The sequence below is a fragment of the Massilia sp. IC2-278 genome, assembly GCF_020708045.1.
In the GTDB taxonomy this organism is placed as follows: Bacteria; Pseudomonadota; Gammaproteobacteria; order Burkholderiales; family Burkholderiaceae_D; genus Telluria.
Genome location: NZ_JAJFES010000005.1, coordinates 203,405 through 318,747, shown reverse-complemented (window position 1 = coordinate 318,747; position 115,343 = coordinate 203,405). Strand labels below are relative to the sequence as shown.

91 protein-coding genes, 1 tRNA gene and 1 pseudogene (1 of these 93 cut by a window edge) are annotated in these 115,343 nt (G+C 63.7%); 46 read left to right on the top strand and 47 right to left on the bottom strand.

What is annotated here, in order from left to right; all coding sequences use genetic code 11:
- The first annotated feature begins 106 nt into the window (after positions 1-106).
- A complete protein-coding gene (locus LK540_RS13140) occupies positions 107-1,786 on the top strand; it encodes a tyrosinase family protein (protein ID WP_229437752.1) in 1,680 nt (559 codons plus the stop codon).
- A gap of 291 nt (positions 1,787-2,077) precedes the next feature.
- Here LK540_RS13140 and hemB read toward each other — a convergent pair whose 3' ends face one another.
- Positions 2,078-3,091 carry a porphobilinogen synthase gene (hemB, locus tag LK540_RS13135; RefSeq protein ID WP_229437751.1) on the bottom strand — a complete coding sequence of 338 codons (1,014 nt, stop codon included), beginning with the start codon at positions 3,089-3,091 and terminating at the stop codon, positions 2,078-2,080.
- A 15-nt stretch (positions 3,092-3,106) separates the two neighbouring features.
- Positions 3,107-3,826, bottom strand: a complete 720-nt coding sequence (yihA, locus tag LK540_RS13130; RefSeq protein WP_229437750.1) for a ribosome biogenesis GTP-binding protein YihA/YsxC — start codon at positions 3,824-3,826, stop codon at positions 3,107-3,109.
- A gap of 176 nt (positions 3,827-4,002) precedes the next feature.
- Between yihA and LK540_RS13125 the strand changes: the two genes are divergently transcribed.
- The 5 genes from LK540_RS13125 (at position 4,003) to LK540_RS13105 (ending at position 9,841) form a co-directional block, all read left to right on the top strand.
- Positions 4,003-4,674: a cytochrome c gene (locus LK540_RS13125; protein WP_229437749.1), complete on the top strand. Its 672-nt coding sequence runs from the start codon at positions 4,003-4,005 to the stop codon at positions 4,672-4,674.
- Positions 4,675-4,777: 103 nt separating this feature from the next.
- Positions 4,778-6,871, top strand: coding sequence for a cytochrome c biogenesis protein ResB (locus LK540_RS13120; protein WP_229437748.1), 2,094 nt, complete (start codon positions 4,778-4,780; stop codon positions 6,869-6,871).
- 37 nt (positions 6,872-6,908) lie between these two features.
- Complete coding sequence (gene ccsB / locus LK540_RS13115) at positions 6,909-8,108, top strand: c-type cytochrome biogenesis protein CcsB (protein ID WP_229437747.1); 1,200 nt, start codon at positions 6,909-6,911, stop codon at positions 8,106-8,108.
- Between the two features lie 108 nt (positions 8,109-8,216).
- A complete protein-coding gene (msrP, locus tag LK540_RS13110) occupies positions 8,217-9,215 on the top strand; it encodes a protein-methionine-sulfoxide reductase catalytic subunit MsrP (protein WP_229437746.1) in 999 nt (332 codons plus the stop codon).
- Positions 9,215-9,841, top strand: coding sequence for a sulfite oxidase heme-binding subunit YedZ (locus LK540_RS13105; protein WP_229437745.1), 627 nt, complete (start codon positions 9,215-9,217; stop codon positions 9,839-9,841). The genes msrP and LK540_RS13105 overlap by 1 nt, the downstream gene beginning before the upstream one ends.
- Before the next feature lie 9 nt (positions 9,842-9,850).
- Here LK540_RS13105 and LK540_RS13100 read toward each other — a convergent pair whose 3' ends face one another.
- From LK540_RS13100 to LK540_RS13090, 3 genes are all read right to left on the bottom strand, one after another.
- Positions 9,851-11,665 (bottom strand): DUF4153 domain-containing protein, encoded by a 1,815-nt coding sequence (locus tag LK540_RS13100; protein ID WP_229437744.1) that lies wholly within the window; start codon positions 11,663-11,665, stop codon positions 9,851-9,853.
- A gap of 78 nt (positions 11,666-11,743) precedes the next feature.
- Positions 11,744-13,024 (bottom strand): diaminopimelate decarboxylase, encoded by a 1,281-nt coding sequence (lysA, locus tag LK540_RS13095; protein WP_229437743.1) that lies wholly within the window; start codon positions 13,022-13,024, stop codon positions 11,744-11,746.
- 18 nt (positions 13,025-13,042) lie between these two features.
- A complete protein-coding gene (locus LK540_RS13090) occupies positions 13,043-13,279 on the bottom strand; it encodes a lipoprotein (protein ID WP_229437742.1) in 237 nt (78 codons plus the stop codon).
- A 39-nt stretch (positions 13,280-13,318) separates the two neighbouring features.
- On the opposite strand from LK540_RS13090, the gene cyaY reads away from it, so the two are divergent.
- The gene (gene cyaY / locus LK540_RS13085) at positions 13,319-13,648 is read left to right on the top strand and encodes an iron donor protein CyaY (RefSeq protein WP_229437741.1); all 330 of its coding nucleotides are present in this window, start codon (positions 13,319-13,321) and stop codon (positions 13,646-13,648) included.
- A 212-nt stretch (positions 13,649-13,860) separates the two neighbouring features.
- Here the strand turns inward: cyaY and LK540_RS13080 are convergent, their stop codons facing one another.
- On the bottom strand, positions 13,861-16,200 hold the full coding sequence (locus LK540_RS13080; RefSeq protein WP_229437740.1) for a penicillin-binding protein 1A: 2,340 nt from the start codon (positions 16,198-16,200) through the stop codon (positions 13,861-13,863).
- 331 nt (positions 16,201-16,531) lie between these two features.
- Here LK540_RS13080 and LK540_RS13075 point away from each other — a divergent pair, with 331 nt between their 5' ends.
- From LK540_RS13075 to LK540_RS13035, 9 genes are all read left to right on the top strand, one after another.
- A complete protein-coding gene (locus tag LK540_RS13075) occupies positions 16,532-17,596 on the top strand; it encodes a pilus assembly protein PilM (RefSeq protein WP_229437739.1) in 1,065 nt (354 codons plus the stop codon).
- Positions 17,593-18,258, top strand: a complete 666-nt coding sequence (locus LK540_RS13070) for a PilN domain-containing protein (protein WP_229437738.1) — start codon at positions 17,593-17,595, stop codon at positions 18,256-18,258. Before LK540_RS13075 ends, LK540_RS13070 begins: the two co-directional genes overlap by 4 nt.
- Complete coding sequence (locus LK540_RS13065) at positions 18,255-18,962, top strand: type 4a pilus biogenesis protein PilO (protein WP_229437737.1); 708 nt, start codon at positions 18,255-18,257, stop codon at positions 18,960-18,962. The genes LK540_RS13070 and LK540_RS13065 overlap by 4 nt, the downstream gene beginning before the upstream one ends.
- The gene (locus tag LK540_RS13060; protein WP_229437736.1) at positions 18,959-19,495 is read left to right on the top strand and encodes a pilus assembly protein PilP; all 537 of its coding nucleotides are present in this window, start codon (positions 18,959-18,961) and stop codon (positions 19,493-19,495) included. The genes LK540_RS13065 and LK540_RS13060 overlap by 4 nt, the downstream gene beginning before the upstream one ends.
- Positions 19,492-21,684 carry a type IV pilus secretin PilQ gene (gene pilQ, locus LK540_RS13055; RefSeq protein ID WP_229437735.1) on the top strand — a complete coding sequence of 731 codons (2,193 nt, stop codon included), beginning with the start codon at positions 19,492-19,494 and terminating at the stop codon, positions 21,682-21,684. Before LK540_RS13060 ends, pilQ begins: the two co-directional genes overlap by 4 nt.
- Before the next feature lie 132 nt (positions 21,685-21,816).
- The gene (locus tag LK540_RS13050) at positions 21,817-23,805 is read left to right on the top strand and encodes an Ig-like domain-containing protein (RefSeq protein ID WP_229437734.1); all 1,989 of its coding nucleotides are present in this window, start codon (positions 21,817-21,819) and stop codon (positions 23,803-23,805) included.
- A gap of 124 nt (positions 23,806-23,929) precedes the next feature.
- Positions 23,930-25,567, top strand: coding sequence for a bifunctional shikimate kinase/3-dehydroquinate synthase AroKB (aroKB, locus tag LK540_RS13045; protein WP_229437790.1), 1,638 nt, complete (start codon positions 23,930-23,932; stop codon positions 25,565-25,567).
- Between the two features lie 10 nt (positions 25,568-25,577).
- Positions 25,578-26,717 (top strand): deoxyguanosinetriphosphate triphosphohydrolase, encoded by a 1,140-nt coding sequence (locus tag LK540_RS13040; protein ID WP_229437733.1) that lies wholly within the window; start codon positions 25,578-25,580, stop codon positions 26,715-26,717.
- Positions 26,718-27,221: 504 nt separating this feature from the next.
- Complete coding sequence (locus LK540_RS13035; RefSeq protein ID WP_229437732.1) at positions 27,222-27,839, top strand: hypothetical protein; 618 nt, start codon at positions 27,222-27,224, stop codon at positions 27,837-27,839.
- Between the two features lie 138 nt (positions 27,840-27,977).
- Here the strand turns inward: LK540_RS13035 and mutY are convergent, their stop codons facing one another.
- From mutY to mutM, 3 genes are read right to left on the bottom strand one after another with little or no spacing between them, the layout of a single operon-like run.
- Positions 27,978-29,099: an A/G-specific adenine glycosylase gene (gene mutY / locus LK540_RS13030; protein WP_229437731.1), complete on the bottom strand. Its 1,122-nt coding sequence runs from the start codon at positions 29,097-29,099 to the stop codon at positions 27,978-27,980.
- A complete protein-coding gene (locus LK540_RS13025; protein WP_229437730.1) occupies positions 29,099-31,018 on the bottom strand; it encodes a dynamin family protein in 1,920 nt (639 codons plus the stop codon). Before LK540_RS13025 ends, mutY begins: the two co-directional genes overlap by 1 nt.
- 23 nt (positions 31,019-31,041) lie before the next feature.
- On the bottom strand, positions 31,042-31,875 hold the full coding sequence (mutM, locus tag LK540_RS13020) for a bifunctional DNA-formamidopyrimidine glycosylase/DNA-(apurinic or apyrimidinic site) lyase (RefSeq protein WP_229437729.1): 834 nt from the start codon (positions 31,873-31,875) through the stop codon (positions 31,042-31,044).
- A gap of 152 nt (positions 31,876-32,027) precedes the next feature.
- On the opposite strand from mutM, the gene LK540_RS13015 reads away from it, so the two are divergent.
- From LK540_RS13015 to LK540_RS12980, 8 genes are all read left to right on the top strand, one after another.
- The gene (locus tag LK540_RS13015) at positions 32,028-33,806 is read left to right on the top strand and encodes a tetratricopeptide repeat protein (protein WP_229437728.1); all 1,779 of its coding nucleotides are present in this window, start codon (positions 32,028-32,030) and stop codon (positions 33,804-33,806) included.
- A 142-nt stretch (positions 33,807-33,948) separates the two neighbouring features.
- Positions 33,949-34,464 carry an outer membrane lipoprotein LolB gene (locus tag LK540_RS13010; RefSeq protein ID WP_229437727.1) on the top strand — a complete coding sequence of 172 codons (516 nt, stop codon included), beginning with the start codon at positions 33,949-33,951 and terminating at the stop codon, positions 34,462-34,464.
- On the top strand, positions 34,461-35,342 hold the full coding sequence (gene ispE, locus LK540_RS13005; RefSeq protein ID WP_229437726.1) for a 4-(cytidine 5'-diphospho)-2-C-methyl-D-erythritol kinase: 882 nt from the start codon (positions 34,461-34,463) through the stop codon (positions 35,340-35,342). Before LK540_RS13010 ends, ispE begins: the two co-directional genes overlap by 4 nt.
- A gap of 71 nt (positions 35,343-35,413) precedes the next feature.
- Positions 35,414-35,490, top strand: a tRNA-Gln gene (locus tag LK540_RS13000).
- A 147-nt stretch (positions 35,491-35,637) separates the two neighbouring features.
- Complete coding sequence (locus LK540_RS12995) at positions 35,638-36,588, top strand: ribose-phosphate pyrophosphokinase (protein ID WP_229437725.1); 951 nt, start codon at positions 35,638-35,640, stop codon at positions 36,586-36,588.
- A gap of 183 nt (positions 36,589-36,771) precedes the next feature.
- Positions 36,772-37,362 carry a 50S ribosomal protein L25/general stress protein Ctc gene (locus LK540_RS12990; RefSeq protein WP_229437724.1) on the top strand — a complete coding sequence of 197 codons (591 nt, stop codon included), beginning with the start codon at positions 36,772-36,774 and terminating at the stop codon, positions 37,360-37,362.
- Between the two features lie 127 nt (positions 37,363-37,489).
- Positions 37,490-38,074 (top strand): aminoacyl-tRNA hydrolase, encoded by a 585-nt coding sequence (pth, locus tag LK540_RS12985; protein WP_229437723.1) that lies wholly within the window; start codon positions 37,490-37,492, stop codon positions 38,072-38,074.
- Positions 38,075-38,293: 219 nt separating this feature from the next.
- Complete coding sequence (locus LK540_RS12980) at positions 38,294-39,391, top strand: patatin-like phospholipase family protein (RefSeq protein ID WP_229437722.1); 1,098 nt, start codon at positions 38,294-38,296, stop codon at positions 39,389-39,391.
- 68 nt (positions 39,392-39,459) lie between these two features.
- Here LK540_RS12980 and LK540_RS12975 read toward each other — a convergent pair whose 3' ends face one another.
- The gene (locus LK540_RS12975; protein ID WP_229437721.1) at positions 39,460-40,146 is read right to left on the bottom strand and encodes a PEP-CTERM sorting domain-containing protein; all 687 of its coding nucleotides are present in this window, start codon (positions 40,144-40,146) and stop codon (positions 39,460-39,462) included.
- A 280-nt stretch (positions 40,147-40,426) separates the two neighbouring features.
- Between LK540_RS12975 and ychF the strand changes: the two genes are divergently transcribed.
- The 3 genes and pseudogenes from ychF (at position 40,427) to LK540_RS12960 (ending at position 42,476) form a co-directional block, all read left to right on the top strand.
- Complete coding sequence (gene ychF / locus LK540_RS12970; RefSeq protein ID WP_229437720.1) at positions 40,427-41,518, top strand: redox-regulated ATPase YchF; 1,092 nt, start codon at positions 40,427-40,429, stop codon at positions 41,516-41,518.
- Positions 41,519-41,754: 236 nt separating this feature from the next.
- A pseudogene (locus tag LK540_RS25400) lies at positions 41,755-42,126 on the top strand (tyrosine-type recombinase/integrase); the annotation flags it as partial.
- A 53-nt stretch (positions 42,127-42,179) separates the two neighbouring features.
- Complete coding sequence (locus tag LK540_RS12960) at positions 42,180-42,476, top strand: tyrosine-type recombinase/integrase (protein WP_229437719.1); 297 nt, start codon at positions 42,180-42,182, stop codon at positions 42,474-42,476.
- Between the two features lie 220 nt (positions 42,477-42,696).
- On the opposite strand, the gene LK540_RS12955 is transcribed toward LK540_RS12960, so the two are convergent.
- From LK540_RS12955 to LK540_RS12940, 4 genes are read right to left on the bottom strand one after another with little or no spacing between them, the layout of a single operon-like run.
- Entirely contained in the window at positions 42,697-45,795 is a 3,099-nt protein-coding gene (locus LK540_RS12955) for an HsdR family type I site-specific deoxyribonuclease (protein WP_229437718.1), read from the bottom strand.
- Complete coding sequence (locus LK540_RS12950; RefSeq protein ID WP_229437717.1) at positions 45,792-47,054, bottom strand: AAA family ATPase; 1,263 nt, start codon at positions 47,052-47,054, stop codon at positions 45,792-45,794. Before LK540_RS12950 ends, LK540_RS12955 begins: the two co-directional genes overlap by 4 nt.
- Position 47,055: 1 nt before the next feature.
- Positions 47,056-48,285: a restriction endonuclease subunit S gene (locus tag LK540_RS12945; RefSeq protein WP_229437716.1), complete on the bottom strand. Its 1,230-nt coding sequence runs from the start codon at positions 48,283-48,285 to the stop codon at positions 47,056-47,058.
- Positions 48,282-49,841, bottom strand: a complete 1,560-nt coding sequence (locus tag LK540_RS12940; RefSeq protein ID WP_229437715.1) for a type I restriction-modification system subunit M — start codon at positions 49,839-49,841, stop codon at positions 48,282-48,284. The genes LK540_RS12945 and LK540_RS12940 overlap by 4 nt, the downstream gene beginning before the upstream one ends.
- Positions 49,842-50,775: 934 nt before the next feature.
- Here LK540_RS12940 and LK540_RS12935 point away from each other — a divergent pair.
- The 4 genes from LK540_RS12935 (at position 50,776) to LK540_RS12920 (ending at position 55,505) form a co-directional block, all read left to right on the top strand.
- Positions 50,776-52,761 (top strand): PhoX family phosphatase, encoded by a 1,986-nt coding sequence (locus LK540_RS12935; RefSeq protein WP_229437714.1) that lies wholly within the window; start codon positions 50,776-50,778, stop codon positions 52,759-52,761.
- 73 nt (positions 52,762-52,834) lie between these two features.
- Positions 52,835-53,680, top strand: coding sequence for an MOSC domain-containing protein (locus tag LK540_RS12930; RefSeq protein ID WP_229437713.1), 846 nt, complete (start codon positions 52,835-52,837; stop codon positions 53,678-53,680).
- A gap of 98 nt (positions 53,681-53,778) precedes the next feature.
- The gene (locus tag LK540_RS12925; protein WP_229437712.1) at positions 53,779-54,897 is read left to right on the top strand and encodes a diguanylate cyclase; all 1,119 of its coding nucleotides are present in this window, start codon (positions 53,779-53,781) and stop codon (positions 54,895-54,897) included.
- Between the two features lie 254 nt (positions 54,898-55,151).
- Positions 55,152-55,505 carry a DUF6404 family protein gene (locus LK540_RS12920; RefSeq protein WP_229437711.1) on the top strand — a complete coding sequence of 118 codons (354 nt, stop codon included), beginning with the start codon at positions 55,152-55,154 and terminating at the stop codon, positions 55,503-55,505.
- 1 nt (position 55,506) lies between these two features.
- Here the strand turns inward: LK540_RS12920 and LK540_RS12915 are convergent, their stop codons facing one another.
- Positions 55,507-57,486, bottom strand: coding sequence for a cation:proton antiporter (locus LK540_RS12915; protein ID WP_229437710.1), 1,980 nt, complete (start codon positions 57,484-57,486; stop codon positions 55,507-55,509).
- An 84-nt stretch (positions 57,487-57,570) separates the two neighbouring features.
- Here LK540_RS12915 and LK540_RS12910 point away from each other — a divergent pair, with 84 nt between their 5' ends.
- The 11 genes from LK540_RS12910 to LK540_RS12860 all read left to right on the top strand — a co-directional run bounded on the left by LK540_RS12910 (position 57,571) and on the right by LK540_RS12860 (position 65,919).
- Positions 57,571-58,593 carry an SIS domain-containing protein gene (locus tag LK540_RS12910; RefSeq protein ID WP_374041359.1) on the top strand — a complete coding sequence of 341 codons (1,023 nt, stop codon included), beginning with the start codon at positions 57,571-57,573 and terminating at the stop codon, positions 58,591-58,593.
- The gene (locus tag LK540_RS12905) at positions 58,593-59,126 is read left to right on the top strand and encodes an HAD family hydrolase (RefSeq protein WP_229437708.1); all 534 of its coding nucleotides are present in this window, start codon (positions 58,593-58,595) and stop codon (positions 59,124-59,126) included. The genes LK540_RS12910 and LK540_RS12905 overlap by 1 nt, the downstream gene beginning before the upstream one ends.
- A gap of 13 nt (positions 59,127-59,139) precedes the next feature.
- Positions 59,140-59,736 carry an LPS export ABC transporter periplasmic protein LptC gene (gene lptC / locus LK540_RS12900; protein ID WP_229437707.1) on the top strand — a complete coding sequence of 199 codons (597 nt, stop codon included), beginning with the start codon at positions 59,140-59,142 and terminating at the stop codon, positions 59,734-59,736.
- Positions 59,737-59,776: 40 nt separating this feature from the next.
- Positions 59,777-60,340, top strand: a complete 564-nt coding sequence (lptA, locus tag LK540_RS12895; protein ID WP_229437706.1) for a lipopolysaccharide transport periplasmic protein LptA — start codon at positions 59,777-59,779, stop codon at positions 60,338-60,340.
- 5 nt (positions 60,341-60,345) lie between these two features.
- The gene (gene lptB / locus LK540_RS12890; protein WP_229437789.1) at positions 60,346-61,101 is read left to right on the top strand and encodes an LPS export ABC transporter ATP-binding protein; all 756 of its coding nucleotides are present in this window, start codon (positions 60,346-60,348) and stop codon (positions 61,099-61,101) included.
- Between the two features lie 46 nt (positions 61,102-61,147).
- Positions 61,148-62,623, top strand: coding sequence for an RNA polymerase factor sigma-54 (locus LK540_RS12885; protein WP_229437705.1), 1,476 nt, complete (start codon positions 61,148-61,150; stop codon positions 62,621-62,623).
- Between the two features lie 61 nt (positions 62,624-62,684).
- Positions 62,685-63,038 carry a ribosome hibernation-promoting factor, HPF/YfiA family gene (gene hpf, locus LK540_RS12880; protein ID WP_229437704.1) on the top strand — a complete coding sequence of 118 codons (354 nt, stop codon included), beginning with the start codon at positions 62,685-62,687 and terminating at the stop codon, positions 63,036-63,038.
- Between the two features lie 132 nt (positions 63,039-63,170).
- Complete coding sequence (locus LK540_RS12875; RefSeq protein WP_229437703.1) at positions 63,171-64,256, top strand: enoyl-CoA hydratase/isomerase family protein; 1,086 nt, start codon at positions 63,171-63,173, stop codon at positions 64,254-64,256.
- A gap of 36 nt (positions 64,257-64,292) precedes the next feature.
- A complete protein-coding gene (locus tag LK540_RS12870) occupies positions 64,293-64,748 on the top strand; it encodes a hypothetical protein (RefSeq protein WP_229437702.1) in 456 nt (151 codons plus the stop codon).
- Positions 64,749-64,774: 26 nt separating this feature from the next.
- On the top strand, positions 64,775-65,074 hold the full coding sequence (locus tag LK540_RS12865) for a hypothetical protein (RefSeq protein ID WP_229437701.1): 300 nt from the start codon (positions 64,775-64,777) through the stop codon (positions 65,072-65,074).
- A 74-nt stretch (positions 65,075-65,148) separates the two neighbouring features.
- On the top strand, positions 65,149-65,919 hold the full coding sequence (locus LK540_RS12860; protein WP_229437700.1) for an APH(3')-II family aminoglycoside O-phosphotransferase: 771 nt from the start codon (positions 65,149-65,151) through the stop codon (positions 65,917-65,919).
- Positions 65,920-65,980: 61 nt separating this feature from the next.
- Here the strand turns inward: LK540_RS12860 and rapZ are convergent, their stop codons facing one another.
- From rapZ to ilvA, 5 genes are all read right to left on the bottom strand, one after another.
- Entirely contained in the window at positions 65,981-66,844 is an 864-nt protein-coding gene (gene rapZ / locus LK540_RS12855) for an RNase adapter RapZ (protein WP_229437699.1), read from the bottom strand.
- A 136-nt stretch (positions 66,845-66,980) separates the two neighbouring features.
- Positions 66,981-67,916, bottom strand: coding sequence for an HPr(Ser) kinase/phosphatase (gene hprK, locus LK540_RS12850; RefSeq protein ID WP_229437698.1), 936 nt, complete (start codon positions 67,914-67,916; stop codon positions 66,981-66,983).
- A gap of 35 nt (positions 67,917-67,951) precedes the next feature.
- On the bottom strand, positions 67,952-68,434 hold the full coding sequence (locus LK540_RS12845) for a PTS sugar transporter subunit IIA (protein WP_229437697.1): 483 nt from the start codon (positions 68,432-68,434) through the stop codon (positions 67,952-67,954).
- A 345-nt stretch (positions 68,435-68,779) separates the two neighbouring features.
- Positions 68,780-69,610: an NADPH-dependent 7-cyano-7-deazaguanine reductase QueF gene (gene queF / locus LK540_RS12840; RefSeq protein WP_229437696.1), complete on the bottom strand. Its 831-nt coding sequence runs from the start codon at positions 69,608-69,610 to the stop codon at positions 68,780-68,782.
- A gap of 471 nt (positions 69,611-70,081) precedes the next feature.
- The gene (ilvA, locus tag LK540_RS12835) at positions 70,082-71,614 is read right to left on the bottom strand and encodes a threonine ammonia-lyase, biosynthetic (protein WP_229437695.1); all 1,533 of its coding nucleotides are present in this window, start codon (positions 71,612-71,614) and stop codon (positions 70,082-70,084) included.
- Positions 71,615-71,796: 182 nt separating this feature from the next.
- On the opposite strand from ilvA, the gene LK540_RS12830 reads away from it, so the two are divergent.
- From LK540_RS12830 to LK540_RS12815, 4 genes are all read left to right on the top strand, one after another.
- Positions 71,797-72,300, top strand: a complete 504-nt coding sequence (locus LK540_RS12830) for a YqaA family protein (protein WP_229437694.1) — start codon at positions 71,797-71,799, stop codon at positions 72,298-72,300.
- Between the two features lie 235 nt (positions 72,301-72,535).
- Positions 72,536-76,555 (top strand): FAD/FMN-binding oxidoreductase, encoded by a 4,020-nt coding sequence (locus LK540_RS12825; RefSeq protein ID WP_229437693.1) that lies wholly within the window; start codon positions 72,536-72,538, stop codon positions 76,553-76,555.
- Between the two features lie 10 nt (positions 76,556-76,565).
- Positions 76,566-77,015 (top strand): HIT family protein, encoded by a 450-nt coding sequence (locus tag LK540_RS12820; protein ID WP_229437692.1) that lies wholly within the window; start codon positions 76,566-76,568, stop codon positions 77,013-77,015.
- 8 nt (positions 77,016-77,023) lie between these two features.
- Positions 77,024-77,440, top strand: a complete 417-nt coding sequence (locus tag LK540_RS12815) for a gamma-butyrobetaine hydroxylase-like domain-containing protein (RefSeq protein ID WP_229437691.1) — start codon at positions 77,024-77,026, stop codon at positions 77,438-77,440.
- Positions 77,441-77,779: 339 nt separating this feature from the next.
- Here the strand turns inward: LK540_RS12815 and LK540_RS12810 are convergent, their stop codons facing one another.
- The 27 genes from LK540_RS12810 to LK540_RS12680 form a co-directional block, all read right to left on the bottom strand.
- Complete coding sequence (locus tag LK540_RS12810) at positions 77,780-77,983, bottom strand: cold-shock protein (RefSeq protein ID WP_229437690.1); 204 nt, start codon at positions 77,981-77,983, stop codon at positions 77,780-77,782.
- A gap of 202 nt (positions 77,984-78,185) precedes the next feature.
- Positions 78,186-78,902, bottom strand: coding sequence for a LytTR family DNA-binding domain-containing protein (locus LK540_RS12805; protein WP_229437689.1), 717 nt, complete (start codon positions 78,900-78,902; stop codon positions 78,186-78,188).
- Complete coding sequence (locus tag LK540_RS12800; protein ID WP_229437688.1) at positions 78,899-80,020, bottom strand: sensor histidine kinase; 1,122 nt, start codon at positions 80,018-80,020, stop codon at positions 78,899-78,901. Before LK540_RS12800 ends, LK540_RS12805 begins: the two co-directional genes overlap by 4 nt.
- A gap of 32 nt (positions 80,021-80,052) precedes the next feature.
- Positions 80,053-82,053, bottom strand: a complete 2,001-nt coding sequence (locus LK540_RS12795) for a M13 family metallopeptidase (RefSeq protein WP_229437687.1) — start codon at positions 82,051-82,053, stop codon at positions 80,053-80,055.
- 174 nt (positions 82,054-82,227) lie between these two features.
- A complete protein-coding gene (locus LK540_RS12790; RefSeq protein WP_229437686.1) occupies positions 82,228-82,899 on the bottom strand; it encodes a hypothetical protein in 672 nt (223 codons plus the stop codon).
- The gene (locus LK540_RS12785) at positions 82,896-83,525 is read right to left on the bottom strand and encodes a hypothetical protein (RefSeq protein ID WP_229437685.1); all 630 of its coding nucleotides are present in this window, start codon (positions 83,523-83,525) and stop codon (positions 82,896-82,898) included. Before LK540_RS12785 ends, LK540_RS12790 begins: the two co-directional genes overlap by 4 nt.
- A gap of 23 nt (positions 83,526-83,548) precedes the next feature.
- A complete protein-coding gene (locus LK540_RS12780; RefSeq protein WP_229437684.1) occupies positions 83,549-88,786 on the bottom strand; it encodes an RHS repeat-associated core domain-containing protein in 5,238 nt (1,745 codons plus the stop codon).
- 44 nt (positions 88,787-88,830) lie between these two features.
- Positions 88,831-89,730 (bottom strand): hypothetical protein, encoded by a 900-nt coding sequence (locus LK540_RS12775; protein WP_229437683.1) that lies wholly within the window; start codon positions 89,728-89,730, stop codon positions 88,831-88,833.
- Entirely contained in the window at positions 89,720-90,493 is a 774-nt protein-coding gene (locus tag LK540_RS12770; protein ID WP_229437682.1) for a hypothetical protein, read from the bottom strand. The genes LK540_RS12775 and LK540_RS12770 overlap by 11 nt, the downstream gene beginning before the upstream one ends.
- A 39-nt stretch (positions 90,494-90,532) precedes the next feature.
- The gene (locus tag LK540_RS12765) at positions 90,533-91,387 is read right to left on the bottom strand and encodes a hypothetical protein (RefSeq protein WP_229437681.1); all 855 of its coding nucleotides are present in this window, start codon (positions 91,385-91,387) and stop codon (positions 90,533-90,535) included.
- A 114-nt stretch (positions 91,388-91,501) separates the two neighbouring features.
- Complete coding sequence (locus LK540_RS12760; protein WP_229437680.1) at positions 91,502-92,176, bottom strand: hypothetical protein; 675 nt, start codon at positions 92,174-92,176, stop codon at positions 91,502-91,504.
- A gap of 4 nt (positions 92,177-92,180) precedes the next feature.
- The gene (locus tag LK540_RS12755) at positions 92,181-97,337 is read right to left on the bottom strand and encodes a DUF6531 domain-containing protein (protein ID WP_229437679.1); all 5,157 of its coding nucleotides are present in this window, start codon (positions 97,335-97,337) and stop codon (positions 92,181-92,183) included.
- A 1-nt stretch (position 97,338) separates the two neighbouring features.
- A complete protein-coding gene (locus tag LK540_RS12750; RefSeq protein WP_229437678.1) occupies positions 97,339-98,352 on the bottom strand; it encodes a right-handed parallel beta-helix repeat-containing protein in 1,014 nt (337 codons plus the stop codon).
- 110 nt (positions 98,353-98,462) lie between these two features.
- Positions 98,463-99,482, bottom strand: coding sequence for a right-handed parallel beta-helix repeat-containing protein (locus tag LK540_RS12745; RefSeq protein WP_229437677.1), 1,020 nt, complete (start codon positions 99,480-99,482; stop codon positions 98,463-98,465).
- Position 99,483: 1 nt separating this feature from the next.
- Positions 99,484-99,711 (bottom strand): hypothetical protein, encoded by a 228-nt coding sequence (locus LK540_RS12740; protein ID WP_229437676.1) that lies wholly within the window; start codon positions 99,709-99,711, stop codon positions 99,484-99,486.
- 104 nt (positions 99,712-99,815) lie between these two features.
- On the bottom strand, positions 99,816-100,268 hold the full coding sequence (locus tag LK540_RS12735) for a hypothetical protein (protein ID WP_229437675.1): 453 nt from the start codon (positions 100,266-100,268) through the stop codon (positions 99,816-99,818).
- Positions 100,269-100,287: 19 nt separating this feature from the next.
- Entirely contained in the window at positions 100,288-100,950 is a 663-nt protein-coding gene (locus tag LK540_RS12730) for a hypothetical protein (protein ID WP_229437674.1), read from the bottom strand.
- 12 nt (positions 100,951-100,962) lie between these two features.
- Positions 100,963-101,961: a right-handed parallel beta-helix repeat-containing protein gene (locus tag LK540_RS12725; protein WP_229437673.1), complete on the bottom strand. Its 999-nt coding sequence runs from the start codon at positions 101,959-101,961 to the stop codon at positions 100,963-100,965.
- A gap of 2 nt (positions 101,962-101,963) precedes the next feature.
- Positions 101,964-102,404, bottom strand: coding sequence for a hypothetical protein (locus tag LK540_RS12720; protein WP_229437672.1), 441 nt, complete (start codon positions 102,402-102,404; stop codon positions 101,964-101,966).
- Positions 102,395-103,483, bottom strand: coding sequence for a right-handed parallel beta-helix repeat-containing protein (locus LK540_RS12715; protein WP_229437671.1), 1,089 nt, complete (start codon positions 103,481-103,483; stop codon positions 102,395-102,397). The genes LK540_RS12720 and LK540_RS12715 overlap by 10 nt, the downstream gene beginning before the upstream one ends.
- On the bottom strand, positions 103,480-104,346 hold the full coding sequence (locus LK540_RS12710; protein ID WP_229437670.1) for a right-handed parallel beta-helix repeat-containing protein: 867 nt from the start codon (positions 104,344-104,346) through the stop codon (positions 103,480-103,482). The genes LK540_RS12715 and LK540_RS12710 overlap by 4 nt, the downstream gene beginning before the upstream one ends.
- 89 nt (positions 104,347-104,435) lie before the next feature.
- Complete coding sequence (locus LK540_RS12705; RefSeq protein ID WP_229437669.1) at positions 104,436-109,754, bottom strand: DUF6765 family protein; 5,319 nt, start codon at positions 109,752-109,754, stop codon at positions 104,436-104,438.
- A complete protein-coding gene (locus tag LK540_RS12700; protein WP_229437668.1) occupies positions 109,730-110,941 on the bottom strand; it encodes a DUF192 domain-containing protein in 1,212 nt (403 codons plus the stop codon). Before LK540_RS12700 ends, LK540_RS12705 begins: the two co-directional genes overlap by 25 nt.
- A gap of 4 nt (positions 110,942-110,945) precedes the next feature.
- Positions 110,946-111,878, bottom strand: coding sequence for a type II secretion system F family protein (locus tag LK540_RS12695; RefSeq protein WP_229437667.1), 933 nt, complete (start codon positions 111,876-111,878; stop codon positions 110,946-110,948).
- Between the two features lie 20 nt (positions 111,879-111,898).
- Complete coding sequence (locus tag LK540_RS12690) at positions 111,899-112,759, bottom strand: type II secretion system F family protein (protein WP_229437666.1); 861 nt, start codon at positions 112,757-112,759, stop codon at positions 111,899-111,901.
- The gene (locus LK540_RS12685; protein WP_229437665.1) at positions 112,756-114,573 is read right to left on the bottom strand and encodes an ATPase, T2SS/T4P/T4SS family; all 1,818 of its coding nucleotides are present in this window, start codon (positions 114,571-114,573) and stop codon (positions 112,756-112,758) included. Before LK540_RS12685 ends, LK540_RS12690 begins: the two co-directional genes overlap by 4 nt.
- A gap of 12 nt (positions 114,574-114,585) precedes the next feature.
- Positions 114,586-115,343 carry the 3' end of a type II and III secretion system protein family protein gene (locus LK540_RS12680; protein WP_229437664.1) on the bottom strand. It continues 913 nt past the right edge of the window, so only the last 758 of its 1,671 coding nucleotides appear in the window; the start codon falls outside the window, past its right edge — the gene reads right to left on this strand; the stop codon is at positions 114,586-114,588.

Sequence of the window (115,343 nt, the reverse complement as noted above, 5' to 3'; positions counted from 1 at the left end):
CCAGCGCCGTGCGCTCCAGACCGGCTTAGGCTGAGCGGAGTACCCGCCGCGTTCGCTTCACAGGCCACCGGCGGGCATCTCGCCGTTTCCGCTACCGGAGCCTGTCATGACCCAGCACGCCGTCAATCCCGCACGCCGCCGCATCCTGCAATCCACCGTCCTCACCGCCGGCGCCAGCCTGCTGCCCTTCGGCGCCGGGCTGGCCCAGCCGCCGGCACGGGCGCGCTGGCGACGCCCCGCCGCGAGCTCGAAGATAGGCGTGCGCATGCTCCAGAGCTACGCCCGCGCCGTGCGCGCCATGCTGGCGCTGCCGCCCGAAGACCCGCGCAACTGGTATCGCCAGGCCATCGTCCACACCCTCGACTGCCCGCACGGCAACTGGTGGTTCCTGCCCTGGCACCGCGGCTACCTCGGCTGGTTCGAGCAGGTCTGCCGCGAACTGAGCGGCGACCCGCAGTTCGCCTTGCCATACTGGGACTGGACCGCCGAGCAGCGCCTGCCCGAGGGCATGTTCGACGGCGTGCTCGACCCGAACCACAGCGCCTTCTACGGCACCGGCCCCGAGTTCGAGGCGCGCCTGGCCGCGGCGGTGGCGAGTTCCGGCTACTGGACCTCGCCGGGCGGCGTCTACACCCGCAACTCGCAGTACGGCCAACTGCTGGCGCGAAACATCCGCTTCGACGCCGACGTCATGTTCGACATCCTGCGCGACCCGTCCGGGCGCATGTTCCACGACCAGCCAGGCGCGCGCGGCATCGTGCGCGAGCGGCCCGGCATTTCGCTGGCGACGAGCGACGCGGTGGCCCCGGCCACGATCCGCGCCGCCCTCGACGCGCCCGACTTTCCCACCTTTGCCAGCCCGAAGAGCGCGAATCACAGTGTCTCGGCCGGCTTCGGCGTGCTGGAAGCGCGTCCGCACAATTCGGTGCACCGCTGCGTCGGCTCGCGCGACTGCAACTTCACGGAAACGCGCGGCTTCATGGCCGACATGCTGTCGCCGGTCGACCCGGTGTTCTTCCTGCACCATGCGAACATCGACCGCCTGTGGGACGTCTGGACGCGCCGCCAGACGCTGCTCGGCCTGCCGATCCTGCCGGCCGGCGTCGAGCTGCGCACCGACTTGCCGGACGACCAGAAGTCGGCAGCGGAAAGGGCCACCGATTACTACCGCTGGGCACGCGAACCGCTGCTGTTCTTCGTCGACGCCAAGGGCGCGCCGGTGACGCAGACCCGCGCCGGCGACTACGAGGCCACCGGTTTCTTCGACTACGACTACGAGGCGGGGAGCGGCGAGGAAACGCTGCCGAAGGCGGCCAGCGCCATGGCGCGTGCGCAGCGTGTGGCGCGGCGCGTGTTTCCCGGATCGGTGCTGAGCCGCGCGGTCGGCGGTGCTCGGCCGGCCACGGCCCAGGTGAAAGTGACGGCAGGCACGCTGGAAAGTGCGGTCGAGGCAGGGCAGACCGTGGTGGCGAACATCACGCTGAACTTCCCGCAGGCTTGCCGCGACCCGTACGTCGTGATCCTGAACGGGCCGGAGAATCCGCACGGCATCGACGCCGGCAGCCCTTTCTACCTGGCCACGATCGTAATGTTCGGCCACCGCGGCTCCTGCGGCGCACTCAGCTTCGCGCTGCCGCTCGGCGCCAAGCTGAGCGCGGCGCGCGGGGCAGGATCGTCCGACGATGCGCTGCGGCTGCGGGTGGTGCCGATGCACGCGATGATGGGGCATCACGACATGGGCGATGAGGACGTCGAATTAGTCGCGGCGAACGTCGAGGTGTATTGAGGCTTGGATTGGGTTGGGTTCTGTAGGGTGGGCACCTGTGCCCACGCGGTATGGCACCGCCGCGTGTCGAAACGTCTGTACCGGATGAACACGATAGGCAACGCTCCGCTACCCGCCCCTCACCCGCTCACGGCGCGCCTATTCATCCGTACCATACCGCGTGGGCACAGGTGCCCACCCTACAACGGCAACGGCAACGGCAACGGCAACGGCAACGGCAACGACGACGGCAAACGGCGAAAAAAAACCGTGCAGCAGCACGGTTTTTCATAAGCAGACTTCGGGACGCGCTCAGGCGCCAGCTTTGAGCTTGCGCGCCACATCCAGCGCGAAGTAGGTCAGCACGCCATCGGCGCCGGCGCGCTTGAAGGCCATCATCGATTCCATCATGACCTTGTCGTGGTCCAGCCAGCCGTTCTGGGCGGCGGCCTTCAGCATCGCGTATTCGCCGCTGACCTGGTAGGCAAAGGTCGGCACCTTGAACTCGTCCTTCACGCGGCGCACCACGTCCAGGTAAGGCATGCCGGGTTTCACCATCACCATGTCGGCGCCCTCGGCCAGGTCGAGCGCCACTTCGCGCAGGGCCTCGTCGATGTTGGCCGGGTCCATCTGGTAAGTGTTCTTGTCGGCCTTGCCCAGGTTGGCGGCCGAGCCGACGGCGTCGCGGAAGGGGCCGTAGAAGGCCGAGGCATATTTCGCCGAGTAGGCCATCAAACGGGTGTGGATGAAGCCGCGCTCTTCCAGGGCATTGCGGATCACGCCCATGCGGCCGTCCATCATGTCCGATGGGGCGACGATGTCGACGCCGGCTTCGGCCTGGGCCAGGGCCTGGCGCGTCAGCATGGCGATCGTCTTTTCGTTGACGATGTAACCGGTCTCGTCCGGCAAGCCGTCCTGGCCGTGGGTGGTGTAGGGGTCGAGGGCGACGTCGGTGAGGATGCCGAGCTCAGGGAAGTGTTTTTTGAGCGCCCGCACGGCGCGCGGCACCAGGCCGTCGGGATTGGTCGCTTCCACGCCGTCGTAGGTCTTGAGCGAGGCGTCGATCACCGGGAACAGGGCCAGCACCGGGATGCCGAGCGACACGCATTCTTCGGCAACCTTCAGCAGCAGGTCGATCGAGACGCGCTCGACGCCCGGCATCGAGGCCACTTGCTGGCGCTGGTTTTCGCCGTCGAGGATGAAGACCGGGTAGATCAGGTCCGAGGCGGTAACGGTGTTTTCGCGCATCAGGGCGCGCGAGAAGGGGTCGCGGCGCATGCGGCGCATGCGCGTGTTCGGGTATTGGCCGGTAATGATGGAACTCATCGTGATCGCTTTCTATCAGGATTGGTCGGGGACCGGGTTTTCTTCCTCGTCGCCTGCCTCATCTTCATCGTTGCCGGACAGGCCGATCAACTCCTGGATCTTGGCGTCCGCCTCTTCGATGCCGATCCGCTTCAGCGCGGAGAACAGTTGCACCGTGAACGGGAAACCTTCGCCGTCCTCGTCGACATAGCTGTCGAGGATGCCGCGGGCTTCGCGCAGCACGTTGGCCTGCTCGTTGCGGTTCAGCTTGTCGGCCTTGGTCAGGATGCAGTGGATTGGTTTACCGGTCGGGGCGAACCATTCCAGCATCTGCACGTCGAGGTCGGTGAAGGGGCGGCGCGAATCCATGATCAGCACCAGGGCCGCGAGCTGCTCGCGGCGCTGGACGTAGTCGCCCAGCAGTTTTTGCCAGTGCAGCTTGGCGTTGCCCGACACTTCCGCGTAGCCGTAACCCGGCAAGTCGACCAGCAGGGCCTGGATTTCCTCGACGATGGTCGGGTCCTTGCGGTGCTGGCCGACGTGGGCGCCGCCGATCGAAAAGTAATTGATGTGCTGGGTACGCCCCGGCGTTTTCGACGCGAAGGCGAGACCTTTTTGATTGGTCAGGATATTGATCGCGGTCGACTTGCCCGCGTTGGAGCGGCCGGCAAAGGCGATCTCGGGAACCCGGGTGGACGGGAGATCACGCAGTTGGTTGACGGTCGTGAAGAAGCGGGCTTGCCAGAGTTTGGACATGGAAGAGAGGTGAAAAATGCAAGGAAATGAGGCGTGGAGGAAACAATCCTATTGTACAATAAGGGGTTATCAATTGTTTGCCACCGGTAAGGCCGCAGTACATATCAAACTGTTTTCGACTTTTTCAGGGTGCTCGAATGAATCGTGTGTCTGTATCGTCCGCTAGTGCGGTGTTCATGAAATCGTTGTTGCTTGCCACCCTGGCGTTCGGTTCCGCTGCCGCTGCCCAGCCTGTCGCTGCCCAGCCTGCCGCAGCCCAGCCTGCCGCTGCTTCTGCTGCCGCCAAAGCCGACCCTGCCAAAGGCGCCACCCTGTACGAAAGCGGCGACACCGCGCGCGGCTTGCCGGCCTGCCTGTCCTGCCATGGCGCCAACGGCAACTCGACCATCGTCGCGAACCCGAAACTCTCGGCGCAGTTCGAAGCCTACACCCACAAGCAACTGGTCGACTTCACGACGCCGCAGCGCAACAACCCGGTGATGACCACCTACGCCAAGATGCTGACCGAGGAAGACAAGCGCAATATCGCTGCCTACCTCGCTGTGCAGAAAGTGAAGCCGGGCGCTGCGAAGAACAAGGATACCGTGGAACTGGGCCGCAAGATCTACCGCGGCGGCATTGCCGACAAGGGCGTCGCCGCTTGCGCCAGCTGCCATGGCGCCGCCGGCGCCGGCATCCCGATCCAGTATCCGCGCCTGGCCGGCCAGCATCAAGATTACACCCTGGCCCAATTGGCTGCATTCAAGACCGGTGCGCGCGCCAACAGCCCGCAGATGACGGTCCTGTCCCAGCGCCTGTCGGATGCGGAAATGAAGGCGGTTGCCGACTACATCGCGGGCCTGCGCTGATCAGTATGCTCCACCCGTAAGGAAAGGGCGTCCAGCGCGAGCTGACGCCCTTTTTGCTGTAAACTCGCGGCGCACCTGACCGCATGAGAAAGTAAGTCTGAGAATGAGCACCACGGGAATTGAATTGAAGACGCGCCGGCGCGCGCTGGCCGAAGCCGTCGAGCTGGTCTCATCGATGCGGTTTGCCATCAGTTTGCTGATGATCCTGGCGATTGCCGCCATCATCGGCACGGTGTTGCGCCAGGGCGACGCCATGCCGAACTACGTGAATCAGTTCGGCCCCTTCTGGTATGAAGTCTTCCGCAAGCTCGGCCTGTACACGGTGTATACCGCTTGGTGGTTCCTGGCGATCCTGCTGGCGCTGATCGTGTCCACCGGCCTGTGCGTCGTGCGCAACGCGCCGAAGATGATGCGCGACATGCGCAGCTGGCGCGACCACGTGCGCGAGGAATCGCTGCGCAACTTCCACCACAAAAGTGAATGGAGCACGCCGCTCGACTACGTGGCCCTGGCCCAGCAGAGCGCGAACCGCCTCGGGCACGCCGGCTACAAAGTGAAGGTGGTGGACAAGGGCCACGGCATCCTGGTGGCGGCGAAGAAGGGCGCCGGCAACAAGTTCGGCTATATCTTCGCGCATACGGCGATCATCGTGATCCTGCTGGGCGGCATGCTCGATTCCGAACTGCCCATCCGCTTCCAGCAATGGTTCCTGGGTAAGACGCCGTATGCCGGCACTGGCGTGATTTCCCAGATTCCGGCCCAGCACCGCCTCGGCCTGGGCAACCCGACCTACCGCGGCAACACCCTGCTGGCCGAAGGCCAGACCGGCAACACCGCGATCCTGCCGCAGGCCACCGGCGTGCTGGTGCAGGATTTACCGTTCGCCATCGAGCTGAAGAAATTCCACATCGATTTCTATTCGACCGGCATGCCGAAGCTGTTCGCCAGCGACGTCGTGGTGCACGACCGCGAGGCGGGCAAGACTTTCCCGGCCACCATCAAGGTCAACGAGCCGCTGATTTATAAAGGCGTGGCCGTCTACCAGTCGAGCTTCGAGGACGGCGGCAGCAAGCTCAAACTCACCGGCTTCCCGATGGCGGGCACCGAGTCGAAGTCCTTCGACATTGCCGGCGTCGTCGGCAATTCCACCGACCTGAAAACGCCGAGCGGCGCCTTTGCCGTCGAGTGGTCGGGTTTCCGTCCCTTCAACGTCGAGAACACGGCGGCCGGCAACGACGTGCGCGCCGTCACCAAGGGCCAATCCTTCAACGAGCAGTTCGCGGCGACCCTGGGCAAGGCCTCGGGTTCGGCCGGCAAGAACGCGAACAACAAGGACTTGAAGAACGTCGGCCCGAGCGTGCAATACAAGCTGCGCGACCAGACCGGCCAGGCACGCGAATTCATGAACTACATGCAGCCGGTGACGCTCGAAGGTTCGCAAGTCTTCCTGGCCGGCGTGCGCACCAGCCCGGCCGAAGGCTTCCGCTTCCTGCGCATCCCGGCCGACGACAACTACAGCGTGCGCGAATGGATGCGCCTGCGCGCCGCGCTCGCCAACCCGGCCCTGCGCACGCAGGCCGCCGAACGCTACGCGGCGCGCGCGCTGGCGCCGGGGCAGGGGAGCCAGCCCGGCTTTGGCGACCAGCTGCGCCAGTCGGCCGAACGCACGCTCGGCATCTTTGCCGGCGACAATACACCGGGCGGCTTTGTCGCCGTGGCCCAGTTCCTGGAAAAGATCCCGGCGGCCGAGCAGGAAAAGGCGGCCAACGTCTTCATCAAGATGCTCAACGGCGTGCTGTGGGAGCTGTGGCAGGTGGCCCGCGCCAAGGATGGCGAAGCGGCCATCGAAGGCAGCGACAAGCACGGCCGCTTCCTGCAACTGGCGACGAACGCGCTGTCGGACAGCTTCTTCTACGGCGCCCCGGTCTATTTGCAGCTGGACGAGTTCCATGAAGTAAAAGCCTCGGTGCTGCAGGTGACGCGTTCGCCGGGCAAGAAGATCGTCTACCTCGGCTGCGTGCTGCTGGTGGCCGGCATCTTTGCGATGTTCTACATCCGCGAGCGCCGCCTGTGGGTGTGGGTGCGCCAGGATGGTGACGGCGCCCACGCCCTGATGGCGATGAGCACCCAGCGCAAGACCCTGGATTTCGAGAAAGAATTCGCCGACCTGGCAGCCAAGCTGCCGCAATCGGCGTAAGCTGACGCTGCCAGTACCAGCAGCATTGGAGAAAGATATGGAAGCATCCCGGGAATCATCCCACCCCGCCCCGACCCCACGTCCTGTCAGCATCGACAAGGGTGGCGTGTACACCGAAGCGCCCGGCTATTTCCGCCGCTTGAGCGCCATCGACTGGCTGTTCGGCGCCGGCCTGCTGGCCGCGGCCCTGTTTGCGCTGAGCCGCTACGCCCACTTCATGGACGGCTACGAACGCGCGATCCTGCTGCTGTCGGCGCCGACCTTTGCCGCCTTGGGCTGGCACTGGAAGCCCGTGCGCTGGCTGATGCCGGTGGTGGCCCTGCTGTCGCTGTGGGCGATCTCGATGTACGACGGCTCGCTGGCGGCGGCCGAGCAGAAATTCTTCCTCAAGTACATGCTGTCGAGCCAGTCGGCCATCCTGTGGATGAGTGCGCTGTTCGTGTTCTCGACCGTGTTCTACTGGATCGGGCTGCTCAGCCGCTCGGGCTCGGGCGGCGCCATCGGTTCGCGCCTGTGCTGGGCCGCCGTGGTGCTGGGCTTTACCGGCATGATGGTGCGCTGGTTCGAGTCTTACCTGATCGGGCCGGACGTCGGCCACATCCCGGTGTCGAATTTGTACGAGGTGTTCATCCTGTTCGCGATGATCACGGCGCTGTTCTACCTGTACTACGAAGAGCGCTATGCCACGCGCCAGCTGGGCGCCTTTGTACTGCTGATCATTTCGGCGGCGGTCGCCTTCCTGCTCTGGTACACGGTGTCGCGCGACGCCGCCACCATCCAGCCGCTGGTGCCGGCCCTGCAAAGCTGGTGGATGAAGATCCACGTACCGGCCAACTTCATCGGCTACGGCACCTTTGCCCTGGCGGCGATGGTCGGCACGGCCTACCTCCTGAAATCGCATGGCATCCTGGCGGACCGCCTGCCGTCGCTGGAAGTGCTGGACGACGTGATGTACAAGGCGATCTCGGTTGGCTTTGCCTTCTTCACCGTGGCCACCATCCTCGGCGCGCTGTGGGCGGCCGAAGCCTGGGGCGGCTACTGGTCGTGGGACCCGAAGGAAACCTGGGCGCTGATCGTCTGGCTGAACTACGCCGCCTGGCTGCACCTGCGTTTGATTAACGGCCTGCGCGGCAAGATGGCGGCCTGGTGGGCGCTGGTGGGCTTGCTGGTGACCACGTTTGCCTTCCTGGGCGTGAACATGTTCCTGTCGGGGTTGCATTCCTACGGCGAGCTGTAATTTCGGAGTTACCCGAAACGCGCCCACAACATCACCGATCGGCCAAGCGCCCGACGGTTCCGCAGGCAATGGTGTAAGGTAGAACGTCGATTGCCTGCGGAGTTCCCGATGTTGATCAAACAAAACCCGAACGGCCTGGACCGGCCATTTGCCTCCGAAATCACCCCGCGCGAGGTGTATGAGGAGCGTCGCAAGTTCATCGCGCGCATGGCCGCCGGCGCCGCCGTCGGCAGCGCGCTGTGGGAAATGGCGAACCGCGAAGCCTTTGCCCAGGGCGTCTCCACGCAGAACGCCGCGCCGGTGCAGAAGCTGGCCGCGAAAGCCAACCCGGCCTTTTCCACCACCGAGCCGCAGACCTCGCTGCGCGACGCCACCCATTACAACAACTTCTACGAATTCGGCCTCGACAAGACCGATCCGGCCGAGAATGCGCACACCCTGCGCACCCGGCCCTGGACGGTCGCCATCGAAGGCGAGGTGAAAAAGCCGCTGCGCCTGGACATCGACAGCCTGACCAAACTGGCGCCGCTGGAAGAACGCATCTACCGCCTGCGCTGCGTCGAGGGCTGGTCGATGGTGATTCCCTGGGTCGGCTATTCGCTGTCGAACCTCATCAAGGCGGTGGAGCCGACCGGCAACGCCAAGTACGTCGAATTCACCACCCTGGCCGACCGGTCCCAGATGCCGGGCCTGAGGAGCGGCGTGCTCGACTGGCCGTATGTGGAAGGCCTGCGCATGGACGAAGCCATGCATCCGCTGGCGCTGCTCACCGTCGGCATGTACGGCCAGGTGCTGCCGAACCAGAACGGCGCGCCGGTGCGCGTGGTGGTGCCCTGGAAGTACGGCTTCAAGTCGCCGAAGTCCATCGTGCGCATCCGCTTCACGCGCGACCAGCCGAAGACGGCCTGGAACGTGTCGGCGCCACGCGAATACGGCTTTTATTCGAACGTGAACCCGAAGGTGGACCACCCGCGATGGTCGCAGGCCACCGAGCGCCGCATCGGCGAAGACGGCTTCTTCAAGCGCAAGCGCGATACGCTGATGTTCAACGGCTATAACGAGGTCGCTTCGCTGTACGTGGGCATGGACCTGAAAAGGTTCTTCTGATGGCGGCGGCGGGTCCTTCGGCGAAACAGATCACCGCGATCAAGGCGGCGCTGTTCGTGCTGGCGCTGCTGCCTTTCCTGTGGAGCGGCTGGCAGGTGGTGGCCGGCGTGCCGGTCGATCCGCTGGCCTACATCACGCACCAGAGCGGCGACTGGGCCTTGTACACCTTGTGCATCACGCTGGCGGTGACGCCGCTGCGCCGGCTCACGGGCTGGAACTGGGTGGTCAAATTGCGGCGCATGATCGGGCTGTTCGCCTTCTTTTATGCGCTGCTGCACTTCATCGCCTTCTTCTGGTTCGACCATTTCTTCGATGTCGCGTCGATGCTGCGCGACGTCGCCAAGCGGCCCTTCATCCTGGTCGGCTTCATCGCCTTCGTGCTGCTGATTCCCTTAGCGGCGACCAGCACCAACGCCATGATCCGGCGCCTGGGCGGCAAGCGCTGGCAGTGGCTGCACCGGCTGATCTACGTGGTCGCGCCACTCGCCGTGCTGCACTTCTGGTGGATGAAGGCGGCCAAGAACAACCTGGCGCAGCCGATGCTGTTTGCCGCGATCGTGGCGCTGCTGCTGGCGCTGCGCGTGTACTGGAGCCGGGTCAAGGCGCGGGCGGCGGTGCGCGCCTGACCCAAGGCATCAGGGGCCGGAGCAATCCCGGTCCCGACTGCCGGCCGGACTGAGCTGGTAGCGCTTGCCGCCGCCGAAATCGATGTCCGGCAAGGCCGGCGCGACTGTCCGCGGCAGCGCATCCGCCTTGCCTGCTTCCGTCCTGCCGCACTTGACTACGCTCATCGTGGCCAGGGCGTGCCAGCGTCCTTCGGCATCTTCCTGCACCACCAGCGACCAGGGGTGCGCCTCGTCCATGACGAGTACCTCGTCCTTGCCATCGCCGTTCACGTCGAGCAGATAGGCGGTGCATCGTGCGCTGGCCGTGACCAGGCAGCGCGGGAGGTAGATATCGCCCGTTGCGGCCGTCCAGTCCGTGCGCAGGAAGCTGTCCGGCAGGCGCGTGCCTTCGGGCAGGACGCGCACCTTGCTTGCCAGCGCAGCCGGCGTCTGGACCTGGTCTTCTTCCTGGGCCCAGCGCCAGCGCATCTTCTTCACGGCGGCAATCCGCTCATGCAAGGCCTGGTCGCCGCTGGTGGCGGCCGCGCCGTCGAGCCGGGCCAGCGCTTCCTGGCCGAAGCGCTGGCCGTCGAAACGTAGGTAGGCGAGGTCGAACTTGTCGATGCCGACCTTCTTCGCTTCCAGGCGCGCCAGCTGGCTGTTCACCGACACCCGGGCCGGATCGAGCAGGGGCGAAAACAGCAGCAGCACCGTGCCCAGCACCACGAAGGCGGTGGCGATGTTCACCCGCGCCAGCAGGGCCAGCCAGCCCTTGCGCAGCGCCGCCGCCGCGTAGCCGATGGCATAGCAGCTGGCGACCAGCATGCAGGCGGCGGCGACGATGCGGTCGACCGTCCAGCCATGCTCGCCCACGCGCAGCGCCAGCGCGTAGATGGCAATCGCGGTCAGCGGCACGGGCAGCAGGGCCGCCAGACGGGCGCTCAGGCGGATGACCCGGACCACCGGCGCACTGCCGTTCTGCCAGGCCGCATTGATGAGGATAACCAGCGCGGCGTCGGCGCACAGCAGCACGGCAGCGGCCGAGCGCGTGGCCCAGAGCGGTTCCAGTCCCGTGAACGGCAGGCTGGCGAGAAAGCCCGCGACGATCAGGGTCAGCACCGGCAGGATCCAGGATGCCAGCACCAGCAGCAGGCCGCGGATGCCCTGCACGATGGCGGGGCGCACGTCGGTCAGGTGCATGGCGCTGGAAAAGGCAAAGGCCGTCACCGGGATGCCGAACCAGGGTTCGCGGATCAGCTTCCACAGAAAGTCGATCTTCACCAGCCTGAACAGCTCGGAGCCCAGCAGCAGGGCGGCCCAGGCGATGCCGACGAACAGGCCGCTGAAGGCCAGTTGCACGCCGAGTTTCCAGGCGATTTCGAAATAGGTGGCATAGGCGGCGATGCGGCGCCGGTCGTGCGCGCCGGACAACACGAGGGCATGGGCGATGAACAGGCTGGCGGCCAGGAAGACGCACAGTTCGCCCGAAGGCATCGTCACATGCGAATCGTTCCAGCGCTCCGGCATGTTCCCCATGCGCCAGATGTCGTACACCGCCAGCGCCGCCACCAGGACCGCGGCCGTGGAAACCCAGGCGAGCACCTGGCGCCGCGTCAGGTGGCCAAGGCCGCTGATCAGGAGGATGGGCGCGAACAGCGCCACCAGCAGCACCGGCGCAAACAACAGGGGTTCGATGGCGGGCCAGACGTCGTAGTCTGCAACCAGGTAGAGCAAATAGAGGATCACGCCCTGGACCAGGCCGATGCCGGTGCGCAGCAGGGCGATGCGTGGCATGGCGGACGATTCGGATGCCGGCGCCGCGCCGGGCTGGACAGCTGCGTGCATAAAAAAATGCTCCGGAAGTTTATCCGGAGCATCCTAACATCTTATCAAGCCGTCAACGCACGTCGGCGGCAAAACGCTTTATTTCAGCATCGATTCCAGCGCGTACAGCTCGACCGGCTCTTCACGGCGGCGCACCAGGTGCATCTGCTCGCCGTCGACGATCACCTCGGCGGCGCGGCCGCGGGTGTTGTAGTTCGAGGCCATGGTCATGCCGTAGGCGCCGGCGCTCATCATCGCCAGCAGATCGCCCGGCTGCACGGCCAGTGCCCGTTCGCGCGCCAGCCAGTCGCCCGATTCGCACACCGGGCCGACCACGTCGTACAGTTCCGGCACGTCGCCGGTGCGCGGCGCGACCGCCTTCATGTCCATCCAGGCGCCGTACAGGGTCGGGCGCATCATGTCGTTCATGGCGGCGTCGATGATGCAGAAGTTCTTTTCCACGCCGGGCTTGAGGAACTCCACGCGGGTCAGCAGCACGCCGGTGCTGGCGACGATCGAGCGGCCCGGCTCGAAGATCACTTTCACCGCGCGGCCATCGTGGCGCGCGGCGCGCCAGGCGTCGATGCGGGCGAACAGGCGGCCCAGGTAGTCGCCCACCGGCACCGGCGGCGCGTCGCCGGCCGCGCCGTAGTCGACGCCGATGCCGCCGCCGATGTCCAGGTGGTGGATATGGATGCCTTCGGTGTCCAGGGTGTCGATCAGTTCGATCAGCTTATCGAGCGCTTCGAGGAGCGGCGCGTCGTCGAGTAGCTGCGAGCCGATGTGGCAGTCGATGCCGACCACGTCCAGGTGTGGCAGTGAGCTTGCTGTGCGGTAGGTCGCCAGCGCGTCGTCGAAGGCGACGCCGAACTTGTTGGCCTTCAGGCCGGTCGCAATGTAGGGGTGGGTCTTGGCGTCGACGTTCGGGTTCACGCGCAGCGACACCGGCGCGCGCTTGCCCATGCTGCCGGCCACCTCGTTCAGGCGGTGCAGTTCCGGAATCGACTCGACGTTGAAGCAGAGGATGCCGTGTTCCAGGGCCAGGCGCATCTCGGCCTCGGTCTTGCCCACGCCCGAGAAGATCACCTTGCCCGGATCGCCGCCGGCGGCGATCACGCGCAGCAGTTCGCCGCCCGAGACGATGTCGAAGCCCGCGCCCTCACGCGCCAGCAGGTCGAGGATGGCCAGGTTGGAATTGGCCTTCATCGCGTAGCAGACCAGGGCGTCTCGGCCCTGGCAAGCGTCGGCGTAGGCGGCGAAGTTTTCCAGCAGGGCCGACTTCGAGTAGACGTAGGTCGGGGTGCCGAATTCCTCGGCGACGCGGGACAGGGCGGTGCGTTCGGCGTGCAGGACGCCGTCTCGGTACGAAAAGTGCGACATGAATCTGGGTGCGGGATCTTATTGTTGAGGAGGGACGTTGGTCGGCGATGGCTGTGCCGTGCCGGCGCCTGGCGACGGGGCTGTCGTCTGCACCGGGGCCGAGGCTGGAGCAGGCGTGGCGAGCGGCATGGCGCCCAGCGTCGCGTTGGCTGGTGCCGGCCTGGCTGGCGGCATCGGCATGTAGAGCGGGCCGGTCTGGCCGCAGCCGGTCAGGGCGGAAGCGATGAGGACGAAGAGCGCAATGGGTGACTTCACGATTAGAATCACGGTTTGATCAAGACCTTGGAGTGTAGCATGACCGAAACCGAATTTTTGGACCTGGCCGAATCGACGCTGGACCGTATCGAAACCTGCTTCGACGAGCTGAACGACCAGGACGTGGTCGACGTCGAATGCAAGCGCAGCGGGAATGTGCTGGAGATCGAATTCATCGCCAACGGGTCGAAGATCATCGTCAACAGCCAGGCGCCGTTGAAGGAGATGTGGGTGGCGGCGCGGGCTGGCGGCTACCACTACAAGCGGGTGGGGGACGAGTGGAGGAATACCCGGGATGACAGCGAGTTGTTCACGGCGCTGTCGGACCTGGCGACGCAGCAGGGTGGGGCCCCGGTCAAGTTGGGGTAAGCGCGCATCGCGCCGGGGTTGTAGGGTGGACACCTGTGTCCACGCGGTGCCCCGGTCGCATGTCGATAATGTGGTTCGATACGGTAGCTGACGCACGGCGGATGCATTGCGGTTTGCAAGAGCACGACCGCGTGGGCACAGGTGCCCACCCTACGTGAAAGAATATTTCACTGATGCGTCTTAAGTGAAATATTCTTTCATTTAAACTTTTATTAGAACAGCTCGTTCCTCACCGCGTCCTGCGCCTTCTGCTGCGCCGGTGGTGGCGGGGCTCCGACATCGAGCGATTGCACGCCCGTGCCCGGCGGGTTCTCCACGTAGTAATAATCCCCTTCCGCCATGATCAGCCCAGGCGGCACTTCGCGCTCTTCCACCGGCACGCCCTTCAGCGCGGTCTGCATGTAGCCGATCCAGATCGGCAGGGCCAGGCCGCCGCCGGTTTCCTTGTTGCCCAGGTTCTTTGGCTGGTCGTAGCCCATCCACGCAATGCCCACCAGCTTCGGCTGGTAGCCGGCAAACCAGGCGTCGATCGAGTCGTTGGTGGTGCCGGTCTTGCCGGCGATGTCGGTGCGCTTCAGCGTGGCCGAGGCCTTGGCCGCGGTGCCGTAGCGCGCCACGTCCTTCAGCATCGAGTCCATCAGGAAGGCGTTACGCGCATCGATCACGCGGTTGGCTTCCACACCGGCGCGTTCCGGCCGCGCTTCCGACAACACCTTGCCGGCGCTGTCGGTGACCTTCGAGATCAAATACGGGCTGACGCGGTAGCCGCCGTTGGCGAACACGGCGTAGGCGCCGGCCATCTGCAGCGGCGTGGTGGCGCCGGCGCCCAGGGCGAGCGTCAGGTACGGGGGATTCCGTTCGGCGTCGAAGCCGAAGCGGGTCGCGTATTCCTGGCCGTAGCGCGCGCCGATGCGGTTCAGGATGCGGATCGAAATCATGTTCTTCGATTTCGTCAGGCCGCGACGCATCGTCATCGGGCCTTCGTAGCGGGCGTCGTAGTTCTTCGGCTCCCAGGCCTGGCCGCCGGTCTGGCCGGCGTCGAACGAGATCGGCGCATCGTTCACCAGCGTCGACGGCGACAGGCCGCGCTCCAGCGATGCCGAATAAATGAAGGGCTTGAACGAGGAACCCGGCTGGCGCCAGGCTTGCGTCACGTGGTTGAACTTGTTGCGGTTGTAGTCGAAGCCGCCGACCAGCGCCTTGATCGCGCCATCCTCGGTGCTGGCCGCAACGAAGGCCGATTCCACTTCCGGCATCTGGGTGATCTTCCAGGCCGACGTCCCGTCCTGCATCACGCGGATCAGGGCGCCGCGGCGAATGCGGCGGTTCGGCGCCGCCTTGGCGGACAGCCAGCTCGAGGCGAACGACAGGCCCTGGCCGCTGATCTTGATTTCTTCGCCCGATGCCAGCACCGCCGTCACCTGCGACGGCGAGGCCTGCAGCACGACGGCGGCCACGATGTCGTCGCTGTCGGGCTTCTCGGCCAGTTCCGCCTCGATGGCTTCGTCGGCTTCGGTCTTGTTGCTCGGGATCTCGATATAGGATTCCGGGCCGCGGTAAGGGTGGCGGCGCTCGTAGTCCATCACGCCGCGGCGCACGGCGAGGTAGGCCGCGTCCTGGTCGGCCTTGGTGATGGTGGTGAACACGTTCAGGCCGCGCGTATAGGTGTCTTCCTTGAACTGCTCGTACACCAGCTGGCGCGCCATCTCGGCCACGTACTCGGCGTGCACGCCGAAGGCGGTACTGTCGGATTTGATCTTCAGTTCCTCGGCCTTGGCGGTCTCGAACTGGGCGTCGGTGATGTAGCCGAGCGAGTGCATGCGCTGCAGGATGTACTGCTGGCGGGTGCGGGCGCGGGTCGGGTTCACGACAGGATTGTAAGCAGATGGGGCTTTCGGCAGGCCGGCCAGCATCGCCGCTTCGGCCACGCTGATGTCCTTCAGGTCCTTGCCGAAGTAGATCTGGGCCGCCGACTGGAAGCCGAAGGCGCGCTGGCCCAGGTAGATCTGGTTCATGTAGACCTCGAGGATCTGGTCCTTGGTGAGGTTCTTCTCGATCTTCCAGGCCAGCAGGGCCTCGTAGGCCTTGCGTTTCAGGGTCTGTTCGCTGGAGAGGAAGAAGTTCCTCGCCACCTGCTGGGTGATGGTCGAGGCGCCCTGGCGCGAGCTGCTGGTGGCGTTGTGCAGGGTCGCGCGCAGCACGCCCATGTAGTCGACGCCGCCGTGCTGGTAGAAGCGGTCGTCCTCGATCGACAGCACCGCCTTTTTCATGACGTCGGGGATGTCCTTGAAGCGCACCAGGGTCCGGCGCTCTTCGCCGAACTCGCCGATGAGGACGTTATCGGCCGTGAAGATCCGCAGCGGCATCTTCGGGCGGTAGTCGGTGATGGTGTCGAGGGCCGGCAAATTCGGGTAGGCCATGGCCAGGGCAAACACCACCAGCAGCACGCCGGTCAGTGCCAGGCCGGCGAGGCCGCCAATCGCCCACAGGACCAGGCGTTTGGCGCTGAACTTGTTCGGAGAAGAAGACTTGGAATCGGTTTTGGATTTCATGGCGTTCACATTGTTGATCCATCTCATTATAAAACAGGGGCTTTTCTGGTGGACGAAGTCAAGAGGACAAGGGTCTTGCGCGCGATCCGATAACAGTCCGACAAAGCCTGTTTCCAAGGCAGTAACGAGTGTGGCATGCGCGCGCCGGATTGTAGTGTTCCTGTGCAGAAATATCTTGTCGGCCCGCACCCTTATTGCTACGATTTAACGTGATGCCTCATATATGTGCAATAAATAGCCTTTTTATGAAGGCTTCTCAACCAATTCTTTCCCCAACGCGGGCGTTCAAATATCGTTCTGCTCCGGCAGACAGCAGTGAGGGAGTACGCTCGTGATCAATCTGGGTTCGCTGTTCGGCAAGGCCATTCCGCCTTTGGCCGGCCTCGACATCAGCACGTCGGGATTGCGCCTGGTGGAGCTGGCCGACGCCGGCAAGGGTGCGCTGCGCCTCGAGCGCCATGCCTTCGAAGCCCTGCCGCGCGGCGCCGTGGTCGACGGGAATATCGAGAATTTCGACCAGGTGGCCGAGGCCGTGCGCCGCATCTGGAAAAAGAGCGGCACCCGTGCCCGCAACGTGGCGCTGGGCATGCCGCCGGCCGCCGTCATCACCAAGAAGATCATCCTGCCGGCCGGCATGGGCGAAGACCAGCTCGAAGTGCAGGTCGAATCCGAGGCCAGCCAGTACATCCCGTTCGCGCTCGACGAAGTGAGCCTGGACTTCGACGTGGTCGGCCCGGCCGCCAATTCGCCGGACGACATGGAAGTCATGCTGGCCGCGGCGCGCCGCGAAAAGGTCGAGGACCGCGTGGCGCTGGCCGAGGCGGCCGGCCTGGTGGCCACCGTCATGGACATCGAATCCTACGCCGCGCGCGCGGCCCTGGAAAGGGCCCATGGCGGCGGCAAGGACAAGATCGTGGCGCTGTTCCAGATCGGCGCCAGCATGACGCAGGTCTCGGTGCTGCTCGACGGCGACACCGTGTATGAACGCGAACAGCCCTTCGGCGGCCACACGCTGACCCAGGAGATCGTGCGCACCTATGGCCTGAGCTATGAGGAAGCCGAGGCGCGCAAGAAGGCCGGCGACCTGCCGGAGAACTTCCGCGCCGACCTGCTCGCCCCCTTCCTGGAAAGCGCCGCGCTGGAAGTCACGCGCGCGATCCAGTTCTTCTACACCTCCACGCCCTACACCCGCATCGACCAGATCTGGCTGGCGGGCGGCAATGCGCTGCTGCCGGGCCTGGTGGAACTGATCGGCGGCCGCACCCGCATCCCGACGGCGCCGGTGGCGCCCTTCGACGGCATGCTGCTGGCCCCCGGCGTGCGCGAACAGCAACTGCGCCAGGAAGGCCCGGCCTGCCTGGTTGCCTGCGGCCTGGCCCTGCGGAGGTTCGGATGATCCGGATTAACCTGCTCCCGCACCGGGAAGCGAAACGCAAGCAGAAGCAGAAGGCCTTTGTCGCCATGCTGGTGCTCGGCGCCCTGCTGGGCGGCGCGGTGGTGCTGCTGGTGGGCGGCTGGAACGCCAGCCGCATCGCCATCCAGGAACAGCGCAACCTGGCGCTGAAGAACGAGAACGCAAAGCTCGACAAGAAGATCAAGGACATCGCCAACCTGAAGGAAGAAATCGAGGCGCTGAAGTCGCGCCAGCAGGCGGTCGAGGACTTGCAGGGCGACCGTAACCAGCCGGTCTACCTGCTCGACGAGCTGGTGCGCCAGACCCCGGACGGCGTGTTCCTGAAGTCGGTGAAGCAGGACGGCCAGCGCGTGACCCTGAACGGCTACGCCCAGTCGCAGGAGCGCGTGGCCGAGATGCTGCGCAATCTGTCCGGCCAGTCGCCGTGGCTGGAACAGCCCGACCTGACCGAAGTAAAAGCCGCCACCGTCACCCAGAACAAGCTGGCGCGCAAGGCCGTCGAGTTCACGCTGGCGGTGAACATCAAGCGCCCGCGCGAAGCCGAGGAAGCCGAAGGCGGCGAGGGTAGCGAGGGTAGCGAAGGCGGCAACAAGAAAGGCCTGGCGGCATCGGCCCTGGCGGCAAAGGATGGAGCCACCCCATGAACATCGACCTGAAACAATGGAGCGCCGACCTGGGGGCCCAGTTCGAGGGCCTGCAGGGACGCCCGCCCGGCCAGTGGCCGCTGGCGCCGCGCCTGCTGTGCGCGGCCGGCGTGATGGCGCTGGTGATCGTGCTCGGCTACTTCGCCTACTGGCAGGGCCAGTTCGAAGCCCAGGACGCCGGCGCGGCCCAGGAAGCCAAGCTGCGCACCGCCTACCAGAAGAAGATCGCGCAGGCGGTCAACCTCGAGGCGCTGCAGGCGCAGAAAGTCCAGGTCGACCAGTCGGTCGAGCGCCTGGAGAAGCAGTTGCCGAGCAAGGCCGAGATGGCGGCGCTGCTGTCGGACATCAACCAGGCCGGCGTCGGCCGCGGCCTGGCGTTCGAGCTGTTCCGCCCGAACCAGCCGGTGGTGCGCGACTACTACGCCGAGCAGCCGATCGACATCCGCATCAGCGGCAGCTACCACGACCTGGGCGCGTTCGCCGCCGACATGGCGCACATGCCGCGCATCGTGACGCTGAATAACATGTCGCTCGAGACCAACAAGGACGGCAGCCTGACGCTGGAAGCCATCGCCAAGACCTTCCGCTACCTCGATCCCGAGGAGCTGGCCGAGCAGAAGGCCGCGCGCCAGAAGGCAAAGGCCGGCGGCAAGGGTGGCAAAAGCGGCAAAGGAAGCAAAAAGGCGAAAGGGGCCGCGAAATGAAGATGAGCCATGGCATGCTGGCGTTGGTGCCGGCCCTGCTGCTGGCCGGCTGCGGCGACAGCGACGTGCGCGAAGTGCGCAGCTGGATGGAGCAGGTGAAAAGCGAAACGAAGCCGAAGGTGAAACCGCTGCCGGCCTCGAAGGAATTCATTCCCTTCGCCTACGACCAGGGGGGCGCGGTGGACCCGTTCAGCCCGGCCAAGATGGCCGAGGCCGGCCTGCTGGCCCAGGCGCGCAGCGCGCTGCAGCCCGACATGAACCGGCCGCGCGAGGCGCTCGAAGCCTATCCGCTGGACACGATGACGATGGTCGGCATGATGCAGAAGGGCGGCGCCAGCTTTGCGCTGCTGCGCATCGACAGCAGCATCTACCGCGTGCGCGCCGGCCAGCATTTGGGCCAGAACTTCGGCCTGGTGACGCGCGTGACGCCGGCGGCAGTGGAAATCAAGGAAATGGTACAGGACGCTAGCGGCGATTGGGTCGAGCGCATATCGAAGCTGGAGTTGCAGGAAAGTAAGGAGACCGGGAAATGACCCAATTTGCAATGAACAGCGGCGCGGCGCGCTTCCTGCCGGGCTGGCTGTTGCGTGCGGCGCTGCTGCTGGCGGCCGTCATCCTGGGTGCCGGCGTGGCGCATGCCCAGCAGGCTGCGCCGGCGAACGCCATCGAGTCGATCAGCGCCAACCAGCAGGGCCCGAACGTGGTTCTGAACATCGCCATGCGCGAGGCTCCCGCCAAGCTGCCGCTCGGCTTCGCCATCACCAACCCGGCCCGCATCGCCCTCGACTTCGGCGCCACCGCGAACGCCACCGGCAAGAGCAGCCACGACGTCAACCTGGGCGACCTGCGCAGCGTGAACGTGATCCAGGCCGGCGAACGCACGCGCCTGGTGCTGAACCTGAAGCGCACGGTGAGCTACAGCGCCGCCATCAGCGGCAAGTCGATCCTGGTGACCGTGGACGGCGCCGCCGCATCGGCATCGGCATCGGCCGTGACGGCGCCGGCCGGGGCAGCGCAGGCTGCCGTGCCGCCCGCCCGCGCCCAGCTGCGCAACCTCGACTTCCGCCGCGGCAGCAACGGCGAAGGCCGCGTCGTGGTCGACCTGCCGAACAGCCAGACCGCGGTCGACGTGCGCCAGCTCGGCAACCGGGTCCAGGTCGACTTCCTGAACACCGCGCTGCCGGAAGCGCTGCGCCGCCGCCTCGACGTCACCGATTTCGGCACGCCGGTATCAAGCGTCACCACCTCGGCCCAGGGCCAGAACGTGCGCATGGTCATCGAAGCGCAAGGCCAGTGGGAGCAATCGGTCTACCAGAGCGAAACCCAGCTGGTGGTCGACGTGCGCGCCGTGAAGGAAGACCCGAACAAGCTGGGCGGCCCGCAGGGCTTCCGCGGCGAGAAGATCAGCTTCGACTTCCAGAACATCGAAGTGCGCGCCGCGCTGCAGGCGGTGGCCGACATCTCGGGCCTGAACATCATCGCCGCCGACACCGTGAGCGGCAGCCTGACCCTGCGCCTGAAGGATGTACCGTGGGACCAGGCGCTCGACGTCATCCTGCAGTCGAAAGGCCTGGACATGCGCAAGAACGGCACCGTGCTGTGGATCGCGCCGAAGGAAGAGCTGCTCACGAAAGAGAAGCTCGAGCTCGAGCAGCGCGCGCAGATTTCCGACCTGGAGCCGCTGCGCTCCGAGATCTTCCAGCTGAACTACCAGAAGGCCGAGTCCTTCCGTACCGTCTTCGGCCTGGATGCCGGCACCGGTGCCGCCGGCGGCAGCGACCGCAACCGCGTGCTGTCCAAGCGCGGCAGCGCCATCATCGACCCGCGCACCAACCAGCTGTTCGTGACCGACATCGCCTCGAAGATCGAGGACATCCGGATGCTGATCCAGAAGACCGACATCGCCTCGAAGCAGGTCCTGATCGAGGCGCGCCTGGTGGAAGCGAACGATGGCTTCTCGCGCAACCTGGGCGCCAAGATCGGCTTCAACGATGCGCGCAACGCCGCCGGCGGCGATGCCGGCTACGGCGTGGGCGGCAGCAACCGCCTGGCGCTGAGCGGCACCCTGGCCGGCACCGGCGCCGTTACCGGCCAGGCCGCCGGCAGCACCTTCGACAACTCGACCCTGGTGAACCTGCCGGCGGCGGCGATCGGCGGCATCAACGCGCCGAGCCTGGCCTTCAGCCTGTTCTCCTCGTCCGACAACCGCTTCCTGAACCTGGAACTGTCGGCGCTGGAAGCCGACGGCAAGGGCAAGATCATCTCCAGCCCGCGCGTGGTCACCGAAGACAAGATGGTGGCCGTGATCGAGCAGGGCATCGAGCTGCCTTACCAGGTGGCGTCCTCCAGCGGCGCGACCTCGATCGAATTCAAGAAAGCCAACCTGCGCCTGGAAGTGATCCCGCAGATCACCCCGGACGGCAACGTGGTGCTGGAAGTGGACGTCAGCAAGGATTCGAAGGGCGAGGAAACCCGTGCCGGCTTCGCCATCAACACCCAGCACGTGAAGACCAAGGTGATGGTCGAGAACGGCGGCACGGTGGTGCTGGGCGGGATCTACCAGCAGACCGAGCGCAGCAACGAGAGCAAGGTGCCGCTGCTGGGCGACGTGCCTGTGCTGGGCTACCTGTTCAAGACCAAGGGCCGCGAAAGCGCGAAGACCGAACTGCTGGTCTTCATCACCCCGAAGATCGTGGCCGAGCGCGCGGCGGTAACGCGCTGAAACAAGCTGGAACCGTTTGACTTTCGTGCAGCGACGCCCTCAGAACGCGTCGCTGCGCTGTTTCAAGGGCCGGGCCGTATGCCGGCTGCATGAGTGACCGACAACCAACAATCGAGAAAAACTGGAACGACGATGCAGCACTCCTTCAAATCCTCTTCCTCCGCCTCGCCCCTGCGCCTGGCGGCCCTGACCCTGATCGCGGCGGCGGCCCTGAGCGCCTGCGGCGGCGGCGGCGGCAATCCCGGCTCGGTGGCCGCACCGGGCGGCGCCAGCGGCGGCACCTCGCCGACCACGCCGACCACGCCAGCCGTGCCGGCGGCGCCGACCGTCACCCTGGCCCTGGCCAACACCGGCGGCCAGGCCAGCAATTCGCTGAGCGGCGCCACGCCACTGACCGTGCAGGCCACTGTCAAGGATGCCAGCGGCAACCCGGTCAAGGAAGCGATGGTCACCTTTGCCACCGACGCCAGCCTGGCGATCTTCTCGCCGTCGGCCGGCACCGCGCTGACCGACGACCAGGGCGTGGCCCGCATCAGCCTGCGCTCGGCCAGCCTGGCCGCGGGCGGCGCCGGTAAACTCACCGCCACCGCCAGCGTGGGCGGCGCCACCATCGTCGGCGAACGCAACTTCCAGGTCGGCGCGACCACGCTCAGCTTCGGCACGGTCGCCACCCGCGACGCCCAGATCCAGGCCTATGACTCGACCGAGATCACGGTTCCAGTGCTGGCCGGCGGCACGCCTTACCTGAACCAGGTGAACGTCAACTTCACCTCGGCCTGCGTTACGGCGGGCAAGGCAACGCTGGCGCCGACCGTGGCAACGAACAACGGCGTCGCCAAGACGGTTTACCGCGACAAGGGCTGCGCAAACGACGACGTCATCACCGTTACTGCCGACGGCGTCTCGGTGCCGGCCACCGTGCCGCTGAAGATCGCGCCGCCGACGGCGGCGTCGGTGCAGTTCGTGTCGGCCGATCCGGTCGAGAAGTCGATCGTGATCCGGGGCCAGGGCGGCATCAACCGCACCGAGACGGCTGTCCTGAAATTCCGCGTCTTCGATACCTTCGGTAACCCCTTGCCGCGCCGCGCAGTCACATTCCGGGTGTCCGATCCGGCGGTGGTCCAGCTGAACAAGGCAACCGACACCACCGACGAGAACGGCGAAGTGATCACGACGGTCAATTCCGGACCGGTCGCGACTTCGTTCCGCGTCTTCGCGACGCTGCCGGACACTGCCACCGCAAGCCGGCCGGAAGGTATCTCGACCAGCTCGGATTCGATCGTCGTCACCACCGGCCTGCCGATCCAGCGCGCCTTCTCGCTCAGCGCCGAGAACTACAACCTGGAAGGCCTGAACAAGGACAGCAGCCCGACGACGCCGGCCACCCGCGTGCAGGTCATGATCGCGGATGCCTCCGGCAACCCGGTCCCGGACGGCACCCCGGTCGTGTTCCAGACCAACATGGGCTCGATCGGCTCGTCCGACAAGGGCGGCTGCAGCACCGTCAACGGCGGCTGCTCGGTCGACTTCCGCACCCAGGACCCGCGCAGCCACGGCAAGAACCAGCCGGCGACGCCTTGCAACACCGGCAGCGGCCCGCTGGTCAGCGACGACAGCGCCCGCGCGGGCCTGGCGACGGTCTGCGCCAGCAGCAGCGACGGCACCAACACCATCTTCAGCAAGATCGGCCTGTTCTTCGGCGGATCGAGCGCGGCCAAGGTCTTCCTGGACAACGGCACGACGGCGCTGGGCACCGACGTGACCGACCTGGGCACCGTGCGCGCGGCCGATTCGAAGGTCTTCGTGCTGCAGCTGAACGACGTCAACCTGAACCCGCTGCCGTTCGGCACCCAGGTCCAGGTGGCCAACGCCGTGAACGCGGCGGCGGCGGCGGTGGTGCCGGCAACCGTGCCGAACATCTTCCCGCACAGCGCCAGCGCCGACGACATCACCGGCGTCAACGTGTCCGGCGCCCAGGGTTCGCGCCATACCTTCTCGATCTCGAACCCGAACGCGGCGAGCTGCACGGCCCCGGTGACGGCGACCTTCAACGTCACCGTGACCACGCCGGGTAACGTTGTCACCACGATTCCGTTTAAACTGACGTTCAGCTGCCCATAAGCGGGTAACCGCAGCGGGTGACCGTAACAACAAACGGCCAGGCTTGAACTGGCCGTTTGTCTTTTTAGGCGAGCTCAATATCGTGCCCGAGGCGTACAGTAACAACATCTTCCTGGTCGGCCTGATGGGGTCCGGCAAGACCACCATCGGCCGGCTGCTCGCGCGCCGGCTGGGCAAGCGCTTCGTCGATTCCGACCATGCGATCGAGGCGCGCACCGGCGCCTCGATCCCGTGGATCTTCGAGATCGAGGGCGAGGGCAGCTTCCGCCGGCGCGAGGCCGAGATGATCCGCGAGCTCACCGCCCAGGACGGCATCGTGCTCGCCACCGGCGGCGGCGCCATCCTCGACCCCGCCAGCCGCGCCCTGCTGGCCGAGCGCGGCACCGTGATCTACCTGCGCGCCAGCATCGGCAGCATCCTCCAGCGCACCTCCCACGACAAGAACCGTCCGCTGCTGCAGACGGCCGACCCGCGCCGCAAGCTCGAGCAGCTGCTGGTCCAGCGCGAGCCGCTGTACCGCGAGATCGCGCACCTCGTCATCGATACCGGCCGTCCTAACGTACAATCGATGGTCCAGACTATCCTAGAACAGCTGGACGCGCTCGAAGCCGGGCGCGCCCGGCGCGCGAAGGCGGCATCGATGACCCAGGCAATACAGAACGCAGCACAACTCACCCTCAACGTCGAACTCGGCGAACGCAGCTATCCCATCTCGATCGGCCCCGGCCTGCTGGCCGATCCGGCGGCGCTCGTGCGCCACGTCGGCGGCACGAAGGCGGCCATCGTCACCAACACCACCGTGGCCCCGCTCTACCTCGAGCAGGTGGCGGCGCCGCTGCGTGCGGCCGGCAAGGAGGTGGTGGAAATCGTCCTGCCCGATGGCGAGGAGCACAAGCACTGGGGTTCGCTGATGGCCGTCTTCGACGCCCTGCTGGCCAACAAGTGCGACCGCAAGACCACCCTGGTGGCGCTGGGCGGCGGCGTGATCGGCGACCTGACCGGCTTCGCGGCGGCCAGCTACATGCGCGGCGTGCCGTTTGTCCAGATCCCGACCACACTGCTGGCCCAGGTCGATTCCTCGGTAGGCGGCAAGACCGGCATCAACCACCCACTCGGCAAGAACATGATCGGCGCCTTCTACCAGCCGCGCGCCGTGCTGGCCGACACCGCCACCCTGGACACGCTGCCGCCGCGCGAACTGTCGGCCGGCCTGGCCGAAGTGATCAAGCATGGCGCCATCCTCGATGGCGAATTCTTCGACTGGATCGAAGCGAACATCGCACGCCTGGTGGCGCGCGAGCCGGACGCGCTGGCGCATGCCATCGCCCGCTCCTGCGAAATCAAGGCCGACGTGGTGCGCAAGGACGAACGCGAAGGCGGCCTGCGCGCGGTGCTGAACTTCGGCCACACCTTCGGTCACGCGATCGAAGCGGGCCTCGGCTATGGCGAATGGCTGCACGGCGAAGCGGTCGGCTGCGGCATGGTGATGGCGGCCGACCTGTCGCAGCGCCTGGGCCTGATCGACGGCGCCAGCGTGGACCGCCTGCGCAAGCTGGTGGCGGCGGCCGGCCTGCCGGTCGTGGCGCCGGACCTGGGCGCTGCGCGCTGGATCGAGCTGATGGAGGTCGACAAGAAGAACGAGGGCGGGGCGATCAAGTTCATCCTGCTCAAGCCCCTGGGCAGCCCGAGCATCGCAAGCGTGCCGCAGGACGTGCTGCAGGCCACGCTGGCGGCCTGCATCGTGCAGGACAAGCAAAGCTGAGGAGGCGCGCATGATCGACTTCGACTGCAACCTGGCCCCTTACGCCGCGCACTCCTCGCAGTCGCGCGGGCGCAAGTTCGACGAGCCGGCGCCCGGTTCGCGCAGCGAGTTCCAGCGCGACCGCGACCGCATCATCCACTCCACCGCCTTCCGGCGCCTGGAGTACAAGACCCAGGTCTTCCTGAACCACGAAGGCGACTTGTTCCGCACGCGCCTGACGCACTCGATCGAGGTGGCGCAGATCGGCCGCACCCTGGCGCGCAGCCTGCGCCTGAACGAAGACCTGGTCGAAGCCACGGCCCTGGCGCACGACCTCGGCCACACGCCCTTCGGCCACGTGGGCCAGGACGTGCTGAACGAATGCATGAAGGACTACGGCGGCTTCGAGCACAACCTGCAGAGCCTGCGCGTGGTCGACCACCTCGAAGAACACTACGGCGCCTTCGACGGCCTGAACCTGACGTTCGAAACGCGCGAAGGCATCCTGAAGCACTGCTCGCTGAACAATGCGCGCCAGCTGGGCGAACTCGGCCAGCGCTTCATCGACAAGACCCAGCCCAGCCTGGAAGCGCAGCTGACCAACCTGGCCGACGAAATCGCCTACAACAACCACGACATCGACGATGGCCTGCGTTCCGGGCTGCTGACGATGGCGCAGATGGAAGAAGTGGAGCTGTTCGCGCGCAACCGCCACGCGGTGGAGGCGCAGTACCCGGGCCTGCCGGGACGGCGCGCGCTGTACGAGACGATCCGCCTGATGATCACGGCCATGACGGCCGACCTGGTCGAGACCTCGGCGGCGCGCCTGCTGGAAGCGGCGCCGCGCGACATCGAGGACGTGCGCAAGGGGCCGCCGCTGATCCGCTTCTCGGACCGGATGCGTCTTGAAACCACGGCGCTCAAGCGCTTCCTGTACGCGAATCTGTACCGGCACTTCCAGGTGAACCGCATGCGCGTGAAGGCGAGCCGCATCGTGCGCGAGCTGTTCGATGCCTTCATGACGGACCCGGTGCTGCTGCCTCCGGATTACCAGGTGGCTGCGGGCGATGTTCACAAGCAGGCGCGCAAGATTGCGGACTACATCGCGGGGATGACGGACCGGTATGCGATCCGCGAGCACCGCAGGATTTTTTCGCTCGATACGCTGTAGCTGTGGCTTTTCGCTAGCAAAACCCGGTTTGGCAAGGAGTGGGTGGGCAGGGCTGCGGGTGATGCCAAGGCTATAGGCGGCGCCAGGGTTGGCAGGCGAGCGGGCAATTGTTCTGAGCTAAGACACGAAGCGGGAGAGTAGAGGAAACCCGCTGCCATCGCCCTCTGCAAGGGGAGGGGAGGGGCTCTTTTCTAGGCCCTCTGTAAACCTGTCCCGTTTGGCCTGTGCATCCTGTCGTTTCTTGTCTGGTTTTGTCTTGAAAAAAAACGAGACAAAATACGGCAGAAAACGACAGCTTTGGCACCCTGAACGAGACAGCTTTACAGAGGGCGCTTCCAGAGCCCTACCAGCCTGTCCTCGACATGGCATCGCCGCGATTTCCGGCGAACTGAACCAATTCAAACAGCGCGAGTCCAACAGATATCATTCGATACCTGCGGAGCGCCGATGGGACAGTTATATGTGAATGGGCCGTTGCTCACTCCTCGCTTGCTGCAAGACCTCGTGAACAGCCTCGCCCGCACCAAGAGCACGCTGTCGCCCATCGAAGCCATCGAGATGGCGGTACGTGCCTGGATAGCGACGACTGAAGACGTTTTTCTGTCGGGTCAGAATTCCCACGACGATCTCGGCCACGCATCGCGCCAGCGCGCCCATATTTGCGCCCAGCCCCGGCCCGGCGGCTACCAGTGGAAATCGCTGTTCCTGCCGCACGGCACCGAATTGCGTATGAGCACGGAGGCAGGCTCCTTCTACGCCCAGGTCGACGGCGACGTCATCCTCCACAAGGGCAAGTCCGTGTCGCCGCGCCAGTTCACCATGGCTGCTGCAGGCAACGGCCGCAATGCCTGGCGCGACGTCGCGGTCCGGCGTCCCGGCGACGACCGCTGGCGCATCGCCTCACAACTGCGGCGCGAATGCGGCATTGAAGACCCGCGGAAGGAAAACGTATCGCCCATGATCGCGATGCGCGAAGTCGCCGCTGCCATGGAAGCCACCCTGAAAACCGCGCAAGGAATCATCGCCGAAGCAAAAGGATTCGCCGAACCCAAGTTCGACCGCCGCCACACCCCCGCACGCCGCAACGAAGACATCATCGAGAAACTCTCGCAGCTCGAATAAAGGCCGCCCCGTTGGTTTTGTAGGTTTTGTAGGGTGGGCCGGGCCGCGCCAGGCACCTGTGCCCACGCGGCACGGTACCGGTCCCTTCCACAAACGTCACCGAACGACTGAAACGCGAGCGTACTTGTCACAGACGTCTCAAAACAAACTCGGCCGTCCCAACTCCAGCAACAGCTTCTTCACCGGCGCCGGCAACGCCGCCTCCTCGATCGCCGCCAGCTTCCACCACACGAATCCCGCCGGCGCCACAGGCCGCGCAACCGGCGTCACTTTGTGCGGAAAGATATGCAGCTTGTAGTGCGTGAACACGTGCACCAGCGGCAGCAGCGCCTGCACCTCGTCGAGCTCGCCAAACCGCGCCAGCGCGCCCGCCATCACGGACGAAGAAGGCGCCAGCATCGAAGGCGCCGCATCCCCCAGCGCCACATGCCCCTCGACCTCGGGCAGCGACAGCAGCCCACCCCAGATCCCGCTGCCCGGCCGCTGCTCGAGCAGCACCTCGCCGTCGAACACGACCACCAGCAGATCCGCCCGTTTTTCCGGCGACGCCTTTTTCGGCTTGCGCACCGGCAGCTCCGCCGTGCGCCCGGTCGCATACGCCACGCAGCGCGCCTGCAGCGGGCAACGCCCACAATCAGGCTTCGAGCGCGTGCACAGCGTCGCCCCCAGGTCCATCAGTCCCTGCGTATAGGCCTCGATCCCATCGAGCGGCAGCAGCGCATCCGCACGCCGCCACAGGGCTTCCTCGACCCGCTTCTCGCCCGGATACTGCTCGACCCCGAACACGCGCGCGAACACGCGCTTCACGTTCCCGTCCAGGATCGCCGCGCGCGTGCCGTTCGAGAACGCCGTGATCGCGGCCGCCGTAGAGCGCCCGATCCCCGGCAAGTCCGCCAGCAACAAGGGATCGCTCGGAAACACGCCGCCGTATTCAGCCACCACACGCCGCGCACAGGCGTGCAAATTGCGCGCGCGGGTGTAGTAACCGAGGCCGCTCCAGTAGGTCATCACGTCCTCGACCGGCGCCGCGGCCAGGTCCTGCACGGTCGGAAAGCGCTCCAGAAAGCGCGCGTAATAGCCCAGCACCGCGGCCACCTGGGTCTGCTGCAGCATGATCTCGGACAGCCACACGCGGTAGGCGTCGCGCGTGTTCTGCCAGGGCAGGGTATGGCGTCCGTGCGCGCGCTGCCAGGTGATCACCGCGTCCGAAAACGTCGGGTCGGCCAGCGAATCGAACTGGGCAAATTCCTTCACACGCATCACGCCGCCTCCAGCAGTGCCGGCTCGTCCAGCGCCGTGCACACGGCCGCGCCCAGATCTTGCACCTGGCGGCGCTGGCGTTCCAGCTCGCCCTGGCGCGCCTCGAACGCGGCGATCTTCTGCTCCAGGCTGTCGGTGGCGTCGTGGATGCGCTGGATCGAGGCCAGGCGGTGGCGCAATTGCTCCTTGTGCTGGCGGATCTGGGTTTCGAGCGGCGCCATGATCACCTTCAGCCAGGCCTCGACGTCGGCATTCGCGGCGCGGAACACGCGCCGCACGCGCGAGGCGATGGAGTCGAAGAAGCGCTCCATCAGCGTCGCGCGGCTGGTCATGAGCAGGGTCGCGGTGCCGAACTGCTTCAGGTAGAGCGTTTCGATGGCGTCGATCTCCTCGCGGTAGCGCGCCAGGGTGAGCGAGGGCGGCGGCGACAGCGTCAAGCCGTGTTCGGCCGCGAAGCTGCGCACCATGGCTTCGGTGGTGGCGGCGATCTCGCCGACCTTGGCTTCCGAGGCGTCGAGCGCCGCGCGCGCTTCGTCGAAGAAGGCGCGCACCGGCGCGCGCATGCCGGTGGCGAAGCGCGCGGCCTGCAGCGCCAGGCGCACGCTTTCGGCCTGGCGCGCCACGCCGTCCACGCCGAGCAGGGTGTAGAGCTGGGTCGAGAGCGCGGCAAAGCGGGTGCGCGCTTCCTGCAGGCGCAACAGGCCGGCGTCGAAGTCCTTCCGCTCGGCCTCGATGCGGCGCATCATCAGCGCCAGCACGGCCTGGTTCTTGCCGCGCAGGCTTTTCAGTTCCTGCAGCTGCTCGACCAGGTCGCGCGTGCGTGCGCCGAGGGCCGCGCCGAGGGCGCCTTCGAGCGTGGCCAGGTCCTCGCGCAGCTGGCGCGCCAGGATGGTTTTCTTTTGCGGGATCAGGCTGTGCAGCAGGGCCGCTTCCAGCGCGCCGACGCGGCTGCGCTCGAACAAATCCATGTCGCCGTGGATGCGCCCGACCAGCGCCTGCTGGGCCGATACCGGGAATACCTGGTCGATCTCCAGCCCGAGCTGCTGGGCCACGCCGCGCTGCTGGCGCGCGATCTCGGCCTCGTTGCCGGCGTCGTCCTTGAGCGGGTCCCACATGGCGTCGATCTTGTTCAGCACCACCAGGCGCCCCGGGCCGGCGCCGATATGGGTGCGCCACACATCGATGTCGCTGCGCGTGACGCCGGTTTCGGCGGCCAGCACGAACAGCACCGCGTGCGCGTTCGGGATCAGGTTCAGCGTCAGTTCGGGCTCGGTGCCGATCGCGTTCAGGCCCGGCGTGTCGAGGATCACCAGGCCTTGCTTGAGGAGCGGGTGCGGCAGGTTGATGATGGCGTGGCGCCACTGCGAGATCTCGACCGTGCCGTCCGGCCCCAGGGCGTCGGCGTGGTCCGGGTCGAGCGGGTCGTACAGGCCATAGTTCTGGGCTTGCTCGCTGGGCACGCGGCGCGTCAGGCTCACCTGGCGGAAGGCGGCGCTCATGCTGTCGGGCGCATCGAGGTCGAGCGGGATCACGGTCCAGGCCGATGGGTCCTCACGGTAGTCGGCGGTCGACAGATTGCTGGCGCGGGTGGCGATCGGCAGCAGGCGGATGCAGGGCGGCAGGGCGGCGTCGTACAGCAGCTCGGTCGGGCACATGGTGGTGCGGCCGGCAGCCGAAGGCAGGATGCGCTTGCCGTAGTCGGCGAAGAAGATCGCGTTGATCAGTTCGGATTTGCCGCGCGAGAATTCGGCGACAAAGGCCACCGACAGGCGGTCGTCGCGCACCCGCGCCTGGGCCTGGCCAACGCGCGCCAGCGTTGCCGCGTCGCCCAGTTCCAGCGCTTGCAGCGCGGCCCGGTAAGCGTCCAGTGCACGCGCAATGGCAGCGCGCCAGGCGCCGTATTCTTGTATTTGTTGCATCTCTCTCACCCGCTCTTCAGGAATTAGCGCTGGCAGGTGGCGCAATAAAAGGTGGAGCGCTGGCCCTGCTTGATTTGTCGGATCGGGGTGCCACAGTTTCTGCACGGCACTCCGGCTCGATCATAGACGAAATATGTCTGCTGGAAATATCCAGACTGCCCATTTACTGCAATAAAGTCACGCAGCGTGCTGCCGCCCTGCACGATGGCGGCGGCCAGGATCTCGCGGATCGCCACGGCCAGTTTTTCATAGCGCGCGCGGCTGATGCGCGCGGCCGGCGTCTTCGGGTTGATGCCGGCGCGGAACAGGCTTTCGCAGGCGTAGATATTGCCCACGCCAACCACGATGTCGCCGGCCAGCAGCACCTGCTTGATCGGCGCGCTGCGCTTGCGCGTGGCGCGGTACAGCAGCTCGGCGGAGAACTGTTCTTCCAGCGGCTCCACGCCCAGGCCGCGCAGCAGGATGTGCTGCTCCAGCTCGCCGTCGTCGTTCGCATGCCAGAGCACGGCGCCGAAGCGGCGCGGGTCGTGCAGGCGCAGCACCTGCTTCCGGTCGCCATCGGATACGACGAGGTCGAAGTGATCGTGTTTCTTCAGTTCGATACCGGGCGGCAGCACGCGCAAGTGGCCCGACATGCCCAGGTGCACGATCAGCGTGCCACCCGCAAAGCCCAGCAGCAGATACTTGCCGCGCCGCTTGACGTGCTCGATGCGCTGGCCGACCAGGGTCGCGGCGATGTGGGCAGGGAAGGGCCAGCGCAGGCCCTCGCGGCGGAACACGACTTCCTCGACCACGCGGCCTTCCAGGTGGGGCGCGACACCGCGCCGGGTGACTTCTACTTCCGGGAGTTCAGGCATGAAAATCTGACAAATACTTGTAAATTCGTGTTGCGGGCGCGCACGCGTTGCGGGGCTTGGGCGTAGAATCGGGACATCCTTCCCGATATGGACATGCTTTGAAAAACGCTTTCGTCATTGTAACTCTCTCCGGTGTGCTGGCGGCATGCGCTGTGGCGCCACAGCCGCAGTCCGGCGCGCCGCTTGCTGCACAGCCGGCGGCGCCGGCCGAGGCGAATGCGCAGGGCGCGCCGGCTGCAGATGCTGAAGCCGAGCAGCAGGCCGCCGAGGCCGCCGCGGAAGCCGAGAAAGCGGCGCAACTGGCGCGTTTGCCTAAGATCGAGCTCACCAGCACCCTGCTGAACCAATTGCTGCGTGCCGAGTTCGCCTTCCGCAATGGCGACTGGCAAGGTCCTTACATCACCATGCTGGCCCTGGCCCAGCAGACCCGCGATCCGCGCCTGGCGCGCCGCGCCGCCGAAATGGCCCTGGCCGCGCGCCAGCCCGACGATACCCTGGCGGCCGTGCGCGAATGGCGCAAGCTCGACCCGGAGTCCGACGAAGCGACGCAATACTATCTGGGGATGGTGATCCTGTCCGACAATATCTCCGACGCAGAAGAAATCTTCCGCAAGCGCCTGGCCGGCTCGCCGCCCGCGGTGCGCGGCGTGGTGCTGTACCAGGTGCAGCAACTGCTGTCACGTGCCAAGGACAAGGAAGCGGCGAACGCCATGCTCGTGCGCCTGGTCGCGCCCTACCGCGACACGGTCGAGGGCCATGTAGTGCTGGCCCAGGCGGCGCTGGCGCGCGGCGCCCGGGAGGAGGGTGTGCGTGAGGCGCAGGCCGCCCTGGCCCTGAAGCCCGATTCCGAAATCGCTATGCTGACCCTGGCGCAATCGAGCGAGAACGAGGCCCAGGCAACGGCGCGCCTGGAACAGTTCCTGGCCGCCAATCCGAAGGCGCGCGAAGTGCGCGCGGCGCACGCCCGCATCCTGGTCAACAACAAGCAGTACGAGGAAGCGCGGCGCCAGTTCCTGCTGCTCGACAGCCAGCAGCCGGACAATGTCACCACGCTGTACGCGCTGGGCGTGCTGTCGACCCAGCTGAACGACCCGCCGGCTGCCGAACGTTACTTCTCTCGCTTCGTGGAAGTGCTGGGCCGCAATCCCGACGACGAGCGCGACCCCTCGAAAGCCTTGCTGATCCTGTCGCAGCTGGCCGAGGAGCGGGGCGATTTGCAGGCCGCCGTCGGCTGGCTCGATAAACTGCCCGAAGGCGACGAGAAGACCGTGTTCGGCGTCCAGCTGCGGCGCGCCCAGCTGCTCGGGAAAAGCGGCGACGTGCCGGCCGCGCGCCGCCTGCTCGCGTCGCTGAAACCCGGCGAGCCGGTGGCCCAGGCCCAGGTGCTGGCGGCCGAAGCCCAGGTGCTGCGCGACGCCGGCCAGGCCGAGCAGGCCTATACGCTGATGGGGGCCGCCACCAAGCGCTTCCCGGGCAACCCCGACCTGCTCTACGACTACGCGCTGCTGGCCGAAAAGACCGGCCGCGTCGACGACATGGAAACCGCCCTGCGCGAAGTGATGCGCCTGGCGCCGGACAACCACCATGCCTACAATGCCCTCGGTTACTCGCTGGCCGAGCGCAACATCCGCCTGGAAGAAGCGCGTGCGCTGATCGAAAAGGCGATGGCCATGGCGCCGGAAGACCCCTTCATCATGGACAGCATGGGCTGGGTGCAATACCGGCTCGGCAACCTCGATGCCGCCGAGGCCCACCTGCGCCGTGCCTACAGCCTGCGCCGCGACCCGGAAATCGCGGTCCACCTTGGTGAAGTGCTGTGGCAGCAGGGCAAGCGTGCCGATGCCCAGAAGCTGTGGCTGGAAGCGCGCGCCAAGGACCCGCAGAACGACACCCTGCGCAGCACGCTGGCGCGCCTGCGCCTGTCCCTGTGAAATAATTCAATATCATTAACGACCGGCGGCGGACCTGTTCCGCCGTTTGTTTTTCAACTTCTATTTTCGACCGATGCCAATCACCCGACGCTTATCTCTGCTTGTCATTGCCGCTGTGCTTGCCGGCTGCGCCAGCGCGCCCGTGTCCCAGTCCACCGTGGGCGCCTACCGCGACACGATCGAACTGGGCGGCCGCCTGTCGGTGAACTACCTGAAGGAAGGCCAGCCGGATTCGCTGACCGGTAACTTCACCTGGTCGCAACAGCCGGGCCGCATCGACGTCACGCTGTCGTCCTCGTTCAGCCAGCTCGCCGCCATCAGCGTCACGCCGCAGCAGGCCACGCTGACCCAGGCCGGGCGCGAACCGCTGGTGGCGCAGGACATCGACACGCTCACCGCCCAGGCGCTCGGCTGGCAATTGCCGGTAGCCGGCCTGCGCGACTGGCTGCAGGGCTATGCCGTTGGCGCCGACGGCAAGCGCTTCGCCGCTTCGCCGGCCAACAACACTGTCTACACGCGCGACGGCTGGCGCCTGCGCTTCGCGTCGTGGCAGGACGAAACGGCGGCGCACCCGCTGCCCAAGCGCATCGACGCCGCCCGCACCACCGCTTCCGGCGAGCTGGAAATCCGCATCATCATCGGTCCGTCCAATTCATGAAATCGCTGCACGATTGCCCGGCACCGGCCAAGCTGAATCTGTTCCTGCACGTCGTCGGCCGCCGCGCCGATGGCTACCACCTGCTGCAAAGCGTCTTTCAACTGATCGACCGCGGCGATACCCTGCACTTCGATGTGCGCGACGATGGTTTGATTCGCCGCGTCAACGACGTGCCGGGCGTGCCGGAAGAATCCGACCTGGTGGTACGCGCGCTGCGCCGCCTGGCCGATGCCTTCGAACAGCGTCACGGCCGTGCCGTGCGCGGCATCGACGTGCGCCTGGATAAAATCCTGCCCATGGGCGGCGGCCTCGGCGGTGGCTCGTCGGATGCGGCCACCGCGCTGATGGCGGCGAATGTCTTGTGGCAGGGCGGGTTCAGCGACGAGGAACTGATGGAGATCGGCCTGCCGCTGGGCGCCGACATTCCCTTTTTCCTGTATGGCGAGACCGCGTTCGTGGAAGGAATCGGGGAGGCGATGCAGCCCGTGCAGGGGCCGGATTGCTGGTACGTGGTGATCGAGCCGGGCGTCTCCGTACCGACCCCAGCAATTTTTACCGCGCACGATTTGACAAGAGACAGCAAACCCGTCAGAATAGCGGACTTTCCTGAAGCGCAAAACATCAGCGGCTTCGGAAGAAATGATTTGCAAGGAGTTGCTGTCAGGTTGTTTCCAGCAGTAGGGGAGGCGATCGAATGGTTGAGCCAATACGGCGCGGCCAGGATGACGGGTTCCGGGGCCTGCGTGTTTGTTGCGCTGCCTGGCGAAGCTGAAGCGAACCATGTGCTGGGCCAGGTGCCAGGCAAGTGGACAGCGTGGAAAGCAAGATCGCTGGCAAGGCACCCGATAAAAAAGCTCTTGCAAAACAGTATGTTGTAGAATAAAATTTTGCCTGTCGCAGCGAATGACGGTTAGAATAGTCAAGCAAAGCGGCAAGCTGTAAGTTGCGTAGGGGAATCGCCAAGCTGGTTAAGGCACCGGATTTTGATTCCGGCATACCAAGGTTCGAATCCTTGTTCCCCTGCCATTCGTTTTATCCGGCTGTCGATGCGAACGTGTCCGGCGGATGAAATTGGCGGCACCACTCAAGCGGTGCGGTCTTTAAAGCATAATCAGCCGGTATAGCCGGCTGATTGTTTTTCAAAAGTATCAACGCTCTTCTCTCAGGACTCCCATGGCTTACGAAAACCTGATGGTTTTTACCGGCAACGCTAATCCGGCGCTAGCAGAAGGGGTCGCAAAAAGCCTCGGTATTCCTCTCGGTAAAGCAGTCGTCTCGAAATTCTCGGACGGCGAAGTCATGGTCGAAATCAACGAGAACGTCCGCGGTAAAGACGTCTTCGTGCTGCAATCGACCTGCGCTCCTACCAACGACAGCCTCATGGAAATCATGCTGATGGTCGACGCTCTCAAGCGCGCATCGGCTGGCCGTATCACGGCCGCGATTCCTTACTTCGGCTATGCCCGCCAGGACCGCCGCCCGCGCTCGGCGCGTGTCGCGATCTCGGCCAAAGTCGTCGCCAACATGCTGGAAGAAGCCGGCGTCGAGCGCGTCCTGATCATGGACCTGCACGCCGACCAGATCCAGGGCTTCTTCGACATTCCGGTCGATAACATCTACGCGTCGCCGCTGCTGCTGGGCGACCTGCAGAAGCAGAATTACGACGACCTGCTGGTCGTGTCGCCGGACGTCGGCGGCGTGGTCCGTGCCCGTGCCCTGGCCAAGCGCCTCGGCTGCGACCTGGCGATCATCGACAAGCGCCGTCCAAAGGCGAACGTGTCGGAAGTCATGAACATCATCGGCGAAGTCGAAGGCCGCAACTGCGTGATCATGGACGACATGGTCGACACCGCGGGCACGCTGACGAAGGCCGCCGAAGTCCTGAAGGAACGTGGCGCCAAGAAAGTCGTGGCGTATTGCACCCACCCGGTCCTGTCGGGTCCTGCAATCGACCGCATCTCGAACTCGCCGCTGGACGAACTGGTTGTCACCGACACCATCCCGCTGTCGGCCGCTGCCGCCGCCTGCCCGAAGATCCGCCAGCTGACCTGTGCTCCGCTGCTGGCCGAGACCTTCAAGCGTATCGTCAAGGGCGACTCGGTCATGTCGCTGTTCGTCGACTAAGCAAGACAAGCATCATTTCGCGGCGCGCCCGGCTTCATGCCCGGCGCGCCGTTGTACTGTAGATTTTCTTGAGCGCGCAGTCAGTGCTCAGCCATGCCAGCCCCTGGTCGCGGGGGCGGGCGCAAACCGGGAAATCGGGTGGGAATCTGTCCCGCATGCGATCCCACACTTATGGAGTTTCACATGAAAGTAGTTGCATTCAACCGCACCCTGCAGGGCACCGGAGCGAGCCGCCGCCTGCGCAAGGCTGGCCAGACCCCAGGCATCATCTACGGCGGCGCAGCAGCCCCGGTCCTGATCGCCCTGGACGGCAACGCCCTGTACCACGCGCTCAAGAAAGAAGCTTTCCACGGTTCCGTGCTGGACCTCGAAATCGAAGGCCAGACCCAGCAAGTCCTGCTGCGCGACTTCCAGATGCACGCATACAAGCAACTGGTCCTGCACGCTGACTTCCAGCGCGTCGATGCTTCGCAGCCGATCCACACCAAGGTCGCCCTGCACTTCGTCAACGCCGAGACCTCGCCAGCAGTCAAGCTGGGCGGCGCCATCGTGTCGCACGTGCTGAACGAACTGGAAGTCGCCTGCCTGCCAGGTCAACTGCCAGAGTTCATCGAAGTCGACCTGGGCGCCCTGGAAGTCGGCGGCTCGATCCACACCGACGACCTGAAACTGCCAGCCGGCGTGACCGCGCTGACCCACGGCCAGAACCTGACCATCGTCACCACCTCGGTGCCGCGTGGCGCAGCTGCTGCCGAAACCGAAGAAGCCAAGTAATTCTTCGGCGCTGCCTTCGGGTGGCCCTGCACGAGAAAAACCCGCCGCGGCTCGCGCCCGGCGGGTTTTTTGTTTTCTGGTCAATCGCCGTTTAGGCGATAATCCTCTTTTTCCTGACGCGACCGCTATGTCCATCCGCCTCATCGTCGGCCTCGGCAACCCTGGCCCGGAATACGAACAAACCCGCCACAACGCCGGCTTCTGGCTGGTCGACAACCTCGCCAACAGCCTGCCCGGCTGCCGCCTGCAGCGCGAAAGCCGCTACAACGCCATGCTGGCGAAAACCTCCATCTCCGGCAAGGAAGTCTGGCTGCTCGAACCGCTGACCTTCATGAACCGTTCCGGCCAGTCGGTCGGCGCGCTGGCGCGCTTCTTCAAGATCAACCCCGACGAAGTGCTGGTCGTGCACGACGAGCTCGATTTGATGCCCGGCATCGCCAAGCTGAAGAAGGGCGGCTCCTCGGGCGGCCACAACGGCCTGAAAGACATCACCGCCGCCCTCGGCACCCAGGACTACTGGCGCCTGCGCATCGGCATCGGCCACCCGCGCAGCCTGAACCTGCAGCAGAACGTCGCCGACTTCGTGCTGCACCGCCCGCGCCGCGAAGAGCAAAGCCTGATCGAAGAGTCCATCGACAAAGCCCTGCGCATCATCCCGCTCGCGGTCGAAGGCAAGCTCGACGCCGCGACAATGCAGCTGCACACCGCCTGATTGCTGTTGTAGTGTGGGCGTCTCCTTGCACCACGTACGGCAATCCGTCGCTTGCACACTATCCGGGGTCGTAGGGTGGACACCTGTGTCCACGCGGTACAACGCCTGCATATCGAAACGCATGCTCCGTAGGGTGGGTTCTCGAACCCACCAATACTGCGCATGCATGTCCAAACGTAAAGGCTGACCTGATCCCGGTCTCCTGCGATAATTCCCCCGATGAGCGCCCTCAACTTCCACGCCGGCCCCCGCGCCCTGGCCCGCATCCGCAGCGACGGCCTGCGCGCCGCCGACATCGCCATCGTCCCCGCCGCCGCGGGCGGCCCGAAAGGCCTGATCTTCCGCGACCTCGACCAATACGTGTTCGGCGACTGGCTCCCATCCAGCCCACGCGAGCGCACCCTGATCGGCTCCTCGATCGGCGCCTGGCGTATGGCCGCCGCCTGCCAGCGCGACCCGGTGCGCGCCTTTGCCCGCCTGGGCGAACTGTACGCCGGCCAGCGCTACACCAGCACCAAGCCCAGCCCACAGCGGATCAACGAAGTCGTGCAGGAGCTGCTGCGCGAATTCGTCAGCGGCCATGAAAACGACATCGTGCAGCACCCGCACCACCGCCTGCACCTGCTGGCCGTGCGCGGCAAGGGCGGCCTGGCCGCGCCCACGCACCGGCGCGCCGAGATGCGCGGCTTCGCGCAAGCGGCGCTGACCAACTTCGCCTCGCGCGAACGCCTGGGCGGCCTGCTCGAACGCGTGGTGATCGGCGACGCCCGCGACGGCGCACCCTGGCTGCGCAACAGATTCGACGCCTTTACCACTCACTTCGCGGCCCTCACGCGTGAAAACCTGGCGGCCGGCCTGCTGGCCTCGGGCACGCTGCCCTTGGTCATGCAGCCGGTCACGCGGATCACCGGCGTGCCGGAAGGCTATTACTGGGACGGCGGCATCATCGACTACAACCTGGCCCTGCCGTATGCGCGCGTGGAAGAGCAGGACCCGGACGGCATCGTGCTGTACCCGCACTTCAACGAGCACATCGTGCCGGGCTGGCTGGACAAGGCCTTGCCCTGGCGCCGCTGCGCCCGCGGCCCGAACCGCGGCTGGCTCGACAACGTACTGATCGTCTCGCCGTCGCAGGATTTCTTGAAGACCCTGCCGCGCGCCAAGCTGCCCGACCGCGCCGACTTCAAGTTCTACAGCTTGAACCACGACGCGCGCGTGCAGGCCTGGAACACGGCGATGGCCGAAGGCGGCCGCCTGCGCGACGAGCTGGCCGCCTTTGTCGAGCGGCCCGATCCCGCGCGCCTGCGCGCCATCTGACACGGCCAGCTCCCGCAGGCGAAAAAAAAGCCACTGCGCGGCAGTGGCTTCGTCGTTGCAGCAGAAACTCAGGCGCGCTTGCGGCGTACCGCCCCGGCGCCGGCCAGCAGGCCCAGGCCGAGCAGGGCGATGCTGCCCGGTTCCGGCACGTCGCTGGCTTCCTCGACCAGTTCCTTGCCGAAGAACTCGAGTTCGGCCAGCTGGTGCAGGCCGTTGCCGAACGTCGAGAAGGCCTGGTAGCGGAAGATGCTGTACGCGGCCGGCAGCGTGTAGTCGACACCCGCGGTGTACTCGTTCACCTGGTAGCGGTTGCGCCATGGCGATACGCCATCGTGGTTGTACGAGAAGATCGTCGTGTAGTTCAGTCCGTCGTTCGAACCCAGGATCTGCCAGATGTCGGCATCGCGCTCCGGCGCATCGTTGGCCGATGATGCCGTGAAGCTGGTCAATTGGTAGCGCTTGCTGCCAAAGTCCGCCTCGACCCAGCCGTTGGCGTCGCAGCACCATTTGTCGTTGCCGCCGCCAACGATATTATCGAACACATTGAATGCGCCTTCGGCAACGTACTGCGGTTCGATCGACGAACGGAACACGGCGTTGTAGTTGACGTATTCGTTGCCGTGGGCATCGTTTTCCGGATCGGTCAGGTCATGGCCGACCAGCGAACCGGTGCCATGGCCGCGCATGGTGACGGCCTGGGCGGAACCCGCGGCCAGGGTGATGGCAGTCAACAGGAGGAAAGCGAACTTTTTCATGCATGTCTCGATAGAAGTGTAATTGCTATCCTATGAGCAATTTCCGTTCCACCTAGATAACTTATTGAGTGGGAAGAAAATTTATTTCCAGGAAAATTATTCCAGCTACAAGCTGTAAAGAATTCCGACAGGTTTTCGCCTGATACAGAGCTGTTGTGCAGGCAGCCTGGGACATTGCCCGCGCGCCTGTTTTTGCGGCATTCGCACGCCGACCGGGTTACAATGCGGGGTTTCCGAGCTGTGGCATTACAGCTCATCATCATCGAGAGAAAGAATTCCCATGAGTCTCCAATGCGGCATCGTCGGCCTGCCCAACGTCGGCAAGTCCACCCTGTTCAACGCGCTGACCAAGGCCGGCATCCCGGCTGAAAACTACCCGTTCTGCACCATCGAGCCGAACGTCGGCGTGGTCGAGGTGCCCGATCCGCGCATGGCCCAGCTGGCCGAGATCGTCAAGCCGGAGCGCATCGTCCCGGCCATCGTCGAATTCGTCGACATCGCGGGCCTGGTGGCCGGCGCCTCGAAAGGCGAGGGCCTGGGCAACCAGTTCCTGTCGCACATCCGCGAAACCGATGCCATCGTCAATGTGGTGCGCTGCTTCGAAGACCCGAACGTGATCCACGTGGCCGGCAAGGTCAGCCCGATCGACGACATCGAAGTCATCCAGACCGAACTGGCGCTGGCCGACCTGGGCGCCGTCGAAAAGGCGATCCACCGCGAAAACAAGAAAGCCCGTTCGGGCGACAAGGACGCCGCCAAGCTGGTCGCCCTGTGCGAGCGCATGCTGCCGCACCTGAACGAAGGCCAGCCGGTGCGCACCCTGGGCCTGGACGCCGACGAGATGTTCCTGATCCGCGAACTGCACCTGATCACCGCGAAACCGGCGATGTACGTGGCCAACGTCTCGGACACCGGCTTCACCGACAACCCGCTGCTCGACCAGCTGACCGAGTTCGCCAAGAAGCAGAACGCGCCGATCGTCGCGATCAGCGCCGCCATCGAATCGGAAATCGCCGACCTCGACGACGCCGACAAGGCAGCCTTCCTGTCCGACATGGGTATGGAAGAGCCGGGCCTGGACCGCCTGGTCCGCGCCGCTTATAAACTGCTCGGCCTGCAGACCTACTTCACCGCCGGCGTGAAAGAAGTGCGCGCCTGGACCGTGAAAGTCGGCGCCACCGCCCCGCAGGCGGCCGGCGTGATCCACACCGACTTCGAACGCGGCTTCATCCGCGCGCAGACCATCGGTTTCGACGACTACATCACCTACAAGGGCGAGTCGGGCGCGAAGGAAGCGGGCAAGATGCGCGCCGAGGGCAAGGAGTATGTGGTCAAGGATGGGGATGTGTTGAACTTCCTGTTCAACGTCTGATTTGAGCAAGCCATTTCAGACAGTTTCAACGGCTTGCAAAAACTGCCTGAAATCCTCAAGAAGGCCCCGTAACTCGGGGCTTTCTTGTTTCTTCTTGTTGCATGCAATAACTTGCGCATGTGCTGCGCAAGTGCATATGGCGGTGTATATGAAACTTCCGAACCCACAGAATTGGTGTATATGATGAGCGTGTTGCCACAACGACCTTACTCACATGCTTACCGACGCTCAGTGCCGTGCTGCAAAAGCCCAAAGAAGGTAGCTATCGCTTCAATGACTACAAGGGGCTGTACCTCGAGATCAAGCCGAACGGTATCAAGGCGTGGCGCTATCGATTCAAGCTCAACGACAAGGCCTCGCGGTTCGCGCTTGACGACTACCCAAGCGTGACGCTCGGTGAGGCTAGAGAGAAGTGTGAAGCAGCACGGAAGCTGGTTAGGGAGGGCATCAATCCCGTTCAGAACCGTCAGATCGAACGCATCAAGCGCGAGCATGACTCAGCGAACACCTTTGAGGTCGTCGCTAAGGAGTGGCTGGCCCTGAAGGACTGGGAGGAAGTTACCAAGAAGCGCCGGCTCGACATGCTAGAGCGCGTGGTCTTTCCGTCGATCGGCAAGCTCCCTGTTCGCCAGATCACTCCAGCCCATGTCCTTGACGTCCCATGGCTGACGCGGCCTTGCGTCAGGCCCTTAAGAAGCTCGGCTGGGCGACCAAGTACAGCCCGCATGGCACGCGTACGACGGGCAGCACTCGGCTTAATGAAATGGGCTATCAGCCCGATGCCATCGAAGCCCAGCTGGCACACGCTGAGCCGAATGGAGTGCGCCGCACCTACAACCATGCCACCTACCTAGACGAGCGGCGAGCCATGATGCAAGACTGGGCAAACAAAATGAGCGAATGGCAAATACACCCGAAGCAGAAAACCCTGCACGGTAAGCTCGGCACCCTAGCGTAGGGTCGCTGGTAAAACGGCACGCGGTATTAGCGTCGGTCCTGGTAGATCTCCTGGACGGTGAACATTTTTGATCCATGAACTGGTCCTCCTGACGGGCATATGAACCGCCCTCTTGCATTTTAAGCGAATCTAAACTCGAAACCCAACGGCACGCCAATGCATGCGCAGGTCATGTGCAACTAACAAGCCTGCCGTCCTCGACGATTGGCTAGCTACAACCTTAGACCTGCCCACCCACACCCTTGAACTTCTCAACAAAGGCAGCGACCTTCTGAAAGACAGTCTGCTTCTTAACCTTGAACTGAGGGTTCAATGGGCTCATCTTGGGCAGGAGCGCATTAAGCTCAGTGCCGTTCTCGCTGGCGAACTCCCGCTTGAGTGAATTGGTGATGTATCGCTTGGCGGCCTCTAGGTTGAGGTTCTCGGTGCTGATCAACTCCTGCGCTTCACGTTGTTGCTCTGCTTGTGCAAAGGTGAAGAAAGCGTCGATCACACTGGCCTTGTCGCCGATCTTGTCGAGATCGGTCTGGTTGATGAAGTCGACCAGCAGGCTTTCTTTCGCGCGGTTGCCGAGGCTTGCTCGAATCACCCGGCGCACTTCATCCACCAGTTCCGACTTGCTCTTGATCTTTTTGTTGTGCTCAAAGATCAGCTCCAGGATGTAGTCCAGATTGATTTCTTGCGACTTGAGCAGGTCCACCTCAAAAACCACGTCATCCCAGTCGATGGTGGACTTCTCCTTCTCGGCCCCCGCCTTCTCACGGCGCAGCCAGTCGCGTACATCGTTGTAGGTTGAGCGATAGTCCTGAACCTTCCGCTCGGCTGGGAGCGTGATGGCTTGCAGCGAAGTCAGATCGCCATCGCTGAGATAGTGCTTTGCCTTGAACGCCTCCACCGCAGCCGAGTCGGCCATATCTATGGTTTGCAACTCCTTCAGGCTGGCGAACTCGTCATAGTTCTGCAGCACGTTTTCCACGCGTAAGTACTCGCCAAACAGCTTGGCGAATGCCTTCTTGTCGGCCTCCTTCTCAATGGCAGCAGGATTCGGGAAGCGTGCTTCCAGTTCCTTCACCACATCCATGAAGCCTCGGCGCGCCTCACCGGTGGTCGCATCGGTGAAGCCTTCCATGTACTCCTTGTAGCTCTTCTCCAGCACCACGTTTTTGGTGTTCTTGTCACCGAACAGGGTGATGGCACCGATAGTCGCCTGTTCCAGGTCACGGAAAGTGACGATGTTGCCGAAGGTCTTGGTGGCGTCAAAGATACGGTTGGTGCGTGAATAGGCCTGCATCAGACCGTGGTAGCGCAGGTTCTTGTCGACAAACAGCGTGTTGAGCGTGGGGGCATCAAAGCCCGTCAGGAACATACCCACCACGATAAGCAGGTCGATTTCCTTGGCTTTGACCTGCTTGGCCAGGTCGCGGTAGTAGTTCTGAAAGCCATTGCTGTCCACGCTGAAGTTGGTTTTGAACAGCGCGTTGTAGTCGGCGATGGCCACGCTCAAGAACTCCTTGGCGCTACTGTTCATGGCGGCCACATCAAAGCTTTCGTCCCGGATATCGCCAATCGCATCCTGCTCCTCGTTGGCAGCGAACGAGAAGATGGTGGCTACCTTCAGTGGCTTGTCACTGTTCTTCTGGAGCTCCCTAAAGCACTCGTAGTACAGCTTGGCAGCATCCACGCTGCTGACTGCAAACATGGCGTTGAAGCCCTTGTTGCCCGCATGCAGGCGATGGGTCTTTTGCCGGAAGTTATTCAGGATGTACTGGGTGACTTCACGGATGCGGTCAGGGTGCAGCAGGGCTTGCTTGTTCTCTGCCGCGCTCAGCTTCTTCTCGTCCTTCTCGGTTTCGATGGCCTTGAACTGAGGGCGCACATCGTTGTAGTCCACCTTGAACTTCAGAACTTTCTCGTCGCGAATCGCATCGGTGATCACGTACGAATGCAGTTCACGGCCAAACACATTGGCGGTGGTTTCGGCGCCCAAGGCGTTTTGCGGGAAGATGGGCGTTCCGGTGAAGCCAAACTGGCAGAACTTCTTGAACTTCTTCTTCAGGTTCTTCTGGGCTTCGCCAAACTGGCTGCGATGGCACTCATCAAAAATGAACACCACTTGCTTGCCATAGATGGGCAAGTCAGCCTCGCTCTTCATCAGGTTGTTGAGCTTCTGGATGGTGGTGACAACAATCTTGTTGTCGTCCTTCTCCAGGTTTCGCTTCAATCCCGCCGTGCTGTCCGACCCATTCACACTGTCCGGTGAAAAGCGCTGGTATTCCTTCATGGTCTGGTAGTCCAGATCCTTGCGGTCTACCACGAAGAACACTTTGTCGATGAAATCCAGCTCCGTGGTCAGGCGTGCCGCCTTGAAACTGGTCAGGGTTTTGCCCGAACCAGTTGTGTGCCAGATAAAGCCACCGCTTTCCGTACCGCTCCAGTTCTTGGCCTGATGGCTGCTTTTGATCTTCCACATAATGCGTTCCGTGGCAGCAATCTGGTACGGACGCATTACCAGCAACGTATTGCTAACATCAAAGACCGAATAGCGCAACAGCACATTGAGCAGGGTGTGCGTCTGGAAGAAGGTGGCAGTGAAGTCCTTCAGGTCCTTGATCAGACTGTTGTCCGCTTTCGCCCAGTTCATGGTGAAGTCGAAGCTGTTCTTGTTGCGCTGCGTGGTGTTGGCGAAGTAACGACTGTCTGTGCCGTTGGAGATGACGAATAGTTGCAAATACTTGAACAAGGAATGCTCGCTGTTGAAGCTCTCTTTGCTATAGCGATGTACTTGGTTAAATGCTTCGCGAATCGCCACCCCGCGCTTCTTCAGCTCCACCTGCACTAGCGGCAAACCATTGACCAGAATCGTCACGTCATATCGGTTGGCGTGACTGCCGGTCTGCTCAAACTGCTTGATCACCTGCACTTTGTTGCGGGTAATGTTTTTCTTGTCCAGCAGGTAGATGTTCTGAATACGACCATCGTCGAAAACGAAATCGTGGATATGGTCGTCGTGAATTTTGCGAGTTTTCTCGATAATTCCATCGCTGGGTTTGTCCAGCCAAGTCTCGACAAAGCGCAACCATTCGCCGTCAGCAAACTGTACGTTATTGAGCACCTGTAGCTGTACACGTACATTTGCGAGCAAGGATTCGGGCGTGTTCAGGCCAAGCAAGTGTTCATAACCTTGATTCCTCAAATCCTGAATGAATTCACGCTCCAGATCTCCCTCGCTCTGGTAGCTCTCTGCAACTTTCCACTCTTGGGTGTATTTGTCTAGAACAACGAAATTTTTCGACTCAGCGATAGTGTTATATTCGATCATGTGGTTTTTTCCTGCCAAAATCGATGTCGCTCAACAATGTGTTTAACCAATTTCTCCAGAAGCTCTTTTTCTTCCGGCTTCAGCGGTTGAACTTCTTCAGCGGCGTGCTTGGAATGGCTTGAGAAGTTCACAATTCTTTTTGCGTACGGATTAGGTAAGTCATCGTCTGCTTCAGGTAGAAGATGCTCCCACCTTTTATACCCGAGAAATGTTGCCGTCTTTTCGAGGATATTCCGGAGCAGGTTAAAATGATATTTCTCAATTTGCCCGCTTTTTATGGCATCTTCAAGTTGCGATATCAGGTGAAGGTGATAGGCGAACGGAGAATCGTTTGGCTGCTCTGCTAGATTGAGACTGCCATCAGGATTTTTTTCCAATCTTGATTTGCTGAACCATTTTGTTTTCCAGCTGTAGCGCTCAGTCTTTTCATCGCTACCGAACTCGTTACAAAGCACGTTGAAGAAAAGTGGGTTATGCGTCGTGATGATGAACTTAATACCGGACTCGTTTGATTTAATAAGTTGTGCCAAGTCTACGGCCAACTGAATCAAGTGGTTGTCATCTAGAGAGCTGACGGGATCGTCAACGAACACATATTCTAAACTGTCAAACGGAGTTGATTCAGGATAGTCAGGCTGAACATCGTTCAACGTGAAAATCGCCTGTTCGAGCAGGGTGTAGAAAATACTCCAAATGAAGTTACTTTCTTCGCCCTTTGAAATTTTCAGATTTCCTGTGTGTTCATCATTACCGCCCGCCAGCGAGAAAGTCACCTCCGAAAACGCTTTGACTGTTACCTCATTCCCGTCTCTGTCTCTGGTTTTATATTCTTCGTTGAATCGTGGCGTGAGCTTGTCATTGGTGTAACGCTGAAAATTCGTAACGATGTTCTGGTCCTGGCCTTGCTCTTCCAGCACCCATCGAGTGAACGAATTAGGATGGATTAACAATTTTGGCTCGGCATCAAGTGTTAGATCATTATCCCAATAGAACAAATCTTCGGTGAATGCACTGTAGTAAAGAATTTTCTTGCTCGCCAATTCAGAGTGCTGTGTGTCTTTATCTGCCGTGTCGGCAGGAAACAACTCTTTAAATTCGCGTGACAGGCGCGTCTTGCCCGTGCCATTAAAAGCATAGATGAGTTGAACCTTGGGAAGAGGCTTAACCTCTTCTACCACCTTCGTTCTTTCAGGGACAATTTTCCGCAGTGTCTTGGACGTACTCAGCTGCTGGGCGATTTCTTTTAGCGTTTTTCCCATGTTATACCTCTACCTCCTCTGGGTTAGGAAAGCTCAGTAGAAGATTTCTGTAATACTCGTATTGCTTCTGGCGCAGCTCAATTTCACGCGGTAAGCCTTCGCGAATGGACTTGGTCAACGCGTCAAATTTGTCAAGTATGGCGACGATTCGGGCCTGCTCCGCGAAAGATTTATCTGAATCATTCGGAAACGGAACAGGGATCTTGACTTTCTCCAGGCCATTAATCAACAATCTATTAACCTTGCCGCGCGAAACATGCTTAGCTTTCTCTTCAATAAATGCCGCGGTTTGCATCACATAAGAAACAAATTTCGGATTCATGGGATGACGAAAGGCGTAACTATCATCGTGAATGGCTACCTGCTCTGTTCCAATCCACGCGACGGCCTTTCCGACCTCCTCTACAGTCTCACCAACACCTGCTATCACAACATCGCCTGGCCTTGCGTAACGCAATGAGTTGGCAAGATCACCCTTTACCCGAGAAAAGGCTTGACCTGTGAAGGCGCCGTACCGGGTGTATATCTCACCGTAGTGTATTACAGGTATTCCGTCTTCAACAAAGTCCGCCTTAGTAAATCTTTTTCCACGGATGAATTCACCGATCTCTCCTAGGGGCTTCCACTCAACATCTCCCTTTTCAAAGCTCAACAAATGGTCGCGGTAGTGGTTATATTGTTTTTTACGGGCCGTAAGCTCGGCGGTAAGCTCGGTAGTAAGCTGGGCGGTGAGTTTAGTGAAGTTGTCCAATATGCAGACGATTTTGGCTTGGATTTCAAGCGATTTCTTAGGGTTTTTCGGGCAAGGGACTGGAATTTGAAAGTCTTCAAGCATGGGCTTTCTAATCGAAGTGGCCGTTGCCCCTACGCTTTTCATCTGAATATATTGCTTGAAACTAGATAGCATGAAGTAATACACAAACTTCGCACTAACGATTTCCGATGAAAGGCAAATCCTATATGCTCGCTGATGAAGGGCATATTTTCCGTTTGCGTAGTGGAATATATCGCCAATACCCCCCTCGCCGGGAATAATTATTGCCTCTTCATCAAATTCAAAGGTGTCTGATTTCAATATGTTCTTAGAGCGAACATAGAAAGGATGGGGTCCGTTTTCAGATTCATCCTTACGATTAGAGCGTCCTGTACCAATATGGGCAAGCGATCCAAGAGCCATCCACTCCACATCAGCCCCATCAAGCAACTTTTCCAAGAAATTCACTCCGGTCATGCGCCCAACTCCTCAACTTCAATTTCTCTGATGATGGCATCAATATCTTTCCGAAGCTGATCGATCTTGACAACGGTGGTTTTCATCTCGGCATTGAGTCGGGCAATGTCTACCACCTCACGGGTATCCTTAGCTTCCACATAGCTGCTGACCGAGAGGTTATAGTCGTTCGCTGCCACGTTCTCAAACGGTACGGATTGGGAGAAGTGATCGACATTTTTTTTGCTATCGAACACCCTCATGATTTGGTCGATGTGCGCGTCTAGCAGCACGTTGTTATTGGTTTCTTTCTTGAACAGCCTGCTAGCGTCGATGAACTGGGTGGTGGTGTTGGTTTTGTGTTTGGACAGCACCAGAATGTTCACGGCGATGGTAGTGCCAAAGAACAGGTTGGGCCCGAGCGAAATGACGCTCTCTACATAGTTGTTGTCTACCAAGTATTGGCGAATCTTCTGTTCCGCCCCGCCTCGGTAGAAGATGCCGGGGAAACAAACAATGGCCGCACGCCCCTTGGCTGAGAGATAGTTAAGTGCGTGCAGCACAAAGGCAAAGTCGGCCTTGGATTTGGGGGCCAGCACGCCGGCCGGGGCAAAGCGTTCGTCGTTGATCAGCGTGGGGTCGTCGCTGCCGATCCATTTCACAGAATACGGCGGGTTGGAGACGATGGCATCAAATGGCCGGTCGTCAGCGAAATGGGGCTCTTCCAGGGTATTGCCCAACTGGATGTTGAACTTATCGTAGTTCACATTGTGCAAGAACATGTTCATCCGCGCTAGGTTATACGTGGTGTGATTGATTTCTTGCCCAAAAAAGCCGTCTTCAATGAGGTGCTCATCGAATTGCTTTTTAGCCTGGAGCAGCAGCGAGCCCGAGCCGCAGGCGGGGTCATAGATCTTGTTAATGCTGGTTTGCTTGTGGATGGCAAGCTGAGCAATCAGCTTGGATACCTGCTGTGGTGTGAAGAACTCGCCTCCTGATTTGCCGGCGTTGGCGGCGTAGTTGGAGATGAGGAATTCGTAGGCATCGCCGAACAGGTCGATGTGACTGGCGTCGAAGCCGCCGAAGTCCAATTCAGCCACGCGTTTCAGCACTTTGGCCAGACGATCGTTCTTGTCTTTGACGGTGTTGCCGAGGCGATTGCTAGTGGTGTTGAAGTCAGCAAATAGACCTTTGATGTCATGCTCGGAGGGGTAGCCGTTGGCGGAGGCTTCGATGGCAGCAAAGATGTTGGCCAAATCGGTGTTCAGGCTCTCGTTGGTGTTGGCTTTGGCCGCGATGTTGACAAACAGCTGGCTGGGGTATATGAAGTATCCCTTGGTCTTGATGGCGTCGTCTTTGGCGGCCGCGATGTTTTCGTCATCGTCCGCCATGGTGGCGTAATTGACGGCAGGGTCGCCGCCGGTGATGTAGTCGATGAAGTTTTCGCTGATAAAGCGATAGAACAGGGCGCCCAGCACGTATTGCTTAAAGTCCCATCCATCGACGGCACCGCGGACGTCATTGGCGATATCCCAGATCTTGCGCTGTAGTGCGGCACGTTGTTCGTTGCTTGTCATCTTTAAAGTCCAGTTTTGATTCGTTGGGTTCGGCTCAGGCTCGATGCTTGAGCTGGAGGAAATGGGTTGTTGCGGCTATGGTGCCACCTTCTATCTCCCGGCTTTCTTCGCTTTGGGTTGATAGAGTCCTTAATTCATCAGGCTGATTCCAACATATCGCCCGGCGTCAATCGATCATCTATCGACGATAGAGGTTGGTTGTCCGATCGACTGCTCATGCTACCGCCCAGTACCGCCACCAGCGGTTGTGGCCTTCAAGCGGACTTTCCCGCGCTCGATCAGCTCTTCCAGCGTGCGCTTGACTTGCTTAGGATGGATTTCGCCGCCGACGCGCTGATAGATGTCGCTGATGGCGGACCTGGGGTAGCGCCGCAGGTCTTGAAGACCAGCGGCCAAGCGGTGCAGCTCAAAGGTCGATGGCGCTCTGAGAAAGGCAATACAGATCGTTCTAGGCCTGCTATTTTAACACCTGGAAACTTCGTTCCGTTACCGACGGGCCGTCTTAAGATCCGATTCAGCACGCATTTTTAGTACCATGCCGCATGAGGCAGATACGCTCTTGTCAGACGGGTGACACACGCCTCAGTCTAGGCCGGGCTCGTTTAAACCGTGCTTCGTCTCTAGTGCCAGAACTCGGGCTTCCCGTGCTTCCAGTTCCCTGATCAAGGCTTGCGCTTCAAGCTGTGTGCTCTGCGCGAAGGCGCGAAGCTGGAGGTCGCGTTCGTCAGTGCGCTGCGTAATCGCCCGCGCTCGCTTGAGCAACGCGGCTTGCGCTGTCAGCCCCACCTTCGCTTGCGTCCACCAGGCATTTGCCCGGCAGTTCGGGGCGCCCGATGACTTCCTGCCAAGCTGTCATCAACACGAAACACAGCTCCTCTATTCTGCGCCTCCATCAGCACGGCACTCGCCGTGCCCACACCACTGGAGATGACGCATGACCTCGACCCCTGAACTGTCCCGCCGCCGCCTGCTGCGCCTGCTCGGCGCCGCGCCCATGCTGCCCCTGAGCGGTTTCGCCGCCACCTCGCTGCTGGCCGGCTGCGGCGGCGACAACGACGACGTGTACGGCGCCAACCCGCCGGCGTCGGTCGCCACCTTCGCCAGCGTCTCGTTCAGCGGCATGGCCGCCCCGACCCTGGCCGATGCCGCCGCCATGGCCACCACTTCGGTCGGCTCGACCATGACGGTCAACTTCAGCGACACCAGCAAGATGGATTTCAAGCTGTCGTACAAGCCTTTCTTCATCACCGGCGACATGGTCCCGAACGGCGCCGGCGGCACCGTGCTGGCCGGCGGCTACTACAACATCCGCAACCAGCCGATCATCGACACCACCGTCGCCGGCAAGGAGCGCCAGTTCTTCTCGGATTCGCCGGACGGCACCTCGCTGCTGACCGTGCCGAACGCCAGCGTGCCGGGCGTGAAGGGTAAACCCGTGTTCGCCGTGGTGCAGTTCGAGTACGCCACTTACGCCCAGGACGGCCGCACCAGCATGTACGGCCGCCTGCCGTCGCCGATCGCCGTGCTGACCCTGGACCAGGACCAGAGCACCGGCAAACTCACGCTCGTGAAATACCACAACGTCGACACCTCGAGCGTCGAAGGCCTGTGGATCACCTGCGGCGCCAGCCTGTCGCCATGGGGCACCCACCTGTCGAGCGAAGAGTACGAACCGAACGCGTTCACCGCCGCCACCGACGCCCAGTTCAGGGCCTTCAGCAAGAACCTGTACGGCAGCGAGACCACCGCCAATCCCTACCACTACGGCCACATGCCGGAAGTCACCGTCAACCCGGACGGCACCGCCTCGATCAAGAAGCACTACTGCATGGGCCGCATCTCGCACGAGCTGGTGCAGGTGATGCCGGACCAGCGCACCGTGCTAATGGGTGACGACGCCACCAACAGCGGCTACTTCGTGTTCGTCGCCGACAAGGAAAAAGACCTGTCGTCGGGCACCCTGTACGTGGCCAAGGTCGGCGCCGGCTTCTCGATCGACCCGGCCGCCACCACCGCCGCGCCGCTCACCTGGATCAAGCTCGGCTCGGCCACCAGCGCCGAGATCCGCCAGCTGGCCATGTCCCTCAAGCCTACCGACATCATGGACGTGCGCACGAGCGACCCGCAGGACGCCTCGTACAAGAAGGTGACCGCGAACGGCGCCATCGAATGGATCAAGCTGGTACCGGGCATGGAAAAGGCCGCCGCCTTCCTCGAGACCCACCGCTACGCCTCGTTCGTCGGCGCCTCGATGGGCTTCACCAAGATGGAAGGCACGACCGTCAACGCACGCGACAAGATCGCCTACTCGGCCCTGCAGAACTGCCAGTCCTCGATGGTGGCCGGCGAGCGCCTGAACGTGCCGGGCAACGGCGTGTCGATCCCGAAGGCGCTCAATGCCGGCGCGGTGATGGCGCTGAACCTGAAGGGCGGCCAGAAGGACCTGGGCGGCGCGGCGATTGCCAGCGAGTGGATGCCGGTCGATATCAAGGCCCTGCTGGCGGGCGAAGACATCGCCGCCGACGCCCTCGGTAACACCGGCAACCCGAACCGCATCGCCAATCCGGACAACCTGAAGTTCTCGGAAAAGATGCGCACCCTGTTCATCGGCGAAGACAGCGGCCAGCACGTCAACAACTTCCTGTGGGCCTACAACGTCGACTCGCGCCAGCTCACCCGCATCATGTCGATCCCGGCCGGCGGCGAATCGACCGGCCTGCACGCGGTCGACGACATCAACGGCTGGACTTACATCATGAGTAACTTCCAGCACGCGGGCGACTGGGGCGGCATCCACAACGTGGTCAAGACCACGCTCGACCCGCTGCTGCGCGCCAACTACAAGGACAAGTTCGGCTCCGCGGTCGGCTACCTGACGGCCGATTCCGGCCAGATGCGCATGGCCAAGCCCGCCGCCTGATGTTTGCCGCCTGACGTTTGCCGCATTCGGTGCGATACTGTCGGCCTTTCAGATAGACGCACCGACGCGGCACATGGCCATCCTTTCCCAGCTCATCCTGTATCCGATCAAGTCCTGCGCCGGCATGGCGGTAAAGGAGGCGGCAGCCACCTTCTCCGGCTTGTCCGCGCAAGGCGTGCACGACCGTGAGTGGATGCTGGTCACGCCCGATGGCCAGTTCCTGACCCAGCGCGAGTATCCGCGCATGGCCACCATCGTCCCGCGCGTCGAGGGGGCGACGCTGGTGGTCACCGCCCCCGGCATGCCGCCGCTGCAGCTGCCGCTGGCCCGGCAAGCCGCTGCGGCCACCCTGCGCGTGCAGATCTGGGACGATGTGGTCGACGCCGCCGACTGCGGCGACGCGGCGGCAAGCTGGTTCCAGCAAACGCTGGGCGGCGCCTGCCGCCTGGTGCGCTTCCTGCCCGGCCTCGACCGTCCGACAAGCACCACATGGACCGGCGGCGCGGCCTCGAGCGCGCGTTTTGCCGACGCCTACCCGCTGCTGCTGATCGGCAGTTCCGCCCTCGACGAGATCAACGCACGCATGCTGGCCGCCGGGCGCGCCGCCTTGCCGATGGACCGCTTCCGCCCGAACCTGGTGGTCGACGGCACGGACCCCTTCGAGGAGGACTACACCGAGTCGCTGCGCGCCGGCGACGTGCTGGTCAAACCGGTGAAACCCTGCGCGCGCTGCCCGATTCCGGCGGTCGACCAGGCCACCGGCATCCCCGGCCCCGACCCGCTCGACATCCTGCAATCCTGGCGCAGCAAGGCGATTCTCGACGGCGCCGTCTGCGTCGGCATGAACTGCATCGTGGCGGACGGCGCGGGCGGCCTGCTGCGGGTTGGCCAGGAACTCGACATCGCTTTGTCGTTTTAAGGCCGCGCAAGGGGCGGCGCCGAAGGGGAATCGCCGGTTTTTCGTTTTCAAGCGGGCACGTATCGCGTAATGTAACGGCTATTGCTGAAAGGAATGTCATGCACCTGCCGGACGCGACGCCGCGCGACCTGATTGCCGAAAACGAAGCCCTGCGCGCGCACATGGCCTACCTGGTCGAACAGGCCGAGCGTAACCACGACATCATGTGCCGGCACCAGGCCTTCGACCTCGAAATCGTCGGCGCCTCGACCTTCCAGGAACTGGTAGGCACCATCTTCCGCCTGCTGCCCGTGATTTCCGAACTCGACGCGGTGACGCTGGCGCTGCTCGACGCCGACGCCGACATCTATACCGTGATGCACAAGCTGGGCGTGGACTTCGAGCCGCTGGCCGATCTGCTGTTCGTCGAGCATGCGGTGGAACTCGGCTTCCAGCACATCGACGGCGCCCCGCCGCGCCCGCGCCTCGGTTCCTTCGACACGGCGCAGCACCGCAGCATGTTCCCGCACGCGGGCGGCAGGCTGGCCAGCGTGGCGCGCGTGCCGCTGCTGCGCAACAAGCGCCTGATCGGCAGCCTGAACCTGGGCAGCCGCGACCCGCAGCGCTTCACGGCAAGCATGGCGACCGACTTCATCGAGCACATGGCCTCGATCATCGCCATCTGCCTGGAAAACGTGATCAGCAACGAGATGCTGAAGTACATCGGCCTGACCGACCCGCTGACCGGCGTCTACAACCGCCGCTACATCGACCGGCGCCTGCTGGAAGAAATCGCCCGCGCGCGGCGCCAGGAGTATGCGGTGTCGTGCATGTTCATCGACGTCGATTTTTTCAAGCTTGTCAACGACAAGGTTGGGCACCAGGCCGGCGACGAAGTCCTGCGCGAAGTCGCCACCCGCATCAAGACCGAACTGCGCCTGTCCGACGCATTGGCGCGCTACGGCGGCGAGGAATTCGTGGTGCTGCTGGTCGACGCCAACCTGCCGGCCGCCGCGCTCGTGGCCGAACGCATCCGCTCCAGCGTGGCCGGCACACCGGTCGACCTGGCCGACGGCGTGCTGCTCGACGTGTCGGTATCGATCGGCGTGGCCGCCCTGGAGGACGTCGACCGCGAGCACCCGATCGAAAGCGTGGCCCAGCAACTGGTGGGGCAGGCGGATGTGGCGCTGTACCAGGCCAAGGAATCCGGGCGCAACCGCGTGGTCACCGCAAGCTGAGCTGTTGCTTTTGTAGGGTGGGCACCTGTGCCCACGCGGTGCTGCGCGTCCCTGTCGATCATTGATCGCGGAGCGGCCGAGACCGTCTCGTCATCGGATAACAATACCGATGACATTGCGGTGCGCGACAGCACAACCGCGTGGACACAGGTGCCTTGCGCGGCCCGGTCCACCCTACGAACCTCCAGGGGCGCAGTCATTGACGCGAAGCGGTTGACATCGTATCGTCAGCAGTCAACGACCACGAAACCCATATGACCTTCGACGAACGCCGCAAACGCGCCATTGCCGTCCTGAACCGCAAAGGCATCCCCCAGGCCAGCTCCGAGCCGGCCCACATCCGCCTGTTCCGCCGCCTCGGCATGCAGGTGCGGCCCCTGCATTTCGAAACCTTCTGGCGCACCACTTTCTTCTGCGGCCTCTGGTTCGCTCCCATCTGGGCCCTTATCATGTGGCTGTTCAACTGGCGCAAGGAAGGCACCGATCCGGCAGTGGCCCTGCTGGCCACCGTGATCTGCGGCCTGGTCTACGGCCTGATCATGGCCAGCGTTTTCGCCTGGAGCAAAAAGAAGCACGGCCTCCCAACCTGGGAATCGCTGGGCGCCTAAGCTAGAGCAAGCGTCCCTCGGCCCGCGTCACCGCATCGGCCGAGCCGCGCAGCACCACCACGTCGTCCGCCTGCAGCACCGTCTCGGCCAGCGGCTCCACGCGCATGCGCGCACGGCGGATGCCGGTTACCTCGGCCCCCAGTTCGTCCAGCCCGAGTTCACCCAGCCGGCAGCCGGCCGCCTTGGCATCCTCGCCCAGCACCACCGAATGCAGGCGCACGTACATGTGTTCCGGATCGTCGGTGACGTCGCTGGCGCCGTGGAAGTAGCCGCGCATCGAGGCATAGCGTTCGTCGCGCGCGCTCTGCACGCGGTGCACCACGCGCCGCAGCGGCACGCCGACCACCACCAGCGCGTGCGAGGCCAGCATCAGGCTGCTCTCCAGCGCTTCCGGCACCACCTCGGTGGCCCCGGCCATGCGCAGCACCTCCAGGTCGCTGTCGTCATGGCTGCGCACGATCACCGGCAGCGAGGGCGCCAGCTCGTGCACCAGGTGCAGCACCTTCAGCGCCGCGCGCGTGTCGGCAAAGGTGATCACCAATGCACTGGCGCGGTTGATGCCGGCCGCGATCAGGGCTTCGCGCCGCCCCGCATCGCCATACGACACGTTCGACCCCGCCGCCTGCGCTTCCTGCACCCGCTCCGGATCGAGATCCAGCGCATACCAGGGCAGCTTTTCGTCGGAGAGCAGGGTGGCCACGCTTTGCCCGCTGCGCCCGAAGCCGGCCAGGATCACGTGCTTCTGCGCCGCCATCGTGCGGCTCGCCAGCTGCGTGAGCTGCAGCGACTGCATCATCCATTCGTTCGAGGCGATCTTCATCACGATCTTGTCCGAGTTGGCGATGACGAAGGGCGCGACCAGCATCGACAGCACCATCGAGGCCAGCACCAGCTGCATCAGGAAGGGATCGATCAGCTTCGAACCCGAGGCCAGATTCAGCAGCACGAAGCCGAACTCGCCGGCCTGCGCCAGCGCGAGGCCGGTGCGCATCGACACCCCGTCCGAGGAACCGAAGGCCTTGGCCAGCAGCGCGATCAGCGCAAATTTCAGCAGCACCGGCAGCACCAATAAGGCCAGCACCAGCCACCAGTGCTCCAGCACCAGCCGCAAATTCAGCAGCATGCCGATGGTGATGAAGAACAGGCCGAGCAGCACGTCGCGGAAAGGCTTGATGTCTTCTTCCACTTGGTGCTTGAACTGGGTCTCGGAGATCAGCATGCCGGCGACGAATGCGCCGAGCGCCAGCGACAGCCCGGCGCGCTCGGTGATCCAGGCCGCGCCCAGCGTCACCAGCAGGAGGTTCAACATGAACAGCTCCTGCGAGCGGCGCTTGGCCACGATCGTGAACCAGCTGCGCATCAGCTTCTGGCCGAAGAACAGCAGCAGCGCCAGCACCAAGGCCGCTTTCAGGCCGGCCCAGGCCAGGGTGGCGGCCAGGTCTTCCGGGTTCCTGGCCAGCGAGGGAATCAGGATCAGCAGCGGCACCACGGCCAGGTCCTGGAACAGCAGGATGCCGATGATGCGCCGTCCATGTTCGCTTTCCAGTTCCAGGCGCTCGGTGAGCAGCTTCACGACGATCGCCGTGGACGACATGGCCAGCGCCCCGCCCAATGCGAAGGAAGCTTGCCAGCTGATGGCCAGCGACGGCATCCACATCGAGAACAGCAGGGCGCCGAGCATGGCGGCGACAATCGTCAGCACCACCTGCGCCATGCCGAGCCCGAACACGATGCGCCGCATCGCGCGCAGCTGGGCCAGCGAAAATTCCAGCCCGATCGAGAACATCAGGAACACGACGCCGAATTCGGCCAGGGCGTGGGTGGAGGCGGTTTCGGCGGCCAGGCCCAGGGCGTGCGGGCCAATCAATACGCCGACGGCGAGGTAGCCCAGCATGGGCGGCAGGTGCAGCGAGCGGAAGGCCACCACGCCCAGCACCGCGCTGCCGAGCAGGAGGAGGGTCAGTTCGAGTCCGGATGCCATGCGTAAATATGTTTTTGTCGCAATGTGCGTTGTTCGATACGTCTGGCAAGTTTTTTGCTTACGCAATTCGTTTATACTTCGGGAATGAGTGTAACCGATGAAAAAACAATGCAGAACAGTTTTGACGAGAACGCATCGCGCCGGGTAATGGCCCTGGCCCGCGAGACCCTCGCCATCGAAGCCGACGCCGTCAGGGCTCTGCACGACCGCCTCGACGCTGACGATTCCCTGGTGCGCGCCGTGGCCGTGCTGTACGCCTGCACCGGCCGCGTGGTGGTGTCGGGCATGGGCAAGTCCGGCCACATCGCGCGCAAGATCGCCGCCACCCTGGCCTCGACCGGCACCCCGGCCATGTTCGTGCATCCGGGCGAAGCCGCCCACGGCGACCTCGGCATGGTGACGTCGCAGGACGTCTTCATTGCGATCTCGAATTCCGGCGAATCCTCGGAGCTGATGGACATCCTGCCCGTCGTCAAGCGCATGGGCACGCCCCTGATCGCCATGACCGGCAAGCCGCAGTCGCGCCTGGCGCAACTCAGCGACGTCCACCTCGACATCTCGGTGGCGAAGGAAGCCTGCCCGATGAACCTGGCGCCGACCGCCAGCACCACCGTCACGCTGGCCCTGGGCGACGCCCTGGCCGTGGCCCTGCTCGACGCCCGCGGCTTCCGTGAAGAAGACTTCGCACGCTCGCACCCGGGCGGGGCCCTCGGCCGCCGCCTGCTGACCCACGTGCGCGACGTGATGCGCAGCGGCGAGGCCGTGCCTGCCGTGAGTCCCGACGCGCCGCTGGCCCAGGCCCTGCTGGAGGTGAGCCAGAAGGGCATGGGCATGACCGCGGTCGTCGATGCCGACAAGCGCCCGATCGGCGTGTTCACCGACGGCGACTTGCGCCGCCTGATCGAGCGCGTGCAGGACTTCTCGAACATCGTCATCCGCGACGTCATGCATGCCAACCCGCGCACCGTGCAGCCGGAACAGCTGGCCGTGGACGCGGTGGCGATCATGGAAGAATTCCGCATCAACCAGATGCTGGTGGTCGACGGCGAGGGCAAGCTGGTCGGCGCCCTGCACATCCACGACCTGACCCGCGCAAAGGTAATCTGATGGTGACTCCTCTCGCACATACCCAGCGCGCTGCGCGCATCAAGGTCATGATCTTCGACGTCGATGGCATCCTGACCGACGGCAGCCTGACCTATGGTCCGGACGGCGAAGTCACCAAGACCTTCAACGTCCTCGACGGCCTGGGCATCCAGCTGCTGCAAAAGACCGGCGTGCAGACCGCCATCATCAGCGCGCGCAAGTCGCCGATCGTCAACGCGCGCGCGAAGGACCTGGGCATCAACCACGTCTGGCAGGGCTTCCACGACAAGCGCGTGGCCTTTGCCGAGCTGCTGGCGCAGACCGGCGTCACCGCCGAGGAATGCGGCTACATCGGCGACGACGTGATCGACATGCCGCTGCTGAGCAAGGTCGGCTTTGCCGTCACCGTGCCGAGCGGGCACCCGGAAGTGCAGTACCGCGCGCATTACGTGACGAAAGCGCCGGGCGGGCGCGGCGCCGTGCGCGAAGTCTGCGACCTGGTGATGCGCGCCCAGGGCACCTACGAACAGGCGCTCGCGCCGTATTTCGCCTGAATTCTTCAAACGCATGGCAACCCTCCACAACCGCCGTACCTCGCACCGCTGGCGCCTGCTGGCGCTGATGCTCACCGCCGTGTTCTTCGCCTTTGGCAGCTTCTGGCTGCTGCAGGCGATGCAGGCCGACGACGACGCCAGCGCCGGGAATGCCGGGAACGAACCCGACTACATCGTCGAGAACTTCAGCTTCGTGCGCATGACGCCGACCGGCCAGCCGCGCTACGTGGTGTCGGGCGCGCGCCTGGCCCACCATCCGGTGACCGACGTCTCGGAAGTGAGTAAACCAGTGGTCGAGAGCATGGCGCCGGGCCGCCCGCGCATGACCATGCATGCCGACCGCGCCCAGATCCACCACCAGGAAAACCGGGTCGAACTGATGGACAACGTCGACATCGTGCGCCCGGCCACGCCAGGCTCGGAAGGGCTGCGCGCACGCACCGATGCGCTGACCGTGCTGGCCGACGAGGAGATCGTCAAGACCGACCGTCCGGTCGACATGACGCTGGGTGCCTCGACGGTGAAGAGCATCGGCCTGGTGGCCGAGAATCCGACCCAGAAGCTGCACCTCGGCCGCGGCCAGATCGTGTATCCGCCGCGCCAGCCCTGACCCCGCTGCTGACCCCAAAAATTAGGAACCAGCCATCAATATGAAAAACATCCTCGCTGCCGCCGTCCTCTCGCTGCTGTCGCTGTCGGCCCTGGCCGAGCGTGCCGACTCGCTCAAGGAAGCCGTCGTCAATTTCGATTCGGCCGACTTCGACGAAGTCACCCAGACCCGCATCCTGACCGGCAATGTCGTCCTCACGCGCGGCACGCTCACCATGAAGTCGGACCGCGCCCTGGTCAAGGAAACGCCGGAAGGCTACATGAGCATCACGCTCACGTCGGGTCCGGGACACGTGGCCACCTTCCGCCAGAAACGCGACGGCGGCAACAACCTGTGGATCGAAGGCCAGGCCGAGCGCATCGAGTACGACGAGCGCCAAGAACTGGTGAAGCTGTTCTCGAAGGCGACCGTGCGCGAGCTGGAAGACGGGCGCCTGACGAATGAACTGAACGGCCCCTTCATCTCCTACGATAACCGCAAGGAAGTGGCGGCCGTGCGCAATGACGCCAGCGGCGAAAGCAAGGTGGGCGGCGGACGCGGCACCCTGATCATCGCGCCGCGCAGGACCACGCCCGCAGCGGCACCAGCGCCGGCGGGGAAATGAGCATGATGGGAGCAAGCGCAGGCAGCACCCTGGTCGTGCGGGGGCTGCAGAAAAGTTACGGCAAGCGCCTGGTGGTGCGCGACGTGTCGCTGGAAGTGGGCTGCGGCGAGGTCGTCGGCCTGCTCGGCCCGAACGGCGCCGGCAAGACCACCTCGTTTTACATGATCGTCGGCCTGGTGCCGTCGGATGCCGGCGCCATTGAGATCAACGGCACCGACATCTCCAGCCTGCCGATCCACCGGCGCGCGGTGCTGGGCCTGTCGTACCTGCCGCAGGAAGCCTCGGTGTTCCGCAAGCTGACGGTCGAGGACAACATCCGCGCCGTGCTGGAACTGCAGCGCAACGACGACGGCAAGCCGCTCTCGAAGGACGCCATCAACGAGCGCCTCGATTCGCTGCTGGCCGAACTGCAGATCGAGAAGCTGCGCGAGAACCCGGCGCTGTCGCTGTCGGGCGGCGAACGGCGCCGCGTGGAGATCGCGCGCGCGCTGGCCACCAATCCGCGTTTCGTGCTGCTCGACGAACCGTTTGCCGGCGTCGACCCGATCGCCGTGATCGAGATCCAGCGCATCGTGCGCTTCCTGAAGGAGCGCGGCATCGGGGTCCTGATCACCGACCACAACGTGCGCGAAACCCTCGGTATCTGCGACCGCGCCTACATCATCAACCAGGGCGCCGTGCTGGCCTCGGGCCGCCCCGACGACATCATCGCCGACGAGTCGGTGCGCCGCGTCTACCTGGGCGAGCACTTCCGCATGTAATCGCGTAACGACACCGCTTTGAACCGCAGTTGAACAGTAAGAATCGATGAAACAATCCCTGCAACTCCGGACATCGCAGCACCTGGCCCTGACGCCGCAGCTCCAGCAATCGATCCGCCTGCTGCAGCTGTCCACGCTCGAACTGCACCAGGAAATCGAGCAGATCCTATCCGACAATCCCTTGCTGGAGCGGCTCGACGATCCGCTCGACCGGTCGGTGCGCCTGCTGGCCGACGGCGCCATCAACAGCGCGCCGGCACAGGGCGAAGCGCCGGCCGCGCCATCGAACGAAGCGGGTGCGCCGGCCAGCGCCGACGCACCCGAAGGACTCGACGGCGGCGGCGACCATGAACACGGCGAGTCCGATGCGGATTGGGGCGACACCGGCCGCGCCTCGGGCAACGGCGAAGACGAAGACGGCCGCCCGCAGCTGGAAGCCGGCGGCGTGACGCTGCGCGAACACCTGTCGGAACAGGTGCGCGTGACGAACCTGAATGTGCGCGACCGCGCGCTGGCCGAGCTGGTGATCGACGCCATCGACGACAACGGCTACCTGGAAGAACAGCTCGACGAGATCCACGCGCGCCTGCCGCAGGAACTCGAGGTCGAGATGGACGAACTGCGCTGCGCACTGGCGCTCATCCAGAGTCTCGATCCGGTGGGCGTGGGGGCGCGCAGCGCGGCCGAATGCCTGGCCCTGCAGATCCGCCGCATGCCGGGTGTGCCGCTGGTGACGCGGCGCACCGCGCTGAAGATCGTCGAAGGGTATTTGACCTGGTTCGCCCAGCGCGAATTCAACAAGCTGAAAAAGGCGCTCGACTGCGACGACGAAGACCTGCGCGAAGCGCAGGCCGTGATCCGCCAGTGCAATCCGCATCCCGGCGCCGCGTTCGCATCGAGCACCTCGGACTACGTGGTTCCGGACGTTATTGTCCGGAAAACGAAGAGCGGCTGGGGCGTGACCCTGAACCACGAAGTGATGCCGCGCCTGCGCGTGAACCACATGTACGCGGCCCTGCTCAAGGGCGGGAAAGGCGAAGGGCAGATGAGCGCGCAGCTGCAGGAAGCGAAGTGGCTGATCAAGAACATGCGCCAGCGCTTCGATACCATCCTGCGTGTTTCCGAAGCAATCGTGGAGCGCCAGCGCAACTTTTTCAGCCATGGCGCGGTTGCCATGCGGCCCCTTGTGCTTCGCGAGATAGCTGATACACTAGGCCTACACGAGAGCACAATCTCTCGCGTAACCACGCAGAAATTCATGCTGACCCCGCACGGCATGTTTGAGCTGAAGTATTTCTTCGGAAGCCACGTCGCCACCGAAGCGGGGGGCGAAGCATCTTCGACGGCGATCCGGGCTCTCATCGCGCAACTGACAGGAGCAGAAGACCCCAGGAACCCATTATCCGACAGCAAGATCGCGGAAATGCTCGGTGAACAAGGAATGGTCATCGCACGCCGCACGGTTGCCAAATACCGTGAGGCACTGAAAATTCCTCCAGTCAGTCTCCGCAAATCCTTGTAACGGCGGCGCCCACGCGTTCCTTGCGCGGCGCGGCAGCCGCCACCTCTTCAAAGGAGTGTGTATGAATCTCACTATCAGCGGTCACCACCTCGACGTTACTCCCGCCATTCGTGAATACGTACAAAGCAAGCTTGAGCGCATTACCCGCCACTTCGATCAAGTGATCGATTCCCACGTGATCCTCGCGATCGACAATCTCACCGAAAAAGAAAAAAGGCAGAAGGCCGAGATCAACTTGCGCGTCTCTGGCAAGACCGTGCACGTGGAAAGTGTGGCGCAAGATTTGTACGCTGCGATCGATCTGTTGATGGACAGGCTGGACCGGCAAGTGATGAAGTACAAGGACATGCTCAAGAGTCATAGTCGCGACGCACTCAAGCGTCTCCCTGAAGGCGGAGAGGCAGCCGCAGCCTGACAGGCCGGCAAGCACCGTCTGAACGAGGGCGCCCGCCGGGCGCCCTTTTCATTTTCCACCCCTCTCTCGTCAATACCCCGCGGCCGCAGGTCTTCGGTAGAATGCATGTTTTTTCTGCCACTATTTTCGACCATGAGCGACCACGTCCAGACCCGCATTACCAACGGCACCGGTACGATTACCCTTGATCGCCCGAAGGCCTTGAACTCCCTATCGCTGGACATGGTGCGGCGCCTGACCGAGACCCTGCTGGCCTGGCGCGACGATGCGTCGGTCGATGCTGTGGTCATCACCAGCAGCAGCGAAAAGGCCCTGTGCGCGGGCGGCGACATCCGCTTCTTCCACGAAGCCGGACATGCCACGCCGACTGGCGGCAGCGCGCTGCTGGAAGACTTCTTCACCGAAGAATACGCGCTGAACCACCTGATCCACTTCTACCCGAAACCGTATATCTCGATCATGGATGGCGTGGTGATGGGCGGCGGCATGGGCATCGCCCAGGGCGGTCCGGACACCGGCCTGCGCATCGTCACCGACCGCACGAAAATGGCGATGCCGGAAGTGAACATCGGTTTGTTCCCGGACGTGGGCGGCAGTCACTTCCTGTCGCATGCGCCTGGGCAGCTGGGCAACTATCTTGGCCTGACCGGGCTGACGGTCGGTGCGGCCGACGCGCTGTATGTCGGGCTGGCCGACGTGTACGTGCCGGGTGCGCAGTTGCAGGCCCTGCATGAATTGATCGATGCGACGCCGGGTGCGCAGCTGGCCGATGCGATCCGCGCGTTTGCCGCCGGCTTTGCGGGCGACATCGGCGCCAGCGAACTGCAGGCCCAGCGCGCCACCATCGACGCCCACTTCGGCGCGGCTTCCGTGGCGGCCATCATGGCATCGCTGGAACGTGACGAGCATCCCTTCGCGCAAAAGGCCCTGAAGGCGATGCGCCAGCGCTCGCCGCTGATGATGTGCGTGACGCGCGAGATGCTGGTGCGCGGCGCGGCCATGAGCGTGGCCGATTGCCTGCGCATGGAGCGTTCGCTGGTGCGCCGTAACTTCGAACACGGCGAAGTGCTGGAAGGCGTGCGCGCGCTGGTAATCGACAAGGACAATGCGCCGCAGTGGAAGCCGGCATCGCTCGAAGAAGTCACGACGCAGATAGTGGAGGGTTTCTTCGCGCCGGTGTGGCCGGCGTATGCGCATCCGCTGCGGCACCTGGATTGAACGCTTGCCGTCAACCCGCGACCCTGGAGCAGCCCGATGACTGAACACGCTACCGTGCAGGCCGAATGCTGGAACGAATCCGGCGGCCATTGCGACTGCTGCGGCAACCGGACCCGCTCCATCTCGGGCGGCCTGTCCGATGGGGAGGGCGCCAGGGCGGCCTATTTCGTGCGCTGGACCGTCGGCCAGCCGCAGCACACGCCGGACTTCGACCTGATCATCGGTCTCTGGGGCGATGGCACCGGTCCGCAAGACCGCGTGCTGGTCTCGCTGTCCTACCATCCACGGCCGGGTGGCGGCTTCTTCATGGTGGTCAGCGGCAAAGGCCGGCCTGCCGACAACCGGAACCTGTGCGATCGGGCGCTCGAACGCGAGGAAGTGATCGGCACGCCGCTGGCGCAGGAAGCATTTGCGCTGGTCGATGCGCTCTGGTTGACGGAGCCGCGCATCGCGGACATTCGTGCGCTGGACGATCTCGCGCATCCGGCCTGATAGCAGCCATGGTCCCGTGCGCGAATATGACGGACGGTCCGGACCTGCATGACGCAAGGCTGATTGCCGTGCATGTCGACTGGAAGGATGGCATGTGCGTCATCGATATCGCGCACGGCACGCTGGGACACTGCACCCTCCGGTTTTCCGCGGTGTCGCATGTGACCTTGCCTCGTACGCAGCCGTGGGGGCCGGCAGTATCGATCAATGCCTTGCGCCAGCCGGGACCGGGCCACTACGAAATCGACATGCAGTCTGGCGACGTCATCGACATCCGCGCCCGGGATGTCTTGTTCGTGGCTGGCAGCGAACACCTGAGCGCTTGACGAACAGACGGCGCGCACCTGTCTGTTCATTGTCTGTATCGCGCGCAGCAGCACGCTTTTATCGGGACTGACATATGAACGATTTGCCTGCGCACTGGCGCGAACGCTTGCACAGCTACCTGCCTTCGCCGCAAACGATCGGCTGTTCGGAGGCGCGCGTGTATCGTCTTGATACGCCCGGTGCGCCTGCCTTGTTCCTGAAGACCGAACCCGCCGGTCCCTTGTCCGAACTGATCGACGAAGCCGCGCGCCTGCGCTGGCTGGCTGCCAGCGGCACGCCGTGTGCGCAGGTGCTCGACACGGCGCAGAACGCGGGCGCCGGCTGGCTGCTGCTTGCGGCCGTGCCTGGCCGCGACCTGCTCTCCAGCGGGCTCGATCCTGCGGCAACCGTTGCCATCATGGCCGATGCCTTGCGCCGCCTGCACGGCCTGGATATTGCCGGCTGCCCCTTCGATCACCGCGCAAGCCTGCGCATCGAGCGTGCCCGCGCGCGCATGGAAGCGGGGCTGGTCGACGAGGATGACCTGGATGAGGAAAACGCAGGTCTGCCGGTCGAGGAACTGTTCGCGCGGTTGAAGGCAATGCAGCCTGTGCAGGAAGACCTGGTCGTGACGCATGGCGACGCCTGTTTGCCGAACCTGATGGCCGACGATGGCGTGTTCACGGGCTTCATCGATTGCGGACGCCTGGGCGTGGCGGACCGGCACCAGGACCTGGCGCTGGCCACGCGCGATATTGCAGAAGAGTTGGGGGAGGAGTGGGTGCAGCCTTTCCTGGACTGCTACGGTATGCAGGTCGATGCGGGCAAGGTGGCGTTTTATCGCTCCCTGGACGAGTTCTTCTAGGGCCAACGCGGCAATGGTGGGTACGAGTACCCACCCTACGACGCTGTACGGGTTTTTCCGTTTACGACTGCTCGCGGTGGCGCAGCACTACGCGCTCGGTGTCGCCGAAATAGGCGGCAAGGCGCTCGGCCATGTACACCGAGCGGTGCTGGCCGCCGGTGCAGCCGACCGCCACCGTCAGGTAGCTGCGGTTGTCGGTCTTGAACGAGGGCAGCCATTTTTCGACGAAGGCGCGGATGTCTTCCAGCATCTCGGTGGCGCTGGGCTGAGCGTCGAGGAAGGCGATCACCGGCGCGTCCTTGCCGGTCAGCGGACGCAGTGCGATGTCGTAGTAGGGATTCGGAATCGCGCGCACGTCGAACACGAAATCGGCGTCCAGCGGCACGCCGACCTTGAAGGCAAACGATTCGAAGAACAGGGTCAGCGGCGCATGCTTGACCTCGGCCAGTTCCTTGATCCAGGCGCGCAGTTTATTCGCCGACGCTTCCGAAGTATCGATCACGTGGCCGAGCTGCTCGATCGGCGCCAGGCGCTCGCGTTCTTCGGCGATGCATTCGATCAGGGTGCGGCGCGAAGCCGGATTCTCGCCCGGGCGCAGCTGGTGCGACAGCGGGTGGCTGCGCCGGGTTTCGGAAAAGCGCGCCACCAGCGAGTGGGTGCTGGCAGTCAGGAACATCACCTTGACCTCGTGGCCTTCTTCCTTCAGCGAACGCACGCTGATCGGCAGTTCAGCCAGCGACTCGGCGCTGCGCGCATCGACGGCGACCGCCAGCTTGGCGGTGCGCTCGGCATCGACCGTTCTCACCAGCTGCGGCAGCAGGGCCGGCGGCAGGTTGTCGACGCAGTAGTAACCCGCGTCTTCGAGGACGTTCAGGGCAACCGATTTGCCCGAGCCGGAAATGCCGGTAATGAGTACGATGTGCATGGCGCGATGATACCGCAACAGTACCGGCTTGTCGTCTGACGCCGGGCGAAATGTCGGGGTTCGGCGTACATACGAGAGAATCGCGCGCGTTCGGGCGTGTTTCCCTTGCGTTTGTCTTGCGATGTGTGCGCCGGCCTCAATCGCCGCTCATGGCCTGGCGCTGGCGTTCCATGAATTCCTGCAGGGTGTCGATACCGCGCAGTTGCAGGATGGTGTTGCGCACGGCCGCTTCCAGCAGCACCGCGATGTTGCGGCCGGCCGCCACGGGAATCACGACCTTGCGGATCGGCAGGCCCAGCACCTCTTCGGTCGGGAAGTGGAAGGGCAGGCGCTCGACTTCCTCGTCGAGCACACCGCGCTTGACCAGGTGCACGATGAGCTTCAAGCGCATCTTGCGGCGCACCGCGGTCTCGCCGAAGATGGCCTTGATGTCGAGCAGGCCGAGGCCGCGCACTTCCAGCAAATTCTGCAGCAGCGGCGGACAGCGGCCTTCGATCATGTTCGGGGCGATGCGCGAAAATTCCACGGCATCGTCGGCGACCAGGCCATGCGAACGCGAAATCAGTTCCAGGCCCAGCTCGCTCTTGCCCAGGCCGGAATCGCCGGTAATCAAGACGCCCACGCCGAGCACGTCCATGAAGACGCCATGCATGATCACGCGCTGGGCCAGTTTCTTGGACAAATAGACGCGCAGGAAGTCGATCACCTGGGCTGCCGGCAGCGGCGTGGAAAAGAGCGGGATGTTTTGCTCGTCGCAGATGGCGAGGATGTCGGGCGGGGTTTCCAGGCCCTGCGCGATGATCAGCGCCGGCGGGCCGCCACCGATCAGCTCGCCGATCACGTGGGTGCGCGAGCTGGACTTCAGGCGGTGGTAGTAGTTCAGTTCCTGGTGGCCGAACACCTGGATGCGGCCCGGGTGAATCAGATTCAGGTGGCCGACCTGGTCGGCGGCCGAGGCCACGTCGCCGGAAATCAGCCGCTCGCCGCCGGGAAAGCCGGCGAACCAGCCGAGTTGCAGGCTGTCGCGGTTATCGTCGTACAGCCTTTGGATGGTGAGCGGAGTCTGCAACATGGCGAGTAATCGAGGGGGAAAAGGACCCCCTCAGTTTAACCCAGTGCCTGCAAGCTTGGTTGCCAGTTGATAATTCGTTCGTGCACTGAACGCGGGTCGGGATCGCTGGCCAGGGCGGTACGGATTGCCTCGTCCGAGAACAGTTCCGCGATCTCGGACAGGATTTCCAGGTGCTGCTGGGTCACGTGGTCCGGGATCAGGAGGAAGAACAGCAGGCTGACCGGGCGGCCGTCCGGCGACTCGAAGGGAATCGGCGAAGCCAGGCGGACAAAGGCGGCGATCGGGTTCTTCAGGCTCTTGCTGCCTTTCACGCGGCCGTGGGGCACGGCCACACCATGGCCGAGGCCGGTGGAGCCGAGGCGCTCGCGCGCGAACAGATTGTCCGTCACGGTCGAGCGCGCAATGCCGCAGTTGTTTTCGAAGATCAGGCCGGCCTGCTCGAAAGCGCGTTTTTTGCTCGACACTTCGATGTCGAGCTGGACGTTTTCAAGCGAAAGAATTTTGCTAAGGTTGGTCATAACACGCTTCTGGTGGTGCGGCACAAAGCAGGGTGGATTGTGCGGGCAACTTGCGGTGCAGAATTATAGGCCGCTTTAACGGCCGTGTGATTCGATTTCGCGTCGGTATCCTACCCCTGTCAGAGGATGGATTCGACCCCTTGGCAGGCAGTAGCAACAGACGATTTGCGCTTTCGCAAGGGCCTACGCAATTTCCGCAACGAAAAACCCGATCCCGTGGGTGAAAGCGGGGCATGCGCCACGTTTCACCATCTTTTACCCGTATCTGGGGACGATCCCGGAAAACCGCAGGGTTACTTGTGCTGTTGTTTTTCGGTCGCGCCCTGTGGTTTGAAACCGACAGTGTTACTGGCGCGCGCCACGCAGATTATGCGGACGGCCCGTGCTGAAATTCGCACGCCAGGGGTTGATGTCGAGGCCGCCGCGGCGCGTATAGCGCGCATACACCGACAGCTTGCTCGGCTTGCACTGGCGCAGCACGTCCATGAAGATGCGTTCGACACATTGCTCGTGGAATTCGTTGTGCTCGCGGAAGCCGATCAGGTAGCGCAGCAAGCCTTCCTGGTCGATCTGCGGACCGGCGTACTGGATCTGCACGCTGCCCCAGTCCGGCTGGCCGGTGACCAGGCAATTCGATTTCAGCAGGTGCGAGACCAGGGTTTCCTCGACCGGGGCTTCGTCGAAGTTGGCCTTGAGCAGTTCCGGCGCCGGCGAATAGGCGTCGATGTCGATGTCGAGGCGGTCCAGCAGCAGGCCGTCGAGTTCGCCCATCTTGAGCTTGCCGAAGTTTTCTGCTTCGGTAAGGGTGATGTGGACCGGGGCGCCAAAGGCGTTCGACAGGTCTTCGCGCAGCAGGGCAAGCAGGGCGTCGGGGCCGGCCACGCGGGTCTGGTTGAAGGAATTCAGGTACAGCTTGAACGACTTCGATTCGACGATGTTCGGCGAGTCGGCCGGCGCGCTGACGGTGGCAATCGCCACCTGCGGCTTGCCGCGCATGTTCAGCCACGACAATTCATAGGCGTTCCAGATGTCCATGCCGAAGAAGGGCAGGGTGCCGGTAATGGCGAGCTCGTCGCGCTTTTGCTGGCGCGGGATCGGGAACAGCAATTCCGGCGCGTATTCGGTCTGGTAGGCGGAGGATTTGCCAAGTGGCGATTGATCGGGAGTATTGGTCATGATCTGGTCTCGAGGGGCCGGTGCTGCGCGTTGGTCGAGTGACATGTTGCTTGCGCGAATGGTTGCCGGCCCGGCGGCGGCAAAGCGGCGTATCGTACACCTTTCTGCTGATCGGTGGGCGATTCGGTTGGGCGGGGATGGGGGCGGATGGTGTCGCGTTGGCGGGGGAATGAGAGGGAATGCGGGCGGTAATGGGGCTGTTGCCTGTGCTGTTATCCGCGTGCATGATCCGCGTGGGCACGGGGTGCCCACCGTACGGGATACGTCGCGTATTCGGGTTCCATATGATCTCGCCGTTAACGGTGACGGTTCCTGTATGAACTCGCCGTTAGCCGTGATGGTTCCTGTATGAACTCGCCAATAACGGTGACCGTAGGGTGGGCACCCCGTGCCCACGCGGATCATGAATACCGATAACCCAACAGGCAACAGCCCCACGTCCTCAAGCACAGGACAACTCAACCCAAGCAATCACAAGAACAACTTGTACACCGGATTCGCACTCTCATCCCAATACCGGTACCCCAGCGTCGCCAAAAACTGCCGGAACTCCTCCATCTCCCCGCCCGGCACCTGCAACCCGACCAGAATGCGCCCCACATCCCCGCCCTGGTTCCGATAATGGAACAAGGAGATATTCCAGTTCGGCGCCATGCTGTCCAAAAAGCGCATCAACGCCCCCGGCCGCTCGGGAAACTCGAACCGGTACAGCAACTCATCCTGCGCCAGCGCGCTCTTGCCCCCCACCAGGTGCCGGATGTGCAGCTTGGCCAGCTCATCATGCGTCAAATCCAGCGTCCGAAAATCGTGCTGTTCAAAGGTTCGCGCCAACAATGAAGATTCGCCGCGGCTGCCCACCTGCACCCCCACGAACACATGCGCCTGCCGCTCGTCGCTGATGCGATAGGTAAACTCCGTCACATTGCGCGGCCCCACCAGCGAGCAGAAGCGACGGAAGCTGCCGCGCTGCTCGGGAATCGTCACCGCAAACACCGCTTCGCGCGCCTCGCCCACCTCGGCGCGCTCGGCAACGAAACGCAAACGGTCGAAATTCATGTTGGCGCCGCAGGCCACGGCAACCAGGGTCTCGTTCTTCACCGGCTGGCGCCCCATCTGCGAACGTTCCACGTACGCCTTGGCCCCGGCCACCGCCAGTGCGCCGGCCGGCTCGAGGATGCTGCGCGTGTCCTGGAACACGTCCTGGATCGCCGCGCAAATCGCGTCGGTATCGACCAGGATGATCTCGTCCACGACTTCCTTCGCCACGCGGAAGGTTTCTTCGCCCACCAGGCGCACCGCCGTGCCGTCCGAGAACAGGCCGACGTCGGGCAGGGTGATGCGCTTGCCCGCCTTCAGGCTGCGCGCCATCGCATCCGAATCGATGGTCTGCACGCCGATGACCCTGATGTCTGGCCGCACCGCTTTCACGTACGAACCGATGCCCGAGATCAGCCCGCCGCCGCCGATCGCGACAAAAATCGCGTGGATCGGCCCCGAATGCTGGCGCAGGATTTCCATGGCAATCGTGCCCTGGCCGGCGATCACGTCGGGGTCGTCGAAGGGATGGACGAAGGTGAGCTTTTGCTCGCGTTCGAGCAGCAGGGCGTGCTGGTAGGCGTCGGTGTAGGAGTCGCCATGCAGCACCACCTCCACTGCCGCGCCGCCGCGTGCTTTTACGGCGTCGATTTTCACCTGCGGCGTGGTGGTCGGCATCACGATCAGGGCGCGGCAGCCGAGGCGGCTTGCCGACAGGGCCACGCCCTGGGCATGGTTGCCGGCCGAGGCGCAGATCACGCCGCGCTTGAGCGCTTCGGAAGACAGGTGCGCCATCTTGTTGTAGGCGCCGCGCAGCTTGAAGCTGAACACGCTCTGCATGTCTTCGCGCTTGAAATAGATGCGGTTGCCGAAGCGCTGCGACAGGGTGGGAGCGAGATCGAGCGGGGTTTCCTGGGCCACGTCGTAGACGCGGGACGTGAGGATTTTCTTGAGGTAGTCGTTAGTCATGGTCGGGAAGTGACAATTCAAAGGCCAGTGTCCTGGTTCCGGTGACGCGAGACTGTGTTCCCTGGCGGATGACCAGGCGTGCAGCCGATACGAGGCGCTGGGGTGTTAGCGCGCCGTATCGTGTCGAGGGCGATAGATTTTCCTCATTATAATGGACCGCTCTAACTCCTCAATGGCCACCGATGATCGAAACCGCCGTCCTCTGGCTGCTCAAGGTTCTTGCCGCTCCCTCAGTCGGGCTCACGTCGGTATTTCTCATCGCATTCGTGTCGGCTACCCTGGTGCCGCTCGGTTCCGAGCCGGCCGTGTTTGCCGTCGTGAAGGCGAATCCCGCCATGTTCTGGCCGGCGATCCTGGTGGCCACCGTCGGCAATACGCTGGGCGGCGTGCTGAACTACGGCATCGGCTACCGCGCGAAAATCGCCTTTGCCAAGGAACGCCAGAGCCGCTGGTTCGGCTGGCTGCGCCGCTTCGGCGCCAAGACCATGCTGCTGTCCTGGGTGCCCGGCGTCGGCGACCCCCTGTGCACCCTGGCCGGCTGGCTGCACCTGCCGTTCTGGCCCAGCGTGATGTACATGGCGATCGGCAAGTTCGCACGCTACCTGACCATGACAGCCGTGTTGCTGTATGTGCCGGACGGTTTCTGGAAGAGTGTCGGCGACCTGATCACCAAAATCACCGGCTGAGGGCAGGGTGAGCGCAGCGTGAGCACCGCGCGGCGCATGCGATTTGGATGAGTTTGCTCCAAGGCTAATCTTCCTTGCCAAAGAGGCTTCCCATGCAAAGGAAATTTGCATGCACAGGCCTGGATGCAAATTTTGTTGCTCAGCAAGCCTGCGCGGATTCCGCGCAGCCCAGCGTTGTGCGCCGCAATAAGCTAGAATGGTTGTCCTTCGGGCCAGTCCAACATCGATCCCATCCATGAACGCCCCAGCACACATCCACACGCTCCTCGCCGACAACGCGCCGGCCCGCCTGCGCGAAATTCCTTATAACTACACCTCGTTTTCCGACCGCGAGATCGTGATCCGCCTGCTGGGCGAATCCTGCTGGCAGCTGCTCGACGAGCTGCGCGGCGCGCGCCAGACCGGCCGCTCCGCGCGCATGCTGTACGAGGTGCTGGGCGATATCTGGGTGGTGCGCCGCAATCCGTATTTGCAGGACGACTTGCTGGACAACCCGAAGCGGCGCCAGAAACTGATCGACGCCTTGCACCACCGCCTGGCCGAAGTGGATAAGCGCCGCGTCACCGTGGACGCCAGCGAAGGCGACGCCGGTTCCAGTGCAGATTCGGCCGCCAGCCGCAGCGCCGCCGTCGAACAGCTGCTGCAGGCCGCGCGCAAGGCCGTCGACGACTTCGGCCGCGAGTTCCGCGATATGTACGACCTGCGCAAGCGCGCCCGCGCCGTGCTCGGCGCCTACACCGACAAGCGCAACATCCGCTTCGACGGCATGCACCGCGTCTCGCACGTCACCGACGCCACCGACTGGCGCGTCGAATACCCCTTCCTGGTGCTGGTGCCCGACAGCGAAGAGGAAATGGCCGGCCTCGTCAAAGGCTGTATCGAACTCGGCCTGACCATCATCCCGCGTGGCGGCGGCACCGGCTACACCGGCGGCGCGATTCCACTGAGCCCGATGTCGGCCGTGATCAACACCGAGAAGCTGATCGCCCTGGGCGAAGTCGAGATGACGCGCCTGCCGGGCCTGGACCGCGACTACGCCACCATTTATACCGGCGCCGGCGTCGTCACCCAGCGCGTCTCGCAGGCCGCCGAAAAGGCCGGCTTCGTGTTCGCGGTGGACCCGACCTCGGCCCACGCCTCCTGCATCGGCGGGAACATCGCCATGAACGCCGGCGGCAAGAAGGCCGTCCTGTGGGGCACGGCACTCGATAACCTGGCGTCCTGGCGCATGGTCGACCCGAACGGCGACTGGCTGGAAGTCACGCGCATCGACCACAACCTCGGCAAGATCCACGACGCGCCGACCGCCGTGTTCAAGCTCGAATGGACCCACCCGAGCACGCGCGGCGCGCCGAAGGGCGAACCCTTCCGCACCGAGACGCTCACCATCGAAGGCCGCAAGTTCCGCAAGGAGGGCCTGGGCAAGGACGTCACCGACAAATTCCTGGCCGGCCTGCCGGGCGTGCAGAAAGAAGGCACCGATGGCCTGATCACCTCGGGCCGCTGGATCCTGCACAAGATGCCGAAGTTCACGCGCACCGTGGCGCTGGAATTCTTCGGCCAGGCGCGCGACGCTATTCCGTCGATCGTCGAGATCAAGGATTATCTCGACAGCCTGCCGAAAAGCGGCAAGCCCGAATTCGAGACACTGCGTCTCGCCGGCCTCGAACACCTGGACGAGCGCTACCTGCGCGCGGTCGGCTATGCTACCAAGTCCAAGCGCGGTACGCTGCCGAAGATGGCGTTATTTGGAGATATCGTTGGCGACGACGAGGACGCCGTCGCCATGGCCGCCTCGGAAGTGGTGCGCATCGCGAACACCCGCGTCGGCGAAGGTTTTGTTGCCGTCAGCCCGGAAGCGCGCAAGAAGTTCTGGCTCGACCGCGCCCGCACCGCGGCGATTGCGCGCCACACCAACGCCTTCAAGATCAACGAAGACGTGGTGATTCCCCTGAACCGCATGGGCGAATACACCGACGGCATCGAGCGCATCAACGTCGAGCTGTCGATCAAGAACAAGCTGCAGCTGGCGGAACAGCTGCACACCTATCTCTCGGGCGGCAACCTGCCGCTGGAAAAGAGCGACGACGCCACTGGCGACACCGTGGCGCGCGACGAGATCATGGGCGACCGCCCCCAGCAGGCGGTGGCGCTGGTGGAACAGGTTGGTGCGCGCTGGGCCTTCATCCTGGCGAACCTGGACCAGCCACTGCGCGCCGTACACGCCAAGCTCGACGAACTCGGCCTGGGCCACCTGTCCGCCGGTTTCGACAGCCGCATCGGCCGCCATCCCGACACCACGCTGTTCGACGTGGTCCAGGACCACACCCTGCGCATCTCCTGGAAGCAGGACCTGCGCGCGCCGCTGCGCCAGATCTTCAACGGCGCCGCGTACAAATGCATCCTCGACGAGACGGTCGCCATCCACAAGCGGGTATTGCGTTCGCGCGTGTTCGTGGCCTTGCACATGCACGCCGGCGACGGCAACGTGCACACCAATCTGCCGGTGAACTCGGACGATTACGCCATGCTGCAGGACGCGCACAAGGCGGTCGAGCGCATCATGAAGCTGGCGCGTTCGCTGGACGGCGTGATCTCGGGCGAGCACGGTATCGGCATTACCAAGCTCGAATTCCTGACCGACGAAGAGATCCGCGAATTCCGCGACTACAAGCAGCGCGTCGATCCGGAAGGCCGCTTCAACAAGGGCAAGCTCTTGAACACCACGGCGGTGGCGGCCGATCTGACCAACGCCTACACGCCGTCGTTCGGCCTGATGGGCCACGAGTCGCTGATCATGCAGCAGAGCGACATCGGCGAGATCGCCAATTCCATCAAGGATTGCCTGCGCTGCGGGAAGTGCAAACCGGTCTGCACCACGCACGTGCCGCAATCGAATTTGCTGTACTCGCCGCGCGACAAGATCCTGGCGACGTCGGCCCTGATCGAAGCCTTCCTGTACGAAGAGCAGACCCGCCGCGGCGTGTCGATCCGCCACTGGGAGGAGTTCGAGGACGTGTCCGACCACTGCACCGTGTGCCACAAGTGCGTGACCCCGTGCCCGGTGAACATCGACTTCGGCGACGTGTCGATGAACATGCGGAATTTGCTGCGCAAGATGGACAAGCGCAGCTTCAAGCCGGCCAACCGCGCGGCCATGTTCTTCCTGAACGCGACCGACCCGACGACGATTAACGCCACGCGCCAGGCGATGGTGGGCTTCGGCTTCAAGGCCCAGCGCCTCGGCAACAAGCTGCTGCGCGGCTTCGCCAAGGACCAGGTGAAAGCGCCGCCACCGACCACCGGCAAGGCGCCGGTGCGCGAGCAGGTGATCCACTTCATCAACAAGAAAATGCCGGGCAACCTGCCGAAGAAGACCGCGCGCGCACTGCTCGACATCGAGGACGACAAGGTCATCCCGATCATCCGCAACCCGAAGGCGACGAATGCCGACACCGAGGCCGTGTTCTACTTCCCCGGCTGCGGTTCCGAGCGGCTGTTCTCGCAGGTCGGCCTGGCGACGCAAGCGATGCTGTGGGAAGTGGGCGTGCAGACCGTGCTGCCGCCGGGCTACCTGTGCTGCGGCTATCCCCAGCGCGGCGCCGGCCAGTACGACAAGGCCGACAAGATGATGACCGATAACCGCGTGCTGTTCCACCGCATGGCGAACACGCTGAACTACCTCGACATCAAGACCGTGCTGGTCTCCTGCGGCACCTGCTACGACCAGCTTGCGACCTACGAGTTCGAGAAGATCTTCCCCGGCTGCCGCATCATGGACATCCATGAATACCTGCTGGAGAAGGGCGTCAAGCTCGAGGGCGTGAACGGCGTGCGCTACATGTACCACGACCCCTGCCACACGCCGATGAAGATGCAGGATTCGGTGAAGACCGTGAACGCGCTGGTGCAGACGGTCGACAACGTGAAGATCGAGAAGAATGATCGCTGCTGCGGCGAGTCCGGCACCTTTGCCATTACCCGTCCCGACATCGCGACGCAAGTGCGCTACCGCAAGGAGAACGAAATCCAGAAGGGCGCCGCCAAGCTGCGCGAAGACGGCTTCGAGGGTGAGGTCAAAGTGCTGACCAGCTGCCCGTCCTGCCTGCAAGGCCTGTCGCGCTACAATGCCGACGCCGGCACCAGCGCCGACTACATCGTGGTCGAGATCGCGAAACACCTGCTGGGCGAGAACTGGCTGCCGGATTATGTGGCGCGTGCCAACAACGGCGGCATCGAAAGGGTTTTGGTATGAAGGGTTTGGTATGACTGCGGCGCCGATCCGCGAACCGGGCTGCGAACTGTGCGACCTGGCCGCGCCAATGACGGTCTACGCCGACAGCAAGCTGTCGGTAATCATCGTCGACGACGCCAGCTATCCCGGCTTTTGCCGCGTGATCTGGCGCGACCACGTGCGCGAGATGAGCGACCTGGCGCGCGAGGATCGGCTGCTGCTGAACGAAGCCGTGTACGAGGTCGAACAGGCCGTGCGCGAAGTGATGGCGCCGGCCAAGGTCAACGTGGCCAGCCTGGGCAACGTGGTGCCGCACCTGCACTGGCACGTGATCCCGCGCTACACTGACGATGCGCACTTCCCCGCGCCCGTATGGGCCGCGGCCGTGCGCCAGACCGAACAGGAAACGCTCGCCGCACGCCGCGCGCTGCTGCCCGAGCTCGCCGACGCGATTGCGCGGCGCATGAACCAACAAGGATGAACACAGCAATGCCACAACCAACCGACCTGGCCGTCCGCCAGAAATCCCGCATTCTCGAGATCGCCTTCGACGACGGCAAGACCTTCTCGATTCCCTTCGAACTGATGCGCGTGTATTCGCCTTCGGCCGAAGTGATGGGCCACGGCCCGGGCCAGGAAACCCTGCAAGTGGGCAAACGCGAAGTGGGCGTGACGGGCGTGGAACCGGTCGGCAACTACGCCATCAAGCCGCTGTTCGACGATGGCCACGGCAGCGGGATCTTTACCTGGGCGTATCTGTACAAGCTGGGCAGCGAGCAGGACACGCTGTGGGCAGACTACATGGGGCGCCTGCATGCGGCAGGTTTCGAGGGCGACAGCGGCCGCGAGCCGGGCAAGGTGCTGCCGGGTGCGAAGGTGCGCAGTGGGTGTGGGCACAACCACTAATGCCACATCGGCCTGCGGCCTCGACCGTACGGTGGGCACCCCGTGCCCACGCGGAAGCATGATCAATGTTTGATGCGGATTTGATGCAAAACCCGCACAGTGTTCGCGGATTCAAAAGCGTCTTGTTAGCGCTGCAGTTCATGGATGCGCCGCGGAGCGAGTCATCACGGCAGCAGACAGTGGATACGCACGTAACCGCGTGGGCACGGAGTGCCCACCGTACGGTTGAAGCCAACACCAACCATGAGCCAGCGATAATTAAACGCCCCAAACGAAAAAAGCCAGCTTGCGCTGGCTTTTTCGTTTCAACAAAGCCGGCCGAGGCCGGCATCGCCGATATTACGCTGGCTGGATGTTCGCAGCTTGCTTGCCCTTCGGACCAGTGGTGATCTCGAAAGTCACGCGCTGGTTTTCGGCCAGCGACTTGAAGCCTTGTGCGTTGATCGCCGAGAAGTGCGCGAACACGTCTTCACCGCCGCCGTCAGGCGTGATGAAACCAAAACCTTTTGCATCGTTGAACCATTTAACGGTACCGCTCGTCATTTTGTTACTCCCCTAAAGTTATTAGTTGTTATGCCTTGCCTGAACTACTGGTGTGAACGGATGACGTTTAGCGCCGTACTCAACAAAGCAGATTTATTATAGGGATAAGTTTGCTTTCGTGAAGCACAATTTGCATATCTTTTATTGCCGAGTTGGGTTGTAACGACATCTCGGCAGTCAATTAAATCTCTAAGGCAACGATTCAGAGGCTCATTGTTTCTTTCAACTGTGCAGCGTTGCGCCGCGATATCTCCAGTTTCTTCCCGTTATCAAGCGTCAGGATGTAGGCTGCCTCCATCCCTTCCTCGATCGCGGCAATCGCAGCCAGGTTCACGATGTGTTGGCGGCTGACGCGGAAAAACAGATGGCGCGGCAAGCGCTCCTCGATGCTGCCAAGCGACTTCTTCACATACGCATGGGTCTGGTCGAAATACACCTGCACGTGGTTCTTGCAACTCTCGAAGCAGCGAATCGACGCCAGGGGCACCATGTGCGCGCGCTCCCCATCCTTGATGAAGATGCGGCTGTGCGCCTCCAGCGGGGCCTGTACCGCGTCCGGCGGCGCGGGCAGGGCGCGCATCTCCAGCTTGCGCACGGCCTGCGCCAGCCGCTCGGCGCTCACCGGCTTGAGCAGGTAATCGACCGTATCGAACTCGAAGGAGCGCACCGCATACTCGGCATGCGCCGTGGTGAACACGATGCGCGGGTGGGTGTCCAGCTGCGCCAGCAGGTCGAAGGCATCGGCTCCGGCCATCTGGATATCGAGGAACAGCACGTCGGGGCAGGTGGCGCGGATCAGCGGCAAGGCGGTGTCCGGATGGTCCGCCTCGCCCACCACCTCGATGCCCGCATGCGTACCCAGCATGCGCACCAGGCCCTGGCGCGCCAGGCGCGCGTCTTCCACCACGAAGGCCTTCATGGCGCCGTCTCCAGCGGCAGGGCCAGCGCCACGCGGTAGCTGGCGCCGCTGTCGTGCAGCTCATGCCAGGCCCGCTCGCCGTACAGCAGGCCGAGACGCTGCGCGAGGTGGCGCATGCCTATTCCCATCCCCGTTTCGAGGCCGCCGCGGCCGCCATGCGCCGGCTTGTTGTTGATCACCTCCAGGCGCAGCAGCGCGCCATCCTGCCTGCCGCTCAGGTGCAGGGCGCCGCCCTCGCGCAGCGGCTCGATGCCGTGCTTGACCGCGTTCTCGGCCAGCATCTGCAACAGCAGCGGCGGCACCAGGCAGGCATCGAGCTGCGGCGGAATGTCGATGCGCACGCGCAGCCGCTCTTCCAGCCCGGCGCCGGCGATGGCCAGGTAGCGCTCGACGATCGCGCGCTCCTCGGCCAGCGGCACCTTGCGCCGCTCGTCGCCCGCCAGCGAATAGCGCAGGATCTCCGACAGGCCGACCAGCATGGCATCGGCGCGCTGCGCATCCTCGTGGATCATGAAGCGGATGTTGTTGAGCGAATTGAACAGGAAGTGGGGGTTCAACTGGTTCGACAGGCTGCGCAGCTGTGCTTCGTGCAGGGCGTTCTGCAGGTGCGCCGTCTGCAAGGCGCCCTCGCGCGCATCGCGGTTGCCGGTAAAGCTGATGTAAATGAAGATCCACGCGCAGATGAAGACCTGCGCCTGCAGGCTGGCGCCGTAGAGGGTACGCAGCAGGTAAGCCAACGGGTCCAGCGTCATGTCGTACTTCGCGTAATACACGGCCACGTCGTCCCAGAAGAAGGGCAGCGTCATGGCCGCCACGCTGGCCGTCACCAGCACCGCCGCGGCGCTGGCGTAGGCCACCGCCAGCAGCACCAGCCGCCCCATGCCCATGCTCTTCCAGCCGCGCCGCCGGTACAGCCAGCGAAACGCCAGCACGGCCAGCGTGTAGGGCGGCAGCCAGAGCAGGGTGGAGACGCCGTCGAGCAGGGCCAGGGGACTCCACAGCACGACGGTGAGCAGCGTGACCGCCATGCAGAAGGCGCCCGCGCCCAGGTGATAGAACCAGAATTGCCGGCTGGCCGGAAAGAAGCGGATGCCCATGGTCGTTGTTTGTTGTGTCATGGCAAGGTGATGGCGCAGTATAGCGTTGGCCATCACCACACCCGCAGGCGCGCGGCCGGAGGCAGGTACATGGCGTCTCCGGCGTGGGTGCCAAAGGCGTCGTGGAAAGCGTCGAGCTGCATGGCCGGGAAGTTGGCGCGCAGCCCCGGCGGCGCATGCGGGTCGCTCGTCAGCAGCTGCAGGGTGCGCTCGTCGCGCCGCTTCACCGCCCATTGCTGGGCATAGGCCAGGAAGAAACGCTGTGCGCCGCTGCGCCCGCCGATCACGGGCGCCGGCCTGCCGCCCAGCGCATGCTGGTAGGCGCGCCAGGCCAGTTGCAGGCCCATCAGGTCGGCCATGTTCTCGGACAGGGTCAGCCTGCCGTTCACGCGCGTACCGGGCAGCGCCTCCAGCGCATCGAAGCGTGCCGCCAGGCCCTTGCCGAACGCATCGAAGGCGGCATGGTCGGCGGCTGTCCACCAGTCGCGCTGCACGCCGCGGCTGTCGAACTGGGAGCCGGTTGCGTCAAAAGCGTGGCTGATCTCGTGCGCAATCAGGGCGCCGATGCCGCCGTAGTTGGACGCCTCGTCGGCCGCCGCATCGAAGAAGGGCGCCTGCAGGATGGCGGCCGGCAGGTTGATCTCGTTGAGCATTGGATCGTAGAAGGCGTTCGCCTCGAGCGGGCTCATGGCCCAGGCGCCGCGTTCGATCGGGGTGCCGGACAGGGCGACCAGGCGCAGCCATTCGTGGCGGCGCGCGCGGTTGCGGTTGCCGAGGGCGTCGCCGGGTTCGATGGCAAGCATGCCGTAGTCGCGCCATGTGGCCGGATAGCCGACCTTGGCGCGCATGCCGGCGATCTTCGCCTGCGCCTCCTTGCGGGCCTGGGTACCGAGCCAGGGGATGTGGACGACCGCTTCGCTTGCGGCGCGTTGCAGTTGCGCTGTCATGGCTTCGACACGCGCCTTGTGCCCGGGCGGGAAGTGACGCGCCATGTAGAGCGCACCGAGACCATCGCCCAGCGCCTCGGTGAGGGCGTCGAGCGCCCGCTCGTCCTGCGGCACCGGTACCGACAGGCCGCCCAATGCCTTGCCGCGGAATTCGAAGTGCGCGGCGCGGAAGGGCGCCGGCAGCAGCGGCGCCGACACGTCCAGCAGGCGCAGGTGGAAGTACAGCTTCCAGTCGTCCAGCGGCAGCTCGCGCTGCAAGGCCGCGATGGCGCCAGCCGCCGCCGGCTGCACTACGTTCACCGCGTGGCCTTCGGGTATTGCCGACGCCTGCAAAAAGGCGTCCCAGGCCAGGCCGGGCGCCCGTTGCGCAAGCTGGTGTGCGTCGAGCGAGCGCACATGCGCCGGGTTCATCGCCTCGGCCGCCGGCACGTGGGCCTGCGCCAGGCGCGTTTCCAGCGCCAGCACGCGCCGCGCGGCCGCCTGCGGTTGCGGCTCGCCGGCCAGCTGCGCCAGCGTCTCCAGATAGCGCAGATAGGCCGCCCGCGCCGCCAGCAGGCGCGCATCCTGGCCCAGGTAATAGTCGCGCTCGGGCAGGCCGAGGCCGCCTTGCATCACGAGCACCCGGTTGCGCGTCGGGTCCTTGAAGTCGGCAAAGCCGCCCCACAGCCACAGCGGCGTCTTGAGGATGCCCTGTGCCTGGCCCTGCCAGCGCGCCAGGTCGTCAACCGTGCGGATCGCGTCGATCGCGTCCAGCTGCGCGCGCAGCGGCGCCAGACCCGCGCGGTCGATTGCGGCCAGGTCGCGCATGCTGTCATGGAAGTCGACCAGCTTGCGTTCGATGCTGCCGGGTGCTTGCGGATGCGCGCGCAGGCCGTCGACGATGGCGCGCACGCGGGCGTTGACGCTGGCCGGCAGGTCGGCGCCGTAGACTTCACTGCGCTCGGCAGGAATCGCGGTGGCCGCCAGCCAGGCGCCATTCGCGGCGCGGAACAGATCGTCGTTGGCGCGCGTGGCCGGGTCGAGGCGGGCGGTGTCGAGCGCGGCGGCGGGAAGGGTGATGCAGGCAGCAAGCAGGAGCAGAGGCAAGCGGCAAGGGCGAAGGCGCATGGCGGTCGTCGATGTTGGTTGAGGAAGCGCCAGTATCGGGACGGTCCGGGCCGTGCAGGAAAAAAGGTGCCGAACGGTCCTGGAAGCGGACGAACGGCAGCCGGCTTGTTTCCGTATGGCGTACGGGGGGAATGACGCTGCGCAGCCTTTTCGCCGACAGACTGAGACGGCGCGTCAGGGCAAGGGCGCCGCTGCGCCTGTCTTGTCCGCCTCGGCCGCTGCGAACAGCAGGGCACGGATGCGCTTGCGCTCGCCGTGTGTCTGCTGCTCCGGCGCCGTACGCTGCGCCAGTTGGCCGGCCAGCGCACGCAGGATGTGGCCTCGTTCCTGAGCGGCCGGCAGCAGCACATACCGATCGACCCAACCCGGCTCGCCGGTCTGCCAGCCGCCGCGCGCATACACTTCCGGCTGGACGCCGCCGGCGCTCATGCTGTCCATGTCGTAGTCGGGGGCAACGACCAGGTAAGCCTGCCCGCCGCCCGGCGAGCGCAGCAGGTAGGGAAACAACTGCAGATCGGTCTCGAACGCCGCCCATTTCTTGCCGGCGGCGCGCAGGAAGCGATGCCCGAGCGTGCGCATGCCGGGCGAGTCGCTGCCGCTCAGCCGCTCTACCCAGAACTCCATCAGCACGCAGGTGCCGCTGCCATCGAGGTCGATGTAGCGGCGCCGGATGTTGTAGCGCGCGTGGGATTCCTTCAGGCGCGGCGGCGCGGCCAGGCGGGGCTTCGCGCAGGCGCTTGCATCGGTCAGCACCAGGTCGTTTTCAGGCCACGCCGCCTGCGCGCCAATGGCCGCGCCTGTCAACAAGAGCAGGGCGGCGGCGCGCGCCAGGATTGCCGGTGTCATGGCTGCTTCTGCTGGACCGCCCGCCCCGGCGCCGGCGGTACCCGCTCCCAGCCCGGTTCGACGACCTTGCCGTTGACGACCCTGTCCTCGCGGAAGTCGCCGCCGGCCATGGCGTATTGCACACCGCTGCCGCCCGTCCCGGGGCCCTGAGCCTTTACAAACTGTTCGACGTCCCAGCCGACCAGCACGGCCCCGTCCACGATCCTCAGCTTCAGGCGCAGCGCGCCGCCGTGCTGGCGGATGTAGTCGAAGACTTCCTGCGGGATGCGTTCGGCCACGGCCGCCGTGTAGTCGCCCATGACTGTGCCGCCGCTCCAGGTGCCTTCGCTCGTGAGATAGGGCTGCCCGCTGCGCCAGGTTGCCCGGATCGACCTGGGGAGGGCGCGCGATCCGCCGGCGCTGTTGCTGACGGCTTTCTTGCCGAGGCGCGCGGCGCCGGCAAATTGCTGGCCTTTGTCGTCGAAGACCGAGACGAAGGTTTTCTCGGGATTCGCGTCCAGCCTGAGCGTGCCGAAACCGGGCGGCCGGCCAGGCGCCTGTCCCGCGCCGCCATCGTGGGCGGCCCATGCGCTTGACAAGGGAAGGCTGAGCAGGCCAAGCAGGGGGAGAAGTCGCAGTCGCATCATGTGTGCTTTCATCGTGGGGGCTGTCATTGAACGGTGAGGGTCAGGTCATAGCCGTGCTGCTTCAGCCATTCCAGGTAGGCCGGCATGTTGACGTTACCGGTAACGTAATCGGCGCGTGGCGTGCGCACCAGGTTGCCCTCCGCATCGGCCGTACCCGGCAGGTAGGAAATGAACTGGCCGGTGTCGCCGAACTCCATGCCGGCTCCCGACATGTTGCGCTGCGTCGAGGTGCGGCCGTTCGTGTAGCGGACTTGGCGGTCTTCCTCGGATGCGGTCGGGGCGCCGGTGAACTGGTTGTCGCTCTTGTCGTGCAGGACCGGATCGGCCTTGATCGGCGCCGTGCTGGTGCTGACCGGCACGCCCGCCTTGACAGCCTGGTTCAGCATCCAGTTCAGCGCAACCTTGGCCAGGTCGTTCTGGTCGGAGGCAAAGCCGCCACCGATGTCCGCGTGCGCGCCGATGAAGCCGAGTTCGATGCGGGTCTTGTTTTCCGGCGCCCTGTTCCCCAGTATCGACTCCAGCGGGAAGGCGCCTACGGAACCGGACAGGTCACGCAGGGTCTGGCCACGGAACTCGTTCAGCGCCACGGCCTGCGCCACATACGCAAACTGGTCGGGAATGCCGAGCTGGTAATCCGGGCCCGAGCCCCAGTCCGTGCTGAGCACCGTATCCCACAAGCCCATGAAGCGGAAGTTCACGCGCTGGCAATGGGTGACCGTCGCGCCGTTTTCGATCGTCGTGTAGCGGTACCAGCCGTTGGTGGTATTGGCGACGATCCGGTTGGCGAAGTCGCGCGCTTGGGCGGCGCCCCGGCTGAAGCCGATGATGTCGATTTCCATGATCTCGTTGTCGGCGGCAAGGTCGGCCTCCATCCTGAAATACTCCACCATGCGCTCGATCCTGGCCCGGCCCGAGTAGTTGGCGCCCATGTCGGCCTTTTCGTCGGACAGGGGAATATACCAGGGCACGTAGTCGCCGGGCCGGATCGGCCGCGACGGGTCGCTGGTGTCGACCGTCCCCACGCCCGAGATGTAGCGGCTGTTGTCGCTGTAGGCGCGCTGGAACAGGGCCACGTTCGAGAGCGAACTCTGGTTTTCCCTCAGCCAGTTCGCATCCTGGGTATTGCCCGTGCCGTCGAACGCAAACAGGACCAGCCCTTCCGGGTCCACGTACTTGAGCGGATTGCTGTCGACGTAGGCATACGCATTTGCCGCGGCATGCAGCCCGAGCGGGTCGGGGCTCAGGTAGCGGCCGGTGCGCGGATCGTAGTAGCGGTGGTCGTTGTAGTACAGGCCGGTTTCCTCGTCCTCGACCTGGCCCGGCAGGCGCAGCGGCTGGCGGAAGGCGCTGCGGACACGTTCGTCCGCCGTCACGGCGCCAAAGGCGGCATAGCGCACCTTCCACACCGCCTTGCCGTCGCCATCGGTGGCCGCTTCCGGCGCGCCCAGGTGGTTGGTGTGCAGGTAGGTCACGCTCTGGCCTGCGATGCCGAACCAGTTGCGGAAGGCGGTGCCGACGTCGCGCAGCGCCTGCACGAAGGCCGAGGCGGGGGTGGCTGGGTCGACGCCATCTTCGCTGTCGATCACCGCCAGCGGCCGGCCCGCCAGGTAGACATACTCGCGCAGCACGCGGCCTTCGGCATCGAGTTCGGCGTTCAGGCGGCGTCCGCTGTACAGGTAGAAGCGCTGCTGGTCGCCGGTGCGCTTGGCGACCCGTTCGCCGCGGTGGTTGTAGCGGTACTCGGCGAGCAGGCGGGCGCCTTCGCGCACCGACACCAGCTTGCCGAGCGCGTCCCAGCCATAGCTGCGCTTGCCGGCACTGCGCGGCTGGCCGTTCGCATCGTATTGCACCGCGCCTTGCGCCCCGGGCTGGCCCAGCCAGCGGTTGCTGTCCGGCGCATAGGCGGTGCGCAGCGTGGCGCCTTCCTGGCCCAGGATGCGGTTGCCGCCCTTGTCGTAGAAATAGCGCGCTTCAGCGGCGCCGTCGAGCGCCACCTGGCGCAGGCCGGCGGCCGTGTCGCGGCGTGCTTCCACGATCAGGCGGTCGTGCGCATCGTAGGCGTGGTCGCGCACGCCGCCGGCAGCGGCCAGGCGCAGCAGGTTGCCCTGCACGTCCCACAGGTAGCGGTAGTCGAGCACGGCCTGCGTATCGAAGCGCAGGGCCAGCGGCGCCGCCGGCTGCGCGGATGCCGCATGGGCCGGCGCGATGCCGAAGCGCCGCGCCAGGCTGGCGCTGGCCGCAGCCGGCGCATGGCCGGCGCCCGGCGCCTGTGCCGTTCCAGGCCCCCGCTCGTAGGCCACGCGCGCCAGGGCGCCTGCTGCGCTGCGCTCGAAGCGTGCCCGGATGCCGTTGCCGTACTCGAAGCCGCTGATGTCGGCCAGGTCGCGCCGGATGCCGTGCGCCAGGCGCTCGGCCGGCAGCATCCAGCGCAGCCAGGGCGTGACGATGCGCTGGCGCTCGAGCCCCACGACCGCGTTCATGGCGTCGCGCTTCACCTGCAGCAGGCTGCCGTCGGCCAGCGTCACCGACTCCGTCTGCCCGTCGGCGCCGTAGCCGTAGCGCACGCTGCTGACCAGCGGCGCGCCGCCCGGGCGCTGCAGGGTGACTGTCTTCTGCAGCAGGCGTCCCTTGGCGTCGTAGGCGTAACGCTCGCCCTGCACGGGGTGCTCGACCGCCACCAGCAGCGCGCCCTCATAGATCCAGCTGGTGACCTGCGGGCGCGCCATGCCGGGGCCGCTCACGCTCTGGCGCACGATGCGGCCGGCGGCGTCGTAGCGGTACTCGGCGCGGTTGCCGAGCGCGTCGCCGGTGGCCACCAGGCGGCCGGCCTCGTCGTAGCGGCGCGTGGCGGCGCCGCTGTCCGGGCTGTCGATGCGCAGGGTGCGGCCGAAATCGTCGGTGGTGTAGCGGGTGCGCGCGCCGTTGGCGGCGGTGACCGCGGTCGTGATGCCCAGCGCGTCGCGCTCGATCTGCGTGGCCTGCGCCTGCCAGGTATTCGCGGCGTCGATCACCTCGGCCAGCTGGCCGGAACCGTCGTAGCGGTAGCGCTGGACGCGGCCGAGCGCATCGATGCGCGCCTCGGCCTGGTCGGCCGCGTTCCAGACGATGCGGCGCACGCCGCCTTCGGCGTCGCTCACCGCGCTCAGGCGGTTGGCCTCGTCGTAGGCATACTGGCGCACCTGGGCACGGGCGCCGGCGCGCAGGCCGGTTTCGCGCAGGCGGCCCTCGGTGTCGAACAGCTGGCGCTGCCATTGCCCGTCCCGGTTCACGCTCCAGACATTCAGGCCGCCCAGGTCGGCGCCGCGGCGGCTGGTGGCCGTGTAGGCGCCGTCTTTGGTGTAGCCGGTTTCCGCGATCCGGTCGAGGACGTCGAAGCGGGTCTGCCAGGCGATGCCGCCGCTCGTCACCGTGCTGCGGCGGCCGCGTGCGTCATAGCCGTAGCGGGTGGCGGCGCCGCTGTCGCTGCGCACGCCGGCGATGCGCCACAGGGCGTCGTACTCGACGCTGCTGCGCAGCATGCCCGGCCGGGTCAGCGCCAGCGGCGCATTGCCCTTGCCGTCCCATTCGATCTCGGTGATGTCGGAGTCGGCCGGCGTCGCCTTGGGCCCGTTCGGCAGCGGGCCGTCGATGCGCGCCAGCAGGCTGCGGCCGTTCACGGTGCGGTAGCCGTAGCGCGTGGTGCGTACGATCGGCACGGCGGCGCCGGCCTGGTCACCGGCATGCGGCGCCCAGCCGTGTTCGCTGATGCTGAGCGGCTGGGCCGCGTCGTTGTAGGCGATGCGGGTGACCGCCTCCTTGCCGGCCACCACGCTTGGGCGGACGATCAGGGTCGGGCTGTCGAACTGGCCGTACTCGTAGCGCGTGACCAGTTCGGCGCGGGCGGGCTTGCCGTTGACGTAGGCGAACTGGCGGATGCGCAGCGGCCGGCTGCGCGCATCGTATTCGGTGCGCAGGCCGCGCAGCGGCTGGCCGTTGCGGTCGAGCTTGGTGGTTTCGAGCAGGCGTCCGGCCTCGTCGTAGCTGTAGCGCAGGTTGGTTTCGCCGCAGTCGGCGCAGCCGGGGCCGCGCACCTCGAGCAGGCGGTACTGGCCGGCCAGCACCGCGTGGCGGTACACGGTCTTCTGGCCCAGGCTGTTGGTGAGCGTGGTGCGGCCGGGCGCGCTGAAGTCGAGTTCCACTTTTCCGCTGTTGCCGGCGTGGCTAGTGAATACCGCCTTGCCGTCGGCGTTGTAGCGGTAGGTCGCATAGCGCTGCGCACCTTGCCCGTCGAGCAGGCTGATACCGGTCAGGTAGGTCGGGCGCAGCGTGTCTTCGTAGTGGTAGTCGCGCCCGCCGGCATTGCCCGGATAGCGCACCCCGGCCAGGTTGGCCAGCAGGTCGCGCGCGCCCACCGTTGCGCCTTTGGGCGGCGTGCCGCCATGGCGGTAGGTAAAGCGGCCGAGCGGGCTGTCGATCGACTCCACGCCGGCAAAGGCATTGCTGCTGCGGCTGCGGTAGTTCAGGCGCAGGCTGCGGCCTTGCGGATCGGTCACGCTCAGCAGCAGGCCGCCGCGGTCGTAGCCGAGGGTGAGGAACTCGCCGCCCGGATGGCGCACCTGGACCAGCTTGCCCCTGGTGTCGAAGCTGAGCTTGCGGCCGTCGGCCATGGTCCACACGTATTCTTCCTGGCGGGTGCGGCGGATGATCTCGATGCTGCCGTCGGCCGGATCGCCGCTGGCGCACAGGCTGGGCTGGCGCGGGTCGCGGCTGAAGATGATGCGGCTGCCGTCGGCCTGCACCACCTGCAGCGTGGCCGGAGTGATGTACAGGTCGGTTTCGTAGGACAGCTTCCAGCCGCGCCCCAGCAGGTTGGTCGAGCCGTTCGGCCCGCTGTACGCGCTGTTGTAGTGGCGCACGATCTCGAGGCCGAGCACGCCGGGCAGGGCGGGCATGTCGACTTCGCGCCCGTACTTGTTGCCATTGATGATGTTGACCGGGTTGCCGGCGCCGACGTTGATGCCGGTGGCGCTGCCGCTGGCGGCCGGACCGCCGGCGCCGCAGGTGGCCCCGCCCGGGCCGGGGCCACAGGTGCCGGGCGGCGTGACCGGCGGGGTGCTGGGCACGCAGCTGGAGTTGGGCGGGCAGTCCGGCGTTATCGGGAAGCCGGGGATCTCGGCCTGGGCGGGGGAGGCCAGGGTGGCCAGGGCGGCCGACATCAGGGCGGCGCGCAGCATGCTGGCAGGGAGCGGAAAGCGGGTCATGGGCGTGGTCGGGTCAGTCATGGAATGGATGAACAGTCGGTGCACGGTGCAAACTGGCGATCGCGCTAGCGCTTGCAGCGCGCCAGCAGGTGGCGCGATACGGCGCCATACAGCTCGGGGGATGAGCGCTGCGGGCTGTCCGGGTTGCAGGCCTGCGCGATCTCGTCTTCCTCGATCTCGTGATCGAAGCGATCCAGCGCATCCTCCGGCACGGCGTCCTTTGCCGAGGGGATGCGGGCGCCGTGCGTCTTGAAGAAGGCGTACACCTCGGCCGCTTTCGATCCGGGTTCCCATTTGTCCAGGAGGCGCAGGCTCTGCCGGCCGGCATCCCATGCCAGGATGCGGTAGCCGGGCAGGCTGTCGCGTCGCACATGGCGATTGTAGAAAGCGCTGACCAGGTAATTCACCCTGTTCTTCGCATCATGGATGACGCTGACCTCTTCGCCGAACAAATAGTGCGCCTGCTGTTCGTCCGTCTTGCCAAAGCCCAGTTCATCCGGCTTGTTGGCCGGTACCGTGGCGCCAACGCGCAGCCAGCCGTTCTTGCGGCCGAAATAAAGTGTATTGATGGAATCGCGGTCGCCTCCGCTCGACAGGGCAGAAGCCGCGTGGAGGTACCAGTCGCACATGCCGTCGTTGTCGAGATCGATCTTCGAAAACGCAAACCAGGTATGGTTCGAAGCGCCGTCGATTCTTTCCCAGCCATTGCCGCTTACGGCATGATCGCCGGGCTTTGCGTCCCGTACCCAGGCGAATTCCTTTTCTTTCCTGGCCAGCGCCTGGTATTTGTCCGGCAGCGGCTTCCCGGGCGGCATGCGGCAATCCGGCATGTCGAGCGTGAGCTGCATGCTTGCGCCCTGCGCCGTGGTGGTAGCGGCGGCGAGGATCAGTCCATTTGCAAAAAGGCAGATTTTTTTCATCAGGTATCGGGGCTCGCCAGGAATGAGGCGGTTTTCATTGCACATGATTGGTGTCGTGTCCGGCGCGGCCGACTTCCGCTTGCACCCAGGGTGCGCACACAAAAATCTCCAGGGGATGTTCTTCATTTTTTATATCCGGGCGCAGGAAATCCTGGTTGGCATACTGCCCTCGACAGAATTCTTTCTGCCAGAAACGCATGACGAAGGCATAGTCGTGCTTTGACACTTCCTGAGGCATATCGAACTCGTGATTCCATCTATAAACTCGATAGCTTCCCGGATTGCCCCAGAAGTCGGGGTAGGCGCTGGAAAATCCGGCGAAGTAAGGCGCAGTGCCTTCGGCTGCATACGCGACAAGCACCGGCGCCATTCCCGTTACAGCACCCGGCATTACCAGGCCTTCCGGGACGGGCAGCTTCCTTTTCCAGAACGCTTTCAAGCGCTTCATGTTCCCGAAAGATCTGGCACCTTCCGGTGTTCCCAACAAAATGGCTTCCCCTGCCCGGTATTCGGGTAATTGCGTATTTGTCGGATAGGGTAGGGAAATGATCCAGTCGCACCAGCCGTCACCATCCAGATCGATATTGCTTGCCGGCGCAGCGATGCTTTCGGCGCGTATCGTTTCCTTGATCCTGGGCGCTGGACGGCCGGCACCCTTGCATTGAACAGGCGGGCGCACACTCAGGTGCGAAGATGGTAGCGACTCCGCTTGCACAGGCTGAAACGTAAGGAAGAGGCATGCGAATGCCAGTCTCGATGCATTCATCTTGCCGGCATCGCTACCTGCTTGAATCCCGTGTTCGAACATGATCTGGCCGCTCCTGTACCAAATTGATATCACCGGCAATCAGCGTTTGCAGCGAGCCAGCAGGTGCCGGGACAGGGGGCTGCCGTGCTCAGCTTGCGTACGCGGTGTGGACGTGACTTCGCATGCCTGCGCAATCTCGAATGTTTCGGTATCGGGATCGAATTGCTCCAGCGTGTCACTCGACTGCTCTGTCTTCAACGCAGGTCTGCGCGCGCCATGCGTTTTGAAGAAAGCATAGACCTGGGCTGCTCTGGATTGCGGCTCCCATTTGTCCAACACGAGCAGACTTCGCTTATTTTCATCCCACACCATGATCCGGTAGCCAGGCAGGGAGGAATAGCTGACATGGCGGCTGTAAAAGGCAGTAATGAAATAGTTGGTTCTCGTGGCAGCGTCATGGATAACAGAAATGTCTTCCCCAAACAAATACCGCGATTGTTCCGCATCGGAATTGCCGAAGCCCAGTTCATCCGGCTTGTTGGCCGGTACCGTGGCGCCAACGCGCAGCCAGCCGTTCTTGCGGCCGAAATAGAGCGTATTGATGGAATCGCGGTCGCCTCCGCTCGACAGGGCAGAAGCCGCGTGGAGGTACCAGTCGCACATGCCGTCGTTGTCGAGGTCGATCTTCGAAAACGCAAACCAGGTATGGTTCGAAGCGCCGTCGACCCTTTCCCAGCCATTGCCGCTTACGGCATGGTCGCCGGGCTTTGCGTCCCGTACCCAGGCGAATTCCTTTTCCTTCCTGGCCAGTGCCTGGTATTTGTCCGGCAGCGGCTTCCCGGGCGGCATGCGGCAATCCGGCATGTCGAGCGTGAGCTGCATGCTTGCGCCCTGCGCCGTGGCGGTAGCGGTGGCGAGGACCAGTCCATTCATAAACAGGCAGATTTTTTTCATCAGGTATCGGGGCTCGCCAGAATGAGGCGGTTTTCATTGCATATGATTGGCGTCGTGTTCAGCGCGGCCGACTTGTTTTTCCAGGTTATCGATGCATCGCTGTCGGCCACTTCCTTATGGCGACTTTCCTGTTGCCGCTTCCCTGAGCAAGCGAATGCGGGCACGTTCCGCTCCACGAGGGTCGCGTGCGGGTGTTGCATGCGGTTCCAGCCGCCGCGCCAGTGCAAGCAGGATTTCCGCACGCCCGGCGGTTACCTCTTGCAATGCCAGGCTGTCGTTGAAACCCTTTTCGCTGATCCAGCCGGCCGTCGTGAAAACACGCGGCACTCCGGTTTTCAGCACCATGAAGTCGCCTAGGTCTTCTTCGGTGGGTGCGTCGACGAGATAGACCTTGCCAGTCGTGCGCTCCTTGAGCGCGTAGGGATACCACGTGAATGCAGCCACGAATGGCTGCCACTTGCCGCCAGTGAAGCGCAGATACCGGTGCTCGAGCACACGCATGCCCGCGCTCGGACTACCGCCGAGACGCTCGATCCAGAAATCCAGCAGGACGCACTGCCCACTGCCGTCCAGGTTGACGAAGCGGCGCCGGGCGTCATATTGCTCGTAGCTGGTTGCCGGCAGCGCTGGGGGCGCAAGGGGGGGCTTCTTGCATGCCGCCAGGTCGACAAGCACATAAGGGTTCGTGTCGGCCTCCACCGAGGCAGCACGCGTGTTATCTGCAGCTACGAGTCCCAAGCAGACAGCCAGACCTATTTGCAATACATCGAGAATACGCATTTTTTTCATGTTGTTATGGTAAGACCAATGGAGTAATGTCAAGGCCGCCACGCGGAACCGTGTCCGGCAAGTCGCTGGTGCAGCGCAGGGCAAAATAATCGGCCACGGGTTGCTGGCGCCGCGGGTCGGCAGGCTGGGTGACCGGATATTCGAACGCATTCACGAAGCGGTGGGCGTATTGTCCTCCGCCGGCGGTACGGTCGTATTCGAGCATGGCGGCAAAACTGCCGCTCTTGGCATGATTGCCGCCATCGCCGTTGTGCTCGCGCGCGGTGCGCATGGCAAGCTGGAGCTCGATCTCGCGCTGCCGTTTGACCCAGGCCGGATTCGGCTGGCCGTTCACGAGCGGCGGGTAGTCATTGGTGACGTTCACTTGGCCACGTACGCTGTTGTAGCTCTTGCGCATGAGTGCCATCGACACGATGGATAGCCGTCCACCTGGCAGGGAATCCTTGTAGATGCCCATCAGGTAAGTATTCACCGTAGGGTCTGACAGCAGGACGGTGGTTGCGATTGCCGCGCGTGCTTCTCCGTTGAAACGCGCGGTCGGATTGCGTTTCCAACGATTGATGTCGTTCCAGAGTTGCTTGGCGGCGGCAGCCGCAAGACCGGTGCCGTTCATGAAGGCAGTGCGTTGCGCCTGGGTCGCAGCGTCCCAGTCTGGGGTCGATGCCGTATGGGCGCTGAACTGCTGGGCAGCGTAAATTGCACGCGTCTGCTGACGCTCGACAGCCTCCCAGAGGACAGCGTTGTCGAGCTGAAGCGCCAGCCGTCCGGCGGCATCGGTCATTGTCGAGGAGTTCTTAATTGCCCGCAGGTTTTCGACCATGGTCGTACCAATGATCTGCGTCGTGCCATAGGAGGCAATGTAGTCTGGCAGCACGGTGGCGACCAGGTTTTTCCCTGGACATCCATCGGCTGAGCAGTCCTTGTTGATCTGCGGAGGATACGTCTCGAGCAACATGGCGGCGTAGTTATATTTTTGCAAGCGACGATCAGCAATATTGGTCGCCGACGACGCACCGCATTCGACGATGCGCTGAGATTGCGCCAGCACCTTGCCGTTCGCATTCTTGTAATCCGCACTGCCGACCTTGATCGGCACCTCCTCGGGCGCAAAAGGTATGTCAGGCAGCAGGCCGATCCGCGCCGGGCAGTTGGTCGGAAACAGGGCCTGGCGATCAGTCGCGATATAGGTGGCAATGAGCTGTGTCGCCTTGGCGTCGTCCATCTCGACCGTGAATTGGGGAAGACTGATCAGCTTATTCCCATAATGCTGTTTGAATGCGTCTTCCTGCGATGCGCCGTTGGTCCAGGTCGCCGCAGCCGTGCTTCCGCTGAAAAAATTACCTTTGGCGTCAACCAGCAGGCTGGTACCGTTTTGCGCGTATTCATTCTGCTTTTGCCCAAGCGCGGACGCCGGGAGTCCGGTCTGGATGTTATCCACGATAAAAGCCCAGCGCGCTTTCACGAAGCCCTTGTTCGTACCCAATGCATTACCGTTGGCGCCGGTTGTAATCAAGAAGTAGCGAATGCGCGCCGCGCCGTCGGGATCGAAGAATTCATCGGGACGTCCGCCCGCATAGGCGTACAGGTCGAGCAGCATCGGTGCCGGAAGGTCATCCACGGCGTCGGCCACGCCGGCCGGGTCGGGACTGAGGAAACGCTCGCTGGCCGGGTCGAAGAAGCGCGCACCATGGTAGGACAGTCCGCTTTCCTCGTCGTGGTACTGGCCGATGTAACGCAGCGGCTGGTGTACGCCGGCAGCGGCACTTGCGGCAGTGCGCAGGACGCGCGGCAGCGAGACAGGGCCTGCATCTTCCCATACCGTCTGTCCTGCCGCCGTCATGCTCCGTACCTTGCCCGCCCGGTCGGTGTGCAAGGCGCGTGCCGGCGCTCCGAACAGCCAGGTCCGCAGCCCGGCCCACCAGGACCGCTTGCGCAAATCGATCTGCGCGAGCGGGCGCCAGCCGAGATAGGCGTAGGCGAACTGGGCACGTCCGTCGGCATCGGCCTCTGCCAGCAGGCGCGTGCCGTCGTACATGGTGAGCGTGACCCGATCCGGCCCGCCCGCCCCGGAGACCAGCTTGACCACGCGCCGGCCGCGTGCGTCGTAGATGTAGCGGCTGCTGCCATTGGGTCGCACGGCTTGCACCAGCTGGCCCGCGGCATTCCAGTGCAGGCGCTGGCTGGCGAACGCGGCCGGCAGTCCGGCATCGTCGACCTGTTGCCCCGGCGACCCGGACAGGAACGCGGCGGCATCGGCGCTGCGCGCGCCGGCAGCGGCCGGCTCTGCAGTTCCGGCCAACTGTTGCACGCCTGCCCCGGCGCCGCTCTCCAGCGCCGGGGCGTAGCGGTCGACCGTGCCGTCCGCGTGCGCAATTTCGGTGGCAAACGGGCTTCCCTGGACAACCTGCCATGTGATTGCGCTGACGATCTTGCGCTGGCCACCAAGCGCGGCCGGCAGCATGCCCACGGTGTGGATAGCGCCCGGCATGCCCTGTGCGTCGAAGCGCTGCGCGAATTCGTGCGTGGCGCCGGTGGCGTCGGTCAGGGTGTGCCCGGCCACCCGCCCATGCCCATCGTAGCGCCAGCCTTGGTGCATTTCCAGTGCGCGCGGCAGTGCTGCGGCAAGCTTCCCGGAAGCTTCGATGCGCAATGTTTCGCGTAACAGGCGCCCGCCCTCGTCATAGTCGTTGAGTGTCTTGCGTGTGCCGTCTGCGTCCTCGATCGACTGCTCGGTGAGCAGCATGCCGCGGTAGCGGTAACGCACTGTCTGTTCCGCTGCAGTGGCGCCTGGTGCAAAGCGGCGCGTCTCGAGAAGACGTCCGGCGGCATCCCAGCGCGCCACCTGGCGGGCACCGCGCGGATCGACGGTTTCGAGCAGGCGGCCAGCGGCGTCGTAGCGCGCGAGCTGCCAGCCTTGCCCGGGGTTGCGAATCGCGGTCACCCGGCCAAAGTCGTCGATCACGCGCAGCGCTTTCCGATGGGCGCTTTCGAGTGCGACCACCGATGCCTGTGCTGCCGTACCGGATGCCCCCCAGTCTGCCTGCAGCGCCTGGCCGGCGCTATCCGACCACGCCACCGGTCGGCCAGCCCAGTCGCGCTGCGCCGGAAGCCCGGACAGCTGCGGCTCGGCGGGTGCAGCCGCAGTTGCGGCAGTGATGCGGGTACCATCGGACAGGATCCGCTCGCGCAGATGGCCATTCAGGTCATACCTGTAGCGTTCTACCTGCGTGACCGTACCCTGCGTTACCTGCAACTCGAGCGGCTGTCCGCGCCAGTCGTTGCGAATGGTGGTGGTGCGCACGGTGGCCCCGTCTTGCCAGCGCAGCACGCGTGGCCGCAGCGCCGCATCGCGCTCTACCACTTCCGTCGTGATATTGCCGGGCCCGGTGAAGCGCTTCGGCAGCTTGCTCTTTGGGTCGTATTCGATACGGGTGAGATGGTCTTCGGACGTCGCATTGGCAAGCGGGCCGGCGATCTCGGTCTGGTCGCCATAGGCGTTGTATCGATACGAAATGGTGCGCTCGATCGGCATCGCTGCGTGCAGCCCGTCTGTCGTCGGTGCGAACCCGTGCTCCGAGACCGCCGACAGCAGGCCGCGCTGATCGTATTGGTAACGCGTCACCAGCTCCTTGCCCGGCACGACGCTCGGGCGAGCCACCAGCGTCGGCTCGCTTGCATTGCCCAGGTATTCGAAACGCAGCTGGAACTGGCGCGCACCGGCTTTGCCGTGCTGGTAGCCGATCTTCTCCACCCGGACTGCACGGCCTAGCGAATCGAGCGTCGTTACCTTTGCGGCCAGGGGCGTGCCGTTCACGTCCAGCGTGGTCACGGTCGTCAGGCGGCCCTGCGCATCATAGCCATAGCGCACATTCGTGTCGCTACAGGTGACGCAGCCGGCCCCGCGTGCTTCCAGCAGGCGGTACTCGCCAGCGATGATGGCGTGGCGGTAGACGGTTTTCTGGCCCAGGCTGTTGGTCAGCGTAGTCATGCCCGTACCATGCTCGAGCGTGATCTGCTGCACGCCGGTGCCTGCAACCAGGCGCGCCGGCTGCAGTACCTTACCACCGGCATCCCGCGCCAGGCGTGCCGGATAACCCTTCACGCTCAGGTTGCCCCTGCCGTTGTCGTCGTAGCCGTAAGTCGACACGCGCTGCCACGCGGCCTTGCCTTGTGCATCGCTTGCGAGTTCGCTGATGCCGGTCAGGTAAGTCGGGAAGCTGGAGCTCTCGTAATGGTAATAACGCGCGCCGGTCGGCATCTCGACCTTGACCAGGTTGGCCAGCAGCGTGTTGGCTGGCACCTGCGCGCCCTTCGGCGCCGGACTGCCGTAGCGGTAGCGGAAGGTGCCGACCGGGCTGACGATGCTTTGCACGCCGCGGAAGGCGGTACCGGCTGCGCTTTGCGCCTTGTCGAGGTATTGCAGCTGCAGGCGCCGTCCCTGCGGGTCGGTCACGCTCACCAGCAGGCCGCGCGCATCGTGCTGCAGGCTGACGAACTGGCCGTTCGGCGCCAGGATCTGCACCAGCTTGCCCTTGCTGTCGAAGTTCAGCTGGCGCCCGTCGGCCCAGCGCCAGGTGTATTCCTCGCCGCGCCCGGTCTTGCCGATGCTGACCGTGCCGTTGGCCGGATCGGCGCTGGCGCACAGGCTGGGGTCGCGCGGATCGCGGTTGAAGATGATGCGGCTGCCGTCGGCCTGCACGATCTGCACGGTGCGGCCCGATACGTACAGGTCGGTCTCGTACGACAGCTTCCAGCCGCGCCCGACCAGGTTGGTCGACGAACCGGCCTTGCTGTGCGAGCTGTTGTAGTGGCGGATGATTTCCAGGCCCAGGGTGCCGGGCAGCGGCGCCATGTCGACTTCGCGCTGGTATTTGTTACCGTTGATGACGTTGATCGGGTTGCCCGCGCCGACGTTCACGCCGGTGCTGCTGCCCATTGCCGCGGGCCCGGCGCCGCCGCAGGTTGCGCCGCCGTTGCCCGGGCCGCAGGTGCCGGGCGGCGATACGGGCGGAAGGCTGGGGACGCAGCTGGAGTTGGGCGGACAGGCGGGCGTGCCTGGAATACCAATGGGCGGCAGCTGGGCAACCGCGCTGCCGCTCATGGCGCCGAGCCAGGCGAACACGCAGGACAGTGCTGCGGGACGGAACCAGGGTGTGGACATGCTACAAGACTCCTGTCGTTTCGGTAAGCTGGAAAAGATCGTCTGCAAACACCTTGATGCCTTCGGGGCCGATCGGCTTTCCGTTCATGGTGTTGCCCTCGAGCGTGATGGCGCCGGTGCGGAACGACGTGACGGCCCACGGGTGTCCATCGCCCTTCACGACGATGCGGTTGTTGCGGATGATGGCGCCGTCGCCATGGTGCAGCCGGATCGGCGCATCGGCCTCGCGCACCCGGCCGCGTCCGCGCACGATGATCGTGTTGTTCTCGATCCGCGCATTCGGGCCGTAGATCCATAAGGCGGTGCCGGCATCGACCTCGATGGTCGAATCGCGGATGACGGTTCCGGCGCCTTCCACGCCGATACCCCAACCGGCGCTGGAAATCGCGACCTTCTCAACCAGGATGCCGCGCGCGGGATAGTCGCGCGCGCGTGCCGGCAGGGCACGCCGGACCTGTCCGACAGCGAATGCCGACAGTTCCGTCATCTGGGCGGCTGGCAGCCCTCCGGTCGCGCCAGGGCCGGCCATATCCGAACGCAGGTCGAGCGGCAAGCCAGGCGCGGACAGGATCTTGATGCCCCAGGCGTCACCGGCGCGCCTGGTCACGCGGATCTTGCCATTCCGGATCGTCAGGTTCGCGGGCAGCACCGGGCCATGGACGTCGGGGTAGTTGATCCAGTCGCTGGCAGGCGTGTCGATGGCAGCGCGCATGGCTGCATTCGCCACGACCGTATGCCGTTGCAGGTCCACGACCACGTTGTCGCCCGCCACCAGGATTACGATATGGTCATCGTTCTTGTATTCGCTGCCATGGGCAAAGGGGCGATAGTGGCTGTCGACCAGCATGTCGCGCGTCACGCAATGCAGGCCAGGGCGCGTGAGTACCGCGCCCCCACCCTGGCGCGGCTGGATCGGCTGGCATGTTCCGGCGTCCTGGGCGACAGCACTGGCACCGATGAGCAGCAGGGACAATGTCAGCAACAGTCGCATCGCGTGGCCGTGAGTGATCTCCATGGTGCTGTCGCGTACGATATTCCCGGCACCGCGCATTCCAACACCAACCAGGCCGGAAGAATATGCATTGCCGATCGTGTGCACCCGGCCTGGTCCCGTTTTAAATATATTCACTGCGTCTCCCTGGGATCCGGGTGCCTGGTCGCAAGAGGCATTTGTTGCGTAGCCGGCCTGACTTCGACGGTGCTTTTCTCGTCCAGGGTTCGATACAGGCTGGCTTTACCCTCAACGGTATTCCCCTCCAAAACGACTCCTGCAGAGTTACTGAATTCCATCGCAACAGCTCCGTCGGGGCGGCCTTTGATCACGAAGCGGTTGTTGCGGATGACTGCGCCAAAGCCGTCCTCGACATACAGGGCAACTTGCGGCTCGCCGCCGGCGTCTGCCGGATCGCGTGCCGTCATGACGATCTCGTTATCTTCGAACACCAGATTCGGGCCGTAAAGGTTGACGGCTGCGTTGCTGCCGATGATCTTGCAGCGGCGGATGATGTTGTTCTTTCCCTGCATGAGCACGACGATCTGGTCGGAAGTCAGGGTCAGGTTTTCGAGAACATAATCGGTCGACTCATAGCGGTCGATGTCGCCACGTGAGTCGGTTAATCTGGCACCAAGCAGGTAATGTCCTCCTACCTTCTTGCCATCAAAGCGCTTGTTATTGCCGTTCCATCGATGCGCCATGATGACGGCAGGCTGAAATTTCGTGCTGATGCTGCCATTGCGCAGTGAAATGTTACGGGCGGCTTGCATATGAGGATGCTCTTTTCCATCAGTCCAAGCAGCACCGCCGAGATGCATCATGCCTTGGCCAGCAGCAGTCGTCGTTACCATGCTGTGCCCTGCAAGATCGATCGAAACGTTGCCGGACTCCGAGACCATCAGAGGATCGTGCGGCACTGCCATATGAGGCAAGCGCAGCCAGGCGGGTAACTCGGTCTGTTTCAAATCCTGGCTGAGGCAATAGTTACCTGGCCGGTAAACGCGGACGGACCAGCGCTCGAATGACGTTCCTTGAGAGGAAGTCAAAGGTATGCAGGCACCATGCGACGAAGGCGCAAGCTGTCCTGAACCGGACGCTGCGACAGCGAGTCCCGAGGTTGTTCCAAGAACGAGCAGGAGTGATCTGATCATTCTATTTGTGTCCGGCAAATACCGCTTTCCATGCCGGCTCAAATCGGCTGCCGCTTTCTTTCATCTCCATGCTGCCCGTGAAAGCCCTGGCTACGTCATCCTTCTCCGTCATGCCGTAAAAGGTGTTCTTCTTGACGGTGATTGCGCCGGTGTCGAAAAGCGAAATGCCGCGACGGTTGGCGCCGTCCTTGATGACGATCCGGTTGTTGCGGATGATAGCGTCATCCATGGTCCATTCCCCTTCCTCAAGCGCGGGCAATCGGATGCTGTCCCCCGCCAGGCAGGCCGAGTGCACTGCAAGTGCGGCATTGAGTGTGCGATGAAGCATCTTGGTTATGGGATTCGGTGTCGGGTAGCGGATGACGGCGCTGTCAGCAGGCGCGCCAGATCCCAGGTGTTTGCAAGGATGAAAGGTCCGAAACTGAAGAGTACGGTGGCAGGGCGCTCGCCCAGCGCGGCCATCTGCAGGCGCGTCGTTTCGAACAGATCCGGCGATCGATACAAGTAAAATGGCGTGGCGACAGCACCTGCAAACCCGTAGTGGGCAGCAAACAAGATGAGCCCGGTGCGGCGGCGGCGCGTCAGTGCGATATAGGCGTATCCGCTGTACATTGCCATGGCAATCAGGGGCAAAAGTTGTGCAGTAAATACTGCGTAGCTGAAGAACAGCGCCTGCATGATGGCATTGCCGATGTGGTAATGCCCTGGAAGATCGATTCCAGCAGGAATTGCGATTGCTGCCAAAAACAGATACACCGAAAAAAGGATTCCGGCCACGATGGACATACCCCTCGTTTTCGACAAGTCACGCATCGGTTCTTTCTTCATTATTCGTAGGGTGTCGATTACTTGCAGGCTGCTGCGACATTGGCTGCGGTCGCAGTGCTTGTTGGTAATATCGTCCCATCGTAATAATTTTTTTCAGTCCTCCGGTATACGCATTGCGCATGGCGGTCGCACAGCCGTTGTCGTAGGCCGGTAGCGAACCGAGGCCAAAGCTTTCGAGCTTTGCATTCAAGACGCTGATTTTTGCCGCGTTGTCCTGCAGCCTGTTCCAGTCCTGGAGGAAGTCCGCGATGTCGCGGAACCGGATTGCTATCAGGCGGTGACCATCCATTTCAATCCAGTAAATATTTGCTGAGCCTATTGCCGGAAGCCTCTCTCGGAATGGCAGCGAGATACTAATTAACCCCTCGCCGTCAAAAGCCTTGGACCAACCTGAGTGCACATCAAAGCGCCTTGCCGTCAAGATATCTTGTTGCAGACAGTAAGTGCCAGGAGCTTTGATGTCACTCCTTATCTCCTGAGGATGATCATTGTGAATTGGAACGGGTGCGCATTCAGGAGGGGCAGCAGTCGCTTCACTGGCAAAAAACGCGAACGTGAGCAATGCTAGCAACTCCCGCAGGGATGGCATGCAGCTGCCTATCGTGGAGGATTCATTGCGCAGTCGGCCGTTGGTTTTCATGGCATACGTTCGTTATTGTACGCCAGGTTCAGCGCGCATCGATGGCGCACTAAGCAAGTTACGCATTTCATTGTTGCGCATTATCGTGCTGCTTTTGTCGTCCCACATCTTTGCCAAGGTCTTCAGGCCATAGACACGGTTGTTTTCAATGACCACATCTTTGCTGTCGATGACCGATATCGCGGCTGCAGGGGCGGTTTCGGGGCTGCTGTCGACCACAATGTCGTTATTCCTGACGACTGTGCCGTTACTATGGTGAAGCTTGATTGCAGCCGCGCTTTCGTAAGCCGATTTCCCCTTGAATATGATGATATTGTTCTCAATAATATTGTTTGGCCCGAAAAGATAAATTGCGGCATGGCCATTGCTCATCACTATCGTGCTATTGCGCACAACGTTTCCTTTGCCGCGCATTCCAATTCCAACCAGGCCGGCTGTAAAGTTTTTTTCACTGGTGTTTGCCTGGATCTTTATGGAGTCGATGATATTCTCAGTAAGCGGATAGTCGCCTGCAGAGATTTTCTCGAGTTGTTCGTAGTCTTTTTTTGAAAATCGCATGTCGCCCGAATACTTTGTCATGAAATCAGCCAGTAAGCTGCCTTCCCTGAATGCCAGTTCGATGCCGCCCATCGTCCGTGTCGAAACAGTCCCATTTCTTATGGAGATATGGGAAGGTAGCTGTCCTTGCCTGTCGGTTTGTGGTAGCAGAATCCCGCTCATCCCTCCTGTTTCCGCAGTAAGAGAATGCTTTTGCAAGTCTATTTCAACATTGGATGAGCTTATCTGAATGATCGGGCTGCTCGCATATTTTTCCCCGTGTATATCGTAAAGACGAGGGCTCGTTATGTCATGTGGCAAACAATAGCGTCCAGGCTGTTCGATGAGTTCCGTGATGGTGATATCCGTCTCTTTGGGATCGATTTGCTTTATCGGCTGGCAAGCATCTTGAGCATGAGCATCAGGAAGGGTATATAACAGCGCGCACGAAAGTGCGATCTTATAAATGTCCATTGTTATTGACAGTTATTGGTCGGCAAGATGGATCCAGAATAATCCTCTGGCTTGAGGGGGTTACCATTCGCGTTGCACAAGTTTTTTTGCCGATTGGTCTCTCCGATATTGGCGTTGTATTGGTCTGCGCCGCCTTGTTCGAGATCGATGTCCCGGGTACTGTCATCCGGATTGATTGCCTTGTATTTCCATTCGTGCGGCACTGCCATATGAGGCAAGCGCAGCCAGGCAGGCAACTCCGTCTGCTTCAGATCCTGGCTGAGGCAATAGCTTCCTGGTCGGTAGAAACGAACAGACCAGCGCTCGAATGACGTCCCTTGAGAGGAAACCAAAGGCGCGCAGGCACCAGGTGATGAATGCGCAAGCTGTTCCCAACTTGGCGCTGCAACAGCGGGTCCCGAGATCGTTCCAAGAGCGAACAGGAGTGAGATGATCATTTCCATTCGCGTTTGGCAAAAACCGCTTTCCAGGCAGGCTCGAAGCGGCTACCGCTTTCTTTCAACTCCAGTCCGCCGGTAAATGCCTTGGCCACGTCATCCTTCTCCGTCATGCCGTAAAAGGTGTTCTTCTCGACCGTGATTGCGCCGGTGTCGAAAACCGAAATGCCGCGCCGGTTGGCGCCGTCCTTGATGACGATCCGGTTGTTGCGAATGATCGCGCCATCGCCATGGTGCAGGCGAATGGGCGCATCGGCCTCACGGACCGGACTGGCGCCGCTTACAATGATTGTATTGTCTTCAATAATGGCATCCGGTCCGAAGAGCCAGAGCGCCGTACTGCCATCGGTTTCGATCACGCAGTTGCGGATGATGGTGCCTGCGCCCTGGATATTGATGGCGCCCGCGTGCGCACGTGACGTAACGCTCGGCTCACGGGCGTCGATATGCATGTTCTCAATGCGAATGTTGCGCTCGTGATAGTCTGCTGCCTTCGAGGGGCGCAAAGCTAACTGATTCTTGAAAATCCATTCCTTTCTTTCTCCGAACGAGTTGGATAAATTGCGCAGTTCTTCCTTTGATTTCCCTTTTGTGCTTGCTCTTTCAAGTGGATCTCCCATGTCCGACAAAATCGATAGCTCATAGAACCCGGAATAGATACCGACCGATGATGTTGTACTCAGAAGACCGTTTTTGATTGCAACCTGCTTTGGCTGCCGTGCATTATAGTCCGCCTTGTAATTGGATTTGCCCCCATTCTCAATCCGGATGCCAAGGCTGGCATTGCCGATGCGAACGGCATTATCCTGAAGGTCGACACGAATATCGTCGTGGGTAATGCCCAAAGCCTCGGAGGGCCGGCCCGATCGCCTATCGATAAAGAATTCACTGTAGTCGCGAATCTCCAGATCGGCCTGGAGGCAATAACTCCCGGTCTGGCTCAACGCGATATTTTTGTTCTTTTCCGGCAGCAACGGCTGGCATGCAGTATTTTGCGCATGGGCTTGTCCGCCGTATGGCAAGAGCAAAGCTGTACATGGTCCGATCATCGATGTGCGCAAGAACGCTGGTAAGGAGACGGTCATTTCAGGGTGTAGGTCGAGTCACCATTGACGCGCACTTTCTGCTCGAAGCCCTTGAACGTGTTCCCTTCAATAAGCACATCTTTCGAGTCGAGCAGATTGATGGCCGCAGGCGCGCTGGCGAAGATGCTGCCTTCGAAAATGAATGTGTTGTTTCGAACAATGGCGCCATGTGCATCGCGCAGTTTTAGTGCTGCATCGAACGGCTTTCCGTCGCCCTTGCCGTGTATGATAAAGGTCGTGTTTTCGATCACAGCACCCGGGCCGAATTGGAAGACGGCAACGCGACCATCGACTTCGATGATACTGTCGCGCAGTATATTACCGGCCCCGCCCATGTCTACACCACGCCAACCGGCATGAATGGTGATATCTTCGATCAGGTAATCAGTTTTGGCATAGCCCAAGGGTGGGCCACCCTGCGTTGCGGACGCGGGAATATCTTGGCAACTTACTCGTTCTAATGGACAAAATCCTTTTCCGGCTTTCGTTGACAGCCAGTCAGGACGAAGTGTCATGCCACGATTTGCTTCGCTATTTCCCGGTGCCTCGATATAGCCGTTACGTACCGTCACCCCTACACCACCTGAACGATTTTCTATGCCAACCATACCGTTTGCCTCAGCGACAAGACGGTGGCCTTGCAGATCGATTACATAACTATCCTTCCCCCGGGGATAGCTAGCTTTGCTGTCGAATGGATGGGTAATACTGATCAGCCCTTCACCGCTAAAAGCCTTATAGCTAAACGCATGCACATCGAACACCTTTATAGCCAACATATTTTGCCGGAGACAATAGCTGCCGGGCTTGTCTATATAAGCCCTATCTCCAGCACCTTGTGGGTCAGAAATCGAAAGTTTCATACAGGTTGGCTCTACAGCACCTACCTGTAGAGCGTGAATTCCTAATGCGATACCCAGTCCTAGTATAGGTTGTCTGAATTTGATTATGCTCATGGTGTTCCTTGAAAACCAGGGGGGAGATTGTCTGGCCCTGGTGTCGCCGAAGTGTTGCAGAGCGGAAGAATCGTGCCTTGGTATAGCCTTTGATCCAACGCGTTATTATTAACGTCGCATAAGAATTTATTGCGATTTGCAGCCCCAGCATCAGCTGAATAGATTCCTTTCGTAGGGCCAGGGTTAGTCCAATTGACTTCCGTGATACCCCACTCGTTAAGTTTGGATTGAAGAAGCTGTATTTTCCTACTTGTACCTGGAGCGGTTTTTTGGTATTTGGCAGTGTGATCGTCCTCATCCTCGTGCTCAGGGATTTTATTGAAATCTTCGAGGAGCTTTTCTATTTCGCTCAGTGGATGAACGGCGCCTGTTCCACCGATTTCGGCGAATAGCGCGTACATTCTTTTTTCCATTTCAAGCGTACGCGCTTCGTTGAGTTGCCAGTTGCCGTGCCTGTAGGTGTAGTCTGGATGACTCAAACTAGCGCCATGGCCCATGCCAAAAGTTAGGTCGTATGGCACGTTATTCGCGTCGCGATGTGCAAAGGTATCGGCGAACGAATGCATGAACTCACCCAGGAACTGCAGTCTGGTTCCACGTTTGCACACCACGTTTTCATCAAATCCACTCAGATCGGCAGCAGCGTAAAGGCGTTGTAACTGCTCGTTTAGTGAAGGCCCCACATAATCGGTACTGTCGGGGGCCGAACCGTAATCAAATATTCCGCCTTTTATCAATCCAGTGTTTGGATCCACATAAGACGTCACAGCCGTAAAGTGGTAGGTCAGCAATCTGGTTCGGTGTTCGTTTCCGAGGCCGTGTTCAAGGTTTAGAGGTTTTGTCAGGGGGTTATCGTCGACATATTGCGACGCGAGCGCCACAATTCGAGCTTCTTCCGGGGTTAGTCCTGCAGCGATGCCCAGGAACATCGTCATGTAATAGTGGATGTCGCTCTGGTACAGCCCCAGCGGATCGATCCGGGTCAGTGGATTCGAACCCACGTATACGTAAGGGTTGATTCCACCCTGGAGTCCTAGCGGATCCGGACTGGTATAGCGTCCCAGTTCGGGATCGTAGTCGCGCAGGTAGTTCTGCGACAGGCCCGTCTCGGCGTCGTACACCTGGCCCGGCAGGCGCAGGTTCATCTCGAATGGCCGGCCGCTCGCAGCGGACAGGTCGGCGTGCAGGATCTGTGCTTTGCCGAATGCAGTGGTACTGGCCTGCCAGACAATATTCCGGGCGCCGTCGCTTACCGCCTGCGGTGTGCCGAGATGGTCGGTATGGATGGCGTACACGTGGGCGGCGCTGTCCGGGCCGCCCCATATCGACGTGCGTAATCGGCTCAGCCAGCCGCGGTTCGGGGGCATGTCGATCCTGGCGACCGGTTTGCCGTGCAAATACACATAGTGGGCGGTGATATGGCCTTCGCTGTCCGCCTCGGCGGCCAGGCGCTGGTCGCGGTATAAACTGTAGGTAGTGACACTCTTGCGGCCTGTCACAGCGGCGGTGCGAACGAAGCCAGTCGCCGCCACTGGCGGGGCATACACCGTCTTGGCTGAACGCTCGCCGTCGGCGTTGTAGCGATAGGCGGCAAGCAGTTCGCCATCGGTGCCGTAAACGGCAATCGGCCTGTGCGCGGCGTTATACACGATGCGGCGGCTGCGTTGCTGTGCCATATCGGGCTGGCCAGATGCCGGCGGGAACGCGATCTGCGCCATCGGGAGGCCGCCTGGCCTGTAGAACAGGCCGGTTTCGGCGGCCTTCCCGTCCTGGCGATCCGCTGCGCGCGCCACGCCCAGGAGGCGGTTGCTGCCTTCTGCATACAGGTAGGTGCGCGCCATTGGCGCCTGGCCCGCATTGCCGGCGTTCACCTTGGTCAACATGGGCTCGCCCCGCTCCGCCGTGCGGTTGCCGCCCTTGTCATAGGCGTAGTGCAACATGGCGCCGCTGTCGGTTGCAATGGTGGTCAATTGGTCGAGCGCGTCATAGCCATAGCTTTCGCTGCGTGCCTGCGCGGCGCCAGATCCGCTTGCGCCAAGCTGGCGCGTGATGGCTGTAAGGCGGTCCGCCGCGTCGTAACGATTCGCCTGGCCATACAACACCCGCGGCTGCGCTGCTTCGTGCGCGCCGAACCAGGCCATCATGCGCGTCCACCAGCGGCGCGCGTCGGGGGCAGCGCCGACTGCTGCCAGTTCGGCCGTGCGTCCGCGTGCATCGAGCACGATGCGTTGCTGCACGCCGTTGGCATGGGTATAGCCGGTCAAGCCGCCCGCTACGCTCTGCCTGATGCCGGTGACAAGTGCTTCGTCATCGAACAGGATGGCTTCCAGCTGGCCGCCGGCCTTGGCATACCGATAGGACAGGCTGTGGCCGTCCGGCAGGGTCTGGCGCAGCAGGCGTCCCGCTTCGTCGTATTCGCTGGCGGTGATGAACTGCAGCGGTGGCTGGCCCGGGGCAGCGTCCATGCGCGCCATGCTGCGGCGCTCCTCGAGCACCTGCCCGATGGCATCGTGGCGATACAGGATACGTTCCGTTGCGTGCTCGGCCTTGCCGTCAGGTGTGGCCAGCACTTCCACCAGCCTGCGTCCCAGGTATCGGTACTGCACCAGGCCGGCTATCTTGTCGGAGCCGACGCTCAGCATGCGCCCCTGCACGTCGTAGGCAAAGCGCGTGATTGCGCCGCGGCCATCCGAACGCACGAGCAGGCGTCCCGCCGCGTCGTAGTAGAACAGGTCGATGCCACGGTCGCCGTTAACCTCGAGCATCTTGCGGCCGAAGTCATCGTAGCGGCGCTGGGTTGTCACGCCTTTTGCGTCCGTTACCTTGATCTGCCTGCCGTGGACGTCGTAGGCAAAGCCGATCGTGCTGGCCTCGGGCGTGCCGGCGCCGCTGGTCATGCTGATCAGCTGGCCCCAGGCGTCGTATGCGAATTGCGTGCCGATCCTCAGCGCATTTGTCAGCCGCGCGACCTGCCCTGCATCGGTATATGAAACGCTTCCTTGCGCGCCCAGGCCATCTGCGGTCGCCGCAAGGCGGTTACGTGCATTGAAGCCGAATTGGGCCCGGCCGGTAAGCTGGTCCTGGGCGCTGTACATGGCTGCTTCCTGCTGGCGCCCCTCGGTGTCCACGGTGGCGACCAGCTTGCTGCCGTCCGGCAGGATACGGTGCGTGATGCGGCCGGCCGCGTCATGGACATAGCGGCTGGTCAGGTTGCCGGGCTGGGTCACACTGAGCAGACGCCCGTTCGGACCATAGCTGTAGCGGATGGTGCGCGATTGCGGGCCGCTGCCGTCGGCCAGGGTGCTGTCGATGCGCACTTCCTCGGGCTGTCCGCGCCAATTGTGGCGTATGGTGACGGTCTGGCTCCCGGCCTCGTCACGGGTGCGCATCGCGGTCAGGCGCAGGGCGCTGTCGCGCGCCAGGAATTCGGTGACCACGTTGCCTGGCGCGATCGTGCGTAGAGGCATCTTGGTGCGGGTGTCGTATTCGGTGCGGCTGATGTCGCTGTTCGACGGGCCGGCCTTGCCAGCCGCATTGGGCAGGGGACCATCGATTTCGATCCGCTGGCCATATCCGTCATAGCGATAGCCAATGCGCCGTTCGATGACGCCGGCTATACCCGTGCCTTCGAAAGTCGGCAGGAAGCCGTGTTCCGTCACCGAGGCTGGCTGTCCCTGTGCAGCGCCGGTTTCGACATACACAATTTCCGTTACGTATTCTTTCCCGGGGACGACACTGGGCCGGATGATCCGTGCCGGGGAATCGCTGTTTCCTGCGTACTCGAAGCGCATCTTCCATTTGCCGGCAAGCGGTTTGCCGTTGGCATAGGAGTGATGGGATACGATATGCGGACGCCCCTGGGCGTCGTACTGGGTGCTCTCGGCCGACAGCACGGTGCCTTTTGAATCCAGCTTCATCATGGCCACCAGGCGCCCTGCGTCATCGTAGCCATAGCGCACATTCGTTTCGCCACAGGTAACGCAGCCGGCGCCGAGCGCTTCCAGCAAACGGTACTGCCCGGCGATGATGGCGTGGCGGTAGACGGTTTTCTGACCCAGGCTGTTGGTCAGCGTGGTCGTGCCCGCGCCATGCTCGAGCGTGATCTGCTGCACGCCGGTGCCTGCCACCAGGCGCGCCGGCTGCAGCGGCTTGCCGTCGTTGCCACGCGCCAGGCGCGCCGGATAACCCTTCACGCTCAGGTTGCCCTTGCCGTTGTTGTCGTAGCCATAGGTCGATACGCGCTGCCATTCGACTTTTCCTGCGGCGTTCGTGGCCAGCTCGCTGATGCCCGTCAGGTAGGTCGGGAAACCCGGGCTCTCGTAGTGGTAGGTGCGCGCGCCGGTGGGCATCTCCACCTTGACCAGGTTGGCCAGCAGCGTGCTGGCTGCAACTTGCGCGCCCTTCGGGGCCGGGCTGCCGTAGCGATAGCGGAAGGTGCCGACCGGGCTGACGATGCCCTGCACGCCGCGGAAAGCCGTGCCCGCTGCGCTTTGCGCCTTGTCGAGGTACTGCAGTTGCAGGCGCCGCCCCTGCGGATCGGTCACGCTCACCAGCAAGCCGCGCGCGTCGTGCTGCAGGCTGACGAACTGGCCGCCCGGCGCCAGGATCTGCACCAGCTTGCCGCGGCTGTCGAAGCTCAGTTCGCGGCCGTTGATCCAGCGCCAGACGTATTCTTCGCCCCTGGCCGTCCTGCGCACCGAGATGCGGCCATCGGCCGGATTGTCGCTGGCGCACAGGCTCGGGTCGCGCGCGTCGCGATTGAAGATGATGCGGCTGCCGTCGGCCTGCACCACCTGCAGGGTGCGGCCCGACACGTACAGGTCGGTCTCGTACGACAGCTTCCAGCCGCGCCCGACCAGGTTGGTGGAGGCGCCCGGGCCGCTCAGGGAACTGTTGTAGTGGCGGACGATCTCCAGGCCCAGCACGCCCGGCAGCGGCGCCATGTCGACTTCGCGCTGGTATTTGTTGCCGTTGATGATATTGATCGGATTGCCGGCGCCGACGTTCACGCCGGTGCTGCCGCCCATGGCCGCTGGACCCGCGCCGCCGCAGGTTGCGCCGCCGGGACCGGGGCCGCAGGTGCCGGGCGGATTGGTTGGCGGGGTGGGCGTGCCCGGCGCACAGCTGCTGTTCGGCGGGCAGACGGGCGTGCCGGGCAGTCCCGGGATGCCCGGGCTGCCGATCGGCGGCAGTTGGGCGCGCGCAGGCGCGCCGGCCATCGACAGGGCCGACAGGACGCCGAGTGCGGCAGCGAGCCGGATGCATGAGGTGCGCATGAATGTCCTGTTCATCAAACCACCGGGCAGATCGGGCAATCCGGCCCCGTGCAGGGCGCGTTCGGGTCCACCGGATCGGGCGGCACTTCCTCGTTGCAGGCGATCCCGGTGCACGGCGGCGACGGCGTGTCGCTCACCGGCGGGTCGCCCGGATTGGTCGGGTTGCCGCCGTTGCCGGTGCCCGGCGCACTGATCGGCGAGCCTTCGATGGCGTCGGACTGCATGTGCAGCGTCACGTTGGTGACGACCGGGATGCCCCCCGACTGCACGATCCGGGTGTAGGCGGCGTCGTTGCGCGGATCGGCCGCCTTCAGGTAGGCGCTGAAGATGGTCCTGGCGAGCGGGATGGTGGGCGTGTAGCTGTGGACGATGCGCAGCTTGAGCAGGTTGGCATCCTGGATGGTCTGGCCGGAAGCGCTGTCTACCGACGGGGTCTTGAAGGCCAGCCGCGAGTTGGGAATCACGCGCAGGGAATTGGTGTTGTACTTGGCTTGCAGCCTCGGATCATTGTAGGTATCGAAGCTTTCCCTGGTCGGGTTCAGGATGGCGACATCGCTGAGCCCGACCGCCGTTGCCGCCTTGCCCGCCGACTCGGCCAGCTCGGCCGGATTCGTGCCGCCGCCGTACAGCGGGATCAGCGCCTTGGCGTATTCCGCCTTGATGGTGCCGAGATTCGCATGACCGAGGCTGCCGGCGCGCGCCGCCATGAAGCTGGCATGGTTGATCTGGCTCTTGGCGAAGAACAGCTGCGCGTACTGGATGATGCCGAGGCCGATCACGGCGATGATCGGGCTGACCACGACGAATTCGACCATCGCCAGGCCGCCCTGGGCGTGCGTGCGCACCCGCGGCCGTACTGCGGGGGCCAGGCCCGGATGATCGAGGCGGTCGCCGGGCCGGATGCCGAGGCGCCCGATGGCGCCGGCCGCCAGTTCCAGCGTGTGGCGCGCCCCCGAGCGCGGATCGGCGGCGCTGGCGCGCCAGGGTTTCACGCGCGGCACGCATTTGACCACGGCGCCGGCGGCGTCGAGGTAGACCACGTCGATGGCCTGGCGCATGAAGGCGCAGTGCACGCTGGCGCAGCGCGTGAGCAGCAGGCCGGCGTCCGGCGCCAGCGGCGGCGCCAGCATCAGGCCGCGCAGGCGGGTCAGGAAACCGTCGGCCAGCGCCACGCGCAAGGGGTGGGCGCCGCTGGCCGTGTGCAGGAGGATGGGGCGCTCGGTCATGGTCTTACAGTCCGTCGTGGATGAACTTCATCGCGATCGGGAAGAACAGCACGATGAAGGTGCAGGGGAAGATAAAGGCGATCAGCGGGAACAGCAGCTTCACCGGCGCTTCCATCGCCAGCTTCTCGGCGCGCAGGAAGCGCTCGCTGCGGCGCTGGTCGGCCTGGGCGCGCAGCACCGGGCCCAGGTTCATGCCCATGCTCTCGGCCTGGATCACGGCGCCGGTGAAGGTGCTCACGCCCGGCTCGTTGAGGCGCTCGGCCATGCCACGCAGGGCGTCGGCGCGGCTCTTGCCGGCGCGGATGTCGCGCAGCACGCGCTGCATCTCGTCGCGCAGCACGCCTTTCGGGCCGCGCGCCACCGCCTGGCTGAGGGCGCCCTGCAGGTTCAGGCCCGCTTCCACGCACAGGGTCACGATGTCGAGGTAAAAGGGCAGGCTTTTCAGCAGTTCGCTGCGGCGCTGGACCAGGCGGTCGCGCAGCCAGATCGCCGGGTACACATAGCCGCACACGGCGCCGAACCAGGCCGCCCACAGGTAGGCGTCCAGGCCGATGTTCTCGGCCAGGGCGCCGGGCTGGTCGAACGAGCCCAGGATCCAGCAGCAGACCAGCGCCAGCAGGATGGCGGCGACCAGGCGCGCGGCCAGGAACTGGCTCGGCGACAGCGAGAAGTCGAGGCCGGCCTTGCGCAGTTTGCCTTGCAAGGCCTGGTGCGACTTGTCCGGCACCAGCGGGTCGATGAAGTAGGCGAGCGCATGGATCGGCCACCACAGCAGGCGAAAGCCGAGCGGCGGCGGGTCCTTGTATTCGCGGTCCTCGGGCGGCACGCTGGCCACGGCGCGGCTGGCCAGCCAGCCGACCAGCGCCGCGGCCAGGCCGATCAGGATGGCCAGCAGCAGGAGTACGGTGTTCGAATGCGAGAGCAGGAAATTTTGCATGGCGAAGTGTCGAATGACGATCAGACGTCGATGGCGACGATCCGGCGGATCACGTAGACGCCCAGGCCTTCGAGCACGCCGATCACCGCCAGCGTGGCCCAGCCGATACGGTCGTGCCACAGGAAGTACATGGCTTCGGGTTCCATCTTGTTCAGCACCAGCATCAGGGCCAAGGGCAGCGCGCCGACCACCCAGGCCTGCAGCTTGCCCTGGGCGGTGAGGGCGCCGATCTTGCCTTCCATTTGCAGGCGGCTGCGCACCGTGTGCGCGGTGCGTTCCAGTGTTTCGGCCAGGCCGCCACCGGTCTCGGTGGCGATGCGCATGGCCGACACGACCAGCGTGGTGGTCTGGGTCGGCACCCGGCGCGCCAGGTTGGACAGGCTTTGCTCGAGCTGCAGGCCGAGGCGCTGTTCGCGCAGCAGCAGGGTGAACTCCTGGCCCAGCGGGCCCGTGGTCTCGGTCACCAGCTGGGCGATGGCGGCGTTCAGGCCGATACCGGCGCGCATGCCGCCGGCCAGCATCATCAGGGCGTCGGGCAGCTGTTCCTCGAACTGGCGCATGCGCCGCTTGCGCATCCAGGCATACAGCGTGCGCGGCAGCAGCGCCATGAACAGCAGCACCGGCACGCCGAGCAGCGCGCTGCCGGTGAGGATCGATACCAGCAACGGCACCAGCGCCATGCCGGCCAGGTTGACGACGAACAGCTTGCGCGGATCGATGAACAGGAAGAATTCCCTGGCCTTGAAGCCGGCGCTCTTCGTGAAGCTGGTGCGGTAGCGCTTCAGCGTGACGGTGCCCATGTCGATCACGAACCAGGCCAATACGGCGCTGGCCAGGGCCACGACCACGGTGTACGACAGCAGGACGGTGGAACTCATCATCGCCGCACCTCGTCATGGCCGCGCTCGTCCACCAATTCGTTCGGGTGCTGGGTGAACAGCTTCATGTCGAGCTCATTGCCCACGGCGCGCAGCTCCTCGTAGAAGGTCGGCACCATGCCGCAACCCGTGAAGTAGCCCTGCACTTTGTGCTCGCCGTGCTCGTCGCGGCCATAGCCGCGGTGCACGAAGCGGAACACGTCCTGCAGCTGGATCTTGCCGCTTTCCATGCCGGTGACCTCGGTGATGCAGGTGACCTTGCGCGAGCCGCAGGCAAAGCGGGTCTGCTGCACCACCAGGTCGACCGCCGAGGTGATCTGCTCGCGGATCGCCGTCAGCGGCAGGTCCATGCCGGCCATCAGCACCATGGTCTCCAGGCGCGCCAGGCCGTCGCGCGGGGTATTCGCGTGCAGTGTGGTGAGCGAGCCTTCGTGGCCGGTGTTCATCGCCTGCAGCATGTCGAGCGCCTCGGCGCCGCGGCATTCGCCGACCACGATGCGGTCGGGCCGCATGCGCAGCGTATTCTTCACCAGGTCGCGGATCGCAACCTGGCCCTTGCCCTCGACGTTGGCCGGGCGCGATTCGAGGCTGATCAGGTGCTCGTGGTGCAGCTGCAGCTCGGCCGCGTCTTCCACCGTGATGATGCGCTCGCCGTCGGGAATGAAGTTCGACAGGATGTTCAGCAGCGTGGTCTTGCCCGAGCCGGTGCCGCCCGAGACGATGATGTTCTTGCGCGCCTCCACGCAGATTTGCAGGAAGGCGGCCATTTCCGGGCTCAGCGCGCCGAAGTCGACCAGGTCCTTCGAAGTCAGCTTGCGCTTGGCGAATTTACGCACCGTCAGGGTCGGTCCCTTCAGCGCCAGCGGCGGGATGATGGCGTTCACGCGCGAGCCGTCCTTCAGGCGCGCATCGACCATCGGCGAGGATTCGTCGATGCGGCGCCCGAGCGGCGCCACGATGCGCTCGATCACGCCGAGCACGGCGCGGTCGCCGGTAAAGGTCAGCGGGTGGCGCTGCAGGCGGCCGTTGCGCTCCACATAGATCTGGTCGTAGCGGTTGACCATGATCTCGGAAATGCTGTCGTCGCCCAGCAGTTCCTCGAGCGGGCCGAGGCCGATGGCTTCGTCGAGCACCTGGCGGCTGAGCAGGGCCGGGTCGAGTTCGCGCGGCAGCTCGCTGCCGAGTTCGCGCATGATCTCGGCGATCAGGCTGCTGGTTTCGCCCCGCAGCTGGGCGTCGGTCATCGACGACACGTCGCGCCGGCGCAGGTCGATCATGTCGAGCAGCTTGTTGTGGATGCGCTTGCGCCACTCGAACTCGAGCTCCTTGATGGGCTGCGCCGACAGCACCATGGGATAGCCGTCGCGCGAGGGGGCGGGCGCGTCGGCCGCCGTGCGCAGGATTTCCTGCTGGGCGCGCGCGGCCTGCGCGCGCGATTCGTTCAGGGCGTCGGTGGCCTGCTGGTTGCGGTGGATCGCGGCGCTCGAGCGCGAGCCCGGCGCGGCGGCCTGCACCAGCACCGGCTGCTCGTGTTCCAGCACGCGCAGGCGGTAGGGGCCGACGCCGATGATGTCGCCGCCGCGCAGCGGCCCGTGCTGGGCGTCGATGCGCTCCTCGTTGACGAACACGCCGCCAAAGGCGCCCATGTCTTCCAGCAGCACGCCGCCGGGGGTGCGGAACAGGCGCGCGTGCTCGCGGCCCACGCGCCAGCTGTCGAGCCGGATCTCGTTGTCGCGGCCCTTGCCGATGACGCAGTCGTCTGGCGCCTGCAGCAGGCGCTGGGTGCCGTCCGGGTCGGTGATTTCGATCTGCAGCATGATATCTCCTTCTTACTGCGTGTTGCGCGGCGCGCCAGCCGGGGCCGTGGCGGGAGCCGGCAGCGATTGTTGCGGCGTCCCGGTTGGCACGCGGTCGGGGCGGTTCGAATCGCTGCCCGGCTGCAGCGGGTCGCTCAGGTAAGGCGAGCGGTCCAGGCGTTCCGACAGGCGCTCGGTGGTTTTCTGAACGCGGTCGACCAGGCCGGGGCTGCGCGAGTCGACCACGGTCGGGGTCACGAACACCACCAGTTCGGTTTCGCGGTTCTGGTAGCGCTTCGAGCGGAACAGCGGTCCCAGCACCGGCAGGTTGCCGAGGAAGGGCACCTTGTCGACGTCGTCGCTGATGTTGCGCTGCAGGAGGCCGGACAGGACCATGGTCTCGCCGTCGCGCGTATTGAACTCGGTCTTGGTGCGGCGCGTCAGCAGGGCCGGGCCGGAGGGCGTGGACACCGACGGGTCGATCGAGCTGACCTCGGATTCGATCACGGCGCGGATGATGCCGTCGCGGCCGACGCGCGGTTCGATCTCGAGCTTGATGCCGTACTGCTTGAACAGGATCGTTACGCCGTTCTGGCTCGCGACCGAATAAGGGAACTCGCCGCCGGCCAGGAAGCTGGCTTTATAGCCGCTGCGCGCCGACAGCTGGGGTTCGGCCAGGATGCTGGCGGTGCCTTGCTGCTCCAGGAACTTGAGCTCGGCCGACAGGCCCAGGTTCAGCGCACCCAGCACGTTCAGCGAGGTCGGGATGGTCGCGGTGCCGTTGCTGTTGC

Excerpts from the sequence above, each read along its gene's own strand:
- LK540_RS13140 (WP_229437752.1), top strand. The coding sequence starts at position 107 with ATGACCCAGCACGCCGTCAATCCCGCACGCCGCCGCATCCTGCAATCC.
- hemB (WP_229437751.1), bottom strand. The coding sequence starts at position 3,091 with ATGAGTTCCATCATTACCGGCCAATACCCGAACACGCGCATGCGCCGC.
- yihA (WP_229437750.1), bottom strand. The coding sequence starts at position 3,826 with ATGTCCAAACTCTGGCAAGCCCGCTTCTTCACGACCGTCAACCAACTG.
- LK540_RS13125 (WP_229437749.1), top strand. The coding sequence starts at position 4,003 with ATGAAATCGTTGTTGCTTGCCACCCTGGCGTTCGGTTCCGCTGCCGCT.
- LK540_RS13120 (WP_229437748.1), top strand. The coding sequence starts at position 4,778 with ATGAGCACCACGGGAATTGAATTGAAGACGCGCCGGCGCGCGCTGGCC.
- ccsB (WP_229437747.1), top strand. The coding sequence starts at position 6,909 with ATGGAAGCATCCCGGGAATCATCCCACCCCGCCCCGACCCCACGTCCT.
- msrP (WP_229437746.1), top strand. The coding sequence starts at position 8,217 with ATGTTGATCAAACAAAACCCGAACGGCCTGGACCGGCCATTTGCCTCC.
- LK540_RS13105 (WP_229437745.1), top strand. The coding sequence starts at position 9,215 with ATGGCGGCGGCGGGTCCTTCGGCGAAACAGATCACCGCGATCAAGGCG.
- LK540_RS13100 (WP_229437744.1), bottom strand. The coding sequence starts at position 11,665 with ATGCACGCAGCTGTCCAGCCCGGCGCGGCGCCGGCATCCGAATCGTCC.
- lysA (WP_229437743.1), bottom strand. The coding sequence starts at position 13,024 with ATGTCGCACTTTTCGTACCGAGACGGCGTCCTGCACGCCGAACGCACC.
- cyaY (WP_229437741.1), top strand. The coding sequence starts at position 13,319 with ATGACCGAAACCGAATTTTTGGACCTGGCCGAATCGACGCTGGACCGT.
- LK540_RS13080 (WP_229437740.1), bottom strand. The coding sequence starts at position 16,200 with ATGAAATCCAAAACCGATTCCAAGTCTTCTTCTCCGAACAAGTTCAGC.
- LK540_RS13070 (WP_229437738.1), top strand. The coding sequence starts at position 17,593 with ATGATCCGGATTAACCTGCTCCCGCACCGGGAAGCGAAACGCAAGCAG.
- LK540_RS13065 (WP_229437737.1), top strand. The coding sequence starts at position 18,255 with ATGAACATCGACCTGAAACAATGGAGCGCCGACCTGGGGGCCCAGTTC.
- LK540_RS13060 (WP_229437736.1), top strand. The coding sequence starts at position 18,959 with ATGAAGATGAGCCATGGCATGCTGGCGTTGGTGCCGGCCCTGCTGCTG.
- pilQ (WP_229437735.1), top strand. The coding sequence starts at position 19,492 with ATGACCCAATTTGCAATGAACAGCGGCGCGGCGCGCTTCCTGCCGGGC.
- LK540_RS13050 (WP_229437734.1), top strand. The coding sequence starts at position 21,817 with ATGCAGCACTCCTTCAAATCCTCTTCCTCCGCCTCGCCCCTGCGCCTG.
- aroKB (WP_229437790.1), top strand. The coding sequence starts at position 23,930 with ATGGGGTCCGGCAAGACCACCATCGGCCGGCTGCTCGCGCGCCGGCTG.
- LK540_RS13040 (WP_229437733.1), top strand. The coding sequence starts at position 25,578 with ATGATCGACTTCGACTGCAACCTGGCCCCTTACGCCGCGCACTCCTCG.
- mutY (WP_229437731.1), bottom strand. The coding sequence starts at position 29,099 with ATGCGTGTGAAGGAATTTGCCCAGTTCGATTCGCTGGCCGACCCGACG.
- LK540_RS13025 (WP_229437730.1), bottom strand. The coding sequence starts at position 31,018 with ATGCAACAAATACAAGAATACGGCGCCTGGCGCGCTGCCATTGCGCGT.
- mutM (WP_229437729.1), bottom strand. The coding sequence starts at position 31,875 with ATGCCTGAACTCCCGGAAGTAGAAGTCACCCGGCGCGGTGTCGCGCCC.
- ispE (WP_229437726.1), top strand. The coding sequence starts at position 34,461 with ATGAAATCGCTGCACGATTGCCCGGCACCGGCCAAGCTGAATCTGTTC.
- LK540_RS12995 (WP_229437725.1), top strand. The coding sequence starts at position 35,638 with ATGGCTTACGAAAACCTGATGGTTTTTACCGGCAACGCTAATCCGGCG.
- LK540_RS12990 (WP_229437724.1), top strand. The coding sequence starts at position 36,772 with ATGAAAGTAGTTGCATTCAACCGCACCCTGCAGGGCACCGGAGCGAGC.
- pth (WP_229437723.1), top strand. The coding sequence starts at position 37,490 with ATGTCCATCCGCCTCATCGTCGGCCTCGGCAACCCTGGCCCGGAATAC.
- LK540_RS12980 (WP_229437722.1), top strand. The coding sequence starts at position 38,294 with ATGAGCGCCCTCAACTTCCACGCCGGCCCCCGCGCCCTGGCCCGCATC.
- LK540_RS12975 (WP_229437721.1), bottom strand. The coding sequence starts at position 40,146 with ATGAAAAAGTTCGCTTTCCTCCTGTTGACTGCCATCACCCTGGCCGCG.
- ychF (WP_229437720.1), top strand. The coding sequence starts at position 40,427 with ATGAGTCTCCAATGCGGCATCGTCGGCCTGCCCAACGTCGGCAAGTCC.
- LK540_RS12960 (WP_229437719.1), top strand. The coding sequence starts at position 42,180 with ATGGCTGACGCGGCCTTGCGTCAGGCCCTTAAGAAGCTCGGCTGGGCG.
- LK540_RS12955 (WP_229437718.1), bottom strand. The coding sequence starts at position 45,795 with ATGATCGAATATAACACTATCGCTGAGTCGAAAAATTTCGTTGTTCTA.
- LK540_RS12950 (WP_229437717.1), bottom strand. The coding sequence starts at position 47,054 with ATGGGAAAAACGCTAAAAGAAATCGCCCAGCAGCTGAGTACGTCCAAG.
- LK540_RS12945 (WP_229437716.1), bottom strand. The coding sequence starts at position 48,285 with ATGACCGGAGTGAATTTCTTGGAAAAGTTGCTTGATGGGGCTGATGTG.
- LK540_RS12940 (WP_229437715.1), bottom strand. The coding sequence starts at position 49,841 with ATGACAAGCAACGAACAACGTGCCGCACTACAGCGCAAGATCTGGGAT.
- LK540_RS12935 (WP_229437714.1), top strand. The coding sequence starts at position 50,776 with ATGACCTCGACCCCTGAACTGTCCCGCCGCCGCCTGCTGCGCCTGCTC.
- LK540_RS12930 (WP_229437713.1), top strand. The coding sequence starts at position 52,835 with ATGGCCATCCTTTCCCAGCTCATCCTGTATCCGATCAAGTCCTGCGCC.
- LK540_RS12925 (WP_229437712.1), top strand. The coding sequence starts at position 53,779 with ATGCACCTGCCGGACGCGACGCCGCGCGACCTGATTGCCGAAAACGAA.
- LK540_RS12920 (WP_229437711.1), top strand. The coding sequence starts at position 55,152 with ATGACCTTCGACGAACGCCGCAAACGCGCCATTGCCGTCCTGAACCGC.
- LK540_RS12915 (WP_229437710.1), bottom strand. The coding sequence starts at position 57,486 with ATGGCATCCGGACTCGAACTGACCCTCCTCCTGCTCGGCAGCGCGGTG.
- LK540_RS12910 (WP_374041359.1), top strand. The coding sequence starts at position 57,571 with ATGAGTGTAACCGATGAAAAAACAATGCAGAACAGTTTTGACGAGAAC.
- LK540_RS12905 (WP_229437708.1), top strand. The coding sequence starts at position 58,593 with ATGGTGACTCCTCTCGCACATACCCAGCGCGCTGCGCGCATCAAGGTC.
- lptC (WP_229437707.1), top strand. The coding sequence starts at position 59,140 with ATGGCAACCCTCCACAACCGCCGTACCTCGCACCGCTGGCGCCTGCTG.
- lptA (WP_229437706.1), top strand. The coding sequence starts at position 59,777 with ATGAAAAACATCCTCGCTGCCGCCGTCCTCTCGCTGCTGTCGCTGTCG.
- lptB (WP_229437789.1), top strand. The coding sequence starts at position 60,346 with ATGGGAGCAAGCGCAGGCAGCACCCTGGTCGTGCGGGGGCTGCAGAAA.
- LK540_RS12885 (WP_229437705.1), top strand. The coding sequence starts at position 61,148 with ATGAAACAATCCCTGCAACTCCGGACATCGCAGCACCTGGCCCTGACG.
- hpf (WP_229437704.1), top strand. The coding sequence starts at position 62,685 with ATGAATCTCACTATCAGCGGTCACCACCTCGACGTTACTCCCGCCATT.
- LK540_RS12875 (WP_229437703.1), top strand. The coding sequence starts at position 63,171 with ATGAGCGACCACGTCCAGACCCGCATTACCAACGGCACCGGTACGATT.
- LK540_RS12870 (WP_229437702.1), top strand. The coding sequence starts at position 64,293 with ATGACTGAACACGCTACCGTGCAGGCCGAATGCTGGAACGAATCCGGC.
- LK540_RS12865 (WP_229437701.1), top strand. The coding sequence starts at position 64,775 with ATGACGGACGGTCCGGACCTGCATGACGCAAGGCTGATTGCCGTGCAT.
- LK540_RS12860 (WP_229437700.1), top strand. The coding sequence starts at position 65,149 with ATGAACGATTTGCCTGCGCACTGGCGCGAACGCTTGCACAGCTACCTG.
- rapZ (WP_229437699.1), bottom strand. The coding sequence starts at position 66,844 with ATGCACATCGTACTCATTACCGGCATTTCCGGCTCGGGCAAATCGGTT.
- hprK (WP_229437698.1), bottom strand. The coding sequence starts at position 67,916 with ATGTTGCAGACTCCGCTCACCATCCAAAGGCTGTACGACGATAACCGC.
- LK540_RS12845 (WP_229437697.1), bottom strand. The coding sequence starts at position 68,434 with ATGACCAACCTTAGCAAAATTCTTTCGCTTGAAAACGTCCAGCTCGAC.
- queF (WP_229437696.1), bottom strand. The coding sequence starts at position 69,610 with ATGACCAATACTCCCGATCAATCGCCACTTGGCAAATCCTCCGCCTAC.
- ilvA (WP_229437695.1), bottom strand. The coding sequence starts at position 71,614 with ATGACTAACGACTACCTCAAGAAAATCCTCACGTCCCGCGTCTACGAC.
- LK540_RS12830 (WP_229437694.1), top strand. The coding sequence starts at position 71,797 with ATGATCGAAACCGCCGTCCTCTGGCTGCTCAAGGTTCTTGCCGCTCCC.
- LK540_RS12825 (WP_229437693.1), top strand. The coding sequence starts at position 72,536 with ATGAACGCCCCAGCACACATCCACACGCTCCTCGCCGACAACGCGCCG.
- LK540_RS12820 (WP_229437692.1), top strand. The coding sequence starts at position 76,566 with ATGACTGCGGCGCCGATCCGCGAACCGGGCTGCGAACTGTGCGACCTG.
- LK540_RS12815 (WP_229437691.1), top strand. The coding sequence starts at position 77,024 with ATGCCACAACCAACCGACCTGGCCGTCCGCCAGAAATCCCGCATTCTC.
- LK540_RS12810 (WP_229437690.1), bottom strand. The coding sequence starts at position 77,983 with ATGACGAGCGGTACCGTTAAATGGTTCAACGATGCAAAAGGTTTTGGT.
- LK540_RS12805 (WP_229437689.1), bottom strand. The coding sequence starts at position 78,902 with ATGAAGGCCTTCGTGGTGGAAGACGCGCGCCTGGCGCGCCAGGGCCTG.
- LK540_RS12800 (WP_229437688.1), bottom strand. The coding sequence starts at position 80,020 with ATGACACAACAAACAACGACCATGGGCATCCGCTTCTTTCCGGCCAGC.
- LK540_RS12795 (WP_229437687.1), bottom strand. The coding sequence starts at position 82,053 with ATGCGCCTTCGCCCTTGCCGCTTGCCTCTGCTCCTGCTTGCTGCCTGC.
- LK540_RS12790 (WP_229437686.1), bottom strand. The coding sequence starts at position 82,899 with ATGACACCGGCAATCCTGGCGCGCGCCGCCGCCCTGCTCTTGTTGACA.
- LK540_RS12785 (WP_229437685.1), bottom strand. The coding sequence starts at position 83,525 with ATGATGCGACTGCGACTTCTCCCCCTGCTTGGCCTGCTCAGCCTTCCC.
- LK540_RS12780 (WP_229437684.1), bottom strand. The coding sequence starts at position 88,786 with ATGACTGACCCGACCACGCCCATGACCCGCTTTCCGCTCCCTGCCAGC.
- LK540_RS12775 (WP_229437683.1), bottom strand. The coding sequence starts at position 89,730 with ATGTGCAATGAAAACCGCCTCATTCCTGGCGAGCCCCGATACCTGATG.
- LK540_RS12770 (WP_229437682.1), bottom strand. The coding sequence starts at position 90,493 with ATGTTCGAACACGGGATTCAAGCAGGTAGCGATGCCGGCAAGATGAAT.
- LK540_RS12765 (WP_229437681.1), bottom strand. The coding sequence starts at position 91,387 with ATGAAAAAAATCTGCCTGTTTATGAATGGACTGGTCCTCGCCACCGCT.
- LK540_RS12760 (WP_229437680.1), bottom strand. The coding sequence starts at position 92,176 with ATGAAAAAAATGCGTATTCTCGATGTATTGCAAATAGGTCTGGCTGTC.
- LK540_RS12755 (WP_229437679.1), bottom strand. The coding sequence starts at position 97,337 with ATGTCCACACCCTGGTTCCGTCCCGCAGCACTGTCCTGCGTGTTCGCC.
- LK540_RS12750 (WP_229437678.1), bottom strand. The coding sequence starts at position 98,352 with ATGGAGATCACTCACGGCCACGCGATGCGACTGTTGCTGACATTGTCC.
- LK540_RS12745 (WP_229437677.1), bottom strand. The coding sequence starts at position 99,482 with ATGATCAGATCACTCCTGCTCGTTCTTGGAACAACCTCGGGACTCGCT.
- LK540_RS12740 (WP_229437676.1), bottom strand. The coding sequence starts at position 99,711 with ATGGATGACGCTATCATCCGCAACAACCGGATCGTCATCAAGGACGGC.
- LK540_RS12735 (WP_229437675.1), bottom strand. The coding sequence starts at position 100,268 with ATGTCCATCGTGGCCGGAATCCTTTTTTCGGTGTATCTGTTTTTGGCA.
- LK540_RS12730 (WP_229437674.1), bottom strand. The coding sequence starts at position 100,950 with ATGAAAACCAACGGCCGACTGCGCAATGAATCCTCCACGATAGGCAGC.
- LK540_RS12725 (WP_229437673.1), bottom strand. The coding sequence starts at position 101,961 with ATGGACATTTATAAGATCGCACTTTCGTGCGCGCTGTTATATACCCTT.
- LK540_RS12720 (WP_229437672.1), bottom strand. The coding sequence starts at position 102,404 with ATGGAAATGATCATCTCACTCCTGTTCGCTCTTGGAACGATCTCGGGA.
- LK540_RS12715 (WP_229437671.1), bottom strand. The coding sequence starts at position 103,483 with ATGACCGTCTCCTTACCAGCGTTCTTGCGCACATCGATGATCGGACCA.
- LK540_RS12710 (WP_229437670.1), bottom strand. The coding sequence starts at position 104,346 with ATGAAACTTTCGATTTCTGACCCACAAGGTGCTGGAGATAGGGCTTAT.
- LK540_RS12700 (WP_229437668.1), bottom strand. The coding sequence starts at position 110,941 with ATGACCGAGCGCCCCATCCTCCTGCACACGGCCAGCGGCGCCCACCCC.
- LK540_RS12695 (WP_229437667.1), bottom strand. The coding sequence starts at position 111,878 with ATGCAAAATTTCCTGCTCTCGCATTCGAACACCGTACTCCTGCTGCTG.
- LK540_RS12690 (WP_229437666.1), bottom strand. The coding sequence starts at position 112,759 with ATGATGAGTTCCACCGTCCTGCTGTCGTACACCGTGGTCGTGGCCCTG.
- LK540_RS12685 (WP_229437665.1), bottom strand. The coding sequence starts at position 114,573 with ATGCTGCAGATCGAAATCACCGACCCGGACGGCACCCAGCGCCTGCTG.